This is a genomic window from Marinobacterium sp. xm-a-127, from assembly GCF_013283425.1.
Classification (GTDB): Bacteria; Pseudomonadota; Gammaproteobacteria; order Pseudomonadales; family Balneatricaceae; genus Marinobacterium_E.
The window spans coordinates 57,505-172,847 of record NZ_WBYH01000002.1 but is presented as its reverse complement, the minus strand read 5'-3'; the positions used below and the strand labels follow the sequence as shown (position 1 = coordinate 172,847).

Below are 115,343 nucleotides of genomic sequence, written 5' to 3'. Positions count from 1 at the left end.
TCGATTTTCGTTCGGTGCGCATTGGTGGGTGGGTCACCGCTGAAGAGCAGGCGATACGGGCTGAAGAGTTCTTTATTGCTCTGTTAGATCTGCAAGAGATTCTCGGTCTTCCAAATTTTGCGCTGTCACTTCGTGGCGAACTATCACTCCATTATGGCACCGGTGGACGTCCCGGTGTCTGTGCGCACTATCAACCCTCAGCTAGAACCCTTGCCCTGGCTAAAAAAGCCGGAATTGGCAGTTTGGCTCATGAGTGGGCGCACGCTTTAGATCACTATCTGGCTAAGACCTCTTTCGAAGAGGATGTTGGTGCACGTTTCGCAACGACCGCATGGTTGGCTGACTTTACCCACAAAGTGCATCCGCTTAATGATGCCTTAGACAGGCTATACACGACGCTCTACCTTTCCAACGATAAGCAGAGTCCAAGTGACTATGTCACTCGATCCGTTGTGCTAGATAAACAAGCAGGAACGCTCTATTGGAGCTTGCCCGAAGAGCTGTTTGCTCGTGCTTTTGAGGCTTGGATCTCGAGAGCCGTTATCAAAAATAGCCTATTGATCAACCCTAAGGATATTGTGCGAGATACGAAAGGGCTCTATCCATTTGAGTCTGAAGCTAATGTGATTGATAAAGCGTTTGAGGATTACTTTGGGTTGTTGGGGTATGCGCTTTCTAGGTAGTTTCTGAAACGCTGTTGGTGCCGATGACAGGCTAAAGCCAGTCACGGGAGCTCCGTTAGGTGACAAGCTAAAGCCAGTCACGTCAGTACTACCAAGGTGACTGGCTTTCAGCCTGTCATCCGCTGTTGAGTTAACGGCAAGCTACTCAATCACATGCCTCCTAAGAATGGCTCGATTATGCATCTGAACCTCTGGCCGTTCACGCCAACTCCAAAACAGCTCTCTGGCTTCAGCAGCTGAATGTTTTAGATCGACAATTGGATCTGGATAGCTCTGCTCACTCTCCAGCATCTGTTTCTCAAGTCCACCCATCGCCCAAGGGGAGTGTCTGAGCTCTTTGGGTAGTTCCGCTAGTTCAGGTACCCATTTCGCGATGAAGTGACCCTCTGGATCATGCTCCTCGGCCTGTAGGGTGGGGTTGTAGATTCTTAACGTATTAATACCCGTTGTACCTGCTTGCATCTGTAACTGTGGGAAGTGAATGCCCGGTTCAAAATCGAGAAACTGTCGAGCTAAGTGAGGTGAGCCGAGGCGCCAATCAATCTTTAGGTAGTGGCATAGAAAGCTTACAAGCATCGCTCGCATTCTAAAGTTGATGTAACCGGTACGATTGAGTGCTCGCATGCAGGCATCAACCAGAGGCACGCCTGTCATACCACTCTCCCACGCCTTTAGATCTTCTTCGACTTTTTTATCTGTTCGCCACGGAAATTGGTTGTAGCCGGCATTGATCGGTTGGGTTTCTATCTCGATCTGAGATTCAAATTTTTGAATGAAGTGGCAGTGCCAGTGCAAACGCGATCGAAACGCTCTAAGGGATCTCTCCCACTGGCCTTTAATGCCAGGGGGTTTGGATTGTTGGTAAACCTCAGCCAGGCTGATATTTCCCCACGCAAGGTAGGGGGACAGTCGACTGCAGTGCTTGCGAGAGGCGGAGGGTTTAGAGATCGCTTTGGAATAGAGCTGACCACGCTCCGTGAAAAAGCTCTCTATCACAGATGCTGCTGCGCTAGGGCCACCGTATTGCATCAGCGAGTCAGCCTCTAACCAATCCGGTTGAGGTTTAAAATAGGGTAGTGGGTTTGAGTGATCTAGCCTAGCAGGGATGAGTTGGGTTAGGTCCGGTTGATGTAGTGGACCTTTGATCCGTGCATCCCAATTATCCAACCAGTTATCACGACTGCGAGCCCCTCTAATAACGGCTCCGTAGGGTGACTCATTCCACTGAATGCCCTGCTTCATGCATAACCTCTTTACCCGTTTATCACGGGCAAAGGTTTTGGCCATGCCGATCTCTTCATGGCTATAGATTGAGTGAACAGGCGTGTCTGAGAGGATTGTAGCGAGTACTTCAGTTGGTTCGCCATTAAGCATCACTATTTTAGAATCAAATGCCGCAAGCTGATGATTGATATCGTTGATGCTCTGATAGATAAACCGCCAGTGACGTTCACTGTAGTGGCTATCTTCCATGAGCTCAGGTTCGAAAATGTAGATAAGCAGTAGAGGTAAGCCTGATTCAATCGCCTCTTTTAGAGGTCGGTGATCGGTCAGGCGAAGATCGCGTTTGAACCAGACAATGTTGATGGGGGTTGGCATGGGTACCTCTGTTGATGCAGAGGTATAGGTTGAGGGGGGTGAATCGGATCACTGCCGCATGATAAAGCCGATGACAGGCTGAAGGCCTGTCACCATTTAGTCGGACAAAGCCGCTTTGGCGCATTTGCTCATGCGCGTATCGGACTCGTTATGAAGAGTGCACCAGGCTTGGTATTGGCTGAGGAATACTTGGCCAGTCAGTTCGTTTAGGAAATGACTCTTCTTTAGTTGGTCCATAACTGGGCCTTTTACCTCTGATAGGTGGAAGCAGACACCAAAGTCTTTGAGTCGCTGATTAATCGCCTCAAGAGACTCTAGAGCCGATGCATCGATCAGATTGACGGCTGGGCACATCAGAACAAAGTGCTGGACCCCTTTTTGTTGGGCAATCAGGTCGTAGACGCGATCTTCTAAATAACGCGCGTTAACGAAGTAGAGGCTCATGTCGATACGCAGTGTGATGATCTTCTCATCGTACTCCACTTCAAAACGATCGACGTTGCGGAAGTGCTCTGTGCCAGGAATTCGGCCGACAATCGCATCGTGTGGCTTACTTGTACGCTGCAGAAACAGGGCGATCGATAGGGTCACACCAGCGATGATGCCTGCTTCTACACCGACTAACAGCGTCAGTAGTATGGTTGCCAGCATTGCCATGAAGTCAGGCTTCGAGTAGCTCCAAGTGCGTTTTAGAGCACCAAGATCTACTAGCGATAAAACAGCCACGATAATGGTTGCTGCCAGTGTAGCTTTGGGTAAGAAGAATAGAAGCGGTGTTAGGAAGAGGGTAGCCACGGCAATACCCACTGCTGTGAATGCCCCAGCAGCTGGTGTCTCTGCGCCGGCATCAAAGTTGACAACGGAGCGAGAGAATCCACCTGTCACTGGGAAGCCGCCAGATACCGCTGAACCTACGTTGGATGCGCCTAGGCCAATCAACTCTTGGCTGGGATCAATTCTTTGACGACGCTTCGCTGCCAGTGTTTGTGCAACAGAGACTGACTCAACAAAACCGACAATACTGATCAGCATGGCTGAAATTAACAGTTGTTGCCAAAGTTCTGCATCAAAATGTGGCAGTGCAAACTCGGGTAGTCCTGTTGGAACGATACCAACGACTTTGACCCCCTCAAGCTCTAGGCGGTAGTAGTAGGTCGCAAAGGCTGTGGCGGCTACAGCCAAAACAGGTCCCGCTTTGGCAATGACATCAGCCAGTTTTGAGTTCATCCCGGTTTTAAGCAGAAGTGGCTTTAAGCACTTACGGGTCCAGAACAAGAAGGCTGTCGCAGAGACACCGATAATCAGTGTCGGGATGTTGGTGTCCTCTAGGTGAATGATGATTGAAGAGAGAATGTCATATAGATTGTGGCCAGACGCGTTGATGCCAAGAATATGTTTTAGCTGGCTGGCGGCGATGATCAGTCCAGAGGCGGTAATGAAGCCGGAGATGACCGGGTGGCTGAGCAAGTTGGCCATCGCGCCCAATTTAAAAAAGCCCATCAGTATTAGCAGTGTGCCCGAAATGAGCGCCAAAGCACCGGCAGCGGCAATGTAATCGGTGGTGTTGGCAAGTCCGAGGCTACCTAAAGCGGTTGCGGTCATCAGTGAAACAACAGCAACAGGGCCAACGGCTAGAGTACGACTGGTTCCGAAAATAGCGTAAGCGATCAGCGGCAATATACTTGCATATAGACCCACCTCTGGCGGTAATCCAGCAAGCAGAGCATAGGCCAGTGATTGAGGAATCAACATGATCGTTACAATCACTGCCGCGATAAGATCGTTGGTCAGCGTCAGCTTATTGTACGATTTTGCCCAGTCTAAAATCGGAAAATAGTTCTTCAAAGTATTAATCCTGAAAAGCAGAAAACGCTGCTTTATTACTGACGTGCCTCGATTCGCGCTCTAATTCCGTTAAGGTCATACCCAGCATTAGCGGCCTTATCGATAATCGCTTGGGCTTCCTGTCTTGACCCTTCTGCCATTCCCCATAGCATGGTGCAGCGAGTGCCGGTGCGACAAAAAGCGAAGATTGGGGTTTGCGCAGAGGCTAGGAATTGATCAAATGCCTCAACATCTTGGTCGCTGATGTTGCCAGAGATAACGGGCTGAGAGACGTAGGTTAACCCTAGCTTCTGACACTCCGCTTCAATCAGTGCTAAATCAGGTTGATCCTCACTCTCGCCGTTTGGTCGGTTGCAAATGACGGTTTTAAAGCCTGCATCAGCAATGGACTTAATATCTTCAATCGCTACTTGAGGTGACACGCTGATTGAATCGGTGAGTTTTCTTACATCCATGAAATGTTTCCTTAATCAGAAAAGGTCTACCGGAATTTTTAGGTAGCGCTGCCCGTTATCTTCAGCCGGTGGCAGGTGACCAGCACGCATATTGACTTGAACCGACGGCAGAATCAGGCGAGGCATATCAAGTGTTGCATCACGTGATTCACGCATTTGAATAAAGTCAGCCTGATCATGCTCTACGCTGACGTGAATATTGTGCTGGCGCTCTTCACCGATGGTGGTTTCAAATTGGTACTCATCACGACCAGGTGCCTTGTAGTCATGACACATAAAGACACGGGTCTCATCCGGTAGGGTGAATAGCTTCTGAATCGACTGGTAGAGGGTTGTTGCATCGCCCCCAGGAAAATCGCAACGCGCGGTTCCGTAGTCAGGCATGAATAAGGTGTCACCCACAAACAGAGCGTCACCGATTAAATAGCTCATACAAGCAGGGGTGTGTCCGGGTGTGTGGATCGCTTTTGCAGCGATTGAGCCGATATTAAATGACTCATCATCTTTGAATAGATGATCAAACTGGCTGCCATCACGTTCGAATTCTGTACCGGCATTAAACGCTTTGCCGAAAACATCTTGTACTACAGTGATGTGATCACCAATGGCTAAGGTGCCGCCCAGTTGATCCTTTAAATAGGGTGCTGCAGATAGGTGATCGGCATGAACGTGAGTTTCAAGAATCCATTTGGTCTGCAGTCCCTCTTCTTTTATGTAGGTGATGATTTGATCGGCTGATACTCGATCAGTTTTACCTGACGCGTAATCGAAATCGAGAACGGAATCGATAATTGCACACTCTTTCGTTTCAGAGTCTGAAACAACGTGGCTGAAGGTAAAGGTGGGTTCATCAAAGAAGGTTTTAACGATAGGCTGCATTGGATGCTCCATCTAGCTTTTAAGGTGCAATTAACGGTCTGTCTCGACTTTAGTTATATGCTTATAGCTTAAGGTAAGTATCCTACTCTTAATTTGCGAATTGTCAATTACGACGGGGGATGTAAAGGGGATTTATTCGAAGGTGTAGAGTCTAAGAATTAAAATGAATTCAACAGCTCTAAAACAAGTGATTGATCGGTTGCTGACATCTTGTCGACCTTGAATGATTCGGTAATCTCAGTGATCAATTGAGCTAGATTCAGTTTTGCATCTTGGCTATGAAGTAGATCGATATGCCCCCTGATATAGGAGATCGCAAACAGCTGATCAGGGTTGTCCAGTGAGACGGTTTCAAGCTCTAACAGTTGATCGGATAGGGTCTTTAAATCAATCATAAAATTCCACGGATTTTAAGTTAAGAAGGTGCTCTTTGCCGTCTGCATCGATTCGGATTAAACGTATGGTGAGGTAGTCGAGCTCTTTTGCCATCCAGATAAGAGTCGTATGCTGTTGGCCGGCCCTAACCAGTTGCAATTTTTCACATAGAAAAGTTCCTGCAGGGGTTTTCAGTAACTCCTCGCCAAGCCGATTAAACTGATAGCTCTTGATCTGCCCACCATCAGCGATTCTATAGTCAAGTTGTTGCCGCCCTGACTTTAAATCTTCTCTGAGTTGAAGCTGGTAACTGAGCCTATCTTGAACTGCACTCTCCCAAGGTTGATTCCAGGGGTCCCCATTGACCAGTGTCGTAATTCGGCCTCCAGCCTCATCAAAGTCAACTGAGATAGAGCGTGAGCGACCAAACAGACTGCGCTCGTAGTTGTATAAGAGCGGTGACCACTCACCATGACTGAATTTGAGCTCGCTGGTTTCGCTCTGCTTGGCCATAAACGCTGAGGCTCTGTTGGTAAATCGCCAGGTTCCTGTGGAGGTTTTAACGAGCTCTCGTGTCGCAGTCACTGGAACATCAATTAAAAGATCGATGTTGGCACTATAAGAGGCTTTAAAAGGGGTAGGTTGAGCAAAGGATGGGCCGATAAGAAGTATCGATAACAGTGCTACCCAACTTCTCATCTTCCCATTAATCCTCATTTACACTCGGTAAAGGTAGCCTGTTTCACCCAAAGGTGATCCGTCTAGAAAGACTCGGTTGTTCTCTAGAGTGATGCGTTCAGAGGCAAACCAAGAGACTGCAAGTGGGTAGATTTGATGCTCTAGCTGATGCACTTTTTGGATCAATGAATCAACAGTGTCGCCTTGCTCGATGTCGGTAGCAGCCTGAATGATGGCAGCTCCGCCGTCCAGCTCTTCTGAGACAAAGTGCACCGTACAGCCATGCTCTGTATCGCCAGCCTCCAATGCTCTCTGATGGGTGTTGGTGCCTTTATATTTAGGCAGAAGAGAGGGGTGGATGTTGAGAAGTCGACCGCTGAAGTGCTGAACAAATTCGTCGGTCAAGATCCGCATGAAGCCAGCTAATACCACGAGGTCCGCTTGCCATGCATCGATCTGCTCCATCAGTGCACTATCAAACGCAAGGCGTGAATCGAAATGGGTATGATCAACCACAGCTGTCTCTATACCGGCTTTTTTAGCGCGCTCTAAACCATAGGCACTCTCTCTGTTTGAGAGAACGCCAACAACTCGGCAATGCTGGTCGTTGGCAGTAGCATCTATGATGGCTTGTAGATTCGATCCCGACCCTGAGATTAGAACTACAATGTTCTTCATCGTTAGTGGCTCATACCTGCCAGCTCAACTTGCTCGTCGCCCGCGGCAGCGTTTGCGATAGAGCCGATCAACCAAGCCTCTTCGCCAGCGGCTGATAGGATCTCAATGGCCTTATCAGCTTCGCTGCCAGGAACACAGATCACCATGCCAACGCCACAGTTTAGGGTGCGGTACATCTCTGTTTGATCAACGTTGCCGCCGGCTTGAATCCAACGGAATACTTCTGGAATCTCCCAGCTATTGGTATCGATCACCGCTTTTGCGCTCTCAGGAAGTACGCGTGGGATGTTCTCTAGAAGGCCACCGCCGGTGATGTGAGACAGAGCGTTAACCTGTACCTTCGAGATCAGCTCAAGAACCGATTTAACGTAGATGCGAGTAGGTTCCATCAGTGCATCTGCGAGCGTACCCTTACCCATTGGTTGGTTTAGGTCAGCGTTAGACACTTCAAGAATTTTACGAATCAGTGAGTAACCGTTTGAGTGAGGACCCGATGAACCCAGTGCGATTAGAGCGTCACCAGCTTGTACTTTAGTACCATCAATGATCTCTGATTTCTCGACAACGCCAGTACAGAAGCCGGCTAGATCGTAATCGTCGCCTTCGTACATGCCTGGCATTTCGGCTGTTTCACCACCAACCAGTGCGGCACCGGCCAGTTCACACCCTTTACCAATACCGGATACAACGTCTGCTGCCATATCGACATTCAGTTTGCCTGTTGCGTAGTAGTCAAGGAAGAATAGAGGCTCTGCACCAGCAACGACTAGGTCATTAACACACATAGCCACCAAGTCGATACCGATGGTGTCATGACGGCCAAGATCCATGGCCAACTTCAGTTTAGTACCGACACCGTCGGTGCCGGAGACCAGTACTGGCTGGCGGTAACCCTCCGGGATTTCACACAGAGCACCAAAGCCACCCAAACCACCCATCACTTCTGGACGGGCTGTGCGTTTAGCAACACCTTTTATTTTCTCGACAAGGGCGTTACCTGCATCGATATCGACTCCAGCATCTTTGTAGCTGATTGAAGGGGTATTGGTATTGCTAGACATCTGTGTTTAACCTCAGGGGTGAAAGCGAATTTAATAGGTTGTGAATTCTATCAGTTTGCGCACCGCTGAGCTATTGTGTGTTACAGTTCTTAGCAAATTTAGCGATGATTTTTTCTTAGGTTTTTTGATGTCTCGCCATTTAATGAAAATCAAGGTTCTAGCTCTAGCTTCAGCTCTACTGACTTGCTCAGTGAGTGCGGTGGCTAAAGATCTACTATTGTGGCCAGTTGATGGGCGCGAATCGCCGGTTAAAGCTGAGCAGGAGAGTGCTCGTTGGGTGCAATTCTTGGTCGAAAAAGGTCGATCTGAATCTATCTCAGTCGCACTGCCCAGTGAATTTGGCGTCGGGCCACTCTTCTACCCTCAACTGGTTCAGGGCAAAGCCATTGATGAAACACTTCAACGCAGTGCGGCCGGCACCGGAAATGGTGCTGCAGTGCTCGTGCAATTGAACGAGGGTGGTATCAATTGGCGATTTATTAAAGAGGGTGTAGGTCAAAATCTTCGTACTTCCGTGACCAGCGATGGGCTTGCCTTGGGTGTGAGTTGGCTAAAAATGCAACTGGATTTAGAGGCGGGTCCGGCCATTGATGAGCGCTCCACCGCTGATGAAATAGTCGAGCAGCCCAATGCTAACACCGCAGACGTAGAATCGATTAAACCGGAAAGGGTTGAGGCTCCAACGGCTCAGGTAGATCAGGTTGCGCCTCCGGTTATCTCGGCTGTTGAAACCGCTGCGCCCGTTTTACCCACACAGAGCTCTGCGATTGTTTCCAGTAACTATCAACACACTGGTCATGAGATCAGCGTGACAGGTCTGGATGATCTCTCTTCACTGTTACGAGTGACAGGTAAACTACGTGAGACAGAGGGTGTTAAATTTTTGTATGTGTCACAGATGAACGACGTTGAAATCCGTTTAGTGGTGGGTTCTGATCTCGGGCTTGCCGAACTGAGTGCTCTATTGGTTGAGCAATCTTGGTTAGAGGAGACGGGTATTGATGCTTACCAGTACAAACCCTTTCAGCTGGAAGAGCCAGCAACCCTTGAAGCCTTATTAGAGCCTTTGTCTACTGATAGTGATGCTACTCTTGTGCCTGAGGCAGAAATCACTCCATCAATTGAAGAAGTGATCGAATAATGCAGCAGCGTTGGTTTATTCTCTCAGTTCTAATTGTTATCACAATCCTTCTATATCTATTGGCACCGGTATTAAGTCCCTTTGTTGCGGGTGCTCTATTGGCATACATATCAGACCCTATTGCTGATCGATTAGAGGCAAAAGGCATGGGTCGAACCCCGGCCGTCATTGTTGTATTTACCTCCTTAGCCTTGGTTCTGGTGGGTGCATTACTGCTGCTGATACCACAGTTGTCACATCAAATTCAGATTGTCGCTCAGCGAATTCCAGTAGTTATCGAACTGGTTAACAACGAGTTGATCCCTCTGATTGAAGCTAACTTAGGTCTGTCCATTGCTAAACCGGATCTGGCTCAAATTACAGCCGTGTTGGCTCAACACTGGCAGAGTACCGGTTCAATCGCGACCGCTCTTATATCCTCTATTACACAGTCTGGATTGGCTATCGCTGCTTGGTTAGCCAATCTGGTATTGATTCCAGTCGTCACTTTCTATCTGTTGAGAGATTGGGACACGATGGTCGCAAACATCGCTGAGTTGTTGCCAAGAAATCTAGAACCTAAGGTCTCTATCTGGGCAAAAGAGTGTGATTTTGTCCTCGGTGCTTTCATGAAAGGGCAGTTAGTGGTCATGCTGGTGTTGGGTGTTATCTATGCGATAGGCCTGGCACTTCTCGGGGTAGATCTTGCTCTGCTGTTAGGATTGATTGCAGGGTTGGCGAGTATCGTTCCTTACCTTGGCGTGATCATTGGCATTCTCTCCTCTTCGGTTGCGGCCTATGTTCAGTTCCAAGATCCGACCATTCTTCTTGGTGTAGCAGCGGTCTTTATGGTCGGCCAACTGCTGGAAGGTATGGTCCTGACCCCGAAACTCGTCGGTGATCAGATCGGTCTTCATCCGGTTGCGGTCATTTTTGCGATTATGGCGGGTGGTCAGCTGTTTGGCTTCATTGGTGTGTTGTTGGCGCTGCCGGTGGCGGCTATTATTCGCGTGTTATTGTCACATCTTCACAGTGGCTATAAACAGAGTTCGCTTTACCATCACGCAGTTGATCAGGATGAACCCTCAGTCTGATGTCCCTCTCATCACAGAATACTCCTCAGCAACTCCCTTTAGGTGTTCAGCTTCGCAGTGACGCTAAGCTATCTCGTTTTGTACAGTCCCAACAGAGTGCATTAATACCAGCGTTAAAGGGTTTGATTAATATACAAGAGAATCAGTCTCAAGAGTCCTTTGTCTATCTATACGGTCGCGAGAATACCGGTAAGAGTTATCTTCTTCAGGCAGTCTGTAACGAGGCAGAGCTTCTCGGTATTTCGGCGATCTATCTACCACTGAGTCAAACCGATGAACTGTCGATAGAGATGCTAGAAGGGTTAGAATCTTTTCAGTTGGTCTGTTTGGATGATGTTGACTCTGTGATTGGTGATTCAGCTTGGCAAGAGGCGCTTTTTCATCTATTCAATCGCATTCGAGACATTGGCCACTCATTGTTGATCAGTGGTATGGATTCGCCCGCAAATAGTCAAATAGAGCTTCCAGACCTTCGTTCACGCTTGGCTTGGGGGCTGACTTTTAAGCTGGAGGCTCTCTCGGATGAGCAGAAGCGAGAAGCGATTCAGCAGGAGGCCGCAGCAAGAGGTTTGGTGTTGGCTGATGAGGTTGCACAGTATCTACTGAATCATGGTGAGCGAGATCTTTCGAAACAGTATGAATACCTTGATCAGTTGGATCGAGCCTCATTGCAGGCGCAACGAAAACTGACCATCCCCTTTGCTAAACAGGTGTTGGGTTGGCTGTGACGCTGCAACGCCTTTTTGATCACCCCGATTTTATGGCCATCTACAAGCCGATAGGCGTTGGGATGCACTCTGAGTCAGGAGAGTTGGGTCTTCAATTGCTTGCTGAACAACAGTTTGGGTTAAAGCTTTGGATGGTGCACCGGTTAGATAAGGTGACATCGGGCGTGCTTCTGTTCGCTAAACATGCCGAAGCAGCCGCGCAGCTATCAAACCTGTTCAGTGAACAGTCGATTCAAAAAACTTATCTCGCCCTAAGCCAATCGAAGCCGAAACGAAAGCAGGGTCGCATCAAAGGTGATATGGCAGCAGCTCGCAATGGAAGTTATAAGCTGCTCAAAACTCAGTCTAACCCTGCTATTACTGACTTCTTTTCACTCTCTATTGAGCCGGGTTTACGTCTCTTCGTCTGTCGACCTAAAACCGGTAAGACGCACCAGATTCGAGTCGCCCTGAAAAGTGAAGGTGCGGCAATACTCGGTGACCAGCGATATGGCCAGCCCTCTGATCGTACCTACCTGCATGCTTGGCGTATCGCATTTCAGTACCAAAAAGAGGCTTTTCAGATAGAGTCAGCCCCTCTAGAAGGTGAGTGGTTCAACAAAAACACTTTTATCGACAAGCTGAAGCAACTTGAAAATGGCAACTATTGGCCAGAACATTGGCTTAAGAACCAGAATTAATGAGACAAAAGTTATGAGTGATGATCGAGTCATTAGAGATTTTACACTGCGCAGCAAAGAGGATCGTGAAGAGCTGCTACTGCATACCTGGTGCGACCATTGTCAGAAAGTGGATCTGGGTATGAGTGATCCTGTTGAGTACGAACTGCACGGTATTATCTTTCTGGAAGGGAAATGCCAGATGTGTGGAGAGGTTGTTCTGACTGAGATTACAGACGATGAATTCTGATTACCTTGATCGATTCGCAGGTATTGGGCGCCTCTATGGCACTGATTCACTCGAAAAGTTTCACAAGGCTCATGTTGCCGTTGTCGGTTTAGGTGGCGTTGGCTCCTGGGTGGTAGAGGCGCTTGCCCGGAGTGGTATCGGTGAGCTTAGCCTCATTGATCTAGATGAAATTTGTGTCTCAAACACGAATCGCCAGATGCATGCGGTTAGCTCAAATTTAGGTGCCTCAAAAGTTCAGGTGATGGCGGATCGTGCGCGCGAGATTAATCCCGATTTAATTATTCACGAGCATGAGTGTTTTGCGACGCAAGATAATCTTGCCGACCTGTTGGTTGAGCCGATTGATTATGTCGTCGATGCCATTGATAGTGCCGGTGTTAAAGCAGCAATGATTGCGTACTGCCGTCGCCGCAAGATTCCGATCGTTACTACCGGCGGGGCTGGTGGGCTCATTGATCCGCTTAAAATCGAAGTAGCTGATCTAAGTAAAACTCAGCACGATGCGCTGGCCGCTAAGGTTCGTTCAATATTGAAACGCCATTTCGGGTTCAGTCGAAGCGGTAAACGATTTGGTGTCGAGTGTGTCTTCTCGCAGGAGCAGGCTAGGTATCCACAGTTGGATGGATCTGTCTGTGCAACAAAAAACTTTGGTGAGAGTGATGTGCGTTTAGACTGTTCTGGAGGCTTAGGAGCAGTTACTTCAGTCACGGCTGCGTTCGCAAATGTTGCAGTAAGCCGAGTGTTGATCAAGATGAGTGAGCGAGTCGCCCGAGAGAGAAAACAGGCCGATCAGAGCTGAGTCTGACCGGCCAAAGAGCAATATGCTTTGGAGGCTTAAGCAGCCTGAGTTAGACGTGCTAGCGCTGATTCACGAGTTGTGCGAAGTTCGCTAACAAAAACACGGCTTAGACGTTTGCTTGTAGTGTCAACCAACTCAGCCAGTGCTTGGCTGCGAAGTGCTTGAGCTTCTTTGATTGCTGCTTCTAGATCTACAGTTGCGTATGTGTAAGGCATGTTCATTTCCTCTAATTCGTTTCGCTGTTCAATTTGTGATCATACTAAAGGTGTATAAGCCTCTCGACAAACGATCCTTTTTTGATTTATTGTTGAGTTAAATTCACTTACAGGAATCTTCTATGCGACGCTTACCACCACTTAATGCTCTTCGTGTGTTCGATGCTGCTGCCCGCCATGGTAGCTTTAACCGCGCCAGTGAAGAGCTTTGTGTCACGCCATCGGCGGTTAGCCATCAGTTGAAGTCACTTGAAGAGTTTTTAGGTGTTGAGCTTTTTAAACGTGAGAAGCGAACCATTTCGTTGACGGCTGCAGGGGAGCGTTATTTACCCTCGGTGCAGATAGCCTTAGACGAACTGGAGCAGGCGACACGCAGATTGGTTGCAGCGCCTAATACCAACGTGGTGAAGGTGAGCATCGCGCCAGCCTTCTTAACACGTTGGTTGGTACCACGCATCACGCGTTTTCAAGAGCGCTTTCCTGAAGTTGAGCTTCGAGTTGAATCTTCTATTGAGTACATCGACTTTGATAACTCCGAGACTGATATGGCTGTCTATTATGGTACTGGCCATTGGAAAGGCATCGAGTCGCATATGATGCGTAATATCTTTCTGACACCCGTCATGAGTCCCAAACTCCTTGAGGGTAAAGATCCACTCAACACACCCAAAGACATGCTAAACCACACTTTGATTAATGTCTCAGGTCGTAGTCATGAGTGGACAAAGCTGCTCCAAGAACAGGGGATCTCCATCACTGAGATAAACAAAACCATCTCCTTCTCCAGCACCTCGTTGGCGGTATCGGCGGCATCAGAAGGGATCGGTATAGCACTGGCAGATACTGCTCTGTTGGGCAGAGAGCTAGAGAGTGGTCGCTTAATCGCGCCCTTTGATATCAGTTTGGATAGCCATAACGCTTTCTATCTGGTCTACCGCAAGAATCATGGACTAACGCCTGCAATGATGGCCTTCCGTGACTGGATTCTAGAAGAGATGCAAGCGGATATCGATGCCGCTAACGTTGGAAACTAGTTTCAATGCAGCGTATTAAGCCACTCCTGACGGCGTTGTTAATCATTCTGCCGCTGGGCGTCAGTGTCTATCTTTTGCAATCGGTGTTGAGTGGCTTTTTAGAGCGATATCCCATAACAACGGATTGCGATGTTAATTTGGAGACCTGCCTAATTGAGCTCCCTTCAGGTAACGAGAAGAGCAGGGTGCTAAGCCTCAGCATGAATCCAAAGCCAGCAAAATCTCTAGTGCCTCTGACATTCAGCTTTACAGTCGATGGGCAGCAGCCTGCGAGTGCCTGGCTCGATCTGCAAGGGACCACTGAGTATATGGGTATCAACCAGACACCGATTAAATTCAATGGTGAGAGTTGGTCGGGAGTCACCGAGCTTTCAGTCTGCACGACGGGGTTAATGGTCTGGAAGGCTCGCTTGATCATTACCGAACAGGATGGCGAGAGTTACCCTGTCGATTTCTTTTTTGAGGCAGAGTGATTTTTCTGTTGGAGCCATATCGAAGATGTGGCGATCTTTTCGGTGACAGGCCTTCAGCCTGTCATCCGCTAGTAGGCTTTACTACCTTTCTGGAAGACGTTGAGAGAGTGGATGTCAGGCTAAAGCCAGACACCGGTGCTACTAGCAAAGTTATAATTAGTACCAATCGCGGCCTTTTCAAGACCGCTCCAACAGTGCCGAACTCGAATCTCGTGCCGATTTGTCCACGTCCGATCGAGAGTGAGTACGATGGTTTTTCACGGTTAAGAGTTCAATCGGCTGAGGCCCGGATGGCCGAAGTCTGCAACGGAGGCAGGAGCCGACTTTGCAGTGTCCTATTGGACTTCAGTGAAAAATCATTGAACGGAGCGTGCCGCAGGCCGAGTGAGCGTGGTCAGTTTTTGGGTACTTTTTGCTGACCAAAAAGTGCCAATGGCCAGCCTTTAGGCTGGGTATTCGCTTTAAACATTTATGCCATAAAAAAGCCCCGCATTGCGGGGCTAAAAAGGAATCTTCAATCGATGAAAAATGAAGAAAACGAACACAAGGGATTTGTTCGTTACCTAATCCATTAGGCATGGATTAAATATAAGTCTTATTTGTGCGGTGCACAATATGTAAAAGCTGATTTTTAAGTCAACTTATTTATAAGACTCAATCCTGTATGCTGCGGTGCGGAATAAAGCTACTCTTCAATGATTAGATTGCTCTTTCTGAATGGGTGTGCGGCATAGGTGCCCATGACGCGAACCTCTTTAGCAAAGAAATGAAGCTCTTGTAGGGCTAGCTGCATGGCTGGCTCTTGAGGGTGCGAGGCTACATCTAGGTGGAAGCTGGTGACCTGCATCGTATCCGAAGCCATGTAACTTTCTAGCTTAAGAATGTTCAGGCCATTAGTGGCAAAACCACCCAATGCTTTATACAGCGAGGCTGGGATATTTCGAGCGGTGAACAGGATCGAGGTCATGAACTCTTTGTCAGCATCGTATTCCGGCACCTTACTGTCACGTGCCAGAATTAAGAAGCGCGTGGTATTACCTTCGACGTCTCTAAAACCCTCTTTGACGATATCTAAGCCATAGAGTTCTGCAGCAAGTGAAGAGGCGATAGCGCCTAGCTCTGGATCTGGATTCTCTGAAAGATCCGACGCAGAGCCTGCCGTGTCAAGTGCCGCGATAGGTTCAAGTCCTAGTGCTCGAATGTTGCCATCACACTGTGCCAGCGCCTGGGGGTGTGACCAAACACGTTTTAGCTGCTCAACTTTAGTGCCCGGAATAGCGAGTAGGCAGTGATTAACCGGCTCAAAGTGTTCAGCAATGATGTGCAGTTGAGTCTTAGGCATTAAGCGGTAGATCTCTTCGACACGACCGGCAGTGCTGTTCTCAAGTGGGATCATCGCTAAACGCGCTTCACCACGTTCAACCATAAACATTGCATCAGCAAAGCTCTCACATGCGTGTGCCTCCAATTCTGGGTGGACACGGGTACAAGAGAGGTGAGAGTAGGCACCAGGAACACCCTGATAAGCGATTTTTGCGGGTAGGTCTGTCATATAAACTGCTTAATGAGAGAATTAAAGCGATATTATTGCACATCTCTTTACTCGGCCAATAGCCTTCAGAGGACTGAGGGAAGTTTTAAAGATAAAAAAACCTGCCGAGCGTGAGCAGGGCAGGCTTTTATTCAAGTCAGATTTTAGAGTGCATATATGACTGCAAGCAGACCGGTTACCGACATCGTAATCGTGTAAGGCAGTGCCATCCACACCATCGTACCGTACGAGAGGCGAATCAACGGAGCAATCGCAGAGGTTAGCAGGAATAGGAACGCTGCTTGACCGTTAGGAGTCGCTACCGATGGGATATTAGTACCGGTATTTACAGCAACGGCTAGGTGGTCAAACTGTTCACGAGTGATATCACCTGCATTCAATGCTGCTAGGATCTCATTAATGTAGACCGTCGCAACAAATACGTTATCCGAGATTGCCGATAGCACACCGTTTGCAATGAAGAAGACGGACGGCTGTTGGCTTGGCTCTAGTGAAAGTGCCATGTGAATGATCGGCTGGAACAGGTGCTGATCGTGAATCACGGATACTACAGTAAAAAATACAACCAGCAGAGCGGTGAAAGGGAGTGCCTCTTCAAAGGCTTTACCGATCTGATGCTCTTCTGTGATGCCGTTAAAGGCGGTCAATAGAATGATTACGGTCAAACCGATCATGCCCACTGGGGCCAAGTGGAAGGCTAGACCAATGACTAGGAATACTGCCACTGCAGCCTGAACGATTAGGCTAACGCGTTGTTTCTTGGTCATCTTAGCCGATTGATCTTTATCGTAATCAACCAGAATTTGGCGAACGTTCTCAGGCAATTTAGCGCCGTAACCGAAGGTGCCGGTCTTCTCTAGTACTACAACGGTTAGAAGGCCAACCGCCAGTACAGGCATAGTGATCGGTGCCATGCGTACGAAGAACTCAATAAAGGTCCACTCAGCTTTCTGGGCAATCAACAGGTTTTGTGGCTCACCGACTAGCGTACAGACGCCGCCTAGTGCTGTACCCACAGCACCGTGCATCAAGAGACTTCTTAAGAAACCACGGAAGTTTTCTAGGTCTTGGCGACGCTCTTCATGAACGTCATGGTCAGACGTATGGTCGTGTGCCGAGTCGTTATTTTTGCCCGAAGCGACCTTGTGGTAGACCGAGTAGAAACCGACACCAACACTGATCAATACAGCAGTCACCGTCAACGCGTCTAGGAAGGCCGATAGGAAGGCTGCAGAGATAGAGAAAAGTAGAGAGATCGTTGTCTTAGAGCGAACTTTAACCAGTATCTTAGTGAAGACCCATAGAAGAAGGTCCTTCATGAAGTAGATACCAGCAACCATGAACATCAACAGAAGGATGACTTCTAAGTTGGCGTTGATCTCGTGGTATACGTTATGTGGATCGGTTAAGCCGATCACGACCGCTTCAATCGCAATCAAACCACCCGGCTGAAGTGGGTAACATTTAAGCGCCATCGCCAGTGTGAAAATGAATTCGAAAATTAGCAACCAGCCTGTTACGACAGGGCCAGCTGTTAAAAGTAGGATAGGGTTGGCTACAAGGAAGAAAAGGATTGCTTGCTTGTACCAAATTGGCGAGTTGCCCAAAAAGTTTCGGGTAATTGCCGACATGGTTGATTGATTCATGTAGGGTCCTTACAGTTATTTTAATTTGCCCAAAAGCAAAAAAGCGCAAAGATTATAAGGTTATTCCTTTAGTTTGGAAACTGCGGTTTTAATACTTTAGTTTTATATAACTATTACAAATAAGCATTGCCGTTTTTAGGGAGTCTTCTTGAAATACTTAATTGCCCATCAAAATCGTCTGATCTTGGCTGACCCAGAACTAGGGGTTGTGTTGGATCGTATTGATCTCTCCCTATCCTTTGACAGCGAGTATGAGATCGAACGTTACCCTGTGTTACCGGGCTATGAGTTGGTCAGAATGTCTGAGGTACCTGGCAGTGCCAAAGTGGTGGATCTTCGAGCTGAACTTGAACGGTCTGATCCATTCCAGTATCAGTTGCTCTCCAGAGCTCAGCAGTTATTGAATTGGCGAGTGAATCATCAGTTTTGTGGTCGCTGTGGTGGGGGTATGGCGTTCGGTTTGACGGAGATGGTCCTGAAATGTACTGACTGTGGGCATCACGCTTACCCGAGACTCTCTCCCTGTATCATCACTCTCGTTGAGGATGGCGATCGAATCTTGTTGGCCCATAACGCTAAGTTTACACCCAATCGATTCAGTACTTTAGCTGGATTTATTGATGCCGGTGAGACGGCTGAGCAGGCGGTAGCACGAGAGGTCAAAGAGGAGGTAGGTGTTGAAATCAGCGACATTCGTTACTTCAAAAGCCAGCAGTGGCCATTTCCTGACTCGCTGATGTTGGCGTTTTTTGCGCAGTATGCCGGTGGCGACATTAAACCTGATGGTCGTGAGATATTAGAAGGGCGTTGGTTTACCAAGGAAGAGCTGCACACTGTGGTGCTGCCACCCAAATTCGCTATCTCAAGAGCGTTGATCGACGACTGGGTTGCACGTCAAAGTTGATTTGCAGCTATAGCTGGGTATCAGTGCCTAAAGAGTTTGCCCAGTTTGGTGGCGAGCATGACATCGCCCTCGGCGCGCAGCAGACCTTTCATAAAAGCACTCATGCCATCGATCTCACCCTGAATAACGCCAATGAAGGTCGCTTCATCCATAATCATAGTGATGTTTGGGTCGGAGTGCTCACCCCAGTTGGCATCTAACTTAGAATCCTCGATCGTTAGGTAGAATGAATCTGCATCATTCAACGAGAACTGAAACGTCTTATTTAGACCTTTGGCGTTGTCAGAATTGAATCGATCTTGCAGCTTGTTGAAAACCTGCGTGAGGGTGACATTTGAAGACATAAAAACCTAGCGCTCATTAGAAGTGGCTATGTTAACCTACCCCTCTCTGTTAATCGACTTTCTTACGAGGTAATCAGTGGTCGAGTTTTTTTCTGAATATGGTCTTTTCTTAGCTAAAACGGTCACTTGGGTGGTTGCGATTGGGCTGGTGCTTGCGATGATTGCAGCGGCGGCTCAAAAACGTCGTAAGCCTAACGACGGAGAGATTGAAGTCGAGTCGCTTAATGATCACTTCACCGAGCTAAAAGAGACGTTAGAAGACCATATATTGGATGAGCATCGCCTCAAACAGATGCATAAAGCGCAAAAGAAGCAGGATAAAGAGGAGGCTAAAGCCCGTAAAAAGGCGGCCAAGTCCGATGCTCAAGCAGAAGAGGATCGCAAACGAATCTATGTCATCGACTTCGATGGCGACATCCAAGCCTCTGAAGTCGACAAGATGCGCCAAGAGATCACAGCGGTTCTGACGTTTGCAAGAGAGGTCGACGAAGTGGTTGTTCGTCTAGAGAGCCCTGGTGGATTGGTGCATGGCTATGGCTTGGCTGCATCACAACTAGAGCGCATTCGTCGTAAGCAGATTCCACTGACGGTGTGTGTCGATAAAGTGGCTGCCAGCGGTGGTTATATGATGGCATGTATCGCCAATAAAATTGTCGCAGCTCCCTTTGCACTGATCGGTTCCATTGGTGTGGTTGCACAGATCCCCAATTTTCATCGCCTTCTTAAGAAGAATGACATCGATTACGAAGTCTTAACGGCCGGTGATTACAAGCGAACTCTAACGATGTTTGGTGAGAACACTGATAAAGGTCGTGAAAAGTTTGTTGAGGAGCTAGAGGATACGCACGCTCTTTTCAAAGAGTTTGTCGCTGACTACCGCTCGGATTTAGACATTGAGAAAGTGGCGACGGGTGAAGTCTGGTTTGGTCGTCGCGCCATTGCCAATGGTCTTATTGATCAGATAGAGACCAGTGATGACTATCTGGTTAATGCCGCCGATGACGCTGATATCTACAAAGTGAGCTATCAGGTGAAGCAGAGCCTACAAGAGCGCCTCGAACACTTTGGTATCTCTGCTGTCACTGGCGTTGCTGGTAAAGCGTGGTCGAGCCTGACACAGAGCCGTTTCTGGGCGCGCTGATGAGTCGTATTGAGATCTCCATTGCTGATCAAACCTTAAGGTTACTGACCGATTCGGGTGAGCAGAGTTGGAGCGTCTCAACGGCTTTAAACGGGCCGGGGAATATTAAAGGGTCAGGCTGTACACCGCTTGGGCAGCACAAAGTAAAGCTTAAAATTGGCGAATCTGCACCGACCAACAGTGTCTTTGTTGGTCGTCGATCAACCGGTGAAATCTATTCAGAAACGCTAGCCAAGCAGTACCCAGAACGAGATTGGATTTTGACACGAATCATCTGGCTACAGGGTATGGAGTACGGCTTCAATCGTGGTGGTCAGGTCGATACACTAAGTCGTTTCATATACATCCATGGCACACCTGACACTGAGCCGATGGGGGTGCCTAAATCACACGGCTGCATCCGAATGAGAAACCAGGATCTGATTGAGCTGTTTGATCAGGTCAACAACAACATGATCGTAAATATTACGGCTTAATTGGAGAGAGTAATGAGCAGTGGCGCCCTAATGCTGGATATTGCTGGGACTGAGTTAACGCCCGCTGAGGTTGAGACTCTCAAGTCTCCCCAAGTGGGAGGGTTGATTCTCTTTGCTCGTAACTACCAAAACCCTGCACAACTTCGACAACTTATGACGTCGATCCGTCAGGTCCGTCCTGACCTGTTAGTGGCTGTCGACCAAGAGGGTGGTCGTGTACAGCGATTTAAAGAGGGCTTCACCCGACTGCCACCAATGCGAGTATTCAGTGAGGCTTGGCAAGAGAACCCTAGCAAAGCGGTCGCTTGGGCTCATGAGTTTGGCTGGTTGATGGCTACAGAGTTGCGCGACTATGACATCGATATCTCATTCGCCCCTGTGTTAGATCTCGATTACGGCCACTCAGAGGTGATCGGCGACCGTTCGTTTGGCAGCGATAGCGAACAGGTTGAAGCACTGGCGGGAGCCTTCATGTCAGGCATGCATGAAGCGGGCATGGCGACCACGGGTAAGCACTTTCCAGGGCATGGCTGGGTGGAGGTGGATTCACATTTGGGTCTTCCAGAAGATCAGCGCAGTTTTGCTGAGATAGATGCTCAAGACCTACAGCCCTTTGCCAAGTTGATTAAACGCGGCTTGGATGCGGTCATGCCGGCCCATATTAAATATACCAGTGTCTGCTCACAGCCCGCAGGCTTCTCAGAGTTTTGGTTGCAACGCCAACTGCGTGAGCGATTAAGTTTTGATGGCGTGATCTTCAGTGATGATCTCTCTATGGAGGGGGCAGCAGAGACTGGCAGTTATTCTGATAGAGCCGACGCCGCGCTGGCAGCTGGCTGTGACATGGTGCTTGTCTGCAACGCACCCGAGCGTGCGCAAGAGGTGTTGCAGCACCTAACCAACCTTGGGCACACTGGTTCTGATCGAATTGTAAGAATGCGTGCTAGACCTAAGCGCCCGAGTGATTCTGAACGATTGGCTCGCGTAAGAACGATGGCGAAAGAGTTGGTCTAACTGATTGTTTATTGGAGTTTTTAAGTGACTGAATTGTTGAGTTGGGTGCTTAACCCACTGTTAAATGCTATTCCTGCCTTGAATCAATATCAGTGGTTGCTACAAGGCGCTGTGATTCTGTTGATGACACTGATCGTCTCTCTAGTCAGCAATACTTTGTTGAATCGACTGATTCCCTTTATCAACAATCTCTCGTCCGTTTGGAATCAGGTATTCATTGATACCGTGCGTGCCCCTTTAAGTCTTCTAGTCTGGGTGGTGGGTATTACGCTCTCACTCGATATTGCCGCTCGAGCACTGGACGAGATAGACCTGGTTCTGACGCAATCTTTGCGCTCACTAGCGTATATTCTGTTAGCGGCATGGACGTTGATCCGTCTAATTAAGCGGGTTGAGCAGCAGTTAGTGGATGGCGTTTCTGGTCGTCCTGGTGTTGATCGAACCACCGCTGATGCGGTCGCAAAACTACTGCGATTAACCGTCCTTCTGTTTGCGGGTTTGGTGCTGCTTCAACATTTGGGCGTCAGTGTCTCAGGCATACTAGCGTTCGGTGGTGTTGGTGGTTTGGCTGTCGGTTTTGCCGCAAAGGACCTACTGGCTAACTTCTTCGGTGGGTTGATGATCTACATGGATCGCCCCTTCAAAGTGGGGGATTGGATTCGCTCCCCCGACAAAGAGATTGAGGGTACAGTTGAAGAGATCGGCTGGCGCTTAACCCGAATTCGCACCTTTGATAAACGACCGCTCTACGTCCCTAACTCAACCTTCGCCAGTATTGCCGTTGAGAATCCATCGCGTATGACCAACCGTCGTATCTATGAAACCATTGGTGTTCGTTATGACGATGCGGCTGTGGTTGAGCAGATTGTTGCAGATATTAAATCGATGTTGCAGAGCCATGCTGACATCGATCAGAGCCAAACTCTGATCGTAAACCTGAACCACTTTGGTGCCTCATCAATCGATATCATGGTCTACACCTTTACCAAAACGGTTAACTGGGTGGAGTTCCACTCGGTTAAGCAGGATGTACTGGTTAAGATTATCAATCTGGTTGAAGCGCGTGGCGCAGAGATCGCTTTCCCAACCTCTACGATTCATATTGCCCCGAATGAGGCGCCGTCGAACTAGTTTACGGTGTTTGCTGTCTCTGTTGAGGTCACCAGATCGGTGACCTCCATCTCAACCGCTTCGACCGGTCTAAAGAGTACCAGCATTCCCAGAACGGGGTGATCGATGTAGTGCAGATCCTTCGATCGCATGCGACGTGACTCCTCAAAACGGATCGTTTCAGCGGGCTCGTCGGTCAAGCTTAAACCGTTAGGGTAGTAGTTGATCGATGGGTAGATATGCAGATAACGCTGACGCTCAATGCGTAATGTACCTTCGAAGTTTCCAAATGCATCCAATAACAGAGTGGTGCGGTTAGCGCCAGGTTTAAACTGATCCAGCCAGCTATTGTGGTAGAGCAGCTCATACCCTTTTTGCGCCAATCGATTGGCTTGTTCAGTCAATGCAAAGGTGGTTATTGGCAACTCTTCATTCAGGGCTAAGGGTTCGCCATCATTGACGAGAGGAAGCTCAGCGTTGGTGAATTCAATACTTTCTAAGTCGGCAGGCCAGGTTTCGCTCTCTTTGTCGGCTTCAGCCTGTTTGAAAATAACCACTTCAACAGTGTAGAGACTCTCTTCACTGATCAGTTCAGGGGCAACCGCTAGCTTGACCGCCTCATCGTCAGCCACGGCTTGGCCGATACCAGCCAATAGCAAAAGGGTCGTTGCAATCACTCTCACTTTAATATGCTCCTGAAGGTTCAAATCAATCACTTGCCGGTGTCAGTGTATCAAGCAGCGCTTCAACTGTCTGGAATCGAGTTTCACTGTTTTCCATCGGTACACTGAACTTAAACGCGGTAGCCCCATCGAGTTTATAGACCTTTGGCTGTGTCTGCACCAGTTTTACAAGGGTGTAAGGATCGACACAGGTCTCCTCAGCAAACTCCAAGCGTCCTGACCCAGCGCCAGCATCCAACTTGATAATATCGAGTTTTTCAGCCCGCAACTTGATTGAAGTCTGTCGAATTAGGTTCTGAAGAGGCGTTGGTAGCAGACCAAAGCGATCAATCATCTCCACCTGAAGCTCACGCAACTCCTCGTCATTGGCTGCATTGGCAATGCGTTTATAGAGCGTCAATCGGTTATGCACATCCGGCAGATAGTCATCGGGAATCAGTGCCGGTAGGTGCAAGTTTACTTCACAGCCGTGATGAAGAGGCTGATCAAAGTTGGGTGTTTTACCCTCTTTAATCGACTCTACTGCTTGCTCTAGCATCTCCATGTAGAGGGAGAAACCAATTGTCTGCATTTGACCCGACTGCTCTTCACCTAACAGCTCACCGGCACCCCGTATCTCAAGGTCGTGGGTTGCTAGGGTAAAGCCTGCCCCTAGAGTGCTCGCTTCGACAATCGCCTCCAGACGTTTGGTGGCATCTGAAGTCATCGCCTTGTGGTGCGGTGTAAGCAGGTAAGCGTAAGCCTGATGATGCGAACGACCGACTCGTCCACGCAACTGGTGCAATTGAGCCAGACCAAATTTATCAGCGCGATCGATGATGATCGTATTGGCGTTAGGAACGTCGATACCGGTTTCGATGATGGTGGTGGAGACCAATACGTTGAATCGCTTGTGATAGAAGTCACTCATCACCTGTTCCAGTTCACGCTCACGCATCTGGCCATGGCCGATACCAATACGGGCCTCTGGAATCAGCTCACCCAACTCTTTAGCGGTCTGTTCAATGGTTTTCACTTCATTGTGCAGATAGTAGACCTGACCACCGCGAAGCAACTCACGCAGAATGGCCTCTTTAATCAGCGCTGGATCTGATTGACGCACAAAGGTTTTAACCGATAGACGCTTAGCCGGTGCCGTCGCGATGATCGATAGATCACGCATGCCCGACATCGCCATGTTCAGCGTACGAGGGATAGGGGTCGCGGTCAGCGTGAGAATATCAACCTCAGAGCGAAGCGACTTGAGTTTCTCTTTCTGCTGGACCCCAAAACGGTGCTCCTCATCGATAATCAACAGCCCTAGGTTGCTGAATTTCAGGTCACCCTGTATCAGTTTATGTGTGCCAATCAAAATATCGACCTGACCCGCCTCTACCTTGGCTGCGATCTGATCTTGTTGTTTGCCTGTTTTGAAGCGAGAGATCAGATCGACCTCCATGGGCCAGTCGGCGAAACGATCACGGAAATTCTCAAAGTGCTGTTGGGCGAGCAGGGTAGTTGGTACCAATACAGCGACCTGTTTGCCAGCTTGTGCCGCAATGAAGGCGGCCCGCATAGCCACTTCAGTTTTACCAAAGCCAACATCACCACAGACTAGACGATCCATAGGTTGGACGGCTTGCATGTCTCGGCGCACCGCCTCAATGGCCATCGCTTGATCCGGCGTCTCTTCGAATGGGAATGCACGTGAGAATTGATCATACATCGCATCATCAATGCTGTACTGATAGCCCTGGCGAGCGGCACGACGTGCATAGATGTCTAACAGCTCTGCAGCAGCATCACGCACTTTCTCGGCCGCTTTACGGCGCGCTTTGGACCACTGTTCTGTGCCAAGACGGTGCAGCGGTGCAGACTCTTCACTGGCACCCGTGTAACGGCTAATCAGATGCAGAGAGGAGACCGGAACATAGAGTTTGGCATCATTAGCGTATTGCAGTGTCAGAAACTCGGTGGCTGATCCATCCAAATCGATCGTCTGCAGACCGAGATAGCGTCCTACGCCGTGATCAATATGGACCACAGGATTCCCGACGCTCAGTTCAGACAGCGATTTAACGGCCTGGTCGGCATCGCTCTGTTCACGCTGGCGACGACGACGTTGGAAGACCTGATTGCCAAATAGCTGTGCCTCTGAGATCACCTCAAATTGATCACTGATGGCAAGACCCTGTTCAAGCGGTGCAACGCTTATTGCGAGTGACTCATTGCTGTTTTGAAACGCTTGCCAGCTGTCGAGTTGCACAGGCTTGATCGACATCGCTTGCAGTTGCGTTAATAGAGATTCACGACGGCCCGCCGACTCAGCAAGAATGAGAACTGGAGTGGACGCTTTCTCTAGGTGATTGGCCAGTGGGCGCAGAGGCTCTGCCGCAGTGGGAGAGGTGCTTAAACTGGGTGGCTCAGTCGCACCAATATTTTCACGCCCCGGTTTAACCTCCTCTGGTTCAGCGCATAGACGTATTCCAGGCCAACGTTTTAGGTCACTTGCCAAGTTATCCGGTGTTAAAAAGAGCTCATCTGGCGTCAAAATTGGGCGAGTGATATCGCCTTGGCGTTCGTTATGTCGACTTACCACACCGCTGTGGAATTGTGATGCGGCCTCCAGTATCCCTTTCTGCTGAATCACTAGGGTTGATTCAGGAAGGTAATCGAACAGGGTAGAGCACTGCTCAAAGAAGAGCGGCAGATAGTACTCGATACCCGCCGGTGCTAAACCGCTTGAGATGTCCTGGTAGATAGGGCAGTTGCCATAATCGACATCAAATCGTTGACGCCAACGCTGTTTAAAGCCATCAATCGCGTTGGAGTGAAAAGGGTATTCACGCGCCGGCAAAATGCGAATGCGCTCGATCTGTTCAATGGAGCGTTGTGTCTCCGGATCGAATGTTCTTAGAGTATCGATCTCATCATCAAATAGGTCGATACGAAGAGGCGCGCTAGTGCCAGTAGGGTAGAGATCAATAATGGCGCCACGTACAGCAAATTCACCGTGCTCATAGACGGTGTCGACCAGGTTATACCCTGCATCGATCAGTTGCTCTCGCATCCTGTCGGCGTCTAATTGCTGACCTTTCTCAAGCCAGAAGACATTGCCACTGACAAACTCTTTAGGGGCGACACGCTGCATTGCCGTCGAAGCAGGCACGACAATGACACCTGACTTTAAACCTTGAAGTCGGTAGAGCGTCTCTAAGCGAGTGGAAGTAATATCCTGGTGTGGGGAGAAGCTATCGTAAGCTAGGGTTTCCCAGTCTGGAAAGAGCATCACAGGCAGAGAGTCACCGGCAAAAAATCGTATCTCACGACGAATACGGCTAGCGCTCTCACTGTCGTTGCAGAGCATCAGAATAGGTCCCTGATGCTTGTCGCGTATCTGATCGATTAGCCAACCGGTGGCGGCCCCTTTTACATCACCAATACGGCGCAAATCACCGGCTTTAGTTGGGGCAATAAACTGATCTAGACCTGACAATCCTGGACTCCAGTGAAAATAGCATGAGAAAGATTCTATTGTAGCGATCAATCAGTGATTAGGGCAGGTAAGTAGAGAAAAAATCACAGTTTTTATCTGTTTCGCAGGTGCGGTATCGGCCATAATAGACGTCTACTCCACATGGACTTGGAATCGCATGAATCACTTCGAGCTGTTTGCTCAAATATTTGCTGTTACGGCCCCCATTTTCTCCCTGGTCATCATCGGATTGCTGCTAAAACGATTTAACCTGTTGAGTGATGGTTTCATCAGTGGCGCCTCGATGTTGGTCTACAAAGCAACCCTGCCTACTCTGTTAGGTTTAGCTACCTACCGAGCGGACGTGGTTGGACTGCTTGATTCCGTTCTGTTTGGCTACTACATCCTGGCGAACTTCGCAGTCGTCATACTCATGGGATTTATCGCCTATCGTTGGATTCGACCGGATCAGCGTGCTGTTTTTATTCAGGCGGGTTTCAGAGGTAATCACGGCATTATCGCACTGGCGCTGGTATTGAGCCTTTATGGCAATGAGGGGCTGCAAGTGGCCGGATTAATGGCTGGTTTAGCGGGAATCCTAAACAACGGTCTTTCGGTCGTGCTCTTTTCGGTCTTCAGTACACGCTATCGTCCTACACCATTGGTGGTTGCGAAAGAGGTGGTGCTGAACCCGATGATTATTGGGGTGTTAATCGGTGCGTTGCTGTCACTCTTGCATCTGCGATTGCCACTCTGGGTAGAGGAGTCGGCTCAACTCTTCGGGTCTATGTCACTGCCACTAGCACTGCTCTGCATTGGCGCAACGCTGTCGTTAAAAGCCTTTCGTCTGTCAGGTTGGTTGGCCGTCAATGCTACGCTGGTCAAGTTGATTTGGGTACCACTGCTGTTCACGGCCATTGGCGCCTACTTGGGTATCAGTGGAATGGAGTTAGGGACTCTGTTTCTGTTCCTAGCATCTCCTACCGCGGCTGCCAGTTATGTGATGGCCAAAATTGCAGGTGATGACGATGAACTTGCCGCCAACATCATCGTTCTGACGACCTTTGTGTCGATGATCACGATAACTTTCGGGCTCTACCTACTGCAGTTGTTGGCATTAATTTAGTAGACTAGAAACCTCTTTAATCACCACCTAAAGGAATTTTTCACATGAGCGTATGGACGCCCAATAGCTGGCGCGATCTGCCGGTTAAACAGTTACCGACTTACCCAGACCTAACGGCACTGCAATCGATTGAGGCTGAGCTGAAACAACAGCCACCTCTGGTTTTTGCAGGAGAGATCCGATCTTTAAAAGCTGATCTAGCACGTGTCAGTCGTGGTGAAGCGTTTCTGTTACAGGGTGGTGACTGTGCAGAGAGCTTTAACGAGTTCAGTGCTGATAAGATCAAAGATACCTTTAAATTGCTAATGCAGATGGCCGTTGTGTTGGCTTTCGCGGGTAGTTGTCCTGTAGTAAAAGTAGGGCGAATTGCTGGCCAATTCGCTAAACCTCGCTCTAGCGATACTGAGACGATTGATGGTGTCGAGCTACCTTCATACCGTGGTGACAACGTCAACTCGGCCGAGTTCACGGCAGAAGCGCGTATTCCAGATCCTGAGCGTATGTTGAAGGCTTATCATCAATCCTCAGCAACGTTAAACCTACTGCGCGCCTTCTCACGTGGTGGCTTTGCCGATCTGCATCAGGTTCATAAATGGAACCAAGGCTTCGTGTCTCAGTCGCCTGCGCATGAAAAGTATGAAGCGCTAGCCGCACAGATCGATCAAGCGTTGTCGTTCATGGCGGCCTGTGGATTGAATTCAGACAATACACCGCAGCTATCTGAGACAACGCTCTACACCTCACACGAAGCACTGTTGCTGCCTTATGAAGAGGCGTTGACGCGCCAAGACAGTTTGACCAACGGTTGGTATGACTGTTCAGCGCACATGCTCTGGATTGGTGATCGGACTCGTCAGCCTGATCATGCGCACGTTGAGTTCTTGCGTGGTGTTCAAAACCCGGTCGGTGTAAAAGTGGGCCCAACCACTCAAGTGGATGATTTAAAACGTCTATTAGAGATTCTAAACCCAGAGAACGAAGCGGGTCGTATCAATCTGATTGCCCGCATGGGTGCCGATAAGATCGGCGATCACCTTCCACAGCTAGTGCGTGCTGTGAATGATCTGGGCGTGAATGTTGTCTGGAGCAACGACCCGATGCACGGCAATACGGTAAAAGCTAGCAGCGGTTACAAAACCCGCTCGGTCGATGCGATTCTCTCTGAGATGAAATCCTTCTTCGAGATTCACAAGGCAGAGGGCAGCTACGCAGGTGGTGTTCACTTTGAGATGACCGGTAACCATGTAACCGAGTGTGTCGGTGGCGCCTACCAAATCACAGAATCAGCCCTGGCAGAGCGCTACATCACCCAGTGTGACCCACGCCTCAATGCTGACCAGTCACTTGAGTTAGCGTTTATGATTGCGGATACACTTAAGGCAGCACGTAAGTAATCTGAGTTGGAGCGGTCTTGTCGGTGACAGGCCTTCAGCCTGTCATCCGCAGGTAAGATTTGCTACTAATCTGGAAAACGCTGAGAAAGTGGATGTCAGGCTAAAGCCAGACACCTGTGTTACTAGCTAAGCTTAATTTAATACCCTTCGCGGCCTTTTCAAGACCGCTCCAACAGTGCCAGATTCGAATCTGGCACCCCGTTCCACGTCCGATAGAGAGTGAGTACGATGGTTTTTCACGGTTCAGTATCGCATCAATGACTTGTTTCGGGATATTTTCGTGGTTTGCCCTACGGGCAATACACTCCTACAGTAGGACTCCGTTGCGGGCTTATTGCGAAGTCCTATTGTAGGAGGGAATTCAGCTCAGCTGAAACCCCGATCGAATCGCAACGCGATTCGCATCTCTAATTACACTTAGATCTTAAAGAAAAGATCGCGCAAATCTACTCTAACCGCCCAAACTGCTCAGCTAGGAAACTCTCTGCTCTCTCAAGCATAAAGTATCGGAACGCTTCTGCAGCAGGGGAGAGTACCTTCGATTGTGTATGCACAAGGTTCCAGGCTCGAACAATCGGCGCGCCATCGACATTGAGTATTCCCAATTTTTGGTGCTCCAGTTCTAAACCGACAGTGTGCTGTGACACAAATCCTATCCCCAGATCGGCCATTACGGCCTGTTTGATCATTTCGTTGGAATCCAGTTCAAACTTATAATGCGGTTCAATACTTCTCCCCTCGAAAAAGCGTTCCATCGCTGCTCGTGTGCCTGAGCCCTCTTCACGAACAATAAACGGGATATCTCGCAGCTCCTCGGGTGTTAACCGCTCATCCAGGCTTCTTAAAAATAACGGGTTTGTGGGCGCGGCCACAAAAACGTGAGGGTGAGCCGCAAAGGGTTCATTTCGGGTCCGCATCTCTTTGGGTGGTCGACCCATAATAGCGAGATCAACTTCATTGTTTTGCAAAGATTTGAGCAGCTGTTCACGATTACCAATCGATAGCTTTATGTCGACACTCTTATGTTCTTCAATGAATTCAGAAATAAGGTGCATCATGAAGTATTTTGCGGTTCTAACAATCCCTATCGTAATTGTTCCAGCTTCTGCGTGAATTAATCTTGCTGCAGCATCTTCAGCGTCTTTAACGGTCGCTAGGATTCTTCTAGCGTAGACCAGCATATATTCACCTGCTGTGGTTAGCGTGACTTTTTTGCCAGCACGATCAAACAACGGCATGCCTACGTTACTTTCAAGCTCTTTAATTTGCATGGTAATCGCCGGGGGAGTTAGGTGAAGAGATTCCGCGGCTCTAATGAAACTCAGCTGTTTTGCGACTTCATTAAAGACTCTGAGCTGACGAAAGGTTGTATTACGCACTGGCTCCTCCGATTAATGCTTTGAGTTATTTATTGTGGTTTATTCAAAATAGTTAAGTTTAACCTTAATGTAAACAGTATCTATTTAATTCCTGATTGAATATTAATGTTAAGTAATCACTTATCATTTTGATAAGAAAGTTTGTGTTGTTCTTAACATTACTTTCCCATAACGTCTCTCCTATGCGATTGCTAAGTTGATTTCAGCCTGGCACTCAAACAGCACAACAATAATCAAGGTTTAATCCAACAGGAGAAATTGACCATGGCAAAAAGCTATCAAGCAGGTGTAAAGGAGTACCGTGAGACGTATTGGATGCCCGATTACACACCAAAAGATACGGACTTTCTGGCGTGTTTTAAGGTAATTGCACAAGATGGAGTGCCACGTGAAGAGGCGGCAGCAGCGGTTGCGGCAGAGTCTTCTACCGGTACTTGGACGACCGTGTGGACAGATCTGCTCACTGATCTTGAGTACTATAAAGGCCGCGCCTACGCTATCGAGGATGTTCCTGGTAATGACGAGGCGTTCTACGCATTCATTGCCTACCCAATTGACCTGTTCGAAGAGGGCTCTGTTGTCAATGTATTGACCTCTCTTGTTGGTAACGTATTTGGCTTTAAGGCAGTGCGTTCTTTGCGATTGGAAGATGTTCGTATTCCAGTCGCCTATGTAATGACCTGTGGTGGACCACCGCACGGCATTCAGGTAGAGCGCGACATTATGAACAAATACGGTCGTCCAATGTTGGGGTGCACCATCAAGCCTAAGCTGGGTTTGTCAGCCAAAAACTACGGACGAGCAGTTTATGAGTGTCTTCGCGGTGGTCTCGATTTTACCAAGGATGATGAGAACGTTAACTCTCAACCGTTCATGCGCTGGAGACAACGATTTGATTTTGTCATGGAAGCCATTGAAAAAGCCGAAGCTGAAACGGGTGAGCGTAAAGGTCACTACCTGAACGTGACAGCTCCAACTCCGGAAGAGATGTATAAGCGTGCCGAATACGCAAAAGAGATCGGCGCCCCGATCATTATGCACGATTATCTGACCGGTGGTTTTACCGCTAACACAGGTCTAGCAAATTGGTGTCGTGAAAATGGCATGTTGTTGCACATTCACCGTGCCATGCACGCTGTTCTAGACCGCAACCCTAATCACGGTATCCATTTCCGAGTGCTGACTAAGATGCTTCGTCTTTCCGGTGGTGACCATCTTCACTCTGGCACGGTGGTTGGTAAGTTGGAAGGTGACCGTGAGGCGACCTTGGGCTGGATCGATCTAATGCGTGACTCTTTTACAAAAGAGGATCGCAGTCGCGGCATTATGTTTGATCAAGACTGGGGATCTATGCCGGGTGTTATTCCGGTTGCCTCGGGCGGTATCCATGTTTGGCACATGCCTGCATTGGTTAACATTTTTGGTGATGACTCAGTTCTACAGTTTGGTGGTGGTACTTTGGGTCACCCGTGGGGTAATGCCGCAGGTGCAGCTGCGAACCGTGTGGCTCTTGAAGCCTGTGTTGAAGCGCGAAATCACGGTGCTGAACTTGAGAAAGATGGTAAACAAATCCTTCTCTCTGCAGCCGAGCACAGCCCTGAGCTAAAAGTTGCCATGGAAACCTGGAAAGAGATCAAGTTTGAATTCGATACGGTCGATAAGTTAGACGTCTCTCATAAATAAAGTAATGGGAGGGTTCCTTAGAGACCCTCCTTAATAAATTGAGCTCTTATTAGAGTTGAGGAATAGATGATGAGTGAAATGCAAGATTACGCATCAAGCCTGAGTGATGTGAATAGCCGTAAATTCGAGACATTCTCTTACCTGCCTGAGATGAATGCTGAACAAATTCGAAAGCAAGTTGAGTACATCGTGTCTAAAGGATGGAACCCGGCGATAGAGCATACAGAGCCAGAGAATGCGTTCGATCACTACTGGTACATGTGGAAGTTGCCACTGTTCGGTGAGACCGACGTTGATCGAGTTCTGAATGAGGCTGAAGCTTGCCACCAAGCCCACCCTAATAACCACGTTAGGTTGGTCGGTTATGACAACTATGCTCAGTCAAAAGGTGCTGAGATGGTGGTTTACCGAGGCAACCCAGTATAACGCTATAGATACCCCCTCTAATGAGGGGGTTTTGCTCTCAATGGATACAAAAGGTAAGAGTATGAGTGCAGTGAATACGGATCAATACATTATCAAGGACGAACCCTTTTATAAGGCGGTAGGCAATGAGGTCGATATGTATCAAGCCGCCTATGCAAGACGTATGCCGGTGATGCTCAAAGGGCCAACGGGATGCGGCAAATCAAGATTTGTGGAGTATATGGCCTGGAAACTGAAGCGTCCTCTGATTACGGTTGCCTGTAACGAAGATATGACGGCCTCAGATCTGGTTGGACGTTTTTTGCTCGATAAGGACGGTACCCATTGGCAGGATGGTCCATTAGCGACAGCTGCCAGAATAGGGGCAATTTGTTACTTGGATGAGGTCGTTGAAGCAAGACAAGATACCACCGTTGTGATTCACCCCTTAACTGACCATCGCAGAACACTGCCTTTGGATAAAAAAGGGGAACTGATCGAGGCGCACCCTGATTTTCAATTGGTTATCTCTTATAACCCCGGTTATCAAAGCCTGATGAAAGATCTTAAACAATCCACTAAACAGCGATTTGGTGCGATGAACTTTGACTATCCGAAAGATTATGATGAAGCTGAAATTGTAGATAAAGAGACAGGTGTGGGTCTTGATATCGCCAATAAATTGGTTCAAATAGCCCACCGTGCGAGGAATTTGAAAGGGCACGGCCTTGATGAAGGAATATCAACTCGTTTGCTTGTCTATGCTGGGCAGATGATCGCTGAAGGTGTAGATCCGTTGTCTGCGTGCAAAATGACGTTAGTAACACCGTTGACCGATGATCCAGATATGCGAGAAACCCTAGATGCTGCAGTCAACACATTTTTTGTGAGCTAACAGGGGCAGCACCGATGAGTATCGACATGGACCAGTATCGCCAATCTCTTGAGAGCATCGCTCCAGAAATGAACGATGTTTTAGAGAGTCACTTTCATGAAGCCGCACGAGTGATGTCATCGCCTGCCTTACAAGACTATCTTGAGGGTGCACAGAGTTTGGCGAATCTAGGTCGTGGTAAAGAGCTCGTGATCGCGTTTATTGAATGCATGCCACAGGTCGTGAAAGAGTGTGGTGAGGATGTCATGAGTGACTGTATTCATGCAGCCATGAAACTCGCTTCGATGACCTCTGGTGAAGTCATTACTCTGTTATTGCAATCCCTGCCGATTGCTGCAAATCGTCTTGGTGATCCTGAATTGCTGAGAGGGTACCTTACTCTCATCCATCAATTGTCTGCTAAGGCAGCTCGCGGCCTTAGGCCGATGCTGAATCATATGGATGAGCTGCTATCAAAGCTGACGCTTTCAGGACTTCGACGTTGGGCTAACTTTGGGGCGGATGCTTATCGAAGAGATTTTGTTAATCTAGTCAGTTATTTCGAGCTCAAGACCGCTGATAGTCAAAAAATGCTGCAACAAGAGCGCAAGGGTACGCTGTTTATTGATGCGCAACGCAAATTAAATTTTTACTTAAGGGCTTTATGGGGAAGAGATTTTTTTCTTCGTCCCACCTCGGCAGATTACGAAGACTTTAAACCTTACATTGAACATCATGTTATGCATTTGCCAGATGCGGTTGATGATCTCAACCAGGTGGATGGCGTCTCGTTATATCGTGCTCAAGTGGCACACGCTGCTGCTCATATGAGTTATACGACTGACCGAATGGATGCTAGCGGCCTTAGTCAGGCGCAGATGTTCTTTATCGCATTGATCGAAGATGCCAGGGTTGAGTATTGTGCGATGCAAGACTTTCCTGGACTGCGTTCCACTTGGCAAGCGTTACTGTCAATTGAGCCGGAGGGCCGTGAGGAACACCCAACCTTACAGCGGTTGGGTCAGTTTGCATTGATGCTGATGGATGAAACAGTAAGATCAGACGACCCAGAGTTGAATGAATTATCGGCTAAGTTTCATCATGAAATTTCTGCTAAAAAAGACTCTTCTGAAATCAGCTTTCAGTTAGGACTGGCGCTTTTTGCTCTGTTTGATGACCGTAAAGAGGTGCCCAGTCTACGTATTCTGCAGTCCATGCGCACACCTTATCGTGATGATAATCGTTTTGTTTGGGAGTTTGAGCCTTTCAATCTAGCTGAGCATGGTCTGGAGTATATTCCCGCTTCGCAACGACAGGTAAGAAAGTATGTCAGTGCCGTCGAAATGGCGAATGAGGTGGACTGTGAGCTAGCGGGCGATGATGCCCAAGAAGTTTGGGTATGCGCGACAGAGTTCATGCCTTATGAGGATGCAGGTGAAGCGACCGAGTCTTTTAATGACCGCTGGGGTAAAGAGCCTATTTCAGATCCATACCACTATCAGGAGTGGGATTATCAGGTGCAGTTATACCGACCCGATTGGGCAACGGTGTACGAAAAAAGAGCTCAAAAAGGGGATCCAGAAACGATTGATCGGATCTTTCAAGAACATAAGCCGATAGTGCAGAAAATTAAACAGGTTGTTGATCTTCTCTCACCGGATGGCGTTCAAAGAGAGCGAAATATGGAAGATGGTGATGAGATTGATCTGAATGCGGCCATCGATGCGATGATTGCCATCAGAATGGGTGAACAACCCAACCCCAGAATCACAATGCGTAATGTTGTCAAAAATCGCGATCTTGCAGTGACTGTATTGTTGGACCTATCTGAGTCGACGAATGAGACCATGGAGGGATCTGATAAAAGTGTGCTTGAGTTGACGCGTGAAGCAGCGACGCTGGTTTCAAGCGCGATCAATGGCATCGGTGATCCTTTTTCGATACATGGATTCGCTTCTGATGGTCGACACGATGTTCAATACTTTAAATTTAAAGATTTTAATCAGAGCTTTAATGACGAAGCAAAAAGTCGTCTTGCAGGAATGACGGGAGGGCTGTCAACTCGTATGGGAGCAGCCATGCGACATGCTGGAAGTCTTTTGATGAAACAACCTGAACGCCGCAAGCTGCTCCTGTTGGTCACAGATGGGGAACCAGCTGATATCGATGAGCGTGATCCCCAACACCTTAGGCACGATACCAAGAAAGCTGTCGAAGAGCTGTACAGCCAAGGTGTTTTAACCTATTGCTTAACCTTAGACCCCAATGCTGATAGTTATGTTAAACGAATTTTTGGGGCCAATAACTATACGGTGGTCGATAACGTTGATCGTCTGCCAGAAAAGCTACCCAGCTTATTTGCCAGCCTGACCTGTTAGGAGTCGTTATGCAAAAATCAAAAACATACGTCGGCATTCACAATGACCTTTACGGAGGGATGACCGATACCGGAAAAATCATCAGGGATGCTTGGGCTTTTGGTTTGATTCCGGAAACGGAAAGTTGTGAGGGTTGGTTAGTGCAGGGGCTGGAGACACTCTGGCGTCAGGTCAATGATGAGTGGGAGAATTATGGATTTTCTGTCAGTCAGTTGCCAGATGAGATCCGAGTGCGTTACCTACATATTCAAGAACAAGCCATTGTTCATGCAAAATCAAAGGGGTGGGACGCGGATAGAGATTTGATGGCAGATTAACTTTTATTTAGTAAGCCTCGATGTAAAAGCATCGGGGCTTTTTTACGTCGGTTGTTAGTTAAGTGATTTCTTAATCCTAATATAACCTCATTTTAATTGCGCTTACTTAGCACACTGAATACTCTTAGTTAATAGAAAATAAACATAAGAATATAACTGAAGGTATTAAATGGCACTTAAAGCGTTAATTTTTGATGTCGACGGTACATTGGCAGACACCGAAATGGCGCATATGGCTGCTTTCAACTATGCCTTTGAAACAGCGGGCCTCACTTGGTTATGGGATTTAGAGACCTATACAGAGCTGCTTGAAGTCTCGGGCGGCAAAGAGCGAATTCGTCACTACTGGAACCAACGGCCTGATCGAGGTGTTCAAGTCAGCGAAGAGCGCATCGACTCAATCATTCCAGAGCTGCATGCCACTAAAACTGCTCGTTATGAAGAGATGGTTGCTTGCGGAGAGGTTGCGATGCGCCCTGGTGTTTTAGAGCTAATTAAAGCCGCGAAGTCTGCTGGTTTAAAGCTAGCCATCGCCACAACGACCACTCCTGCCAATATCGAAGCACTGCTCTCTCACGCCATGGGCGATGACTGGCAGGAGACGTTCACCGTTGTCGAAAACGCAGAAACTGCTCCGAATAAAAAACCGGACCCCAGTGTCTACCTTCAAGCATTGGAGCGTCTTGGTGTCTCATCGGCAGAGGCAATAGCCATTGAAGATACCAACAATGGGTTAAGAGCCGCTAAAGGCGCCGAATTGGCTACTGTAATAACCCCTAATGAGTTTTCCAAGCACCATGATTTCACAGGGGCTGACTTAATTGTTCCCTCATTAAGCGATGTGAATTTAGAGCAGTTGTCTCGACTGATCGCTTAACAATACCGATTTTCAAAAATAATAAGAGGCAACTGATATGCCATTTAGAACCAATAGAACGACCTTAACTCAATACCTAATTGAAGAGCGTCGTCGTTACCCAAGTGCCAGCGGTGATTTTAACGCCTTGATTTTGGATGTGGCGATGGCCTGTAAGCAGATCGCTAAAGCCGTAGCCTATGGTGAATTAGCGGGCCTACACGGTGAGCATAATGAAGATGCAGGCGGCAGTATCAATGTCCAGGGTGAGGCTCAGAAAAAACTGGATGTGCTCAGTAATGACATTTTCATCAAGACGACAGAGTGGGGCGGGCATCTTCTAGGTATGGCCTCAGAAGAGATGGATGAGGCACTGGATATCCCAGAGGGTCACCCGAAAGGTCGCTACCTGATTGTTTTTGATCCACTCGACGGTTCATCGAATATTGATGTGAATGTCTCGGTGGGCAGTATTTTTTCGATTCTTCGTGCACCGGATGATGCAACCACTCCTATTCAGGAGGAGGTGTTTTTACAGCCCGGATCACAGCAGGTGGCGGCTGGATACGCGCTTTATGGTCCATCAACCATGCTGATTCTTACGGTGGGTAACGGAGTAGTTGGTTTCACTCTTGATCCTGCCTTGGGCGAGTTTATGTTGACGCACCCCAGCATCACCATTCCTGAAGATACTCAAGAGTTTGCGATTAACACCTCTAATAGCCGTTTCTGGGAAGCGCCCGTTAAACGTTATGTAGATGAGTGTCTAGCGGGATCGACCGGTCCGCGCGGTAAAGACTTCAACATGCGTTGGATCGCTTCGATGGTAGCGGAGGCGCATCGTATCCTAATGCGTGGCGGTGTATTCATGTACCCACGTGACACTAAAGATCCTAGCAAAGCCGGTAAGTTAAGACTGCTTTATGAGGCGAACCCTGTCGGAATGATTATCGAGCAAGCCGGTGGCCGTGCCAGTACAGGCAGCTACCCAATGCTGGATGTGAAACCGACCGAGCTTCACCAACGCATAGGGTTGGTGTTTGGTTCTAAAAACGAGGTCGAGCGCATCGAGCGTTACCACAACGAACCGATTGAAGAGAAAGGCGAAGATATGCCGCTCTTTGCTGAACGCAGTCTATTCCGCGATTAAGTTACTGGACCTGGAGAAACATTATGTCAGAACGTCACCCAATTATTGCGATTACCGGCTCATCAGGTGCAGGTACTTCAACCGTTACTCGGACATTCTCTAATATCTTTCGCCGTGAAAATGTTAAAGCCGCGATTGTCGAAGGCGATAGTTTCCACCGTTACGATCGTACTGAGATGAAGAAGCAGTTGGCGCAAGCCGATGCAGCGGGCAATAAACATCTCAGCCACTTTGGTCCAGAGAACAACCTATTTGATGAGCTCGAAGGTCTGTTTAAAAGCTACTCTGAAACGGGTACCGGTAAAAAACGCCTCTACCTGCACAACCAAGATGAGGCTGAGCCTTACGGACAAGAGCCAGGCACCTTTACCCCTTGGGAAGAGATCGATAAAGATACCGATATACTTTTCTATGAAGGCCTGCACGGCGCGGTGAAAACTGAACAGAACGATATAGCCCAGTACCCAGATCTACGTATCGGTGTGGTTCCCGTCATCAACCTTGAGTGGACTCAGAAGCTTTGGCGCGATAAGAATCAGCGTGGTTACAGTGCTGAAGCGGTAACGGATACGATTCTGCGTCGCATGCCTGATTACATTAACTACATCTGCCCTCAATTTGAACATACGCATGTGAACTTCCAACGCGTACCGATGGTAGACACTTCTAACCCTTTCATCGCTAGGGACATCCCTTCTGCCGATGAGAGCATGGTGATCATCCGCTTTGCTAATCCTAAGGGGATCGACTTTCAGTATCTCTTGAACATGATTGGCAATAGCTTCATGTCACGTGCCAATACCATTGTTGTCCCTGGTGGCAAGATGGAGCTTGCAATGCAGTTGATCTTCACACCGTTTGTATGGCGCATGATGGAACGTCGTAATCGTGCCTTGGGTCGTGGTTAAGGCCGTCGCTAACTAGGAGCAACAGATGAACAGAACAGCACCGAATGCCGCTATGGCAAATGAGATGGCCAATGCGATTCGCTTTCTAGCGATCGATGCCGTAGAAGCCGCAAAATCGGGTCACCCTGGTGCACCGATGGGAATGGCAGAAATTGCAGAGGTTCTTTGGAACCGTCACTTGAAACACAGTCCTGCCAATCCACATTGGCCAGACCGTGACCGTTTTGTACTCTCCAATGGTCACGGTTCAATGTTGATCTATGCTCTGCTGCATTTAACGGGCTACGATCTTCCTATCGATGAACTTAAACAGTTCCGTAAACTGCACTCTAAGACACCAGGACACCCTGAGGTGGGCATTACAGCGGGTGTGGAGACTACGACGGGTCCATTAGGTCAGGGTATCTCGAATGCTGTCGGTTTGGCACTTGCCGAGAAGATGTTGGCGGCAGAGTTTAATGAATCAGGGCACGCCATAGTGGACCATTTCACCTACTGTTTCTTGGGTGATGGTTGCATGATGGAGGGGATCAGTCACGAGGTCTGCTCTCTGGCTGGGACTCTGAGAACGTCTAAGCTCATCGCGATCTACGACGATAACGGTATCTCGATTGATGGCCACGTAGAAGGCTGGTTTGCTGATGATACGCCGGCACGTTTTGAAGCTTATGGTTGGAATGTGATCCGTGATGTAAACGGTCACGATGCGTCAGCTGTCGATGCAGCGATTCGTGCAGCCAAAGCTCAAGCGGTATTAGCTGATGGCAAACCGACATTGATCTGTACTAAAACCGAAATCGGTAAAGGGTCGCCCAATAAGGTCGGTACACACGACGTTCATGGTGCCGCACTGGGGGCCGACGAGGTCGCTGCGACACGCGCTGCACTGAATTGGAATCATGCGCCATTTGAGATTCCTAGTGACGTGAAGAGCGCTTGGGACTGCACCGATTCAGGCAGAGCCGCTGAAGCGGAATGGGATCACCGATTCGCTGAGTATGCTAAGGCATTCCCTGAAAAAGCGGCGGAATTCAAACGTCGTATGACCGGTGAGTTGAGCGACGAGTATCAATCTAATATTGCCGATGTCATGGCTCAGATTGCTGCAGCAGAAGGGGACGTAGCGACCCGTAAAGCGAGTCAAAATGCGCTAGATGCTATCGCACCTCTTGTTCCAGAGTTTTTTGGCGGCAGTGCTGATTTGACCGGTTCGAACCTGACAAACTTCAAAACAGCCACCTATGCGGGTCGGGATACCTGGGGTAACCACCTCTCATACGGTGTTCGTGAGTTTGGTATGGCTGCGATTATGAACGGTATGGCACTGCATGGTGGCTACCTACCCTATGGGGGCACCTTCCTGACCTTTAGTGATTACTCTCGTAATGCGATTCGAATGGCTGCACTGATGAAACAGCGTGTGGTTCATGTCTTTACTCATGACTCGATTGGCCTTGGCGAAGATGGCCCAACACACCAAAGTATCGAGCACGTTCCAAGCTTGCGCATCATTCCAGGCCTTGATGTCTGGCGTCCTTGTGATGCCCTTGAAACAGCCACGGCATGGGCGCACTCGGTTGAGCGACAGGATGGTCCCTCTGCTCTAGCGCTGTCACGACAGGGGATGCCTAAATTACTGAAGGCGGCCTCTGATGCAGACAAAGTTCGTAAAGGTGGCTACATCCTCTCTGATATGGCCAGTCCACAAGCGGTGATCATGGCAACCGGTTCTGAAGTGCAATTGGCGTTGCAAGCTCAAGAGACTTTAGCGGCTGAGGGTATCTCAACCCGCGTTGTCTCAATGCCTTGTACCAATCTGTTTGATCGCCAATCTGAAGATTACCAAGAGCAGACGATTCCATCGGACCTTCCTGCGGTTGCAGTGGAAGCAGCGCATACCGATTTCTGGCGCAAATATGTGGGCAGAAAAGGTGGTGTTGTAGGCATCGACAGCTTTGGTGATTCAGCACCGGCTCCTGTTCTCTATGAGTACTTCGGCATTACTGCTAACGCAGTTGCTGATGCTGTTCGCCAGCGAGTTTAGGGGTAACAGAAATGTATAAAGCGATGTTATTTGATCTTGACGGTACCTTAGTCGAGACGGCGCCGGAGATCTATGATGCCACCAATGCCACTTTAGAAGAGTGTGGTTATGCAAGGGTGACTCAAGAACAGGTCAACTCGTGGATAGGGCACGGCACACGTGCGCTGTTGATTAAAGCCCTGGCTTACATCCACAACCAATCCATTGAAGAGATTGAGTCTGGACCTATTTTGGCAGGCGCACTACCTGTCTTTGATAAGCACTATCAACGCTGCTGCGGTACCACCAGTTACCTCTATCCACATGTTTTAGAGGTGGTTAAAAAGCTTGGGTCTGAAGGGGTCAAGTTGGCAGTGGTTACCAATAAAGAGAGCCGATACACCGATCGTGTGTTAGCGGCTCACGGCTTAACGGAACTCTTCGATATTGTAGTCAGCGGCGACAGTTTTCCAGTGAAGAAGCCTGACCCAACGTCAATTTTAGACTGCCTTGAGCAGTGGCAAATCTCAGCAGAGGATGCACTGTTTGTGGGTGACTCCTCGATCGATGCGGCCACGGCGCGTAATGCAGGCATTGATGTTTGGTTACTTCCTTACGGTTACAACATGGGTGAACCGATTGAGTCGGCTAACCCCGATCGCGTCATTCAAGACTTTTCAGAGTTGGTGGATTAACCCATCAATTCAATAACTTAATCGACTCTTCGGAGGTAAATAATGGCACTTGTATCCCTACGTCAGGTACTTGATCACGCCGCAGAGAATAGCTACGGTGTTCCTGCGTTTAACGTTAACAACCTTGAGCAGGTGCAAGCGATCATGCAAGCAGCGCAGGCAACAGACAGTCCTGTGATTCTGCAGACATCTGCTGGCGCTCGCACCTACGCCGGTGAGGCTTATCTTCGCCATCTCATTTTGGCGGCTATCGAGACACACCCGGATCTTCCGGTTGTCCTGCATCAGGATCACGGTGCATCACCTGCAGTCTGTATGCAGTCGATCCGCTCTGGTTTCTCCAGTGTCATGATGGATGGTTCGTTGATGAGCGATGGTAAAACGCCATCCACCTACGAATACAACGTCGATGTCACTCGACAAGTCTGTGAAATGGCGCATGTTGTCGGTGTGTCGGTTGAAGGCGAACTGGGCTGTCTTGGTTCGCTGGAGACGGGTGAAGCGGGTGAAGAGGATGGTCAGGGTGCTGAGGGTATTTTGAGCCATGATCAAATGCTGACTGACCCTGAGGAAGCCAAAGACTTTGTTGAGAAAACCGGTGTCGATGCCTTAGCAATTGCGATTGGTACCAGCCACGGTGCGTACAAATTCACTCGCCCACCGACGGGCGATATTCTCGCAATTGATCGTGTCGCGGCGATTCATAAAGCAATCCCGAACACCCATCTGGTGATGCACGGCAGTTCCAGCGTGCCACAGGAGTGGTTAGCGATCATTCGTGAGTTTGGTGGCGAGCTGAAACCGACCTACGGTGTCCCTGTTGAAGAGATCGTAAAAGGGATTCAGAACGGTGTTCGTAAGGTCAATATTGATACCGACATTCGCTTGGCAATGACCGGTGCTATGCGCCGTATGATGGCCGAGAAGAAGAGCGAGTTTGATCCACGTAAATTCCTAGCCGCAGCCCGCGATGCAGCCTCAGGTATCGTCAAAGATCGTTTCGAAGCCTTTGGCTGTGCTGGACAGGGCAGCAAGATCAAACCGATCTCAATGGATGATATGGCGGGTCGATACTAATCGACCCAAGATCCATTCAAAACGTTGGAGCGGTCTTGAAAAGGCCGCGATATCTCCTAAGATCAAAAGCATTTCTATCCGACTGGCGTCGGCTAGCCTTCTTCTTTGTGTGAGCGGTATTGACGGTGACTGGCCTTCAGCCTGTCATCCGCCGTGAGAATTTAATGCCTATCTGGAAAACACCGAAAAATCAGATGACAGGCTGAAGCCAGTCACTGTTGCTTTCAGATAAACTCTAATGAATACCAATCGCGGCCTTTACAAGACCGCTCCAACAATCACTCAACGCCAAACGCAACCATCTCAGCCTCTGCACAGAGCGTTTCATTGGCGGATAAGGTCAACTTAACTCGCACTTTACGCCCCTCGATGGATAGCAGCTCGCCATGCAGCTGCAACTCTACGCCCATTGGAGTGGGGGTAAGGTATTTGATGTTCAACTGCCCCGTAACGTGGCGTTGAATCTTTGCATCTTTTTCGAGTGTTTCATGCTTCTGCAGGTAGCTTAAAGCGGCCGCTGATGCAGTGCCATGACAGTCGAGTAGGGAGGCGACCGCGCCGCCGTAGAGGTGTCCAGGAACGCCGCCACTGTATTTGTTCTCTGGCGTGAAGCGAGCTAGGGTTGTGTCACCTGTTACATAACTTTTCAGGTGCCATCCATCCGCGTTTGATCGACCACAGCCAAAACAGTGGCTATGGCTCTCTGGATAGAGATCTTGAATGGCTTGTTTCATTGAGACTCCTTCTCACATCTTTGAATAGAGAATAGCAATTATCTTATCTAGGTTGATACATACTGATGGATAAGTTGTGCTCTAATAAGCCATCCCCGATGTAAGAGAGGTGTTATGAAGCTTTTCCAATATGATCATTGTCCATTCTGTGTTCGTGCTGACATGGTCGCTAAATACAAACAGGTTAATTTTGAGTCGATTTACCTGCTGAATGACGATGCCGACAGCTGTATTGAGCGTGTTGGCAAAAAAATGGTGCCGATTTTAGAGATTGATGGCCAATCTATGGGCGAAAGTCTGGATATCGCTCATAAGTTGGATGAGTTAGGCAAGGCTGATCAGGTAATAGTCGAAGGTGGTGATTCTGATCGTTTCACACAACCACTGATGTCAGTAAATCGCGCGATCTTCTCTCTGCTTTTTCCTCGCAATGTACAGATCGGTTTGCCTGAGTTTGAAACTCAATCGGCAATTGATTTTTATCGTTTGAACAAGGAAGCGATGATTGAGTGTAGTTTTGAGCAAGCTCTGGACAATACAGCTGAACACCAAGCCCTTGTAGAGCAGGTCTTAAATGATTTGCCTAAGCTGATTAAGCCTTCGGATAGAGGTGGGCAGCTTAGCTGGGACGACGTTATGATTTTTCCAATGTTACGCAACTTAACCGTGATCAAAGATCTTCAGATGCCCACGCAGGTTGTAGATTACATCAATGAAGTAGCACAACTGACCAATGTTGAGCTCTACACAGACAGGGCCATCTAAGGGAAGAAAAAAGAAAGAGAGGGGAAAGGGCTTCACCCTCTCAAAGGGGTGTTTACAACAGCTGGGTTCATAATAGTGTGCAAAGCTGACATTTAGCTGATGGCTAAAATTTTTCACAAGGACGTTAGATGACACAGTTTGCGCGTTACTATCAGCGTTATTCACAAGCTCGACTAAAAGCACTGATTATCCTCAGTCTAGCGATTCTGCAGTTTCCTTTAGCCGTGTCGGCATCTCTGGTCGCACTACCTGCCATTGCTCAAGACCTTCAAGTCAATGCGGTATTGATCAGTTGGATACCGGCCATCTTCCTTCTGGTGAGTTTGATCTCCCAACTGCCAGGCGGTCGTCTATCGGATCTCATTGGTCTTAAAAAGGCTTTTCTCATCAGTTGTGGTCTTTTTGCGTTGGGTGGCGCCATGGCGGCTTTTGCGCCCAATATTGAAATACTGTTAGCAGGGCGTGTGGTACAGGGGGCTGCCGGGGCTATCCTAGCCAGCGCGGGTATGGCCATGATCTCCCGTATCTACGCAGCAGGTGGGCGAGGGGCCGCTCTAGGTTGGATGACATCAGCCGTCTATCTCGGCATGACTGCAGGCCCGCTAATAGGTGGCTGGTTGGTCGACCTGTTTGGCTGGCGATCTGTGTTTATGTTGCCGGTACCGATATTGCTAGGGGTCATTTTATCGATTCGACTGTTTATCCCAGGCGAATGGAAAAGCAGTGAAAAGCATAAGATCGACTGGGTCGGTACAGCCATTTTCTCAGCCACCATTGCAGCTCTCTATTTTGGCAGTACTCGCCTGATTGAACTCAACGGTTGGTTGCTTGCACTCTTAGGAGTAGGTCTGGGTTATCTCTTCATCAAATGGTCTGGCAAACAGGCATTTCCACTGGTGAGAATCGACTTGATGATGAAGAATAAAACCTTCATCAACTCTGCAACCGCGGCCATGTTTATGTACGCCAGCCAGTACGGAATCGTCCTGATTTTGTCACTTTATCTGCAATACAACCGCCAACTGTCGCCCACGGATACTGGGCAGCTGATGATGCTTCAAGCGTTGATGATGACGATCATCGCGCCGCTGGCAGGACGCGTCTCTGATCGAATAGGACACCGTCTACTGGCGACGGGAGGAAGTTTGTCCATAGCCCTTGGGTTACTGGCGTTAGCGTTGATGAATCACGAGACACCGCTCTGGGTGATCGGGCTCTGTATTATGGTGATCGGAACCGGCCATGGGATGTTCTCTACCCCAAACAACTCCGCGGCACTGGCAACACTCCCTGCAGAGCGAATGGGTATAGGCTCAGCCATCCTCAGTCTATCGAGACAGAGTGGCCAGTTGATCGGAATGGCGGTGATTACCCTGTTACTAGGACTCTACTTTGCTGGCGCCGCAATAGGGGAGTCTGATCCACAGCTTCTCGAAAGTGTCACAACCAATGCCCTGACAGTATCGCTGTTAACCGCACTGCTAGCGGCTTGGTTCTCGTGGAGAAAGGTTTAAATTGAAGCAGGTGACAGGCTAAAGCCAGTCACTGGAGCGCTGATCTTCCTACGAAGTATGGTGACTGGCTTTCAGCCTGTCACCCGCTGTTGAAATCGATCGGGGTTTCAGCAGAGCTGAATTCCCTCCTACAATAGGACTTCGCGATAAGCCCGCAACGGAGTCCTACTGGAGCTAGCCCTAAGGTCGAAGCGAAATGTCAAAAACATCGCTTCGCCTATTCAGGTTAGCTCGTTCTCAGTCGGACGGGGAACAGGGTGCCAGATTCAAATCTCGTGCCAGTAGTCCCCGTCCGACTGAGAACGAGCACAATGGTTTTTCACGTGTGCCTAGCCACGCTTTATGTTACTGTGCGCGCCTTAATATTTTGAGTGTCCTCATGTCTTTCAAATCTCTTGGCCTTTCGGCTCCTCTTACCCGTGCAATAGCTGAAAAAGGCTATTCAGAAGCGACTCCTATTCAACGTGAAGGCATTCCTGCCGTGATGTCCGGTAAGGACGTTATGGCGGCTGCGCAAACGGGAACGGGTAAAACTGCTAGCTTTATTCTGCCTCTGCTCGAGAGATTGCAATCTGGCCCTAAGGTAAAAAGCAACAATGTTCGTTCATTAGTGCTGACACCGACTCGTGAACTGGCGGCTCAGATCCAAGACAATGCTGAGTTCTATGGCAAATACACCGACCTCAAGAGCAATGTGGTTTTTGGTGGGGTTAAGATCAACCCACAGATGCAAAAGCTTCGCTCTGGCACGGACATATTGATCGCGACACCGGGTCGTCTTTTAGATCTCTACTCGCAGAATGCAGTTCGTTTTGATCAGCTAGAAGTGCTGGTATTGGATGAAGCTGATCGCATGCTCGACATGGGCTTTATTCGTGACATTCGTAAGATCCTTAACTTGCTGCCTAAGCAGCGTCAGAACCTAATGTTCTCTGCGACCTTCTCCCCAGAGATCAAAGAGCTGGCTCACGACATCGTCAACAACCCAGTAGAGGTCTCGGTATCACCAGAAAATGCGACCGCTCACACCGTTGAGCAGTGGGTCATTGGGGTTGATAAGAAGAGCAAGACAGCGGCTCTCATCGATTTGATCAAGACCAACAACTGGTTTCAGGTACTGGTCTTCAGCCGAACTAAGCATGGTGCAAACCGTCTAGTCGTTCAGCTGGATAAGGCGGGTATTACTGCAGCGGCTATCCATGGCAATAAGAGTCAGGGTGCTCGCACGCGTGCATTGCAGGCCTTTAAACAGGGCGATATTCAGATCCTTGTAGCTACCGACATTGCGGCACGCGGTATCGATATCAAAGAGCTGCCTCACGTGATTAACTTTGATCTTCCCAACGTGGCAGAAGATTATGTACACCGTATCGGCCGTACCGGTCGTGCCGGCAGTGTGGGTCAGGCGGTATCACTGGTCTCAATTGATGAGTTTGATCAGCTTCGAGCGATCGAGCGCTTGACGCAGAAACTTCTGGAACGTCGCGACTTGAAGGGATTTGCGCCGAACAACCCACTGCCAGAATCTAAGCTACAACCGCCGTTGAAGCCGAAAAAACCTAAAAAGCCAAAGCAGAAAGCGGAGGGTGCATCAGCACAACCAGCACCGCGTCAAAATCAGCCAAGGCGCAATAGACCGGCTGATGGTACACCCAAACGTAAACCTCGCCGTTTTGGTGGCAATCGCAAAAAGCCAGTCAACCGCGATCTGTAATCTGTTTTAATCGACAGGTTATCCGGTCATCCGCTTTGAGAAGTGTTTCGTATCTTATTACATGAAAGAGACACTCTACTACGACGGAAAATGTTCGCTCTGTGTTGCCGAGATGGATAAGTTGGCAGTCATTAAGGGCGAACAGTTAGAACTCCAAGATATCCATGAGTTATCGGATCAACTGACAGAAGAGGAGCGTATTAACATGCTTAAGGTTCTTCATCTGCAGCGTGGTGACCAGTGGGTAACTGGAATCGATGCGAACATAGCCGCTTGGCAGCATACCCGCTGGGGCTGGATTTGGCGCATCCTTGGTTGGCCAATCATCAAGCCCATAGTCAATCTGGCTTATAAGCGCTGGGCACGTTGGCGATACGATCGACTCTATACTAAATAAAGATGCTTGATTAGACTGTCGACATTCTCACACTTTATAGGTCATCAGCGTGTTTATTGAACTTACCGATCTCTTTCTCCTGACTCTAGTCGCTGGTGTTATCTATGTTTGGTACAAAGGCCTAGCCGTTAGAGAGCGCGCACTGAAAGCGGTTGAGAGTTACTGCAACAAGTTGAATCTGCAGTTGTTGGACCAAAACGTATCTCTGCGTGCGCTTTGGTTAAAACGAGATGATAGAGGTCGCTTGGCACCCTGGCGTCGATATCAGTTTGAGTTCACCACGACCGGCGATCAGCGCTACCGTGGCCAAGTGGTTCTGCTTGGCAATCGTCTAGAGAGTATTACCTCAGAGGCTCATAAGTTTGAGGATTAGCCATGTCTAAGCTCAATTTCGATAACAGCTATGCCCGTTTACCCTCTCACTGGTATCAGTCGGTCTCTGTCACTCCGTTAAAGAACACTCATTTAATCAGCTTCAATGCACCACTGGCTCAAGCATTAGGGCTAAATCCCTGTGAATGGGCGCCCAGTCAGCTGGTGGAAACTTTCACCACTGAGCAGGGCCCAGAGGGTGCTGAACCCTTGGCCATGAAATACACTGGACACCAGTTCGGTGTCTATAACCCAGATCTCGGTGATGGGCGTGGTATCTTGCTCGGCGAGCATCTAGACCCTGCTGGCAATCGATGGGATCTCCACCTTAAAGGGGCGGGTAAAACCGCCTATTCGCGCTTTGCTGATGGCAAAGCGGTACTTCGCTCCAGTATTCGTGAGTACCTTGTCAGTGAAGCGATGTTTGGCTTGGGTATTCCCACCACACGTGCGCTGGCTATTTTTGGCAGTGAGGAGTTTACCCTACGAAATGGGGCAGAGCCCTGTGCTCAAGTGCTTAGGGTGACACCCTGTCACATACGTTTTGGCCACTTTGAGTACTTCTACTATTCTGGTCAGCATGAGGACCTGAAACAGCTTGCCGATTACGTGATCGATCGTTACTACCCTGACGCGAAACAGGCCGAAAATCCTTACCTGTTCATGTATCAACAGGTGGTTGAGCGCAGTGCCTACCTGGTTGCACAGTGGCAGAGTTACGGGTTTGTTCATGCCGTCATGAACACCGACAATATGTCGATCATAGGAGAGACCTTTGACTATGGTCCGTTTACCTTTATGGATCGATATGAGCCGGACCACATCGCTAATAAAAACGATGACAGAGGTCGATACGCGTTCAGTAATCAACCGAGCATCATGCAGTGGAATCTTGCGGCCTTAGCTCAGGCGTTAATCCCTCTGATAGATAAATCCGACTTGGAGGCTCAACTCGAGAGATTCTCAACGCTCTATTTTGATGCCTATTACACAAAGCTCTCTCAGCGATTGGCACTACCGAATCCAGGGGTCACCCACAAAGCACTAATTGATGAGATGCTCACGTTGTTAGAAAAACAGCAGGGTGATCTCAATCGTTTTATTCTGGCTTTAACAAATCTAGAAAAGGGCGACGCTTTGGGTGCCGAAGTAGAGAGCCCCGAATCCTATTCAGAGTGGTTAAGCCGATTCTATGCAGTACGTCACTCAGAAGATGAGCAACTAAGATCACGTCTGGATTACGCAAAAACCTTAAACCCTGTCTATATTTTACGTAACTACATGTGTGAAGAGGCGATTCGCGACGCTCACCAAGGTGACTATCAACGCGTGAATCATCTGCTTGCCATGGTTCGTGAACCAACTAAGTACTATGCGCCACTGGCAGACTATGCAGATGCTCCACCGAAATGGGCAGAGGGGATTTTCTTAACCTGCTCGTCATAGCGACCTCAAGCGCACAGTACTTCTAATTATGACAGGAGAATCTGGTGCGCAATTTACTGCTGGCCTTTGATGGCACTTGGCAAAAAACCGATTCAGATTTGAGTGATGGCGATCAAAACAGCCATGTTGTGCGGTTGGTTGAGGCTCTTCACAATTCAGACACAGATATTCCACAACAGGTTCATTATCTCCCTGGAGTAGGCACTTCAGCCTGGCAACAGATTCGAGGAGGCATCTTTGGTTGGGGACTCTCTGACAAGATAGCCGAAGCCTATTTATGGTTGATGGAGCACTACCAAACGGGCGATCGGGTCTACCTGGTCGGCTACAGTCGTGGGGCGTTTGCAGCGAGAAGCCTGTCAGGTCTTATTGATCGATTGGGTCTGCTTAGATTGGAGCATCTAGAGCAATTCGATTCCTGCTACCAGCTCTACAGACGCGGCACCCGTCGTGAACAAAATCGATTCAAAGCCCAGATCGCCACCCCGATACAGATTGAGGCTATTGCCGTTTGGGATACCGTCGGGTCGTTGGGCATTCCATTGGGTAGCTTTAAACAGTTAAACCACTATTTGTGGGGCTTTCATGACACACGCTTAGCTTCCAATGTGAAGCGGGGCTTTCAAGCACTAGCCATTGATGAGCATCGTGCAGATTTCATACCGACACTCTGGTCACCCAAGCTTGAAGAGAATCAGAGCGTTGAGCAGCGATGGTTTGCCGGATCGCATGGGGATGTTGGCGGAGGGACAGACTCAACGCTCTCAACCCACTCTTGCCAATGGATATGCGAGTCACTGATTCACTCGGGTCTGAAGCTGGATGCTGAGTCTGTGAAGACTCAAACCTCTAACTTTGAACTGCCTCACGACTCCTATGATCTGTTTTTGGGTGGGCTGTATGACTGGTTTAGCGATCGCCATTGGCGTCCAATAGGTACTTGTCAGAATCGCTTTGAGACGATCGATTCGAGTGTGTTTGAGTTAATGAACAACACCAGTTACCGTCCCAAAAATCGAGTAGGGCCCCATCTGACTTCCCCTATCTCTCACCAATTGTGTGAAATTGATCATCTATATCAGTTTCAGGCTTGTTTTCTCGACGGGGAAGAGGGGATACTGAACGCTTCTTAGATTTCAAGGAATGAGTGTGAAAGTTTGGGTTGATGCGGATGCGTGTCCTGTGGTGATTAGAGATATTCTCATCAAGGCAGCACTCAATCGAAAAGTAGAGATGGAGTTCGTTGCAAACCACTTCTATCAGTTACCTAATTCCCCCTATTTAAACTGGCGTCGAGTCCCTCAGGGTGCCGATCAGGCTGATCAAGAGATCGTTGATCGAGTGACCGCTGGTGATCTTGTCATCGCTACAGATCTGCCGTTGGCTAATGATCTGATCGATAAAGGGGCTCGCGTACTTACCCATCGTGGCGAGGCCTTAACGAAAGAGAACATCAAAGCGCGCCTCAATCTGCGTGACTTCTACGAAACCATGCGCGCTAGCGGTATTCAGTCTGGTGGCCAATCGGGTATGAGTCAGGCAGATCGTCGTGAGTTTGCCAACGCGTTGGATCGCGCCTTAACGGCAGCACAGCGTCAAGCGAAGCAAGGAGGCAATGCATGAATTCATTTTGGGATATGCTGATTTCACTCAATCTGGACCTGGTCGCGTTGATCTGGTTTTTGATCTGTTTCAACGGCTATTTCATATACGCTAAGCGAGCCAGTTATCGTGTCACCTGTCTGGCTAGCCTAATGCACCTCTATCGTAAGGAGTGGATGCGCGCGGCGCTGGATCGTGAGGTGAGGGTGGCTGATACCACAACGATCACCAATCTTGAGCGCGGTGTCACCTTCTTTGCCAGCACCACCATGCTGATTTTGGCCGGCCTTCTGACCCTGCTCTCTCGCTCTGATATGGCGATCGACCTTCTGTCTGAACTGCCGTTCACAGAGCCGATGACTCGACTGCAATGGGACCTGCGCATCATCGTGCTGATGGTGATGTTTGTATACGCCTTCTTTAAGTTCACCTGGTCTATTCGCCAGTATGGATTTGTCTCGGTCATGATTGGTGGCGGCCCCAACCCCAAAGAGAATGCCGATCCACGGACTCTCGATATGCACGCAGAACGCTCGGCTCGCATGGCTAGTATGGCAGCGAACAACTTTAATGCCGGACTGAGAACCTACTACTTTGCCATCGCAGTGCTAGGGTGGATGGTCAATACCTGGCTCTTTATGTTTTTGTGTGCAGTGGTTGTCTGGATTCTCTATCGTCGTGAATTCAGCTCTTCGACGCTAAGAACCTTGATGATGAGTACCGATATCAACGCCAAGGGTTGAAATTAGATCGGCATCCCCCATATCTGATGGAGTGTTAATCAGTAACTTGGGAATTCAGGTCTAAGCTATGACAACCGAAACGAAACAAGAAACTCTTGGCTTTCAAACCGAAGTGAAACAGCTGCTGCAGCTGATGATTCACTCTCTATACTCTAATAAAGAGATCTTCCTACGTGAATTGATCTCCAACGCTTCAGATGCGGCTGAAAAGCTACGCTTTGAAGCCTTGTCTAATGCCGACCTCTATGAAAACGATGGTGATCTGCGTATTCGTGTCTCTGCTGATGAAGAGAACAACACCATTACCATCGAAGATAACGGCATCGGTATGTCGCGCGATGAGGTCATCGAGCACCTGGGTACCATCGCTAAATCGGGTACCGCTAGCTTCCTTCAAAATCTGACCGGCGATGCCGCCAAAGATTCACAACTGATCGGTCAGTTTGGTGTTGGTTTCTACTCTGCATTCATTGTGGCTGATCAGGTTGATCTATATACCCGTCGTGCTGGTTTAGACGCGGCAGAGGGTGTCCACTGGTCCTCTAAAGGTGAGGGCGAGTTCGATATCGCAACCATCGATAAGCCAGAGCGCGGCACGCGTATCGTCATGACCCTAAAAGAGGATGCGAAAGAGTTTGCCAGCGATTGGCGTCTACGCTCTCTAGTCACCAAATACTCAGATCACATCGCGATGCCTGTGCAGATGGAGAAACAACCCATGCCGGCAGAGGGTGATGATGAGTCATCAAAGGATGCACCTGAGATCGAGACGGTTAACAGTGCGACAGCATTATGGACTAAGAACAAGTCAGAGGTGACCGAGGAGGAGTACAAAAACTTCTACCAGCACGTCTCTCATGATCTCCAGGAGCCAATCAGTTGGGCTCATAACCGCGTTGAAGGTAACTTAGAGTACACCAGTCTTCTCTACCTACCGTCCAAAGCGCCTTACGACCTTTGGAACCGTGAAGCACCTAAAGGGCTTAAGCTCTTCATTCAGCGTGTCTTTATCATGGATCAAGCGGATCAGTTTTTGCCGCTCTACCTGCGCTTCATTAAAGGTGTCGTTGATTCGAAAAACCTATCACTAAACGTCTCTCGTGAGATTCTTCAGAAAGATCCAAACGTTGATAAGCTGAAGTCCGCTCTGACTAAGCGAAGCCTCGATATGATCGAGAAGTTCGCTAAGAAGGATGCCGAGAAGTACCTAGAGTTCTGGAAAGAGTTTGGTCAGGTCTTGAAAGAGGGCCCTGCGGAAGATCATGCGAATCGTGAGCGCATTCTTAAGCTAATGCGTTTTGCATCGACCGAGAACAGCAACGGCGATCAGAACGTCAGCCTAGACAGCTACATAGAGCGTATGGGCGAAGATCAAGAGAAGATCTACTACCTAGTCGCCGATAACTACAACGCGGCTAAAGCGAGCCCACATCTAGAGATCTTCCGTAAGAAGGGCATTGAAGTGCTGCTTCTGACTGATCGCATTGATGAGTGGATGATGAGCCACTTGATGGACTACTCAGGCAAGTCGTTCCAAGACGTCACCAAAGGCGAGTTGAAACTGGATGGTGAAGAGTCTGAAGAGAGCAAAAAAGCTCAAGAGGAGCAGAACGAGCAGTACGCATCACTGATTGAACGTCTTGGCGGTGTATTTACCGACCGTGTCGACTCTGTCCGTGTCTCACAGCGTCTAACCGACTCTCCAGCCTGTCTGGTGCTTGGGGATTACGATATGGGTCTACAGATGCGTCGTATCATGGAAGCGGCTGGCCAAGCAGTTCCAGAGACTAAACCCGTCTTTGAGTTCAACGCAGAGCACCCACTGATCGGTAAGCTTGATCAAGAGTCCGATGAAGATCGTTTTGCTGATCTGGCAATGATTCTATTGGATCAAGCTCAACTAGCGACCGGCGGTCAGCTAGAGGATCCAGCAGCTTACACAGCTCGTCTGAACAAACTGCTGTTAGAGTTGAGTGCTTAAACACTCCACTTGAAGCAAAAAGGCCTGACACTGTCAGGCCTTTTTTGTTCGCGGCCTTTCCAAGACCGCTCCAACAAAATTAGGCACAGTTGGATCAGACCAAAGGTCAGACCCGCAGCTGCGTAGCCAGTTTAACACTCTGGTGTCTGACCTAAGGTCTGACACCGCTGTTAACCCTTTGCCTTAGCCTTACGAAAAAGATCCACACTGAACACGATCAGCCCCACCCAAATAAAGGCAAAACTGATGAAGCGATCGATGCCGAAGGCTTCGTTCAAAATGAACACAGCGCTAAGGAACTGCATGATCGGGGCGATGTAGTTTAGGAAGCCTACGGTACCTAACGGAAGTTTTCTTGCGGCAGAAGCAAACAGAATCAGTGGCACAGCGGTCATGACACCAGCACCGATTAACTCCCAAGTGAATGCACCGAAATGATCAACACCCTGGGTGGTTAGCAAGCTCAGGTAGATCAATGCGATCGGGAACATGATTAAGGTCTCTATCAACAATCCGCTGACTGAATCGACCGCTATCTGCTTACGCACAACGCCGTAAAAGCCGAACAGCAGAGATAGGCTAACAGCGATCCATGGGAACTCACCAATGGCGACTATCTGCCATAAGACCCCGACAGAGGCGAAGAAGACCGATGTTTTTTGTAACCTGTTGAGTTGCTCTTTAAAAAAGATCAGCCCCAACAACACCGCAACCAAAGGCGATAGAAAATACCCCAGGCTGGCCGCGATCACTTGGCCACTGCCTACCGCCCAGATATAGATCCACCAGTTACCACTGATGAGCAGTGATGAAATGGTTAACCAGAACAGCGTCTTTTTGGACGTTAACATCGTCCAGGTGGAGCGAATTTTTTTCTGCAGAAGAATCAGCAAGCCAACAAAGAGCACACACCAGACAATACGGTGTGCTAGCACCTCGTCGGCCGGTACCTCAGCAAGTAGGGTAAAGTAGAGTCCAAAGCAGCCCCAGATTAGATAAGCTAGGGTGCCTTGGAAGAGTCCTTGTCGATACTCTTTGTGTGAGTCCTGTTGTGACGCTAATGATTGGTTCAAGCGTCTAGCTCGACCATATCAGGGTGCGATTTGAGTGCGTCGATCAATGCATCCATCTCAGCATCGGTACCAATGGTGATGCGAAGGAAGTTCGCGATCTCAGGGCGACTGAAGTGGCGAACTAACACCCCTTTAGTACGTAAATAGCCCATCAACTCACCCCCCTCAATAAACCGGTGCTCGGCAAAGAGGAAGTTGGTTGCTGATGGAAGTATGTTGAAACCTAGCTTTTCAAGGCGATCACGAGTGGTCTCGCGCGTTGCGATGATTTTGTCACACATCTCCTTGAAGTAGGCGCTGTCTTTCAATGAGGCAACGCCAGCTGCGATCGCGAGCATATCCATAGGGTAGCTGTTGAATGAGTTTTTAACTCGATTCAAGCCGTCGATCAGATGGGGTTGTGCGACGGCATAACCGATGCGCAAACCAGCAAGTGAGCGCGACTTAGAGAAGGTCTGTGTCACCACAAGGTTAGGGTATTGATTCACTAGCTCAATGGCCGATTCGCCACCAAAATCGACGTACGCTTCATCCACCAATACCACCGTTTCAGTGTTGCGATCGAGTAGGTTTTTGATCTGATCTAACGGCAGAGCTAACCCAGTAGGAGCATTCGGGTTGGCAAAAATGATACCGCCATTATCCAGTGGGTAATCCTCTAAAGAGATTGAGAAATCATCATTAAGTTTTTGATTCTTAATCTCAATTCCATATAGATCAGCATAAACATCGTAGAAGCTGTAAGTGATGTCTGGTTTGACCAGTGGCTTCTCTTGACGGAAGAACGCCATAAACGCATGAGCCAACACTTCGTCTGAGCCATTACCGACAAATAGATTTTCGTTAGGCACACCCAGAGTGGTTGAAAGCTCATTGATGAGCGCAGAAGACTCAGGGTCTGGATAGAGGCGTAAACGATCGGTCTCAAACGCGGTTAACACTTCCTGAACCCCATGAGCAGGGGGGTAAGGATTCTCATTGGTGTTGAGTTTAACTAAGTTGGCAACCTTAGGTTGTTCACCGGGTGTATAAGGAACGAGATCATGGATCTGCGGGCTCCAAAACTTACTCATAACGAAACCTTACAAATGGATAAATTTGAGCTGAGATAGTATCAGAAGCGAAGTAGGGAAAGAAGAAGAGGTCGACCGGTGTCAGCTATTGATACTGCCACCGGTCGGGTGTGCCGAACTTGCCCTCAATAATTAAGGTCAACTTCAGTCAACTCCATATAAACAAAGTTAAACTTTGACCACAACCTTTTTTATTAAGACTTAGGTGGTACGGGGAGCCTAGTAAAGTTCGTCGTAAGCGTCACGTAACTGACTGGCGAGAACGCGATCCTCCATAATATCTTCGATCTGACGTCTGCGCTTAGCATTGTATCTGGATCGGTTACGTTGGCTCTCTTGCTCTTCGAATTGATCATTCCAATCGTCGAGGTCTTCGATCTTTTCATCGACACGGACTTTGCTGCCCATCTCTTAATCTCACTCTATAAAATTGATCGCTCAGTTCTGACGCTAGTCACGGTCGAGGGTTACCGTTAATGCGGAATATAGTTCATGCTTAGAATTATGAGAAAATTAATTTTTTCAATCTGATTTCAATAAAAATCGATATTTTAACTATCTATAAAGTTGACCTGATCAAGAGCCTGAGCGAGGATCGCTTTTTTACGAGAAGTGAATGCATGCATCTTTTTAGACTCTCATTGCCGGTTCTATTTGGCTACCTTCCACTTGGGATGGCCTTCGGCGTGCTGTTTGTCACCGAGTTGGGATTGGATTGGTATTGGGCCGTCGCATTCAGCGTCATTGTGTTTGCCGGCTCTGCCCAGTTTTTATCGGTGGGTTTGATTGCCAATCATGCAGGGCTGTTAGAAGTGTTTGTGGCTGTTTTCCTCCTGAACAGTCGCCACATCTTCTATGGCCTGACACTGCTATCTTCGCTAAAGCTTACTGGGTGGCGTAAGGCCTATATGGTCTTCGCATTGACCGATGAGACCTTCTCACTGATTACCGGGCTGCCAAAAGAGAGCGGCCTGCAGCAGCAAGATTATTGGCGCTTGGCAGGCATCAATCAGAGCTACTGGGTTTTGGGTACATTGATTGGTGCACTATTGGGTGCTCAACTGACACTGCCCGATTTAGGTTTGGAGATAGTGCTGCCAGCACTGTTCGTGGTACTGGCCGTTGAACAGTATCGAACGCATAGAGCGGCGGGTTTGATGTTGATAGCCTGTTTGATTGGGCTGATCGCCATTTGGCTTTGGCAAGATCAGATGCTGTTGCTATCGATCACTACCGCACTGGTTCTAATGTTGATTAACTACTTGAGGCAGCGATGGACCAGTCACTCTATCTAATCAGCTTTATAGCATTAGCTGCGTTGGCAACGGTGGCAACGCGTGCACTACCGTTTCTCTTTTTATCGCGTCACAGTCAGCACCCACTACTGGAGTATCTGGGTCGATATCTGCCGCCCGTTTTAATGGTTCTGTTGGTGGTGTATGCGGTCTCTGATCTGCCGATGGCCAATCAACAGTGGGTAATCAGTCTGGGAAGTTTAATGCTGGTAGCCGTGACTCAGTGGTTGAGCAAAAATGCGCTGCTCAGCATTGCGCTGGGCAGCCTGTTGTACATGCTATTGATTTAAATGCCGCAGTACATGCCGTGCAGAGTACTGATAATTCGTTGTGCACGATCGCCTTCAAGTGAGTAGTAGATCGTTTGCGAATCGCGACGAGTTTTAACTAGGCCATCACGACGCAGCACTGCTAGGTGTTGTGACAGGGCGGACTGGCTTAGATCCAGATGCTCGTTTAGCTCGGTGACAGAGAGCTCTTTACCTTCCAAGTAGCAAAGAATCATTAATCGACTACCGTTTGCGAGTGCCTTCATCAAACGCGCGGCCTCTTTTGAGTTTTCACGCATTAGCTCTAATGTGTCTGCGGGTAGGCGTTGTGTATCTGTCATAGTTGAACTCGGTAATGATCGGTCCCTAAAGGGATATGAATTTGCTTAATTAGCAGTTTTGAATATAACGACTTGATGGGGGTTTGTAAATTTTTATTATCCTATCGCATCGTTTAATCTCCCTTAATTGCGCTGAGTCACGCTCATATCGACAGTTAACGCTATACTGCAATTAATTGCATAGTAGAGGGCAGGAGAGTATTTATGTTCCAACGAGTACTGGTCACCAGTGAAGAGTCACACTACTCTCCACAGCCGCTGTTAAAAGCGTCGGCACTCTGTGCGGAGTCGTCTCATATCGAGTGGTTTCAGTCGGTCTATAACGCTGCGTTTGAAACGGCGACGGCGGAAGATCAACCATCACAAGAGGATGCGTTGGCACTCTATGTGACGCACAGGCTCAACCAAGCTGAGCGGCACATCGAAGAGTTAGACCTACCACAGGATGTAGCGGCTGATATTCGTTGGCACCCTAGCTTTCTTAAAGCGGCACTAGAAGAGTCAGATCGTTACCAGCCTGACTTGATGGTGGTACCCCGTGTCAGAAAACATGATCTGTTGGATTGGCTAATCGGTGGCGATGAGCAAGAGTTGGTCCGCCGTCTCCATGAACCGGTTCTGCTAGCCAGTGATCAACCCTGGCAGGCCCACCCAAGGATTGCCGTAGCCATTGATCCGTTCCATCTGGATAGTCGCAATCACAGGTTGGAGAAGCAACTGCTTGAGGTGGCTGATCAGTTTGCACAACGGCTGTCAGCTGAGCTTCATGTCGTTCACTGTTTTCAAACACTTCCACAGAGCGTCATCTATGATGAGCATTTAGTGGAAGATTTTGAGTCGCTTCAAAAACAGGTGGGTGAGGAGCATCGTCAAAGAATTGAATCGTTGATTGAACCTCTAAACCGTCCATTGGGTTCGCCACTGCTTAAATTGATTGTGGGGGATGCGGATGAAAAATTGCCTGAGTTCTGTCAGCAAGAGAAGATCGATCTGTTGATTCTGGGCGCACCCGAAAAAGGGTGGGTGGAGCGCTTCTTAATGGGCAGCACCACCGCACGTCTTTTAAATAGAATAGAGTCCGATATTTTGGTTATTCACGATCAATAAAGTATTTAAAGATCGAACTTAGCCCAGACTGGTGCATGGTCAGAGGGTTTTTCCATACCGCGAATATCAAGATCGATGCCGGTCTCCACGCACTTTTGCATTAGAGGTTTGGTCGGCATGATCGCATCGATACGCAGACCCCGTTTAGGCGTGTCCTCAAACCCGCGACTGCGGTAATCGAACCAACTAAACAGATCGTTGGTCTCTGGATGCTGTTCACGGAATGAGTCAACCAGTCCCCAGTCATACAGGCGCTGTAACCACTCACGCTCTTCGGGTTGGAAGCTGGTTTTACCGGTTTTAAGCCAGCGAAGACGGTTGGGTTCACCAATGCCGATATCCTTATCGGTCGCAGAGATGTTCAAATCCCCCATCACAAGTAGATTGCTGTTGGGGTCATTATCATTTTGTAGGTAGTCACTGAGATCCGCGTAGAATTTGCGTTTAGCAGGGTATTTTGTCTCGTGAGCTATGTTTTCACCCTGTGGGAAATAGCCATTAATGATACGCAGTGTCTCTCCCTTGGCTGTTTTGAAATCCCCGATGATCATGCGACGTTGAGCATCCTCTTCATCGGTGACAAACCCTTTTTGAATCGACAAAGCCGGCTCTTTGGAGAGAAGGCAAACCCCGTAGTGGGTCTTTTGACCATGGAAATAGGCGTGGTAACCCAGCTTCTCCATCTCTTCAATCGGGAACTGATCATCATGCACCTTGGTCTCTTGAATACCGATGACATCGGGCGAGTGGCTATCCACCAAAGCCTGCAACTGATGAAAACGCGCACGAATGCCATTGGTATTAAACGAGACAACAAACATAACAACCTCCAAAGTCTAGTGGCTTGGATGCTACCGAAAATGGGGGAGGGTTAAAAGAATAACCCAATTATTGTTGGAGCCTTATCAAAGATGAGGCGATCTTTTCGGTGACTGGCTTCAGCCTGTCATCCGCAAGTATGCTTTACTACTTACCTGGAAAACGCTGAGATAGTGGATGTCAGGCTGAAGGCCAGACACCGGTGCCAATAGCCCTACTCAATCACATCATTTGCGCTTCTTAATTGGATGCAGCCTCTCACACAGGGTAAGCTTAAGTGATTGAATATTAATGATCTCAGATAGGTAGAGCATGAGCGGTTACGATTACGATCTTTTTGTTATTGGTGCAGGGTCTGGTGGTGTGCGTGCGGCGCGTATGGCGGCGGCGAAAGGGGTTAAAGTGGCCGTGGCAGAGGATCTCCATTTGGGCGGTACCTGTGTCAACGTCGGTTGTGTGCCTAAAAAACTCTACGTCTATGCATCGGAGTACATGCAAGAGATCGAAGAGAGTCGCGGCTTTGGTGTCAATGCAGACTCCGTCAGCTTTGATTGGGCGACACTGCGTGACAACAAAAAGCACGAGATCGCTCGCCTCAATGGTATCTACGGTAAATTGTTGGATAACTCGGGTTGTACCCGTATCAATGGACGTGCGACGGTGACAGGCCCTAATTCAGTCAGCGTGAATGGTGAGACAATAACGGCTGAGCGTATTTTAGTGGCAGTCGGTGGTTGGCCATTTGTGCCCGATATTCCCGGTAAAGAGCACGCCATCACATCAAACGAAGTCTTTGATCTAGACAGCTTCCCACAGCGCGTCATGGTGGTCGGTGGTGGTTACATTGCCATTGAGTTCGCCGGTATTTTTGCCGGTCTGCAAGCACAAACGGAACTGGTCTACCGAGGCGATCTATTCTTGCGTGGCTTTGACCAAGAGGTGCGCGAGTTCACGGCAACTGAAGTGGCTCGCAAAGGGATTAAATTAAGCTTTAATACCGATGTCGCTAGCATCGAGAAGCGTTCTGACGGTGCACTCGATGTAACCCTGTCTAACGGTGAAGTCCGTGTTGTTGATCAGATTCTGTATGCCACAGGTCGTGTGCCTAAAACGGCCAACCTTGGGCTCGAATCAGCAGGCGTTGCGATGAATAGCAAAGGTGCCATTGAGGTTAATGATCATTTCCAAAGTTCAGTACCATCAATTTACGCCTTAGGTGATGTGATCGATCGTGTTCAGTTAACGCCTGTCGCGCTCGCTGAGGCGATGTCGTTGGTTGATCACCTCTATGGCAGCGGTGAGGGCGAACTGCCTAACTATGAGTTAATCCCAACGGCGGTCTTCTGCCAGCCCAATATTGGTACTTTGGGACTAACGGAAGAGCAGGCGCGTGAACGTTTTGACAGCGTGGATGTTTACGTCTCAGATTTCAGAGCGATGCGCCACACCATCTCGGGTAGTGAAGAGCGCACACTGATGAAACTGATCGTGGAGTCTGCCACTGATAAAATCGTGGGCATTCATATGGTCGGTGCGGATGCTGGAGAAATCTTGCAAGGTCTTGCTGTTGCAGTGATCGCTGGCGCGACTAAACGTGATTTTGATCGAACGATCGGCATTCACCCAACGGCTGCTGAAGAGTTTGTCACAATGAGGCAGAAAACCCGTTAAGTTCTAAGCCACTGGTATCGGTATGTTTAATGGCCGATACCAGTGTGTTACTTCTTATTGTGCAACAACCAGCACCTCTAGATGGTGAAGCCAACTGTGTTTGCTTAACGTCTCTTTAAGCGCCTGCTTCAACTGGCTGGGCGTCAGTGATTTCTCATCCAACAACGGCTGCATAGCCGGTAGTAGACGAATCTCTAAATCAACCTTCTTCGGCGAATAGTAGAGCTGCAGTTGATAACCACTGCTGCTGCCAACGGCATCGTTCAATGCAGCATCAACCGCTTCTCGAATGGTGCCACGAGTCGGCATGATCGGGCAGCTCAACTCATCTAAATGCTCATCATTGTAGGTATCGATGTGGAAGATCACTTGGCTGATCTCCGGAAACGCCTCGGTCAACGCGCAGACCGCTTGGTCCCCTAAATAGTGGCCTTCGCTGGCGCTCAAATGTGGTGCAACCTGAAGGTGCATCTCTAGAATGATCTGGCTTCCCATGGGACGTGATTTGAAGTCGTGAACGTTAATGATGCCTTCAACCTCATTTACAACAGCACGAAACTCGGCGGCTTGCTCCTCGGGTAGGGCGGTATCAACCAACTCCGTAAGACTGCGTTTAACCAGTCCCCAACCGATCTTAGTGACTAGGCCTGCTACCAATACTGCCGCCACTGCATCAAGCCAAACCCAACCGAGCATGGCCCCAATGAGTGCAACGAACACCACAATCGATGACAGCGCATCAGTTCGTGAGTGCCAGGCGTTCGCAATCAATAGATCCGATTTAAGGCGCTTGCCCACCGCAAGGCTATAACGGAAGATCCACTCCTTAGAGATGATTGAGATAGCAGCAACAACCAGAGCCGGCCAGGTAGGCACCTCGGCAGGGACACCTGAGAATAGATTGCTGATTAACTCATAGGCCATACCAAGACCCACCAGAATCAAGACAACACCCAGCGCCGTGGTACCCACCGTCTCAAAACGACCATGCCCCCAAGGGTGATCTTCGTCGGGCTCTTGATGGGAAATGCGCAGAACCGCAATCACCATAAAATCGGTGGCAAGATCTGAGAGCGAATGAACACCGTCAGCAATCAGGGCAGCCGAGTTGGCAAAAAAACCAACCACAATTTTAGTCACCCCTAAAAAGAGGTCGACGGCTGAACCAATGAGTGTGACTTTTTCGGCCTCTTTACGGCGGGTATCCAATTCGTTTTGCATGAAAGCTCCCAGAGTTAACTCTGATAAGGATAAGTGACTAAGGCATTCAGGGCCAGAGTCTCTGTACAATGAATGTGATAAAATTTTGTCCTTTCATTCATGACTATTGGTCTAGCGACATGTCTTCAAAGCCGTCAGATACGACACCTAACTCAAGTAGAGCGTCGTTTAATAAGTTACCCCAGCTTGTGCTATTAGGTATCGCCGTCGGCGTCGTCACCGCATTGGTGATGGGGCTGTTCCGTTGGCTCATTACGCTACCGACTGAACTGGTTAGCGGGCTTGGGTTGTCGACATCTGATCCTTGGGTTCTGTTTGCTCTGCCTGTAACGGGTTCTGTGCTCTTATGGCTCTTTTGGAGTGGTCAATCTAAAGACAGCCGCCGAGTGGGCATACCGCATCTTTTTGAGCACCTCTCTTACCAACATGGCGCCTTACCCTTTAAAAACTTATTGAATCAGATCGTGGGTGCGACCTTGGCCATAGGCACCGGACAACCCGTAGGTCGTGAAGGGCCTGGGGTTCACATTGGTGCGGCGTTCAGTAGTTGGTTGGGCACCAAAGTGGGCGTCTCTAACAGTTATCAAAGGCTGCTGATAGGCTGCGGCTCTGCGGCCGCCATCGCTGCGCTCTTTAATACCCCGTTAGCCGGTGTTCTGTTTGCGATGGAGGTCATTCTTCTTGAATACAGCCTGGTCGGCTTTACCGCCATTATTGTCGCTTCCATCAGTGCCGATGCCATCTCCAGAGCCCTATTTGGTTCTCCAGAACTGTTGGGTCACAGCCTGAAAAGCAGTGACCTGTTTGCTCACCTGCCAGTTCTGGTGCTGTTGGCAGTACTCATCGGTGTCGCGGCGTTTCTGTTTCACGAGATCGTCACGCGATTAGCAAAACAGCGTGGGCAATATTGGCCAGCGAAATTGATCTTCTCAGGCCTGTTAGTTGGTGCGCTGGTTGCTTATGAGCCGATCCTGTTCACCCCTGTACACGAAGTGATGCTGGGTACCCTTGATCAAGCCTATGCGGAACAAGCCCTCTATCTATTACTTCTCTTCTACCTATTTATACCGCCTCTGGTAATCGGCCTAGGCATACCTGGAGGAATGATAGGGCCCTCGCTTACCTTAGGCGCGTTGATCGGTTCTATCCTTGGTTATCAATTAATCGGCACCGATTTTGAGATTGATCAGGCCAGCCTATCGCTGATCGCGATGGCTGCGATGTTATCAGCGGTCATACATGCACCACTGGCAGCTCTACTGGCCGTATTTGAACTCAGCGGCAATGTCCACACCCTAACGCTAGCCCTCACGGTAATCGTACTCTCAGACCTGATCATGCGATCGCTGTTTAACCGCCCCTCGATCTTTGAGCGACTGCTGTTGCTTCAAGGCCTAAGTCGAAACACTCAGATTTACAGACGCGTCATGACCAGCCACAGCGTTAAAGAGTTGATGATTCAACTGAGTGAAAGTGATGCTGATTTTGCTACAGATAATCAGGTAGTGATTGAGTCCAAAGCGACCCTGTTACAAGCGATGGAGTTGATGCAATCGAGTGGCCAAGATGAGTTGCTTGTCACTAGAAAGGGCCGCCCCATTGGCAGGGTGTTAAGAGACGATATCGAACGCTTTTTTAAAGAGGCGAGTGAGTAACAATCACCACCACAACCTTACATAAAGTCTCGGCCAATACTCTTTTTTGCAAGGACCTCCTCGTAGAGTTCAAGGATTGTTTGGCTATGTTCTCTTGCAACATCAGTCAAACTTTCCTTAGCCATAATGACTTTCTCGTCTCTGATCGCTTCGCGAAGCTGTTCAGGCGTCCACTGTTCCGCGTAAGACCTAAGGGACTCGATGTAGCTATGTGGTTTTACTTTAATCATACATAAGCTCTAATGTGTATATTTATACAGTATATTGGTTTGTGCCATTGTAATAAAGAGCTTTTGAGGCTTATTTGATTTGAATCTGGAGTGGATGCTGATTGAAGCGTGGCTTTTAATTAGGTGGCCAATAGGTACTGTGTACTAAAAAAATCTCTAATCGATATTATAAGATCAAGTCAGCTTATCAAAATTTGGACTCACCTATGAATGACACAATGCAGCAAGTTGGTATTTATGAACAGTTAATTACTCAATTGGTCTCCAGTCGTCTAGATAGAGATCATTACTACGTAGGTGAACGCACTCTAAGTGGAGACGAAGCATCTCTGTGGTTGTCGCGGTTTCTGGGCCAGATACTAGAATATGCGATTGAAGCGGTGCCCTCGGGTGACGATCGTCTCCAGCAGCAGATTAATCTATCAAATGAGTTATTGCTTTGGCTAAAAAAGCAGATTCAGGATGATGGTTTCTTAGATGATAATTTATTGGCAAGCCAAGGGAAGATCCTGACTGCTCTTTACGAACTCGATAATCCTGTTGCCGCGGACTTGAGAAGCTATGTTGACGACATATTCCCAGTGACTGGACTTACACAAAGTGAGCTGTTCAGCGGCAGTAATGCAGGGCTGTCGCTAGAATCTGAATTGAAAAGAGAGATTCTTTCAGCCGATAAAATTTATTGGCTCGTTTCGTTCATCAAGTGGGCTGGGATTCGTATTTTCCGTAAGGAGCTGGAGGCGTTCACTGCTAGCAGTCGGGAGCTCAACATCATAACTACTTCGTACATGGGCGCGACAGACGCTAAAGCAATTGAGTATCTAGCTGGGTTGCCAAATACCAAGATCAAATTAAGCTACAACACTGATCGAGAACGCCTACATGCAAAAAGCTATCTATTTCTACGCAATACTGGCTTTCACACTGGATACATAGGGTCTTCAAACCTGTCGCGCTCAGCGCTGACCAATGGCCTTGAATGGAACCTAAAAATCACCTCTCAAGAAATACCCCATATCATCCATAAATCGATGAGTATGTTTGAAACCTACTGGGCCTCTAACGAATTCGAGATATTCACCGGCGATCTTGAAAGTGTGCAAAAGCTTAAAACAGCACTGCGCCGGGAACGTGGTACTGAAGAATCAAGTCCGAATCATTTTTTCGATATAACACCGTTTCCGCATCAGCGAGACATATTGGAACAACTGACGGTTGAACGCGAGATTCACAACCGCTATCGCAATCTGGTAGTTGCCGCAACCGGGACAGGCAAAACTCTAATCTCAGCTTTTGACTTCGACAGATTCTTGAAATCAAAGCCAGACGCCAAGTTTTTGTTTGTTGCCCATAGAGAAGAAATACTGAAGCAGGCGCGGTGGGCCTATCGGGGTGTTCTGCGCAACGGAAATTTCGGGGAGTTATGGGTCGGCGGTCACACCCCGGAACACTATCGCCAGTTGTTCGTGTCGATCCAAACCCTCAACAACCAAATTTCTAATTTACAGCTCACTTCTGACTACTATGACTATATCGTGGTCGATGAGGTACATCACATCTCAGCTGGGAGTTACCGAACACTACTTGAACACTTCGCCCCTTCAATTTTACTAGGTCTTACTGCCACACCCGAGCGTCACGATGGTGGTGATATCCTCGGAGATTTTTGTGGTGTCATAGCCGCTGAAATTCGATTGCCAGAAGCCATTAACCGCCGGCACTTGTGTCCATTTCAATACTTTGGCATCGATGATGATACCGATCTTCGAACGATTCCTTGGAGTCGAGGACGCTACGACATCGCGCAGCTAACGAACCTGTACACCCATAATCATGCGCGATTCGCGAGAATTTTACTGAGTCTGCAGGAAATTATTACTGACCTCAGGAACATGAGAGCGCTGGCATTCTGTGTTAGCAAAGATCACGCTGACTATATGGCGAAACAGTTTTTGCTAAAGGGCATCAAAGCTGATGTCTTAACCAGTGATAACAGCCATGAACGTCAACAGAAGCAGCAGGCAATTCGATCGGGATCGATCAACGTTCTTTGCGTAGTTGATATATTTAACGAGGGTATCGACATTCCCGAAATTGATACGCTTCTATTTTTGCGACCTACCGAAAGTTTGACCATTTTCCTACAACAGCTGGGCCGAGGTTTGCGACTCTCGGATGGAAAGGACTGTTGTACTGTGCTCGACTTCGTAGGTAATTCTCGACCTGAATATGATTTTGCAAACAAGTTCCGCGCCCTAGTAGGTAAAAGTAGCAGTGCGATTTCAGACGAAATTAAACAGGGCTTCCCACATGCTCCACTCGGTTGCCGTATAGAGCTAAGCAAACGAACTCAGGAAATGGTTCTGACCAATATTCGTCAGGCCACACTCACAACACAGCGTCTTTTAGGAATGATTCGGCAATTCCCACAGCATTCTTCTCTACCGTTAACGCTTGGCAATTTCCTGATCCATAACCCTCATATTGACCTTGCTGACCTATACAAACGCGGCTGCTGGACTGATCTTGTGCAGCAAGCACAAGACAAATCTTTTCCGGAAAATGTGGAATCAAGCCAACTGAGTATGCTCCGTAAAGCCATACACAATCGTATTCTGACGTGCGACGATCATGCCTACTTAAAATACTTGCAACAGCTGTGTCAAAACGGTTTTACACCCCCAGACGACCCAGGCCGGCATGGGCTTATGGCCCACTATGATTTCTGGCAAAAAACAGGACCAGAGAGTGGATTCAGCACACTCTCAGAAAGTTTAGGGGCATTGAATATTGATCCCCTAAGAAATGAATTAATCGACGTACTGAATTGGCAGATTTCAAGAATAAAGCATCAGCAACCCATGATAGCTGGACTCAGTATAGTTCCGTTGAGATTGCATGCGCGTTATGCCCGTGAGCAGATCTTAGTCGCCTTTGGAGCAACAACCTTTGAGCGCCAGCCTCCCGCACGAGAGGGCGTCTTTGTGATTCAAACTGAGAACATCGAGCTCTTGTTCGTCACGCTCGACAAGAACGAAAAGCAGTTTTCGCCCACAACGATGTTCCATGATTACGCCATAAATGAAGAGTTATTCCATTGGCAGTCACAAAACTCAGCAAGACCCGATCGAGGGCGTGGCCTCGATTACATCCGTCACCGGGAGATCGGCAAGCGGCTGTTCCTTTTTGTGCGTGAGAACTCGAAAGACGCGATAGGGCGCACTATGGGATTTGTTAACTATGGGGAAGTTGAATACGTGTCACATACGGGTTCGCAGCCAATGAATATTACTTGGCGGTTGAAAGAGCCGATGCCGAACTTTATGTGGCATCAAGCCGCAAAGCTGGCTGTCGGTTAGATTTAGTTGATATGCATAAAGAGCGGTCAAAGTAGCTATGAAGAATGTGAACGGGGTTTTGTGCCCTTGCAGTAGCGGTAAGTTTGAACACCACTGCTGTGCGATCAAGGATTACGCAGCAGACTATGAGGACCTCGAAGCGTATTTAAACGCGCGATCTCACAATTCGATAGATGACCTGCAGCGGTCAGCGGATGAATTCATGAAAGGCAAGAACAACGTGCCCTTGCAGGAGTTCTGCGGCTTCTCCGCCAGCCAAATGGGTTACTTGTTGTACGAGCCGTTTACGTCTGACAGTACGATCGTATTCAACGAGTCCATCTCGCCGCCGATGAACTCTCCAGTCATGATCGCGCTAACCGAACTGATTGAAGGCATCCCCACGGATGGTGTGAAAGCCACGACAAAGGGAAATTTACCAATGGCTATCTGTCGTCCAGTAGCCGCCAAACTGCTTGAGCAAACACCTGAGCGTGGCCGCTATCGCTACGAGAAGTTTCGGAACGAAGAAGATTTGATGCCCTTGCTTTTGGTTCGACTTCTGTTGGGCATTGGTGGCTACTTAAAGAAAACGAAAGGGCGGTTTAACTGGACGAAAAAAGGCAGAGACTTTATCGGTCACTCTGCGGGGCATTGTTATCTTGAACTTTTCAAACTGGCAGCTTCGCGCTTCAACTGGGGCTATTTTGACGGTTACCCTGATGTCCCTATTATCCAGCAAGGGTTCGCCTACACACTCTTTCTCGTGCAGTCGTACGGTGATTATCCTAAACCAGAATCGTTCTACACGCAGCTGTTTCTAGAGGCCTTTCCAATGGGTTTGATGGAGATCGATGACAGTGATCACCGAGAGGCGAACGCTCGTTTCGAAAGCTGCTACACCGTGCGCAGTTTCGATCGTTTTATGGAGTATTTTGGTTTAATCGAGTCGCAGCTTATACCTGCTGAGATGGGTAAAACTGTGGCACTGAGAAAGACCCATGACCTAGATGCTCTAGTTCGTTTTTGTATCACCTAGCACCCGAACTTGAGTTTATATTTTCAAATATATAGGTATTTTAAATACCTATAATAAAATAATATTAAACCTTCTTCTTGCTTTAGTTTACATTGTTTAATATATTGGCATCATGAATACCGATAATCGAAGTAAATTAAACCGCCTTCTGACATCACAACCCGATGGGGTTGTGATCGCATCTGCCTGGCTGACGACACAAGGCTACAGTCTTGATCTGCAGAAACAGTATCGGAAAAGCCGATGGTTTGATTCGATCGGACGTGGTGCCTTGGTTCGTCACAATGACTGTGTAAGCTATCTCGGCGCAATCTACGCACTACAAACGCAGCTAAACTTATCCGTTCATCCCGGCGGACGAACAGCGCTTACCCTACAGGGCAAGGCGCACTATCTGGAACTTGCCCTGGATGAGGTGCGTCTATTTGGCAGAGTGGGAGAAACACTCCCCTCATGGTTTCAGAAATACGACTGGGGTGTTCGACCTCAATACACCCGTTCTGACTTTCTTCCGCCCAGCATAGGGTTAATCGAACATACGTATGAAGGTTTCTCTGTAAAAATATCTTCCGCTGTGAGAGCCATCCTTGAATGTCTGTATTTGGCTCCCGCTGAACAGTCACTGCTCGAAGTTTATGAACTAATGGAAGGGCTCAATAATCTGCGTCCAAGCCGTGTTCAAGAATTATTGGAGAGTTGTACCTCAGTAAAAGTGAAGCGCTTGTTTTTATACTTAGCTGACAAAGCAGGTCACGAGTGGTTCAACCATCTGAACGTCGAAAAGATCGACCTTGGGAAGGGCAAGCGCGCCTTAGTGAACGAGGGCGTCTATGTCCCCAAATACCAAATAACAGTTCCACCAGAGCTGGAGCGTGCCCAATGAATAACGGTTACAAACGCCAGGTAAAGCTGCTGTTAGACGTGCTCCCGGAGGTTGCCAGAGAGTCCAGCTTTGCGCTTCATGGTGGCACGGCTATCAACCTTTTTATTCGGGATATGCCGCGGTTGTCCGTAGATATCGATCTCACTTATATTGGATTTGACGATCGAAATACCGCCCTGCAAGGCATTAACGCGGGGTTAGAGCGAATCAAAACTCGAATCGAAGGTTTGCGTAGTTCGATCAAGGTTCAGCATCGTAGTGATGTTTGTAAGCTCTTAGTCGATGATCAGGGTGTAAAGATCAAACTTGAGGTCAACACAATTGGACGAGGACTGCTCCACGAAGCTAACCGGATGCCGCTGTGTGACAGGGCGCAAGAAGAGTTCGATGTGTTTTGCGCTATACCCGTTGTACCTCTATCTCAACTCTATGGTGGAAAGATATGTGCAGCATTAGACCGCCAACACCCGAGGGATCTGTTTGATGTCCGCCTTCTCAGTGATGAAGAGGGAATCGGTGATAATGTGAAATTAGGCATCATCTACGGACTGCTCTGCTCTAATCGCCCGACTCATGAAATGTTGAATCCTCGCTTGAGCGATCAACGTGCGGCTTATGAAAATCAATTCAGAGGCATGAGTGACGTCACTTTCTCTTATACAGATTTCGAAGAGACACGAGCTCTGCTCATTGCCAGAGTCAAATCACTACTGAATGATGTTGATCGAGAGTTCTTACTGGGTGTTAACCGACTCGAGCCGGACTGGTCTCATTACAATTTTCAGGTATTCCCCGCCATCAAGTGGAAGTTACTAAATCTACAAAATTTTAAAAACCAGAAACCTGACGTATACCGTGCACACTTATCAGCATTGGATGACTACTTGAAGAGATAGAGATGTCAGAGAGGTTTACATGAACACTATCGGTCTACTGGGCGGCATGAGCTGGGAAAGTACGCTTAGCTACTACAAAGCCATCAATGAAGGCGTTAAGAAAAGACTCGGTGGTCTTCACTCCGCTCAAATTGCACTTTATAGCGTCGACTTCGATCCGATTGAGAAACTCCAGCACGAGGGTAACTGGGACGGTACAGCTGAAATTCTGACAGAGGCTGCTCAGAGAGTTGAAGCAGCAGGCGCTGATTTCTTACTTATCTGCACCAACACAATGCACAAAGTGGCGCCACAAATTGAAAGCGGCATCAATATTCCGCTCATCCATATCGCAGATGCAACAGCGGAAACACTGGTATCCAGAGGTATCCAAAAGGTCGGTTTGCTCGGAACTGCTTTCACAATGGAGCAGGACTTTTATAAAGGGCGTCTCACAGATAAATACGGGCTCGATGTCATTGTGCCCGATGCTAATGACCGCTCCTTTATTCACCGAGTTATCTACGAGGAACTTTGTCTAGGCACAGTCACTGCTGAGGCGAAGGATGGATATTTACTTGTCATTGATCGACTTGCAGCAGAAGGTGCGGAGGCAGTTATCCTGGGCTGCACAGAAATTGGCTTGCTAGTAAAACAAGAAGATACAGAGGTCGATCTTTTCGACACGACAGAGATTCATGCACAAGCTGCAGTGAATGCTTGTTTGCGATAATGAAGTTTACAGGTAAAGAGTTAATGACCCCATTGGATCCTTGCCTGATGTCTCCGAAGCATTCCATTCCAGATAAGCCAAGCATTTACTAAAAAAAAACCGCACCAATATTTAGTGCGGCTTTTGGAGTAGGATTACCAAACGGCTATTAAAGGTTTGGTACGGTTTCCATCGATTTATCGATAACGGATTGTTCTAGATCCGCATCAACCATTTGACCCGCCAAGAAGTTCTCATAAGCGGCTAAATCTAAGTGACCATGGCCACACAGTGCAGTCAGAATGACCTTCTCTTCACCTGATTCTTTACACGCCAGTGCCTCACGAATAGCAGCGGCAATCGCATGAGTAGGCTCTGGCGCAGGAACAATGCCTTCAGTGCGAGCGAATTTCAGCGCTCCTTCAAAACATTCCGTTTGAGGAATATTAATCGCTTCGACCATACCCAACTCATAGAGGTGAGAGACCAAAGGCGCCATACCGTGATAACGAAGACCACCCGCGTGAATGGTATCTGGAATGAAATCATGTCCAAGCGTGTGCATCTTCATTAACGGTGTCATGCCGGCTGTATCGCCAAAGTCATAACGGAACTCGCCACGTGTCAGGGTAGGGCATGCAGAGGGCTCAACACAGCGTATGGTCGGATTCATCTTACCGGCCATTTTCTCTCTCAAGAACGGGAATGCTAAGCCACCAAAGTTAGAGCCGCCACCGGTACAGCCTACTAATACGTCTGGTGTCTCACCCACTTTAGCCAGCTGTAACAGTGCCTCTTCGCCAATAATAGTTTGGTGCATCAACACGTGATTAAGAACGGAGCCAAGTGCATAGCGTGCTTCTGGGTTAGCCGCAGCTTCACCCACCGCTTCAGAGATCGCTATACCTAGAGAGCCAGGGTGGTTTGGATCCTCAGCCAATAAGCTTCGGCCGTATTCCGTTCGATCTGATGGGCTTGGATGAAGTATTCCACCATATATCTCCATCATTGTTTTACGGTAAGGCTTTGAACGGTAAGAGGCAGCCACTTGCCAGATCTCACACTCCATACCAAATTGCGAGCAGGCAAACGCTAAAGAGGTACCCCATTGCCCTGCACCCGTCTCAGTAGTGAGTTTTTTGATGCCCTCTTTGTAGTTGTAATAAGCCTGAGGTACGGCTGTATTAGGTTTATGAGAGCCTGCTGGGCTAACACCTTCATATTTATAATAAATCTTAGCCGGTGTATCTAGCAGTTTCTCTAGACGACGAGCACGGAAGAGAGGCGAAGGGCGCCATAGTTTGTAAACGTCTAGAACCTCACCAGGAATGTCAATGAAGCGCTCTTGGCTCATCTCTTGCTCTATTAACGCCATCGGAAATAATGGTGCAAAGTCCTCAGCCGTTGCTGGTTGCATCGTGCCTGGATGAAGCGGTGGAGCCATTGGTTCTGGGAGGTCGGGAAGAATGTTATACCATTGCGTGGGCATTTCATCTTCGGTTAGTAAAATCTTGTTATCGTTCTCGAACATATTGCCTCTCTTTTATTTTTAGGATTCAGCTATATGAGGTTAAACGATTTTAAAATGTAAGTTCAACCATCAATCTAATGAGGATTTAATTGGGATACTGGTAGTTATTGAGTCGTTGAAATGACAAAATAAAGTGTCTCAATATTTGTACTTGTGCTGATTGTAGCGTTTACCCACTGGGACTGTTTACTCAGAAACCTTGGAGTTTTTATGAACGAAATCATCTGCCCACATTGCGATACGGCTTTCAAAATCGATGAAGCGGGCTACGCTGATATCCTGAAACAAGTCCATGACAGTGAGTTCGATGCCGCTCCGTAGACTTCCCGTCAAGCGCACAGTTCGTTACTAGAAATTTCTGTTGTTACTAATTCTTTAAATTCTGCTGGCGTTACGTTTCCAAGCGATTCGTGTGGTCGCTCTTCGTTGTAAGTGATTCGCCAAGCCCATGACAACTCTCTAACCTGATTAAGTGAATGGAATAGATTAGCGTCTAGTATCTCCGTCCTAAATGAACGATTGAATCGTTCGATGTAGGCATTCTGGTTCGGTTTTCCAGGTTGAATATAGACGATCTCTATCCCATGCTCGGCGCACCACTCCGTGAAGATTGACGATGTCATTTCCGCGCCATTATCTACTCGGATTCTGCGAGGGCAGCTATGCTCTGCCACTAGCTCACTCAACACCCGAACAACCCTCGCGGCGGTTAGTGATGTCCCGACCGTGATGTCGAGACATTCGCGAGTACCTTCATCGATCACGTTGAGAACTCGGTAGCGGTGTCCGCTATATAAGGTGTCACTCATGAAATCGAATGACCAAGTATGATTGGGCATAGACGGTACTTGTAACGGTGTTTTAAGCCGCTCTGGCAATCGACGCTTAGCGCGTCTCTTCTGGTTCAAGTTCATTGCACAATAGATCCGCCATACACGTTTGTGATTCCAGCCGAAACCTAGCCTCCGGAGCCTATAGAAGTACTTCCAAAAGCCCCACCGAGGATGTTTCTCGAGCAACTTGTTCAAAGCATCGATAACCGGAGCATCTCGGTCGAGTTGCTTCTGCGCAGGGTCTTCACGGTACCAAGCCCTGCGTGACAACCCGACTGCAGCGCACGCTTTTGAGATCGATAACTTACCAGCAACAATTAGCTGATTAGCCGCCCAGCGGCGCTGAGGAGGCTTTACAGCTTTCCCAGCAGATCCTTGATGGCTTGGTTCTCCAATGCCATATCCGCGTACATACGCTTAAGCTTCTCGTTCTCTTCCTGAAGCTCTTTTAGCTTCTTAATGTCCGAGGCTTCCATACCGCCATATTTGCTACGCCACTGATAAAAGGTTGCGCTGCTGATGCCATGTTCACGGCATATGTCACTCACCTTGCGACCAGCCTCAGCTTCTTTAAGCAGAGTGACGATTTTGCTCTCGCTGAATTTTGACTTTCTCATTGGATCTCCTCCATCGACTTATGATGTCAGAAATCTCTAGTTTTGACTTGTGCACTTTTAGGGGAAGTCTACGCCCATCAAATCATGACCCGAGAAGTCATCACCTTAACCCCGGAGGATTCCGTTTTTACTGCCATCGAATTGTTCAATAACAATAAGATATCGTGCATACCCATAGTCGACATACATTATCACCCAGTGGGTATAGTGTCGTGGCGAAATGTGATGAAGTTTATGCAGAAAAGGGTAGAAGCAAAACGCTAAAATGGCGCTAGCACCTTTGACGAGCGTTTTATCAAAGGTGATAGAGCGTATCGAGCAAGCGCCAAATTAACGTTACATTTATTCAGAAGCTGCTAGGCTTTTCTATAACTTACTTTAAATAGCAGGCTATATAAAACGGGAACGGCAATAAGCGTTAGAATTGTCGCGAATGTGAGTCCGCCCATTATGGTCACAGCCATATCGGCAAAAAAAGCATCAAACAACAATGGAGCCATCCCCAATATAGTTGTCACGGCCGCAAGTGCTACGGGTCTGACGCGGCTTAGTGTGGCTTCAACGATGGCGCTTTTTATTGCCAATCCTTCTTCAATTTGAAGATCAATTTCTTCAATAAGTACTATGGCATTTTTAATCAGCATCCCGAATAAACTCAAAAAGCCCAGTAGCGACATAAAGCCGAATGGCATATCAGTAGACAACAAGCCCGTGACTACACCTACTACCGCCATGGGGACAACCAGCCATATAATAAGCGGTTGGCGTACGTGGCCAAACAATAACACCGAGATAATGAACATCACTAAGAAACCAGCGGGTAAACCTGCACCTAAGGCCTGTTGAGCTTCGCTAGCGCTTTCAAACTCACCACCCCATTCAAGGTTGTAGCCCGCAGGCAAATCAATATCTTCAATTAACGGGCGAATACGCGCCAGCGCTTTGCCTGCGGTTTCATGTTCGCCAGGCTCTGCTTCAACGGTTATGGTGCGCAGGCGATCTTTGCGATGAATGCGCAGCTCTTCAGTCATAAGGTCTAAGCCATGTGATACCTGGGTAAAAGGAATATACTGACGTTGCTGAGAAGACCATACTTGAGACTCGCGAATAGACTGAAGAGCCGTGTCATCGGCGTTCCCCATTTTTGCCATGATATTATAGGCATAATCACCATCTTGCACGGTGCCCAGTTTCACACCACTGCTTGCGTACTGTACGGTTTGACTAAAATCTGAATGCGAAACCCCAGCAATTCCCGCATTGTAGTTGTCGAACTGTGTGTTTATTGCAAACCCTTTCTCTCGCCAGTTATGACGAACATCAATCACCTGACCATCTTCAAATAAACGGGCTTTGGCTTCTTCTGCTAGTTGGCGTAACACTTCAGTATCTGGACCTGAGAAACGCGCTTCGAGTTTAGCGCCTGAGCCTGGACCAAATTGCATGCGCTCCATATAGAAATTGGCATCTAAATCCAAATCACTTAGCTTGCTGGTTAATGCACGTTGAATGGCAGGAATGTGCTCTAATTCGCTGGCACGGACCATAAAGAATGCATAGTTTTCATTAGCGCTTTTTGGCGCGTATGTCAGCGTAAATCTATCAGCACCTTGCCCAATAAATGTGGTTACGGCACTGACATTATCCAGCGCTAAAATACGTTTCTCTGCTTCTTTGGCAATTTGCTCTGTCGCGCGAATGTCGCGGTCTTGGGGCCCCCAATAGTGCACAAAAAATACCGGTGCATTTGATGGTGGAAAGAACCCTTGTTTGACCATACCAAAACTGCCATAGGCAACAATGGTAATAACGAGGAGTGCTGCAATGGTTACCCAACGCAGTTTCAGTGCGCCGATAAGTGTGTGTTTAAACCACTGTTGTGCAGCGGAGGGCGCATCACTTTGTGATTGCGACATGCCCTTGCGATAAAAATGTGCGCCTAATACGGGGACCAACGTTACGGCAAGTATCCAGCTGATCATCAATGAAACCAACACTACGGCAAACAATGAATAAAGGAACTCGCCGGTTGCATCGTTAGATAAACCAATGCCAGAGAAGGCGGCAATACCTATTATGGTTGCGCCTAATAACGGCCATTGTGTGCGCTTAACAATGAAGCTGGCTGCATCTTTTGCTGAGGCACCTGTTGCCATTCGCAGCATCATGCCTTCTGCTACCACTATTGCATTATCGACCAGCATACCCATGGCGATGACCATTGCCCCTAATGAAATACGCTGAAGCTGAATATCCATCAACCACATGATGAGGATGGTACCGAGTACGGTAACAAGTAATACAGTGCCTACCACAACCCCAGAGCGCCATCCCATGAATAAACACAAGGTTAATGTTACCACGGCCACAGACATCACAAGGTTATTGATAAAGCCGTCCACCGAATCATCAACTACTGAGGCTTGATCGTAAATGGGAGTCAGGGTAATACCAACTGGAAGTTGTTTGAGCAGGGCCTCCACTTTTGCATTTACTCGCTCGCCGACATCTACGATGTTCACATCCGTTAATGCTGACACACTTAGCGTAAGGGCTTCTGCACCGTTATATCGCACTAATACAGGCTGAATATCAGCAGGTTCGAGTTTTAAGGTCGCAACATCAGCAACACGCAAAGAACGGTTTGTACCAGGGATCACCAGTGATAGATTTGAAATTTCATCTAATCTGTCTGGTGCACGCTTGACAATCAAGCGCACGTTTTTTTCATCCACCTTTACGCGCCCACCATTGAATGGTCGAAGATTGTCTTGGAACAATGAGGTCAAATCTGGGAAAGAAATACCCAACCCAGCGAGTTGATATGGGTTGATGTAAGCAACAATTTGCTCTTTTTGAATACCGGTTACGTTGACCTTTGCCACACCTTCAGTGGTAAGTAAATCTCGACGAATAATTCGGGCAAACTCACGTAACTCATGGGTGTCGAAATCTGGAGCGCTGAGAGCGTAATAAAGCCCATAAACATCACCGAAGTCATCAAATACTACGGGGTCTTGAGCGCCCGTGGGCAGCGAACTGGCGGTGTCGTGAAGGCGCTTCCTCAATTCGTCCCAAATTTGAGGTAACACATCACTATCGTAAGTACTCTTTACCTCTACGGTAATTTCAGAACGCCCTGGAGAAGATATTGAAGTCACTTCTTTTAATTGGGGCATTTGTTGAATAGCGATTTCTAAACGTTCTGTGATTTCACGTTCAACTTTTTCCGCGCTAGCGCCAGGATAAGCAGTGTATATCTTAACTTGTTTGATGGTAAAAGCAGGGTCTTCAAGTCGACCAATTTTGGTCATAGCCAGCACACCACCTAGTAGCAGTATGATGACCATCAGCCAAACATTTACGGGTTTGTCGATTGAAAAGCGGGCGATATCCATGGTTTATTTTTCTCCCTTATACGGAAGCACTTTCATGTTTTCTCGCATTTGTGCTGCTCCAGCGGCAACCACCTTTTGACCAAGTGAAATTGGCCCTTCTACTACAGCAATATCCCCCTCGATATGTTTGACATCAACGCTGTGTTGTTTCACTGTTTGTAGACTGTCATCAAGTACCCAAACGGCAAAGCCATCGTTCTCATCACCGACTAGAGCTTTCACTGGCACGACTAAGCCGTCGGAATATAAACTACCTTGAAGGCTTACTTTAACCACTGCTCGAGCACCAGGAGTGAGTGGTAATTCTTTTCGAGGCTCCATGGCGAATACTACTTCGTAGGTTTGAGATACGGGGTCCGGTTGTGTGGAATGCTCAACATAAGTTACTGGGTACCACTGACTGCGGTTTGTCGCCAATGTGGCACTCGCTTGCTTAATGCCACGCCCTATGTTGGCGGTAAGTAAGCGCTCTGGCACATTGATATTAAAGTAGATTTTCGACACATCTTGCAAACGGGCGATAGCAGTCCCTGATTTTACAAAACTGTTATTTTCTACAAGACGTTGGGATACTTTCGCATCAAATGGCGCGTAAAGCCGAGTATAACTTAAGTCTTGTTCTGCGTTTTTAAGGTCAATAACAGATAATTCATAGGATGTTTTTGCCGAATCCAGTGCGCTTTGAGATACCAAATTTTGTGCGAACATTTTTTCAATTCTATCGAGTTCTCGTTTTGCTTGTTCTAATCTGGTTTTAGACTCTTCAACTCTGCGCTCAAAGGGCTTTCTGTCTATTGTGGCAAGCAGCTTGCCTTTAGTGATATCACTGCCGGTAACTAAATCGGTTTGTATTAATCGGCCAGAGACTTCAAAACTCAAATCAACAGTTTTCACAGCAGATACGACGGCAGGAAACGTAAATTCGTCAAAATTGGGAATAGGTGAGACTTCAGCAAACTTCACATGCCGCACTACCTCCGATTGTTGCTGCTGAGCTTTTTCAGGTGAGCAAGCGGTGAAAATAAAAATAGAAAAGAGACTTAGCGCTAGAGTATGTGAGTAGTGTTTCAAGGACATAGTCGTATGCCATCCATTAGTAATATGTTGAACATAGATAACCAGTATCGTTGCATTTAAAAACAACCTACGTTGCAAACATTGTGCGCCTTATACTATGCTAATACAAAAGTAAACTGGCGAGTGCATTATGGTTCATCTGCATTGAAAAGTAAACTGGTCGGTGTAAAAAGAAGTTTTATATGATTAAGAGAGTAGACCAATGGCTGGCAATACACGAACCCTTAGCGACTTAAAACGCGAAGCGATTATTCAAGCAGCGACGCAAGCGTTTCAAGAATTTGGCGTGAAAGGTACTAGCATGGATAAGCTTGCTGAGTTGGCTAATGTGTCTAAGCGTACTGTGTATAATCACTTTTCTACGAAAGAAGATTTAGTTATGCATCTTGTCACCGAGCAGTGGCAAAGTGCCATAATGAATATCACAGCGCATTACTTACCTAACGAACCTCTCGATACACAGCTGCAAAGCATCATTCTCAAAGACATCGAGTTTATGGTAAGTGAAAGTCATCTTGATTTAGCCCGTGTAGCGATTGGCTACTTCTTTTATGAACCTGATAAACTCAAAGACGAAGTAGCGCAGTTAAAAGCTCAGGAAACGGCCAAGCATCGATGGCTCAATGATGCAAAGGCTGATGGCAGATTGGCTTTTGATGATGTTAAATACGTGGTGAATGAAATAGACAGTTTGGTAAAAGGGCAGTGTTTCTGGCCACAGCTTTTTAAAATTGAAGATGCGCTAAGTGACGAGGCTAAAAAGAATATTGCCAAGAACATTGTTGCACTAATTTTGAGTCGATATGCAATAGAGAGTAAATAGCGTGTTAAACGGGGAATCTATTATCATACGTAGCTGTTTGAAGTAATGCTCAGAAGATCTGAAGGCTCAGGTGGGCTATCGCAGGCCACGTCATCGTGGTGGTGAGAGTCACATTGTTGTTCCCAACCGGTTGCAGCGTCAGTTTAATCCTACGGCGCCAGATGAAGCCTGGGTAACGGATATTACACATATCCGCACTCACGAAGGTTGGTTATATCTGGCAGTGGTCGTGGATTTGTTCTCACGCAAAGTGATTGGCTGGTCAATGCAGTCACGCATTACCAAAGACATTGTGCTGAATGCGCTGCTGATGGCTGTCTGGCGGCGTAATCCTAAACAACAAGTGATGGTGCATTCCGACCAGGGAAGCCAGTACACCAGCCATGATTGGCAAGCATTCCTCAAAGCTAATGGCCTGGAAGGTAGCATGAGCAGACGAGGAAACTGTCACGACAATGCTGTTGCTGAGAGTTTCTTCCAACTACTGAAACGTGAACGCATCAAGCGAAAAATCTACTCAACAAGAGACGATGCCAGAAGCGATATCTTTGAATACATCGAGATGTTTTATAACTGCAAAAGAAAACATGGTTCCAATAATCTGCTGTCACCAGTAGAGTATGAAAACCGTTACCAAGAAAGGCTGGGAAGTGTCTAAGTTATTGGTAGCGATTCACTGGCATATTAATCTATAATCAACCCTATGAATGAGCCTTGTATAGAGTAAACTTTGTTATGCCACACCATATATCAAAAATTGATAATTCTCACATTATAATGGTGGTATATGAAGGAGAGATAGACTTCGATGAACGCACTCAAATCTTTCAAACAATAATTACTGATTACAAACAAAAAGCCATTTATAAGTTACTCATTGATTATCGATTAGCCAATTTAAAAGCTTCAAAAGTTGAACAAACTATTTTCGCGAGATTTGTAACATCAGAACTAAAATTCAAACACGCTGCAATTGCAATACTCGATAATGAACCTCAAAATGGTATCTATCCTGCAATCAAAGATAATGTCCAACTTACTCAATATAGAGTAAAACAGTTTTCAGATGAACTTGAAGCATTGAACTGGTTAAATTCAATCTAACTCAACACAGTGCCATCTAAGGAAGATGCGAATAAGTTCCTGATGTGAGATCATAGTGACATAGCAATCCAGCAGGAACCAATGTTCCATGAGCCACCAGTTCACCTTTGCCGATAGCGAGTTTTCCAGCAAACGCCGTCAGACTCGTAAAGAGATATTTTTATCCCGAATGGATAACCTGCTACCGTGGTCTCAATTGCTGGATGTAATAGACCCTTTCTACCCCAAGGCGGGTAATGGTCGCCGTCCGTATCCGCTGGAAACCATGTTCCGCATTCACTGTATGCAGCAGTGGTACAGTCTTGGTGATGAAGCCATGGAGGACGCGCTGTACGAGATTACTTCAATGCGCCAGTTTGCACAACTGTCACTGGATAAGGCCATTCCTGACCGCACCACCATCATGAATTTCCGGCACTTACTGGAAAAACACACACTCACGCGCAAGTTATTTAAAACCGTCAACCAATGGCTGTCGGATTGTGGTGTGATGATGACACAGGGCACGTTGGTGGATGCGACGATTATTGAAGCGCCTAGCTCCACCAAGAACAAAGACAAGCAACGTGACCCGGATATGCATCAGACCAAGAAAGGCAACGAATGGCACTTCGGCATGAAAGCCCATATTGGCGTGGATGCCAAGAGCGGCTTAACCCATACGCTGGTGACTACTGCCGCCAATGAACATGATCTGAATCAGTTGAAAAACCTGTTGCACGGCGACGAGGAATTCATCTCTGGTGATGCTGGTTATCAGGGCGCAGAGAAGCGGGAAGAACTGAAAGACTCGAATGTAGAATGGCTAATTGCCGAGCGTCCCGGCAAGGTGCGAGCCCTGAAAAAGCATCCTCGTAAGAACAAAACCATTATTAACATCGAATACTTAAAAGCCAGCATCCGGGCAAAGGTAGAGCATCCGTTTCGGATCATCAAATGTCAGTTTGGCTTTATCAAAGCACGCTATAAAGGACTGATGAAAAATGACTCTCAGTTAGCCATGCTATTCACCTTGGCAAACCTGTTTAAAGTAGACCAAATGTTGCGACGACAGCCAAGATCTGTCTGAAATCCGGGAATCGCCCGAAATAGGGTCGAAATCCGGCCGAAAATTGGGGAGAATTGGAAATTTGGTGTTCAAAAGTTAGGCGGTCAGCTCAAAGCTTCGCTCGATACCTAAATCGCAGGACCTATTCGCAGCTTCCCTAGAATAAGTACACTTACAGAAATTTCATACTTTGGAGTAATTTTTGGGTAAGCTTAATTTTTTTCTTCAACTAATCCGCCAAATGGATTCAGCTGCAAATGACCTTGGGTTAGGCAGTTTGACCGACTCCGATCGAATAGTGCTCGTTAAGTTATGGGATGCCCTTGATCAAAAGAGTTCTCAAGCGACGCTCAGTCATGAAAAGTTTGAAGAGTTAACAAGAAAGCAGGAAATAGAGGTTTCTCGCTCTCAATTCTTTAAATCACTTAAAAAGCTTGAAGATATTGGTCTTATAAAGCGCATTGGTGGCCCCAGAAGCGCTACATACCAGCTAATTGATGATAATTCATGAAACATATTTTAATCACCGGTGTATCCCCTGGTGGAATCGGTTACTACTGTGCTTTACGTTTAAGAGAGCTGGGTCATAACGTTGTTGGGACCATACGAAACAATGAAGATGCTGAAGAGTTAGCATTAAAAGGTATTCCTACAGTCTTCATCGAGATGTCTGATTATAGAAGCATTCAGAGTGGCTTTAATGCAGCGTTAGAACTCTTGGATAATCGTATCGACGTTCTATTTCAAAATGCAGGGTTTGGCCAAGCAGGCTTCGTAGAAGACCTACCCGTCGAAGCGTTTGAAGAACAGTTCAAAGTAAATGTTTTCGGATTGCACCATCTCAATACGCTTGCCATCCCTCACATGAGACAACAAGGAGAGGGGCGAATTGTCATTCACAGTTCTGTACTAGGGTTTGTTGGTATGGCGTGTCGTGGAGCCTATGTCGCCAGTAAGTACGCCCTTGAAGGTGACCTCTCCCCCAAAAACTAGACCATGACCTCGATGAGATTTCCATTTAACCTAAAGGGATGGAGATCTCGATATGAAGAAGCGTTACACCGAAGAACAGATCATTAAGGCGATCAAAGAGCATGAGGCAGGAGCCAAGGTAGATGACATCTGCCGTAGGCTAAATGTATCAGCTGGAACCTTTTACAACTGGCGAAGTAAATATGCTGGTCTTGAGGTTAACGAAGCCAAACGCCTTCGTGAGCTTGAAGCTGAAAATAATAAACTCAAGAAGCTTCTAGCGGAGAAGTTACTTGAGGTCGATGCTATGAAGGATGTTCTCTCAAAAAAGTGGTAAAGACCGCTCAGCGTAAAGAGGTGGTCACACATCTGATTGAACATCATAACTTAAGTGAAAGAGCTGCTTGCAGACTGGCTTGTTTAGGCAGATCGAGCTTTCGATATGTGGCCACGCCAACTGATGATTCAGCACTTCGGGATCGGCTAAAAGAACTGGCTGCAAAGCAGTCAGCTTACGGTTATTTGATGTTGCACAGTCTTCTTAAGACTGAGGGACTAGTCATTAACAAGAAGCGTACATATCGCCTCTATACGGAAGAAGGACTTCAGGTCAGAACTAAGAAGCGTAAGAAGCTAACTCGTCCTAGACAGCCTCTAGAGGTGCCTACTGAAGTAAATCAGCGTTGGTCCATGGATTTTGTAGCCGACCAATTAGCTGGCGGACGCAGATTTAGGGTTTTGAATGTTGTCGATGACTATTCAAGAGAGATGGTTGGGCAGTTGGTCTCTATATCAATCAGTGGACGACAAGTTGCCAGATTCCTATCGGAGCTGATTGAGTCACGTAGCAAGCCTAAAAAGATTATTTGTGACAACGGAACAGAGTTTACTAGCAAGGCGATGTTCTTTTGGAGCAAAGAGACAGCTGTGCAGCTAGGATTTATTCAGCCAGGCAAACCCACTCAAAACGCTTTTGTTGAGAGCTTGAATGGCAAATTTAGAAACGAATGCCTAAATCAGCATTGGTTTAGAACGCTGGATGAAGCAAGATATGAGATCGATTTATGGCGAGATCATTACAATAAAGTAAGACCACATAGTGCACTTGGCTATGTGCCACCAGAGGAATTCGCTAAGCGTGCTGCTTAGCAAAATCTCATCGAAGAAGTGGTACTAACTAAGGGGAAAGGTCAAAGGCATGGTTCAGTCGATGCGAGTTGAGATGAAAGGCAGCGGAATAGAGTTCAGTCTCCTTAATACAGGTCCAGTAGAGAGTCGATTCAGAGCGAATGCTTTAAAAGCCTTATTGAAGTATGTGAATGTCGAGCACTCTGTTAACAAAGATATTTACAATGAAACTGTGTTACCACGCCTAAATAAGCCTGATCATGAGAGCACTGGAAACTACCCACAAGAATACGTTTTTAAAGCGCTAGACCATGCCATCAATGCACGAAAACCCAAAGCGAATTACTTTATTACCCCTCCTACAAAGGCCCTTTACTGGTTAGAAAAGTTGCTTCCGAAGTATCAGCTTGATCGTTTGCTAAGAATAGTGGATCGATAAATCTAAGTGATGTTACTAGTATGAGAGCAAAGGGATTCATCAAGGCTTTAGTTTAGTTCTAGGAAGAGTAAGTCCGTATCAGTAAACCCCAGATCCTTGTCATTATAATTTGAATATCAAGCTTAATTTGAATTTAAATATTAGATTGCACTAATATATATCCACAGCCTTCTCCAATGCACAGTTTTAAATTCAAATCATGTTGATACCAGTATCAAACTTAGTTTGAAATAACATAATTCTGCATCAGTGTCGCCAAAGTACTAACTTAAGTTCTATTTTCGACATTATGATCAAGTTAGGCCCAAAATAGACAATTTAAGATTACATTGCCAATGTAAGTTATTGTTTATTATAGGCTTAATGGTATTGGTTAAATTTTAACCAATTTTCTGCTTTTACCTTTTAATGACGCTTTAGTTCACCTTTGATGACTCTGTGCACAGGGTTATCCACAGATAATGTGAGCACACTTTGCTAGCCCCCATGGTTACTGGGGTGGTCGATTTTAGAGAATTAAAGGTTAAAAACGATCAGTCGATGTCAAGGATTTTGTGGGTCTGAATGCTCAATTTCCATTGAGGATTTTGCATACAATATTCGATACAACGTGCACGATTTTCAAGCGCGTTTTGGTCATCCAGGGGTTGGATGTAGAAGTGTTCGAAGCTTAGATTTTGGAACTGTTCTGGCTGTGCTCTGAGCTCTTTTTGCGGGTAGACCAGCTTCAACTCGTGGCCCTCTAAAAGAAGAATCTCGGAGCTCCCTTTGGGGCTGACACAGACCCAATCGATTCCGTTTGGAAGCGGTAGGGTGCCGTTGGTCTCAATGGCGATCTCAAACCCTTGGTTATGTAGAGCATCGATCAGATCGCTGTCCATCTGCAGGGCAGGCTCGCCCCCGGTGATGACGACAAAGGGTTGTCCTTGCTTAGGATCTGGCCAGAAGCTAGCGATCCTTTGTGCCAGGGCTTCGGCGGAGGTGAACTTGCCGCCGTTTTGACCATCCGTACCCACGAAATCGGTATCACAGAATTGGCAGACTGCAGCCACTCGATCGGCTTCACGACCACTCCAAAGATTACAACCGGTAAAGCGACAGAACACCGCAGGGCGTCCTGCGTGAAAGCCTTCGCCTTGTAGGGTGTAGAAGATCTCTTTTACGGAGTAGGTCTTTGCCAAAATTAAGCCTCTTCTGCCTCACCGCCCAGGGCTTCCAAAAGCTCAGGGAGTAGGCGGGTAAATTCAATGCCCAACAGGGCTAGATCAGCATCCAGTGCCAGTGCTTCGTCCTCTTGCTCGCGGTCGCTCTGTTGCTCTTGGTACTGATCCGTCATTTTAATCGAGTGCAGGGTTAGATCCGAGTGCATGACAAACTGCAATTGATCACGCCACACCAGTTCTAGGCGCTCTGCTAACATGCCTCCGCTAAGGTGCGCTTGGATCTCTTTATCTGTCAGGTTTTGGCCTTTAATCTTGATCTGGCTGCTGGTCTCTAGAGGATCGGTAAACTCGGTGACAGCACCCAGTTCAAGTGCACGGGGTAGATCACGGTTCTCTAGTAGCCAGTCGCTGAATACTTTGTTGGCAGGAAGCGCGGTCGAGGTCAGTTTTACCGATAGTGACCCTAGATCTTCACGCAGTGTGCTTAGCAGCTCTTCTGCGCGCTTAAAGCTGCTGCCTTCCACAATCAGTAGTTTATGGTGAGGCGCAATAAGAGCACGTGTGGTTTTACGGCGTGTAAATGCGCGTGGTAGCAGTGTCAGAGTGATCTCGTCCTTAAGCTGCACCTTCTCTTTACGGTAGACCTTACGATCTTCGGTCGCCTCTATCTGTTCTACCTTCTCGTTGAGCTGATCTTTGATCACGCTCGAGGGTAGGATCTTCTCCTCTTCTCGCAGTGAGATAAGGTGAAAGCCGTGACTGGTCAGTACCGGTAGATCGATGACACCTGGCGCCACTTTACCCCAACCCACTGAACGTGGTTCTGCGCCTTTGCAGGGTACGAAGGGTCTGGCTTCTAGCGCCTCCATCAGTGCGGCTTCATTGAATGAATCACTGGGAGAAAAACGGTACCAAATAGCGTTACGAAACCAGAGCATAAAACCTCTAAATGCGGATTAGGTGAAGGGGCGCTATTATGTTGCTCTGATAGAAGGGATGCAAGCAGAGAGCCCTCTGCTTGCGGTTAGTTTCTGAGCTTAAAAACTGTTACGAGCCGATTTAATCGCTTCATCGATGTAGTAACCGTAGAACTCTGGCGTGTTCACACCGACGATCTTTTTAGCGCGAGTCTCGCCCTTTGCATCGACAAATAGAATGGTCGGGGTGAAGCGTCCACCCAAGCTTTTAGCAACCTGTTCAGCCGAGCCCGTTGAGCCATCAAAGTTGATAACGGGAGTAGGGTTGCTCAGATCCAGTACCTGAATAGGGGGTGCATCGTTCGTTTGTAAAAGAGGTTTTAGGAAATCCTCTTTGACGGTAACACAGAAGGCACAGCCATCCTGAGAGACCAACAGAACAATTACTTCGTTAGGGTTCGCTTTACCAAGCGACTGAAGATCCGTAGCTGTCTCAAGCTTTACCTCGGCTTGGGCGCTTATCATAAGGCCCAAGCTGAGAAGAAGTGCGCTACAGGTTTTCGATAAAATCGACCGCATATTCCACCGCCTCGTCGGCAAACAGATCTAAGAAGAAGTGATCTGCATCCTCAACGACTACTAGTTCAATGTTCTCTTTGTCGATACTTTCCATCTTTTCAGGAAGATCTGCAACCACGGTATCCAAGCTGCCTGCGATGACTAGAGTAGGGATGTTCGTCTCTTTTAACACTGTGGGTGTGTCGTACTCTGGGTAGTTGCCGTAGTAGCTTAGGACGGCTTCAGCCGACGCACCGCTGTTCTCACAGTAGATGACGCTGATGCCATCGATTATCGCTTTAGGGTCCATGCCCTTAGCTTTCTCTAGAATCGGCTCGATGGGCGTTTCATAGCGTTTGCCATAACCCTCTAACGTCTTGCCGTAGTCCCAAGTTGCAGGTGCTAATAGAACTTGGCCTTTGATCTTATCTTGGTTAGCTGCAGCAAATTGAGCCGTCTGGTTGCCGCCACGTGAGTGACCCATTACCCAACGATCGCCTGCGCCCTGTCCATCCAGCCAAGTCTGCCAAGCATCCATTTCAGCCAGTGCTTGCTGCATGGTGTGTTGAGCCGGAACGGTACAGTCGTACATCGCTGATTCGCGGTTATCCAATCCATAACTTAGGTTGATGGCTAAAGTAGAGATGCCGTAATCGACCATCTGTTCCTGCACGTAGCTGATGATCTCCATCTCGTTGTGAGCCAGGGTGCCGTGCGTCAGCATTAGGACACCGTCTGCTAAGGATTTATCAGCAGCCAGTTCAAGATTGCCGTTGAGTGTTAAACCCTCAAAAGGAATCTGAACCTGTTCAGCCTGTGCAGTTGCTGCCATAAGTGATGCAGCGAGTAGGGTGGTCGATAGTCGAAGCATTTAAAACTCCATTAAACTTAAAATTTTTATCGTTTCTAGGTATAAAAAAACCGAGGTGGCTAAACCTCGGTTTCTATTAGAGACCGTCGTAGGCCAGTAAGCAGTATACGGGGACGCCGGTGTCTTGGATTTTTTGTGATCCGTTAAGGTCTGGCAGGTCAATCAGCGCTGCTACCTCAACAACGCTAGCCCCTAGACCGTTGATCAGTGTGCAGGCCGCCAGTGCTGTGCCCCCAGTGGCAATAAGGTCATCGATCAATACCACTTTGTCGCCAGCGGTAACGGCATCCTTCTGAATCTCCACGGAGGCTGTGCCGTACTCTAGCGTATAGTCTTGGTGAATCGTTTCACCGGGCAACTTGCCTTTTTTACGAACCAAAATCAGAGGCTTGTTCAGCTGGTGCGCAATAATCGCACCAAATAGAAAACCTCGAGCATCGATACAGGCTATGTGGGTAATATCCATCTGCATGTAACGATCAATAAAGGCGTTTGCGACCATGCGAGAGGCACGTGGATCTTGAAAAATCGGCGTAATATCACGGAACAGAATGCCAGGCTCTGGCCAATCTGGAATAGAGCGGACAACCGATTTTACATAGTGCTCGTCGTAAGACATTAAAGATCCTTATTTAACCGTGGTGTTGATTGCACTCTGGGCTGGGTGCTTCACCAGCCGCATCCAGCAGCGCTGCTTGATCAAGAATTTCCAGCTCTTTACCTTCAACACGAATCAGCTCTTGTGAAGAGAAGCGTGTAAAGATTCGACTGACCGTCTCGACCGCTAGGCCAAGGTAGTTGCCTATTTCGTTACGTGACATCGAAAGTCGGAAGGATTGTGCAGAGTAGCCACGCAGGGCATAACGTTGCGACAGCTTGAAAATAAAGGTTGCGATACGTTGTTCAGCCGTCTTTTTAGAGAGCAGCATCATCATCTGTTGGTCATCGCTGATCTCGTGGCTCATAGAGCGCATCACAGAACGACGCAGCTCTGGCATTTGACCTGCCAGATCGTCCAAGCGTGAGAAAGGGATCTCACAGACAGTGGTCGTCTCAAGCATCTTAGCCGACATTGGGTAGCTGCCTGAATCGAATCCGGCTAGGCCAACCAGTTCACCTGGGAAGTAGAAACCGTTGATCTGCTCTTCTCCCTCAGGGTTTACAGAGTAAGTTTTTAACGACCCCGCACGAATGGCGAACAGTGACGTGAACTCTTCACCCTGTCTAAACAGGAAGTCGCCCTTGTGAAGTGGTTTGCTCTTATCAACGATATCGTCGAGGCGAAGCGCCTCTTCGTCGTTTAGAGAGACAGGCAAGCAGAGTGTACTCAAGCTGCAGGTGTTACAGCTTACCTGGCCGATGCTGGCGAGTTTGATGTTTTTGGTGTCAGACATAAGGGCTCCTTAGTTGCCTGACAGTATATCCAAAAGCGCTTTATTGACCCAAGTCAATTTAGATAAAAAAGTGGACTTTTTAACGGTCCACTTTTAGTGAAATTTACTGTGCAAAATCGGATTAGATGATTTTAGAAAATCGCTGTTCTGAGTGATCGATATAGGCATCAAAGGTCATGCAGATTCGACGAATCAACAAACGCCCAGCGGCGGTGACATCCATTCCATCCTCTCTTAAATGAATCAGGCCATCCTGTGCCATCGGCTCAAGCAGTTTTAATTCGTTAGCAAAATACTCTTTAAAGTCGATATTGAGCGCTTTGGATTGATCGGCAAAATCGAGTTGGAAGTCACAGATCAGGCGGGTAATCACCGCTCTGCGAATTTTGTCATCCTCATTGAGGCAGTACTCTTTGGTTAATGCTGAGCCCTGAGATTCAATATCTTGCGTGTAGCGCTCAATGTTAGGGCTGTTCTGTAGGTAGTAATCGCCAATCTGACTAATCGATGAGACGCCCAAACCAATCAAGTCACACTGTGAGTGAGTGGTATAGCCCTGGAAGTTACGGTGCAGCGTTCCATCATCTTGGTGTTGTGTCAGTGTGTCGTCTGGCAGAGCAAAGTGATCCATACCAATGTTGCGGTAGCCCGCTGCCGTCAGCTTCTCAATACTTTGATGGTGAATCGCAAGTTTAGTGAGCGCGTCGGGTAACTCATCGGCATTGATACGACGCTGTGGTTTAAAGCGCTCGGGTAGGTGAGCATAGTTAAATACCGAGAGACGATCGGGTCGTAGCTCTAGAATTCGGTCCAAGGTCTCGGCAAAGCTCTCTTCAGTTTGCAGCGGCAAGCCATAGATTAGATCAACGTTGATTGAGCGAAAGCCCAGTTCACGCGCCTCTTTAAGCAGGTCCGTTGTCATCTCTAGGGATTGCACGCGGTTTACCTTGATTTGAACCGCTTCGTTAACATCCTGAACCCCTATGCTGATGCGGTTGAAACCCAATTCACGCAGCAGCTTTAAGCGGTCTTTAGTCATTTCACGAGGATCGATCTCAATGGCGTAGTCACCTTGATCGTCATCACGCAGTTTAAAGGCCTCTTTTAGCGCCTGCATTAAACGAGCGGTCTGCTCATCATCAATGAAGGTGGGTGTGCCGCCGCCCCAGTGAAGCTGATCCACTTGAACGTCACTGCCCAGTTCAGTGCTACGCAGTTTAATCTCTTTTAACAGCGTCTGAAGGTAGGGTTCTGCACGGGAGCGATCTTTTGTGACCACCTTGTTGCATCCGCAGTAGTAGCAGACGTGCGCACAGAAGGGGATGTGAATATAGAGTGATAAAGGCTTACGACTGTCGCGCTCACTGATCGCTTTAGAGAGCGTTTTGACACTGTCTGGGGTGTCAGTAAATTGCAGTGCGGTTGGGTAAGAGGTGTAGCGAGGACCTGCTAAATCATAACGGCGAATCAGGTCGGTATCCCACTGGATGTTGGTCTGTTGCAGCACAGTAATATTCCTTAATCTTCAGATGTCAGAATATTATGCAATAATAGGGAGTTATGTGTTGATACGGGTCAACCGCTACGCGCTTAGCAGTGTCCAAATGCCCATCAGTATCAACAGTAGCCCCGAGAGTTTGCGCACCAATGTGTGGGCGACCAGCTCGCGTAGTTGTTTAGCCAGTAGCCCAGTGGCGAGCATGGCTGGCAAAGTGCCCAAGCCAAAGCCCAGCATGAGTAGAGTGCTCTCTGCAACGCTACCGGCGGCCGATGACCAGATTAAGGTGCTGTAGACCAGACCGCAAGGTAGCCAGCCCCAGCCAATGCCCAGTACTAAGGCTTTAAACGGGGTGTCGGCAGGCATAAAGGGTTTAAGAAGAGGCGCTATCTGTTTCCACAATAGCGAGCCAGCCTGTTCCAGTTTCGTTAGGCCAAACCACCACTGTGCGATGTAGAGGCCCATGCTGATCAGTAGAAGGCCTGCAATCCAGCGTAGCGCAAAGGCTATCTCTGTCTGTTGTAGGGTTGCACCTAACAGACCAAGAATGGCACCCGCTGCACAGTAGCTAGCGATACGTCCAAGATTGTAGCTAAACAGACCTAATAGGGAGTTGGCTCGACCTGTTCCACCTATACTGAGACTCGAGGCAAGTCCACCACACATGGCTAGGCAGTGTGTTGTGCCAAGAAGGCCAATGATGAATGCCGAGGTGAAGCTAAGAGAGGCGGGCAGCATGCTCAATCTTTTGGTGTTTCAGAGGATGGAGCTTCAGGCTCTTTTTTGACGCGCGCGTCTTCAGGAATCATATCTTCATCATCGTCGTATAGAATGCGATGAGCAGGGGACTCTAGGTCATCAAATTGACCAGAATTAACGCTGTAGAAGAAAGCCCAGGTCGCAAAGGCTACCAAGATGATCGCGACAGGGATAAGTAAATAGACGATTTCCATAAAAACCTACAGCTGTTTGGTTAGACGAAGGGCATTGCCGACAACAATCAGCGAGCTAAGGGACATGCCAATAGCCGCCATCCAGGGGGCAATAAAACCACTTGCTGCTAAGGGTAGCGCGATTAGGTTGTATAACAAAGCCCAGCCAATATTTTGACGAATGATGTTTCGTGTTTTACGAGCCATGTTAAGGGAGCCAGGGATGCGTCTTAGATCAGAGCTGACCAACACAGCATCAGAGGATGTTTTGGCAAGGTCTGTCGCGCCGTTCATCGCAATAGAGGTCTGCGCACCGGACAGAACGGGAATGTCGTTGATACCATCGCCAATCATCAGGATGCGTTCACCGTTGTTTTGCATCGCCTTTACACGAGCTAGCTTATCTTCTGGCGACAAGTGCGCTTCAACATGATCGATCCCTAACTCAGAGGCGATGCGTTGTGCATTCGCTTCGCGATCACCGGTTAGCATGCCAACAGGTAATCCCAATGCTTGGATCTGCTTAACCGCTTCAATAGCCTCAGGTCGAAGTTGATCGTCAATCGAAAACCAGGCGAGAGGGCCGGAGCTATTACCCATCAGAAGAAAAATCCCTGTCCCTTCTGGGTGAGTGGGAGGTTGGTTTCCAAAGAGTTCGGATACAAACCCGGGTTTACCAATACGATAGGTGTTTCCGTTAATCGTTCCCTCTACGCCTCTACCCACATGGTTAGTGGCCTCTTCAACAGAGTATTCAAAGTAGGGAGCAAAAGCGGACGCGATGGGGTGCTCTGAGCGGCTCTCAATTGCTGCCGCTAGTTGATTGAGCTCATCAACGGACTGCTCACAGAGAGGGGTGGTCTCACGCAACGTCAGTTTGCCGGTGGTCAGTGTGCCGGTTTTATCAAAGTAGACGGCCGTGCACTGTGCCAAACTCTCTAATACATGCCCGCGAGTAACCAGCAGTCCCATTTTACGCAGAGAACCTATGGCTGCTGTTAAAGCCGTCGGTGTAGCCAAGGAGAGTGCGCAAGGGCAGGTGACTACTAGGACGGAGAGTGTCACCCAGAAAGCGTCTGAAGGGGATATCTGCCACCAGATAAGACTGACAACGACAGCCGTTAGAAGAACGCCAGCGACAAAATAGCTCGCAACCTTGTCGGCAATCTGAGCCGCCTTGGGTTTATCAGCCTGAGCACGATCCAATAGATTCAAAATGGAGGACATGCGAGACTGTTCAGCACTGCTGGTGATCTCCATCTCAATCGCTTGCTCCATATTGATGGTACCGCCTACTAAAGGGTCGCCAAGCGCTTTGCTGACGGGCAGAGGCTCACCGGTGAGGGCCGACTCATCAATGCTGGTGTGTTGCGTAAAGAGTATGCCATCAGCTGGTATGGAGTGACCGGGCTTAACCAGTACGCGATCGCCTGGGTTGAGTTCCGATACCGGGACAAGCTGTTCGCCTGTCTCGGTCAATCGCGTAGCGCTGGCTGGAAGAATATTGGCCAACTCATTGCCGGCCATACCGGTTCTGTGGCGCGCTTTCATCTCGAAGAAGCGGCCAATCAATAGGAAGAAGGTGAACATCGAGACCGAGTCGTAGTAGACCTCGCCGCTCTGCGTGATCGTAGCCCATACGCTGGCTATATAAGCGCCACCTATAGCGATAGATACCGGCACATCCATACTGAGGTGTCGGGTGCGAAGATCCCGTCGGGCCGCGTTGAAGAAGGGGCGCGCGGCATAAAATACAACAGGGGTGGCAACAATGAAGCTGGTCCAGCGAATAAAGTTCTGGATGTGCTCCTCCATGAAGAAGGCGTCACCTAGGTAGAGTGCCGATGACATCATCATCACCTGCATCATGCCGACACCGGCAACACCCAGTCGGCGCATCGCCTTTTTCTGCTCCTGTTCGTAGAGCTTCTCTTCTTGGTTGGGCGTAAACGGGTGAGGTGTGTAACCGATCGAAATGATGGCGGCCATCAGTTCACTTAAGGGTTTCTCTGACGGGTTCCAAACGAGTCGAGCGCGGTGGTTGGTTAGGTTAACGGTAAAGCTAGTGACACCAACCTGTTCGGTCAGATGCTTCTCTAAAAGCCAAACACAGGCAGCACAGTGGATCCCTTCAATGACAAAGAGGGCCTCTTTGCGATCGGAGTCTATGGTTCTGACGAAGGGTGCTTGAATGGATTCATTATCATAGAGTGCGAGTTGATCTTCGGACTCTATTTCAGTGGGGCGTTCTTGCTGTTGACTGCCGCGGTGCTGGTAGTACTTCTCTAGACCTGAGCCCAGTATTGTTTGAGTGACCGCACGGCAGGCGGGGCAACAAAATGACTCTTGCTTTCCATCAATTGAAAGCTCAACCTTCACCCCCTTAGGAATAGGGGTGGCACAGTGAAAACAAGAGTCTTTTGGATTACTCATTTTGGTCTGTTAGAACTTACCCACCTTGAAGGTATTTTGATCGTAAGGGGGCAATATTTCGCGACGTAGACGCCAGTTACCCTCAGTGTTGGTAATGATCAGGTAGCGTTTGCCGGTAAGTGTGCTCTGTAAGTTGCCAACGTAGACACCTGTACCACCCACTGAACGAACCGTAAGGCTTTGATCATACTTCTGGTGGGTAGGGTGAACCAGATCAACAGAGAGTTGATCACCCAAAAAACTGTTCGATTTAAGATCCAAGCGAATGTCACCGGTCAGTGTGTCCAGCAATACTTCACCGTGAATGCCTAAGCGATCCGCTTCATCTGAACGGCTGGTGTCGACATTAGTACCACGTGCCTCTTTGTAGTAATCGTCTTTAACCACGCCATCCATAGTCGTAATAGCAAGATAGAGGAAGGTTGTTCCATAGATAACCACAGCGATCAACGGCGCCAATACAAACCATAGCCATTTCTGCTTGTACCAAGGGCCAATGTCGTGAGTCTGTTCAGTCATGTAAACCTCAAAATAGTGACTAAAATAAAGCGCGGATACCCCTAAGAATATCCGCGCGCGAGTATATCACAGATTCTCTGTGACACTGTCTTAACGCTTCGGCGCAGGACCTATAAAACGACTTTCTGATTCAGCTTCAACGCCTGAGCCATCAGTCGCTGTTACGATAAAATCGATCTCATAGTTTGCTCGCTCCATAGCGCGAGGATCCAGAATGATCGACAGGTTGTGATCGAGTAGTTCACCAACGGCTACGTTTACTACGGTATCACCTTTGATGATGGCATCCTCTAACCCTTCAACACGGATCTCGTACTGGTAATCACGTTGTGATTTGTTTGCCAGTTTTAGTGTGTAGGTGTTACGAATTAAACCCTCATTGGTGGTGCTGTAGAGCTGACCGCGTTCACGAATAACGTCCACCTCAAGCGGCACTCGTGTAAAGAGTACATAACTGAAGGCGATGAACATGGCACAGATCGCGACGAAGTAACCGATCAAGCGAGGGCGGAAGATATGGGTTTTTTTACCGTTAAGCTCATGCTCGGTGGTGTAGCGAACCAGACCTTTCTCATAGCCCATCTTCTCCATGATGTTGTCACAGGCATCGACACAGGCACCACAAGCGACACACTCATATTGAAGACCATCACGGATATCGATACCGACAGGGCAGACGTGCACACAGTGACCACAGTCGATACAGTCACCTAAGCCTTCAGCCTTGTGATCGATATGGCGCTTACGAGCACCACGGTTCTCCCCGCGTTTCTCATCGTAAGAGATGATCAAGGTATCTTGGTCAAACATAACGCTCTGGAAACGAGCGTATGGGCACATGTAGATACAGACCTGTTCGCGCAACCAGCCAGCCGCACCGTAGGTGCCTACCGTAAAGAAGGCCAACCACCAAAGCTCCCAGGGTCCAAGATTGAAACTTAGGATGTTTGGAACCAATTCGCGTACCGGCGAGAAGTAGCCAACAAACGCAACGGCTGATACGGCACCTATAGCAAGCCAGATAAGGTGCTTAGCCAGTTTGCGCAGAAGCTTATTTGCACTCCAAGGCGCTTTATCCAGCTTCATGCGAGCGTTGCGATCACCCTCGGTCAGCTGTTCGATGCGTATGAACAACCAAGTCCAGACAAACTGTGGGCAGGCATAGCCACACCAGAGGCGACCGGCAAACACTGTTACAAAGAAGAGGGTAAAGGCGAGAATGATCAGCAGCCACGAAAGCAGCATGAAATCTTGTGGCCAAAACGTGAAGTTAAAGACATGGAACTGGCGGTTTGGTAGATCAAATAGTACGGCCTGTTTGCCATCGTATTGGATCCAAGAGAAACCGTAGAACATCAGCAACATGATCGCACTTGAGATGTTTCGTAGATTCTTGAATAGGCCGGTCGTGTACTTGACGTAGATCTCTTCACGTTTAGCGTATAGATCGTAGGTTTCAGCAGCGCCAGAGCCTTTTTTTGGGGTGACATCTTTAACTGGGATATTAGACATGCAACTCGCCTGTGCTTATATGACTTGATTTGATTGTCTATTATAAATGGAATAAAAAAAAGGCGACTTGATATATATCAGGTCGCCTTTTCTTCTGCAGGGGGTCTATTAGTTGTTAGACAAGCTGTAGACGTATGCAGAGATCAGTTTGATCTTATCTTCTGAAAGAAGATCTTTGTGCGCTGGCATTACGCCTGCACGGCCAGCACGGATAGTGTGAGCGATCTGCTCAAACTTGCCGCCGTATAGCCAAGTGTCATCAGTTAGGTTTGGTGCACCCAGTGCCGCCATACCTTTACCTGTTGGCATGTGACATGCCGCACACAGAGTGTTGTATTGTGCTTGACCACGTTCAGCTGCTGCTGCGTCGTGTTCGTTGCCGCTGATGCTAAGCACGTAGTTAGTCACGTCTTGAACACCATCTTCACCCAGTACCGCACCCCAAGCAGGCATCGCACCACGACGACCATTGACGATAGACATCATAATGGTTTGTGGCTCGCCACCGTACAACCAATCTTTGTCGGTTAGGTTAGGGAAGCCGTAAGCACCCTGACCGCCAGTACCGTGACAAACAGAACAGTTGTTGGCAAACATACGCTGACCCATTTTAAGGCCTGCTTCGTTACCTGGTTGGTTTAGCTCTTCAATTGATAGCGAAGCGTATTTAGCGAAAACAGGTTTGTAGACCTCTTCTGCGTGTGCCACTTCCTCTTCCCACTGGTTAGCCGACGTCCAACCAAGAAGGCCTTTGAAGTTACCAAGACCTGGGTAAAGCGCTAGGTAACCAAGAGAGAAGATAACCGTACCAATGAATAGTTGGAACCACCAGCGTGGTAGTGGGTTATCAAGCTCTTCGATGCCATCGAATTCGTGGCCCGTAGTCGCTTCAGTTGTTTCTTTGTGTGTTTCACTTTTGCGCGTTGCTAGAAGCAGCCAAGTACAGCCGATAATAACGGCTAGAGTGATGACTGTGATCCATGCGCTCCAAAAAGCACTCATCTTTCTACTCCTTACTCGACGTCTTTGTCAGTTTTTCTGGTGCGTTCATCAATCTCCTCATCCTGGAAGGGGAGGTTGGCTGCATCGTCAAACCGTTTGCGGTTTTTCGGATTCAGTACCCAGATGAACAGGGCCAGAAACGTTACCAGCATTACTACTGGGATGTATGGACCGTAGACGTCGTAGCTCACTATTAATTACCGCTTGTTGTTGTACACAGTATGCATCTTGCCTAGCGCTTGTAGGTAAGCAACTAGAGCATCGATCTCATATTTGCCTTCTACGTTTTCACGCGCTGAAGCGATTGTTGCATCGTCAAATGGAACGCCTAACTTACGAAGAGCTTCCATCTTCGCAGCTGTGTCTTTACCCGTTAGCTTCTGTTCGAACAACCAAGGGTAAGATGGCATTTTTGATTCAGGTACAACGTCACGTGGGTTGTATAGGTGAGCACGCTGCCAGTCATCTGAGTAACGACCGCCGACACGAGCTAGGTCTGGACCTGTACGCTTAGAACCCCAAAGGAATGGGTGCTCGTAAACGTGCTCGTTAGCAGTAGAGAAGTGACCGTAACGCTCAGTCTCCGCACGGAAAGGACGGATCATCTGAGTGTGACATACGTGACAGCCTTCACGGATGTAGATATCGCGACCTTCAAGCTCTAGAGCTGAGTAGGTGCGAAGACCTTCGATTGGCTTAGTCGTAGAGCTCTGGAAGAACAGAGGTACGATCTCAGCCAAACCACCACCACTGATCACGATGATGATCAGTAGGGCAAGGAGGCCGACGTTCTTTTCAATAGTATCGTGTTTAATCATCTTAATGTCTCCGGTACTAATTACGCAGTAGCTGCTGATGGATCTGGGTTTTCAGCTTTAGCTACTGTGCTGCCTGCACGTACGGTCTGCCATACGTTGTAAGCCATTAGAAGCATACCGGTTACGAAGAAGACACCGCCTAGGAAACGTACAAAGTAACCTGGGTGGCTCGCTTCTAGGGCTTCTACGAAGCTGTAAGTAAGCGTGCCGTCTTCGTTAACTGCGCGCCACATTAGACCCTGTAGGATACCGTTAACCCACATTGCACAGATGTAAAGAACTGTACCGATTGTTGCCAACCAGAAGTGAGTGTTGATTAGGCCGACGCTGTACATCTGAGCCTTACCAAACAGCTTAGGAATCATGTGGTAAACCGCGCCGATAGAGATCATTGCAACCCAACCTAGAGCACCAGCGTGTACGTGGCCGATAGTCCAGTCAGTGTTGTGTGACAGTGCGTTGACTGTCTTGATTGCCATCATTGGGCCTTCGAATGTTGACATACCGTAGAAGGATAGAGAGACAACAAGGAAGCGAAGAACTGGGTCTGTGCGAAGCTTATGCCAAGCGCCAGATAGCGTCATCATACCATTGATCATACCGCCCCAAGAAGGTGCAAGAAGGATCAAAGACATGACCATGCCGACTGACTGAGTCCAGTCTGGAAGCGCAGAGTAGTGTAGGTGGTGACCACCAGCCCACATGTACGTCGCGATCAGTGCCCAGAAGTGAACGATCGATAGACGGTATGAGTAGATTGGACGCTCTGCTTGCTTAGGTACGAAGTAGTACATCATGCCTAGGAAGCCTGCCGTTAGGAAGAAGCCTACAGCGTTGTGTCCGTACCACCACTGAACCATCGCGTCGACAACGCCAGGGTAGACAGAGTAAGACTTCCACAGTGTAACAGGCATAGAGATGCTGTTAACGATGTGAAGCACTGCAACAGTGATAATAAATGCCATGTAGAACCAGTTGCCCACGTAGATGTGCGACGTTTTACGGTTCTTAACGGTACCTAGGAAGACGATTGCGTATGAGATCCATACAACCGCGATCAAGATATCGATAGGCCATTCAAGTTCAGCGTACTCTTTAGTGGTTGTCAGACCCATCGGCAGCGTGATTGCTGCTGCGACGATGACTGCTTGCCAACCCCAGAAAGTGAACGATGCTAAACCGTCAGAGATTAGACGCGTCTGACAGGTGCGCTGTACAACGTAGTAAGACGTTGCAAATAGTGCACATCCGCCAAAGGCGAAGATTACTGCGTTGGTGTGCAACGGACGAAGACGTCCGAAAGAGAACCATGCAGTGTCGAAGTTAAGTGCCGGCCAGACTAGTTGTGCGGCGATGAGTACACCCATCGTCATACCAACTATGCCCCAGACTACAGTCATGATGGCGAACTGGCGTACAACTTTGTAGTTGTAAGTCGTGTTTGCTGTTGCAGTGCTCATTTCATGCTCTCATCAAAGCTAAGTGAATTGATAGTTTTTGAAACCGTTGCGAATTATCAGTTATGGGGCAAGATTTTTCAATGCAAAACGCCCCTAAATAGGGCGTTGTAGCTATCCATTAGTATTATCTAATAAGTCGGTTGTCGTGAATTTTAAAAAGGCGGATACGATTTGTTAATGGTGTAAGTTACTGATATTAAATGACTTAATCATTTATTACGATTGGTTCAAACTATATATCTGTTTATTATTTGTTCGATTTTAGTCAATTTTTTGATTCATCAAAAATAACGCTTTTTTGATATGTATCAATTTTCATAAAAGTGACTGATTTTTGCTATTACGACGGCTAACTCGTTAAACTGTCGCCTCTGTTTTAGGGAGAGGTTCCTTTGAATCACATTATTATCTATTGTCGCAGTGGCTTTGAGAGTGAGGCCGCCAGTGAAATATCAGTAAAAGCGGCGGAGGCTGGAGTTTACGGTTATCCGAAGTTTGATGATTTGGCGGGTTATATAGAGTTTGTGATCAACCCTCCTCACAACGCGCTGCAGTTGATGAGTAAGCTGCGCTTTCGCGATCTCATCTTTGCGCGCCAATGGATCGCCTGTGAGCCAATGCTGCAGGGCGTTTCGTCAAAAGATCGCCTAACACCCATAAGTGAAGCGGTTGCTAAGCTGCCCAAAGCCTCTGAGTTGTTGGTTGAGAGTGCGGATACTACTGATGGCCGCAACCTTAATGGTTTGGCTAAAAAACTCGGTAGTGCTGCAGCAGGCTTTTTACGACAGCAGGATCTTTTACTTCCAAGAAAATCAAAGGCTGAATATCGGCTACATATCTTCCTGCTCGAAAATAATCAGATTTGGGTCGGTGTCAGTCCGATCAATAACAGTTCCAAATGGGAGCAGGGGATTAAGCGACTTAAATTCCCAGCCGATGCACCGAGCCGCTCTACATTAAAACTTGAAGAGGCGTGGCACTACTTTATCCCACAAAAAGCCTGGGATGAGCGGTTGCAGCGCGGTATGAAAGCAGTCGATTTGGGGGCGGCCCCCGGTGGCTGGACCTATCAGCTGGTTAAACGCGGCATGTTTGTCACAGCGGTTGATAATGGGCCCATGAAGGGTGATCTAATGGAGACCGGTCAGGTTGATCACCAACGCGAGGATGCCTTTACCTTTGCGCCTGCCAAGCCAGTGGATCTGATGGTGTGTGATGTCGTTGATAAACCGACACGTGTCATTGAGTTGATGGCAAAGTGGGCCATTAATGGCTGGGCTGATCGTTTGATCTTCAACTTAAAGTTGCCAATGAAAAAGCGCTACATTGAAGTATCAGATCGAATAGAGCAGTTGGAGATGATTCTTCAGGAGCATGAAAAAGCCTACCGTCTCGTCAGCAAGCATCTCTACCACGACCGTGAAGAGATCACTTGCTACCTGGAGTTAGACGTCTAATCAGTGCTCGTAGATTTTGATCAGCTCGTCACGCTCTAACATAGGGCGGAGTTTGTTCATCAGTTCAAGACGTTCTTGAGATTGATACCAACGCTCCCAGTCAGCCAGTGTGCTGTAAGTGGCAATGACTAAGCGGTGCTCTGGGTCATTGATGTCATGCATGACCTCACCTTTGATAAAGCCTGGTGAGCGCATAGACGCTTGCAGAGTCTCTTTAGCAATGGCCGTGTATTGTGGCTCTAGTTCGGCAGGAACCTTGCGGTTTATAAAAACCTTGATCATCGATTTGTCCTCTAACTACTTGTTATACCTTGAGAATAGCGCTCGGATTTGTCTAGGTAAAGGTGAATCGGGCTTAAACTCGTTGGAGTTTTTAAAAACTATTTGCGACAATGCGCGACTTGATTGAAAGGATAGTGCCATGAGCATTGAAAAACCCATTGAACAGCTGGATGCGCGCGGTCTCTACTGCCCAGAGCCAGTGATGATGTTGCATGGTAAAATTGCTCAACTTCAAGTGGGTGATCTCTTTGAGGTGATTGCCACGGACCCCTCTACAGAGCGTGATATCCCTAAGTTTTGTAACTTCTTAGGGCACGAGTTGGTCAGTCATGAAGTGAACGATGATCTTTTCATCTATCGAATACGGAAAGGTGGATGAGTAAAATCATTCAACAGATAGCCTCTGATACAGAGCGTCTTCTGCAAGAGGCAGAAGAAATTTTAATCAGAGTTGAACAACAAGTTGATCGAACTGAACCTCGTCAACTTCAAGAGAATAAAACAGTGACAGAACAGAACACAGCTAAGCCTCGCAATAAAAACCGTGAAGCTAACCAAGCCGCAGTCGAACTGCTGATTGCCGCTTACCCCAATACATTCAACCTTGAAGAACCCAAGCCTCTGAAAATTGGTATTCAAGAGGACTTAGTGGCGGATGAAAAGGTCAGTCGCGGTAAGATTAAGCGTGCGCTAGCGACTTATGTTCGTAACCCACGTTACCTTCAGTCAATGGTTGTTGGCGCTCAGCGTGTTGATTTGACCGGTGCTGAAGTGGCTGAAGTGACTGCTGAAGATGAAAAGCACGCTAAAGCTAAGCTAGACGAGTACAAGCAGCGCCGTAAAGAGCGCCACCAAGAGGCTCGTAAACAACAACGCGTTGCTCAAAAAGAGGAGCGTCTTACCTCTAAACTAGAAGCCCTAGTTAAGAAGTTCTAATCGCTTAGGCAGGGCAACGGTTCTCGCTGCTCTGTCTTGTTCTCCCCTTGAACTCTGAATTTCTGCCTATATATTAGTAGTTAATGATATAGGAGATGTTATGAGTCAATCAGTTAATCTCAGCTGCCCCCACTGTTTAGCAACCAATCGAGTGCCCAAAGATAAGCTCGATAAAGGGCCTGCCTGCGGTAAATGCCGAAAAGCGATCTTTACTCAGCAACCGATCGCCCTGAGCGAAGAGAATTTCGCTAAGTTTATTCGCAATACGGATATTCCGGTTATTGTTGATTTCTGGGCAGGTTGGTGTGGACCCTGTCGAATGATGGCACCCGCCTTTGCCGAAGTGGCAAAACGCACTGAGCCTGAGATGCGCTTCGTTAAAGTTGATACCGAAGCCAATCAACAGCTGGCCGCTCGCTATAACATCAGAAGCCTTCCAACCGTTGTCCGTTTTGAGGGCGGTAAAGAGGTTAAGCGTCAGTCGGGCGCAATGAACATCAGCCAGCTGCAGCAGTGGGTGGGTTAATTCAGTTCTGATTACCCGGACGAAGTCCACACTGATCCAAAATATTCTGCCAAGATTGGGTGTGGTTCTCTCGAGCTTTTAGATACCTAGACCAGACCTCTCCTTCGGGATGGGTATAGGTGTCTAGCCATCGGCTTTGAGGGAGGTTGAGTGACGCGATGATGGCTTGATGAAGGTTACTCCATTGGCGGCCTGTACGTTCAACCTGAGCGATGTAGGGTTGCAAACTGTTGACGTAAAACTTCATAAAGACGTTCCAGAGTATCTCTGACTTCTGGTTTTGCCTCTGATTAAAGCAGATCGGTCTGTCATTGAGTCTTTGGTTAATCGCTTCTGAGGTCTGCTCTAAAACCTGAGTTAACAGTGCCATGCTGGCGAGCCACTCTGATCCGAAATTGGATCGATAGAGCGTTTCGTAGTCACGCTCTAGCTCATTGGCAAAAGAGGGTGTTTGCCAGTCTGTATTGTTTTGGGTTTCAGCGATCTCAGCAAAGCGCTGCATTGTCAGCATTAACTCTGAGGTTGAGTAGTCTGCATCGGGTAACAGTGGTGCAGCCCCCAGTGAGAAGTGTTGTTCCATCTCTGGGCTGCTGTATAGGCTGTTCCATATCTGCTTTGGCCAGTTATCGCTCTTGATCTGATTGATCTCTTGAACACGCGCTAACACATCAGTTTGACTACTGTCACCTGTGAGCAGCTTCTGACAGCTGCGTAATTTTGGGATGAACCCCAGTTCGTAAATCAGTCGTTGTGAGCCACCGGCCAATTTGCCAAGGCTGGTGTTTCTCTGTGCGATTAGATCGATCAGCCCGCACTGCTTAAGATCGAGAACATCGATCAGGCCTTCGGTAATGGGTCTCAGGGTTTCAGTTCGCTCTCTTCGATCGGGAAGAATGGGGTAGAGCTTAGAGGTTTTGTTCAGTTGAAGATCAAAATCGATATCTATGGCTCGACTGGTACGCTCGGCATAGGTCTCAACCAGAGATTGGGCTGGATCGGTATTGATACAGCCCGTGATAAAACTAGTTGAAAGTAGGAGGGTTAACCAGTGCTTCATTGGATAGCTTATAGAGTCGTTTTATCAGTAATACGGCGGCAAAGCTTAAGCCGATGAGTATGCCTAACCAGTAACCGATAGCCCCCATCTCTAAATGTTCGGCAATGACATACCCACTGGGTAGCCCAACCACCCAGTAAGCGATAAACGCGATCAGCAGTGGGATTCGAGTATCCTTGTATCCGCGCAGTGCGCCATTCGCGGTCAGCTGAAGCGCATCGGAGAACTGGTAGAGTGCGGCGTAGCCAATCAGGGTTGAGGCGATGGCGATTAACTCAACATCTTTAGAGAAGAGTGCAGCGATTCCGTCGGACAGTATAAACAAAATCGTTGAGCTGAAGCAGGCGATCAAAAGGGCGATGCGCAGTCCTAGGAAACCTACTTGCTGGGCGTCAGCAAAGCGTTTAGCGCCATTCAGTTGGCCCACCCTGATGGTGACGGCTAAACAGAGCGAGAGCGGCATCATAAAGATCAGGCTCGATATCGAGAGTGTAATCTGGTGAGCAGAGATTACCGTTGCACCGTAATCGGCCAAAAAGAGCGCAATCAGGCAGAACATGGTGGTCTCAACGCCAAGGCTCGCGGCAATCGGTATGCCAATAGAGAGCTGATGTTTGATCTTCTCTCTGTTCGGTTTGAGCGTCTGTTTGAAGAGGTTCAACGGTTTGAAATAGCGGCTGTAGATCAGATAAGCAGCACCGGCTATGAACATGTACCAGAATACAATTGTTGTCGCCCATCCACAGCCTACACCGCCCATTTCAGGCATTCCCAGTTTGCCGAAGATGAAAATATAGTTAAGAGGTAGATTGAGCAGTACAGCGCTGATGCCTATTTTCATGACGATCTTTGTCTGCCCATGTCCCTCAGCAAAAGCCCTGATCGATTGATAGAGCAGCATGCCTGGTATGCCCCAGCTGATCGCAAACAGATAGTCATTGGCTGTGGATTTCAGAGCCGGTTCTACAGACAGTAGGGTAAGAATCCAGTCAGAGGCGCCATTGATGAAAAGCCAGCTGAGCACGCCGATCGCAAGTGTGATCAGAAGATTGTTAAACAATTCTGAGGCGGTCTCCTCTTCACGTTTTCCACCAACATGATGTGCCACGATCGGAGTCAATGCCATCATAGCGCCTGCTAAGGATAGCGAGAGTGGCGTCCATATACTGGAGCCCAGAGCGATAGCTGCCAGCTCTTCAGCGCCCGCCCAAGAGGCCATCAGAGTATCGGATAGACTCATCGCTGTTTGCGAGGACTGAGCCAGCAGCATGGGCCAGGCAAGGTGTAGTAGCTGCTTGATCTCTACTCTGGAGTTGGGCGGAAAAAATGACATGCTATTTCTTGTATCAGGGGCGCTTAAAGCTCTCCTGCCTCCTCAAGCACTGTCCGTGCAATACGAAAGCACTCAACGGCTGCAGGCACACCGGCATAGATGCCGACGGCATGAATAGCTGCTCGAATCTCGTCAACACTGCAACCATTATTCAATGCGCCCTTGCAGTGGGTTGCCCATTCGTGACTTTTGCCCATGGCGCCAAGCATCGCTAGATTCATTAACGAACGTGTTTTGGGATCAATGGCATCATCGCCCCAACCAAATCCCCAGCACCAAGCGGTCATCGCCTCCTGAAAGGGGCGGTTAAAGTCATCAGCAGCGGCTAGGTTTTTATCAACGTATTCAGCACCCAGTGTGCTGCGACGCATCTCTAAACCCTTATCAAAAAAGTTATCCATGTTGATCTCCTGATCGTTTCAGTCACACATAAAAAAACCGGGCACACAGTGTCCGGTTTTTTACATCGATTTGGAAGATTAATCGATACGAACTTTTACATAGCTACCAGGTGCGGCTTCAAGCGGTTTGTTCTCTTTGCTACCCAGAGTTTTCGGTGCATCCACTTTTTTACCAGCACGACGACGAACCCACTCAGCCCAGTTTGGCCACCAAGAACCTTCAACTTTTTCAGAGGTTTCAAACCAGTGGTCAGCGCCTTGGCCCTGCTCACCTTTAACCCAGTAGTTGCGACGGTTTTTAGAAGCTGGGTTGATTACGCCGGCAACGTGACCGCTTGCGCCAAGGACGAACTCGATCTCTGAACCAAAGGTCTCTGTCGCTTTGAAGGTCGCTTTCCAAGGTGCAATGTGGTCTTCAATGGTCGATAGGAAGTAACAAGGGATCTTGATCTCGCCAAGATCGATCTTTTCACCACAGATCTCCAGTGCATTCGGCTCAACCAGTTTGTTCTCTAGGTACATCTTATTGATGTAGTAGGTGTACATGGCCGCTGGCAGATTGGTGCTGTCCGAGTTCCAGTAGAGGATATCAAACGGCGGTGGAGTCTGACCTTTTAGGTAGTTGTTAACAACGTATGACCAGATGAGATCGTTCGAGCGCAACATGTTGAACGACGTCGCCAGTTCGCGTCCGTTCAGGAAGCCTGCTTGGCTCACTTTCTGCTCCAGCTGTTTGACTTGGTAGTCATCAATGAAGACGCAGAGATCACCTGGATCAGAGAAGTCTGTCAGCGTTGTAAGGAAGGTTGCGCTTGCGATGCTGGTATCTTTACGCTTCGCCATTACTGCTAGTGCAGTTGCTGTTAATGTGCCACCGACACACCAGCTCACCGTATTGATCTTATCGCTGCCAGAGACCTCTTTGGTCACACGAACGGCTTCGAAGATACCTTCTGACACAAGATCATCCCAGCTAAGGTTTGACTGTTCAGAGGTTGGGTTGCGCCAAGAGACTAGGAAGGTGTTTTGGCCCTGTTCAATACAGTACTTAACAAATGAGTTGTGTGGCTGAAGATCAAGGATGTAGAACTTGTTGATGCTCGGTGGAATGATCAGAGTCGGGCGAGTGTAAACCTGTTCACCCTCTGGCTTGTAGTGAATCAGCTGAATGACATCGTTCTGGAAGATAACAGAGCCTTCGGTTGTCGCAAGGTTCTCGCCCAGCGTAAACGCGCTCTCGTCAGTCATTGAGATGCGACCTTTCTCAAAGTCGGCTAGCAGGTTTTTCATACCATCGAGCAGTGACTGACCCTTAGTATCAAGTGCCTGTTGCAGGACTTCAGGGTTGGTTGCTGCAAAGTTAGTTGGCGACATCGCATCGATGAACTGGCGAGTGTAGAACTCCAATTTGTTCTGATCTTGATCCGATAGGTTCGCGCTCTCAGCCATCTGAGTCAGCATCTTAGAGCTCAGTAGGTAAGACTGCTTGATGTAGTCGTAAATAGGATTAGTTGACCACTCTTCAGCCTGGAAACGACGATCGCCACGCTCTGGCTCAGCAACCGGTGCTTCAGTAGTATTACCGGTTAACAAGTTGCGCCATAGGTTAAACTGCGCAGTCTGGTAGTCGGCGATTGCTCGCATCCACAGTGTTGGATCTTGCAGTGAACGCGTCGCAAGTTCAGTCCATGACTTGGTGAATTGAGAGAACATATCCTCAGCACCGTTGCCAGAGAAGTTTTCAAGCATCTTGCTTGTCTCTTGACTTACGTAGTTGATGAACTCTTGAGGATCAGTAGGTCCGTTACCTTTAGTCGCCATGGTAAAACTCCAGTGTGAATGACGTTTAATGCAGTCAATGTTGCACCGCAAAATATTATCGTAGAATAACCCCAAGATTCGTAGGGAACAAGTTAGAGGTTAGTCTTACTCTATGGCTTTAATGTTAAGGGATTTTTAAATCGTGAAATTGTTGGAATTAATGACGACAGAGGGTTGCCATCTGTGTGATCAAGCACTCCCTCTGTTGGTCTCTGGTATTGATCCGTCAAAGTATGAAGTGGATCTGGTCGATATAGCCTTTGATGACGAGTTGATGAATCAATATGCCACCCGGATACCGGTCTTGGTCGATCCTCAATCTAAGCAGTCACTGGATTGGCCGTTTGATGCTGAGCAGTTGGCACAGTTTATCAGATCAGTTGAGGGCCAGTAGGGCCTGTTCGGTCGGTGTTAGCATCTGTCGTGTTTGGCCCTTACGCTGTGCGTAGATGACAGAAAAGCTGAGAACATTCTGCACATAGGTACGGGTCTCATCAAAGGGGATGAGCTCTATGAATATCTCCAACGGCAAATTCTCACGGCCCTTCAGCCAACGGCTGACACGGTGAGGCCCCGCATTATAGGCCGCCGTTGCATAGATTCGATTTTTATCAAATTGACGATACATCTGCGCTAGGTAAGCTGTACCTAGCTGTACATTGAAATCAGGATCGTAGAGGCGGTTACTACTTTTATACTTCACCTTGATAGATTTGGCAGTGCGCTTAGCCGTTCTGGGCATCAACTGCATGAGCCCTCTAGCACCAACACTGGATCGAGCCCAGGGGAATAGGGCGCTCTCCTGTCTAGCAAGAGCCTGTGCCCAGATAGGGTCTATATTTCGCTTATTGGCATGTTTGATAAAGAGACTCTCAAACCCCTCTGGGAAGCGAAGGTCCATATCATTCCAAAACTCATGGTAAGCGGCGGCTAGAATTCCCTGTTGGTACCAACCTAGCTCATTCATCAAGTGCGCGGCGTGTTGGATCTCATTCGAAGACATCGTCTCTATCCAACGATTAAACTCAGATCGTGAAACTGTATAGCGATCAAGCGCTGTCAGCTCTTTAATGCGCAGATAGTGTTTGGAGTCTCTTAATTTAGCTAGCAGGGTTGGATCAAGCGTGATCGGTTCATGATTCAAATCAGCGGGTTGCCCAAGATGATCAGCTGCTAGAAATCCGTAAAAACTGCGTTTGGTACGAAGTGTATCTAATATCTCTGTTCGCATTGGATTATTGGGGAGTGCGGCTAGCCAATATTGCCAACGAGGGGAGTCTTGCAGCTCTTTAGGGAGCTTGGCAATCAGGGTGGCGACCTCCTGCCAGTCCTGTTCAAGCAGGGCTAAGCGTATGCGCCATTCAGTGAGTTCAGCACTGGCAAAGGTTGGATCAAGCTTGGCGAGTTTGATTCGATCATGTGCATCAAGCTCCTTAGCGACCCTTACACCAACACGCGTGAGCTCTTGTAAATTATCCGCCAGACTCAGATCAAATCCTTTGCCCAGTTTTAGCAACAGATTTAACGCTTCATATGGGTCGTGACGATACGCACGTTCAATCGCAATGCGTTGAATTTTGGCGAGCTGCTTAGCTGAGTAACCGCTGCCCATTCGAAGGACTTTAAAGGGTGATCGATAGACCGATCGAGCCGCATCAGCAATGCGACGATCAGACTCTGACTTAACAAAGCGCAGCGCATAACCCGACAGTCCCCATTTGTTGGCATCCAACGCATTGAGAACCCGTTTGAGTGCGACATCGCTGGTCAGATCACCATTGGCTCTAAACAGTCTGAATAGATCATCACAACTGTCTGGCTGAGAGCGGCCCACACTCCAGAGTGATGCCGCAAGTTTAGAGGCTTCAGTTGTGCGCTTTTGTCGATAGAGAGCTTCGGCATAGCGACACTGCATCTCAGTATTAGGGGAATCGATCTCAGTGTAGTGGCTGAGGAATGCCCCCCAATCTCTCTTTTCCCCTAGATGCTCTGTGTAGTTGAAACGCAATAGCCCCTCTAAGTGTGAATCAGGGTACTGGTTGGTAAACTGTTGAATATCCACTGGCTTGAGTCGATTCAGTTCGGCACTGTACTGATTGAAGACTAGGTAGGGGTAGAGGGGGTAAGACTCGAGCTGTTTAGCGGCGGGGTCATCAAGATCTAAGCGACCCAGTTTGGCGAGTCTCTCGGCTTTTAGAAATGCGAGTTGCTCTGCACTCTCTTTACCTTTGGCCACGGATTCTATGCTGATGGCAAAAGTGCTAAAGAGAATGGGGGCTAAGTATTTATTCAATTTATTCGTTGTTAACAAAGCTCGCACTCAAATAAGTCTCTGCACTAACTATGGTTTAAATCTGCAAAAATTTCACCCCTTGTCAGGTTAATTTTTAGCAACTGAGTTAAACTACGCGACCAGTTTTACAATTAAGCGACTCACATGGCATTTATTCGATTTGATCAGGTCTCTCTGGCCTTTGGTACCCGAGCAATTTTAGACAACGCAAACCTGCAAATTGAGGCGGGTGAGCGAGTAGCGCTGGTCGGTATTAACGGTACGGGTAAATCAACCCTACTAAAAATCGTTTCGGGTGAAATGGACGTTGATAGCGGTGTCATTTGGCGCAGCCCAACCGCTCGAATTGCTCAGTTACCACAGAGCCTACCCGCGGCCGATGAACGATCGGTTCGCAGTGTTGTAGAAGCAGGTTTGGCTGATCTGGTTGAGTTGCGAGATCGCTACGAGACATTACTGGCTAACAGTAATGCTTCGCTCGATGAGTTGGAGCGTCTTCAGCATGATCTGGAAGCCCGTGATGCTTGGTCACTTGAGACGCGTGTGGATCGCATTCTTAGTCAACTTCAGCTACCTGGCGAAAAGCTGATGTCTGAACTCTCAGGTGGCTGGCGCCGTCGAGCTGCCTTAGGGGCTGCACTGGTTCAAAGCCCTGATCTGTTGCTGCTGGATGAGCCAACCAACCACTTGGATATTGAGACCATCGAGTGGTTAGAAGAGGTATTAGCCGCTTACAAAGGCGGGCTTCTATTTATCTCGCACGACCGTGCTCTAGTCGAGCGTTTAGCAACCCGTATTATTGAGTTAGACCGAGGTCAGTTGGTCGACTTTCCAGGCAGTTATGCAACCTACCTTACGCAAAAAGAGAAATTGCTCGAGGAGGAGGCCAAGCAGGCTGCTCTGTTTGATAAAAAATTGGCGCAGGAAGAGGCGTGGATACGTCAAGGTATCAAAGCTCGTCGTACCCGTAACGAGGGACGTGTTCGTGCTCTGAAGCAGCTGCGTGTTGAGCGATCCGAACGCCGTGAACGTCAGGGTAAAGCCAAGTTCGATGTGGAAGAGGCGGTTCGCTCGGGTAAGTTGGTGGCCGAGCTGCAGAATGTCTCTCTGAGTTATGCGGGACAGCCAGTCGTTAAGGATCTGTCAGTGCGTATTCAGCGAGGCGATCGCATCGGTCTGATTGGTCCGAACGGTATTGGTAAGAGTTCGCTGCTTAAGTTGATTTTAGGGGAGCAGGCTCCGGATCAGGGGGATGTGCGCCTTGGTAGCCAACTGGTGGTGGGTTATTTCGATCAGCTGCGTGGCCAAGTGGACCCCGAGAAGAGCATCATCGATAACGTCTCAGGCGGTCGTGAAAGTATCGATATTAACGGTCGATCACGTCATATCATCAGTTATCTTCAAGATTTCCTGTTCACACCAGAGCGTGCGCGCACACCGGTTAAAGCCCTGTCCGGCGGCGAGACTAACCGCGTGATGTTGGCTAAGTTGTTCAGTCAGCCCTCGAACCTGTTGGTGCTCGATGAGCCGACCAATGACTTGGATGTCGAGACACTGGAGCTGCTCGAAGAGATTCTGCTCGACTATCAAGGGACTCTTTTGTTGGTGAGCCATGATCGTCAATTCCTCGATAACATCGTCACCAGCACGCTTGCGTTTGAGGGTGAGGGTGTCATTCGTGAATATGTGGGCGGTTACCACGACTGGTTACGTCAGCGACCTAAAAATGTAGTGACTCAGAGTGTTGTACCAAAATCTGAGCCAGCTAAACCGGCTAAAAAAGAGGCTGCAGAGGCTAAAAAGCCCGTTAAACTCTCCTATAAACTGCAGCGAGAGTTGGACATGCTTCCAGAACAGATGGAGCAGACTGAAGCGGCCGTTGAAGCGCAGCAGGCCGTTTGTGGTTCAGCGGACTTTTATCAGCGACCTCATGAAGAGGTCACCGCTGAACTTGAAAAGTTAAGCACTCTAGAAGCCCAGTTGGAGACGCAGATGGAGCGCTGGATGGAGTTAGAGGCGATGGCTGAGGGTTAATGCCCCAATCGTACGGCCAGAATATCGCACTCTGCGCCGTGCAGAACGCCATTGGAGGTGGACCCAAGTAACAGCGATAGACCATGGCGACCGTGAGAGCCAATCACGATGAGATCAGTTTTAAGATCTTTCGCGACGGCATGAATCTCTGAACCAGTGTTGCCCGTTGCGACAATCGCTTTATTAATAGGGTAGCCAAGGCTGGTGGCAAGGGCGCTCAGTTTAGACTCGGCGTGGTTCTCAATTTGAGTTTGGATGTCGGCAATGTCGACAGGGATCTCACCGCCATAGGCGTAGCTGACAATCTCGACCACATGAATCAGATTGAGCTCAGCTTGATTCTGTTCGGCTAGCAGTTTGGCTCTTTCAAGCACAACACCAGACTCTTCAGAAAGGTCGATGGCAACAAGAATACGATTGTAGTGACTCATGGTGATTCTCCCTGTTTAGTCCCTACTACTATTAATAGCAGACAAGAAGGTTTTTAACATATGAAGTGGGCAATTATTGTTCTGATCATGCTCTCTTTGATCGGTTCTATGATGTGGGTCATGCCAAGTCCTCGTCAGCGCTTCCAATCTAAGCTCAGACTAGAGGCACGCAAGCTCGGTTTTCAGGTGCAGCTATCGCGTCTAGAGATACCCAGAGCCAAGGGCGAGATGGAGTCAGAAATTATCAATATGGCGGCTTACCGTATGCTGCGTGGCAAATTGGATCGATCAGCAAAAGAGCAGTGGGTTGAGTGGATGGTGGCTCGAGTCGACGCCATGGCCGCTGATGGCCTTCCTGAGGGCTGGTCCTGGGCAAAGGGTGAAAGATCTTTGAGTCCTACTAAGCTGAAAGCGCTCAGTGATTGGCTTGATCAGTTGCCTGAAGAGGTCGTTGCGGTTGAATCAACCGCCATTCACCTGACGCTCTATTGGCGCGAACCCGAGCGGGCTGGCGCACTGGATGAGCTAGGTGAAAAGGCCAATCAACTGTTAACGGAGATGATTTAATGAGCGGCGAGTTAACCCCAGGGATTTACAGACACTATAAAGGCAATGACTACGAAGTGATTGGAACCGCCAGACACTCAGAGACAGAAGAGTTGATGGTGGTCTATCGAACACTCTATGGCAACTTCGATCTCTGGGTGCGTCCCTATGAGATGTTTGTTGAAAAAGTGCGTTTAGAGTCTGGGGAAGAGGTTGATCGATTTTCACTGATCTAAACAGCTCTCTTAGCACTTATTATTAAGGCGTTTATTTGCATTTATTTTTTAGCGCTGTATTGTTGCGCCGATAAATTTTTTGCAATGCTCACTTGACGCTGAAGTCAGTTTCCACGTATTTGTAAAAATAGACAGAGTTTTGAATAGGTAGATAAAGATGGGTAAAACCCTGGTAATTGTGGAGTCACCAGCCAAGGCCAAGACGATCAATAAGTATCTTGGTAACCAGTACGTGGTTAAGTCCAGCGTTGGTCACATCCGTGATCTGCCGACCAGTGGTAGTGCCCAGAAGTCTGATCCTAAAGAGCGCGCTAAACAGGCTGCTTTGACACGCAAACTCTCGCCAGAGCAGAAGGTTGAGCATAAAAAGCGCAAACAGAAAGAGCAGCTTATTGCCCGTATGGGGATTGATCCCAACAAGGATTGGGCAGCTCATTATGAGATCCTTCCCGGTAAAGAGAAGGTCGTTGATGAACTGCGCAAACTGGCTAAGAGCGCTGATCAGATCTATCTCGCAACCGATTTGGACCGTGAAGGGGAGGCCATTGCATGGCACCTTCGCGAAGCGATTGGCGGTGATGATTCACGCTACCGTCGTGTTGTCTTTAACGAGATTACCAAGAAAGCGATCAATGAAGCGTTCGAAAAACCGAGCGATCTAGACCTAAATCGTGTTAATGCGCAGCAAGCGCGCCGTTTTCTTGACCGCGTTGTTGGTTATATGGTCTCTCCACTTCTTTGGGAGAAGGTGGCTCGTGGTCTGTCGGCGGGTCGTGTTCAATCCGTTGCGGTACGTCTGGTCGTTGAGCGTGAACGTGAAATTCGTGCCTTTATTCCCGATGAGTATTGGGAGTTGCATGCGGATGCGCAGACTCAAGGTGATAAGGCGGTTCGTCTAGAGGTCGTTAAACAGGCCGGTGCGGCATTTAAACCGACCAATGAAGATCAGGCGATGGCGGCAGTCAAAGCGCTGCAAAGTGCCTCTTATGAGGTCGTTAATCGTGAAGATCGTCCAACCAGCAGCAAGCCCTCTGCACCCTTTATTACCTCTACCTTGCAGCAGGCCGCCAGCACCCGTTTAGGTTTCGGTGTTAAGAAGACCATGATGCTCGCTCAGCGTCTCTATGAAGCGGGTTACATTACCTACATGCGTACCGACTCGACTAACTTAAGTAACGAGGCGGTTGAAGCGGCACGAGAGTTTATTGGTTCTCAGTTTGGTGGTGAATACTTGCCACCTCAGCCGATTCGTTATAGCTCTAAAGAGGGCGCACAAGAGGCGCACGAGGCGATCCGTCCATCGGATGTCAATGTTACCTCTGACTCATTGAACGGTGTCGATGCCGACGCAGTTCGACTCTACGACCTGATTCGTAACCAATTCCTAGCCTGTCAAATGACACCCGCTCGTTACCTAAGTACCCGTGTCACAGTGAAAGCGGGTGCCTATGAGCTGACCACTAAAGGTCGTGTCTTGCAGTTCGACGGTTACACCCGTGTGATGAACTTCCGCGGTAAATCGGATGAAGATCAGATCCTACCTGACATGCAGGTGGGTGAATCACTAAAACTTAAAGCCTTGGACCCTAGCCAGCACTTTACGAAACCGGCACCGCGCTACACAGAAGCGAGTTTGGTTAAAGAGCTTGAGAAGCGCGGTATTGGTCGTCCGTCCACCTACGCAGCGATTATCTCGACAATTCAAGATCGTGGTTACGTCGAAGTTCAAAACCGTCGCTTCTATGCACAAAAAATGGGCGATATCGTTACGGATCGTCTGGCTGAAAGTTTCCCAGACCTTATGGACTTCAGCTTTACCGCGCGTATGGAAGAGAAGCTGGATGATGTGGCAGATGGTGA

113 protein-coding genes and 2 pseudogenes (2 of these 115 only partly in view) are annotated in these 115,343 nt (G+C 48.2%); 65 read left to right on the top strand and 50 right to left on the bottom strand.

What is annotated here, in order from left to right; genetic code table 11:
• On the top strand, nucleotides 1–683 hold the 3' portion of the coding sequence (locus XMA127_RS04970) for a CLCA_X family protein (protein ID WP_173489111.1). 76 nt of this gene lie to the left of the window's left edge; 683 of the gene's 759 nt are visible here — the last part of the coding sequence; its start codon lies off the left edge, out of view; the stop codon is at nucleotides 681–683.
• Nucleotides 684–824: 141 nt separating this feature from the next.
• Here XMA127_RS04970 and XMA127_RS04965 read toward each other — a convergent pair whose 3' ends face one another.
• The 8 genes from XMA127_RS04965 to purM all read right to left on the bottom strand — a co-directional run bounded on the left by XMA127_RS04965 (nucleotide 825) and on the right by purM (nucleotide 8,253).
• The gene (locus XMA127_RS04965) at nucleotides 825–2,282 is read right to left on the bottom strand and encodes a deoxyribodipyrimidine photo-lyase (protein WP_173498959.1); all 1,458 of its coding nucleotides are present in this window, start codon (nucleotides 2,280–2,282) and stop codon (nucleotides 825–827) included.
• Between the two features lie 96 nt (nucleotides 2,283–2,378).
• Nucleotides 2,379–4,136 (bottom strand): sulfate permease, encoded by a 1,758-nt coding sequence (locus XMA127_RS04960; RefSeq protein ID WP_173494522.1) that lies wholly within the window; start codon nucleotides 4,134–4,136, stop codon nucleotides 2,379–2,381.
• Between the two features lie 26 nt (nucleotides 4,137–4,162).
• The gene (locus XMA127_RS04955) at nucleotides 4,163–4,582 is read right to left on the bottom strand and encodes a TIGR01244 family sulfur transferase (protein ID WP_173483163.1); all 420 of its coding nucleotides are present in this window, start codon (nucleotides 4,580–4,582) and stop codon (nucleotides 4,163–4,165) included.
• A gap of 15 nt (nucleotides 4,583–4,597) precedes the next feature.
• A complete protein-coding gene (locus XMA127_RS04950) occupies nucleotides 4,598–5,461 on the bottom strand; it encodes an MBL fold metallo-hydrolase (RefSeq protein WP_173483162.1) in 864 nt (287 codons plus the stop codon).
• A gap of 158 nt (nucleotides 5,462–5,619) precedes the next feature.
• The gene (locus XMA127_RS04945; protein ID WP_173481546.1) at nucleotides 5,620–5,856 is read right to left on the bottom strand and encodes a YfcL family protein; all 237 of its coding nucleotides are present in this window, start codon (nucleotides 5,854–5,856) and stop codon (nucleotides 5,620–5,622) included.
• Nucleotides 5,849–6,535, bottom strand: a complete 687-nt coding sequence (locus XMA127_RS04940; protein WP_173481545.1) for a DUF3108 domain-containing protein — start codon at nucleotides 6,533–6,535, stop codon at nucleotides 5,849–5,851. Before XMA127_RS04940 ends, XMA127_RS04945 begins: the two co-directional genes overlap by 8 nt.
• An 18-nt stretch (nucleotides 6,536–6,553) precedes the next feature.
• Complete coding sequence (gene purN, locus XMA127_RS04935; protein ID WP_173484276.1) at nucleotides 6,554–7,192, bottom strand: phosphoribosylglycinamide formyltransferase; 639 nt, start codon at nucleotides 7,190–7,192, stop codon at nucleotides 6,554–6,556.
• A gap of 2 nt (nucleotides 7,193–7,194) precedes the next feature.
• A complete protein-coding gene (gene purM, locus XMA127_RS04930; RefSeq protein ID WP_173481543.1) occupies nucleotides 7,195–8,253 on the bottom strand; it encodes a phosphoribosylformylglycinamidine cyclo-ligase in 1,059 nt (352 codons plus the stop codon).
• Between the two features lie 127 nt (nucleotides 8,254–8,380).
• Here purM and XMA127_RS04925 point away from each other — a divergent pair, with 127 nt between their 5' ends.
• Genes XMA127_RS04925 through tcdA form a run of 6 tightly spaced genes read left to right on the top strand, consistent with a single transcriptional unit; the run spans nucleotide 8,381 to nucleotide 12,903 of the window.
• Entirely contained in the window at nucleotides 8,381–9,394 is a 1,014-nt protein-coding gene (locus XMA127_RS04925; protein ID WP_173481542.1) for a hypothetical protein, read from the top strand.
• Entirely contained in the window at nucleotides 9,394–10,467 is a 1,074-nt protein-coding gene (locus tag XMA127_RS04920; RefSeq protein WP_173494366.1) for an AI-2E family transporter, read from the top strand. The genes XMA127_RS04925 and XMA127_RS04920 overlap by 1 nt, the downstream gene beginning before the upstream one ends.
• Entirely contained in the window at nucleotides 10,467–11,195 is a 729-nt protein-coding gene (gene hda, locus XMA127_RS04915) for a DnaA regulatory inactivator Hda (protein WP_173481540.1), read from the top strand. The genes XMA127_RS04920 and hda overlap by 1 nt, the downstream gene beginning before the upstream one ends.
• Nucleotides 11,192–11,875: a TIGR01621 family pseudouridine synthase gene (locus XMA127_RS04910; RefSeq protein WP_173481539.1), complete on the top strand. Its 684-nt coding sequence runs from the start codon at nucleotides 11,192–11,194 to the stop codon at nucleotides 11,873–11,875. The genes hda and XMA127_RS04910 overlap by 4 nt, the downstream gene beginning before the upstream one ends.
• 13 nt (nucleotides 11,876–11,888) lie before the next feature.
• The gene (locus tag XMA127_RS04905) at nucleotides 11,889–12,104 is read left to right on the top strand and encodes a hypothetical protein (protein WP_173481538.1); all 216 of its coding nucleotides are present in this window, start codon (nucleotides 11,889–11,891) and stop codon (nucleotides 12,102–12,104) included.
• The gene (tcdA, locus tag XMA127_RS04900; RefSeq protein ID WP_173481537.1) at nucleotides 12,094–12,903 is read left to right on the top strand and encodes a tRNA cyclic N6-threonylcarbamoyladenosine(37) synthase TcdA; all 810 of its coding nucleotides are present in this window, start codon (nucleotides 12,094–12,096) and stop codon (nucleotides 12,901–12,903) included. Before XMA127_RS04905 ends, tcdA begins: the two co-directional genes overlap by 11 nt.
• A gap of 35 nt (nucleotides 12,904–12,938) precedes the next feature.
• Here tcdA and XMA127_RS04895 read toward each other — a convergent pair whose 3' ends face one another.
• Nucleotides 12,939–13,118 carry an RSP_7527 family protein gene (locus XMA127_RS04895; protein WP_173481536.1) on the bottom strand — a complete coding sequence of 60 codons (180 nt, stop codon included), beginning with the start codon at nucleotides 13,116–13,118 and terminating at the stop codon, nucleotides 12,939–12,941.
• Nucleotides 13,119–13,240: 122 nt separating this feature from the next.
• On the opposite strand from XMA127_RS04895, the gene gcvA reads away from it, so the two are divergent.
• Together gcvA and XMA127_RS04885 are read left to right on the top strand one after the other, a co-directional pair.
• Nucleotides 13,241–14,152, top strand: coding sequence for a transcriptional regulator GcvA (gene gcvA, locus XMA127_RS04890; RefSeq protein ID WP_173481535.1), 912 nt, complete (start codon nucleotides 13,241–13,243; stop codon nucleotides 14,150–14,152).
• Between the two features lie 5 nt (nucleotides 14,153–14,157).
• On the top strand, nucleotides 14,158–14,625 hold the full coding sequence (locus XMA127_RS04885; protein ID WP_173481534.1) for a hypothetical protein: 468 nt from the start codon (nucleotides 14,158–14,160) through the stop codon (nucleotides 14,623–14,625).
• A 685-nt stretch (nucleotides 14,626–15,310) separates the two neighbouring features.
• Here XMA127_RS04885 and XMA127_RS04880 read toward each other — a convergent pair.
• Together XMA127_RS04880 and nhaB are read right to left on the bottom strand one after the other, a co-directional pair.
• On the bottom strand, nucleotides 15,311–16,177 hold the full coding sequence (locus tag XMA127_RS04880; protein ID WP_173481533.1) for a prephenate dehydratase: 867 nt from the start codon (nucleotides 16,175–16,177) through the stop codon (nucleotides 15,311–15,313).
• 143 nt (nucleotides 16,178–16,320) lie between these two features.
• On the bottom strand, nucleotides 16,321–17,823 hold the full coding sequence (gene nhaB / locus XMA127_RS04875; RefSeq protein WP_173481532.1) for a sodium/proton antiporter NhaB: 1,503 nt from the start codon (nucleotides 17,821–17,823) through the stop codon (nucleotides 16,321–16,323).
• A 148-nt stretch (nucleotides 17,824–17,971) separates the two neighbouring features.
• Between nhaB and nudC the strand changes: the two genes are divergently transcribed.
• Nucleotides 17,972–18,727: an NAD(+) diphosphatase gene (gene nudC, locus XMA127_RS04870; RefSeq protein WP_173495413.1), complete on the top strand. Its 756-nt coding sequence runs from the start codon at nucleotides 17,972–17,974 to the stop codon at nucleotides 18,725–18,727.
• Between the two features lie 20 nt (nucleotides 18,728–18,747).
• Here nudC and XMA127_RS04865 read toward each other — a convergent pair whose 3' ends face one another.
• Nucleotides 18,748–19,071 carry an SCP2 sterol-binding domain-containing protein gene (locus tag XMA127_RS04865; RefSeq protein ID WP_173495414.1) on the bottom strand — a complete coding sequence of 108 codons (324 nt, stop codon included), beginning with the start codon at nucleotides 19,069–19,071 and terminating at the stop codon, nucleotides 18,748–18,750.
• Between the two features lie 76 nt (nucleotides 19,072–19,147).
• Here XMA127_RS04865 and sohB point away from each other — a divergent pair, with 76 nt between their 5' ends.
• From sohB to XMA127_RS04845, 4 genes are read left to right on the top strand one after another with little or no spacing between them, the layout of a single operon-like run.
• On the top strand, nucleotides 19,148–20,212 hold the full coding sequence (gene sohB, locus XMA127_RS04860) for a protease SohB (protein WP_173495415.1): 1,065 nt from the start codon (nucleotides 19,148–19,150) through the stop codon (nucleotides 20,210–20,212).
• Nucleotides 20,212–20,688: a L,D-transpeptidase gene (locus XMA127_RS04855; RefSeq protein WP_173495416.1), complete on the top strand. Its 477-nt coding sequence runs from the start codon at nucleotides 20,212–20,214 to the stop codon at nucleotides 20,686–20,688. Before sohB ends, XMA127_RS04855 begins: the two co-directional genes overlap by 1 nt.
• Nucleotides 20,689–20,700: 12 nt before the next feature.
• Nucleotides 20,701–21,702 carry a beta-N-acetylhexosaminidase gene (gene nagZ / locus XMA127_RS04850; RefSeq protein ID WP_173481527.1) on the top strand — a complete coding sequence of 334 codons (1,002 nt, stop codon included), beginning with the start codon at nucleotides 20,701–20,703 and terminating at the stop codon, nucleotides 21,700–21,702.
• A 24-nt stretch (nucleotides 21,703–21,726) separates the two neighbouring features.
• On the top strand, nucleotides 21,727–22,833 hold the full coding sequence (locus tag XMA127_RS04845; protein WP_371731441.1) for a mechanosensitive ion channel family protein: 1,107 nt from the start codon (nucleotides 21,727–21,729) through the stop codon (nucleotides 22,831–22,833).
• Here XMA127_RS04845 and XMA127_RS04840 read toward each other — a convergent pair.
• The gene (locus tag XMA127_RS04840) at nucleotides 22,830–23,495 is read right to left on the bottom strand and encodes a CsiV family protein (RefSeq protein ID WP_173481526.1); all 666 of its coding nucleotides are present in this window, start codon (nucleotides 23,493–23,495) and stop codon (nucleotides 22,830–22,832) included. The genes XMA127_RS04845 and XMA127_RS04840 overlap by 4 nt on opposite strands.
• Nucleotides 23,496–23,520: 25 nt before the next feature.
• Nucleotides 23,521–26,970 carry a transcription-repair coupling factor gene (mfd, locus tag XMA127_RS04835; RefSeq protein WP_173481525.1) on the bottom strand — a complete coding sequence of 1,150 codons (3,450 nt, stop codon included), beginning with the start codon at nucleotides 26,968–26,970 and terminating at the stop codon, nucleotides 23,521–23,523.
• 157 nt (nucleotides 26,971–27,127) lie between these two features.
• Here mfd and XMA127_RS04830 point away from each other — a divergent pair, with 157 nt between their 5' ends.
• Together XMA127_RS04830 and XMA127_RS04825 are read left to right on the top strand one after the other, a co-directional pair.
• Complete coding sequence (locus XMA127_RS04830; RefSeq protein ID WP_173483146.1) at nucleotides 27,128–28,075, top strand: AEC family transporter; 948 nt, start codon at nucleotides 27,128–27,130, stop codon at nucleotides 28,073–28,075.
• A 44-nt stretch (nucleotides 28,076–28,119) separates the two neighbouring features.
• Nucleotides 28,120–29,469, top strand: a complete 1,350-nt coding sequence (locus tag XMA127_RS04825; protein WP_173498958.1) for a class II 3-deoxy-7-phosphoheptulonate synthase — start codon at nucleotides 28,120–28,122, stop codon at nucleotides 29,467–29,469.
• 446 nt (nucleotides 29,470–29,915) lie between these two features.
• Here the strand turns inward: XMA127_RS04825 and XMA127_RS04820 are convergent, their stop codons facing one another.
• Nucleotides 29,916–30,848, bottom strand: coding sequence for a LysR family transcriptional regulator (locus XMA127_RS04820; protein ID WP_173481522.1), 933 nt, complete (start codon nucleotides 30,846–30,848; stop codon nucleotides 29,916–29,918).
• A 264-nt stretch (nucleotides 30,849–31,112) separates the two neighbouring features.
• On the opposite strand from XMA127_RS04820, the gene XMA127_RS04815 reads away from it, so the two are divergent.
• The 11 genes from XMA127_RS04815 to fba all read left to right on the top strand — a co-directional run bounded on the left by XMA127_RS04815 (nucleotide 31,113) and on the right by fba (nucleotide 43,214).
• Nucleotides 31,113–32,531, top strand: a complete 1,419-nt coding sequence (locus XMA127_RS04815) for a form I ribulose bisphosphate carboxylase large subunit (protein WP_173481521.1) — start codon at nucleotides 31,113–31,115, stop codon at nucleotides 32,529–32,531.
• A 69-nt stretch (nucleotides 32,532–32,600) separates the two neighbouring features.
• On the top strand, nucleotides 32,601–32,957 hold the full coding sequence (locus tag XMA127_RS04810) for a ribulose bisphosphate carboxylase small subunit (RefSeq protein ID WP_173481520.1): 357 nt from the start codon (nucleotides 32,601–32,603) through the stop codon (nucleotides 32,955–32,957).
• A gap of 40 nt (nucleotides 32,958–32,997) precedes the next feature.
• Nucleotides 32,998–33,831 (top strand): CbbQ/NirQ/NorQ/GpvN family protein, encoded by an 834-nt coding sequence (locus XMA127_RS04805; protein WP_254442905.1) that lies wholly within the window; start codon nucleotides 32,998–33,000, stop codon nucleotides 33,829–33,831.
• A 14-nt stretch (nucleotides 33,832–33,845) separates the two neighbouring features.
• Nucleotides 33,846–36,188 carry a nitric oxide reductase activation protein NorD gene (locus XMA127_RS04800; RefSeq protein WP_173484260.1) on the top strand — a complete coding sequence of 781 codons (2,343 nt, stop codon included), beginning with the start codon at nucleotides 33,846–33,848 and terminating at the stop codon, nucleotides 36,186–36,188.
• An 8-nt stretch (nucleotides 36,189–36,196) separates the two neighbouring features.
• The gene (locus tag XMA127_RS04795) at nucleotides 36,197–36,505 is read left to right on the top strand and encodes a hypothetical protein (protein ID WP_173481517.1); all 309 of its coding nucleotides are present in this window, start codon (nucleotides 36,197–36,199) and stop codon (nucleotides 36,503–36,505) included.
• Between the two features lie 169 nt (nucleotides 36,506–36,674).
• Nucleotides 36,675–37,382, top strand: coding sequence for an HAD-IA family hydrolase (locus XMA127_RS04790; protein WP_173484259.1), 708 nt, complete (start codon nucleotides 36,675–36,677; stop codon nucleotides 37,380–37,382).
• A 37-nt stretch (nucleotides 37,383–37,419) separates the two neighbouring features.
• On the top strand, nucleotides 37,420–38,511 hold the full coding sequence (locus tag XMA127_RS04785) for a class 1 fructose-bisphosphatase (RefSeq protein ID WP_173484258.1): 1,092 nt from the start codon (nucleotides 37,420–37,422) through the stop codon (nucleotides 38,509–38,511).
• Between the two features lie 23 nt (nucleotides 38,512–38,534).
• Nucleotides 38,535–39,419 carry a phosphoribulokinase gene (locus XMA127_RS04780; protein ID WP_173481514.1) on the top strand — a complete coding sequence of 295 codons (885 nt, stop codon included), beginning with the start codon at nucleotides 38,535–38,537 and terminating at the stop codon, nucleotides 39,417–39,419.
• A gap of 25 nt (nucleotides 39,420–39,444) precedes the next feature.
• Nucleotides 39,445–41,463 (top strand): transketolase, encoded by a 2,019-nt coding sequence (gene tkt, locus XMA127_RS04775; RefSeq protein WP_173484257.1) that lies wholly within the window; start codon nucleotides 39,445–39,447, stop codon nucleotides 41,461–41,463.
• An 11-nt stretch (nucleotides 41,464–41,474) separates the two neighbouring features.
• A complete protein-coding gene (gene gph / locus XMA127_RS04770) occupies nucleotides 41,475–42,137 on the top strand; it encodes a phosphoglycolate phosphatase (protein ID WP_173481512.1) in 663 nt (220 codons plus the stop codon).
• A gap of 42 nt (nucleotides 42,138–42,179) precedes the next feature.
• Entirely contained in the window at nucleotides 42,180–43,214 is a 1,035-nt protein-coding gene (gene fba / locus XMA127_RS04765; RefSeq protein ID WP_173498957.1) for a class II fructose-bisphosphate aldolase, read from the top strand.
• 278 nt (nucleotides 43,215–43,492) lie between these two features.
• Here the strand turns inward: fba and XMA127_RS04760 are convergent, their stop codons facing one another.
• On the bottom strand, nucleotides 43,493–43,948 hold the full coding sequence (locus XMA127_RS04760; protein ID WP_173498956.1) for a PaaI family thioesterase: 456 nt from the start codon (nucleotides 43,946–43,948) through the stop codon (nucleotides 43,493–43,495).
• Nucleotides 43,949–44,062: 114 nt separating this feature from the next.
• Between XMA127_RS04760 and grxB the strand changes: the two genes are divergently transcribed.
• The 10 genes from grxB (at nucleotide 44,063) to htpG (ending at nucleotide 54,482) form a co-directional block, all read left to right on the top strand.
• Nucleotides 44,063–44,713: a glutaredoxin 2 gene (gene grxB / locus XMA127_RS04755; protein ID WP_173498955.1), complete on the top strand. Its 651-nt coding sequence runs from the start codon at nucleotides 44,063–44,065 to the stop codon at nucleotides 44,711–44,713.
• Between the two features lie 128 nt (nucleotides 44,714–44,841).
• Nucleotides 44,842–46,227 (top strand): MFS transporter, encoded by a 1,386-nt coding sequence (locus XMA127_RS04750; RefSeq protein WP_173498954.1) that lies wholly within the window; start codon nucleotides 44,842–44,844, stop codon nucleotides 46,225–46,227.
• A 379-nt stretch (nucleotides 46,228–46,606) separates the two neighbouring features.
• Entirely contained in the window at nucleotides 46,607–47,941 is a 1,335-nt protein-coding gene (locus XMA127_RS04745; RefSeq protein WP_173498953.1) for a DEAD/DEAH box helicase, read from the top strand.
• Nucleotides 47,942–48,002: 61 nt separating this feature from the next.
• The gene (locus XMA127_RS04740) at nucleotides 48,003–48,338 is read left to right on the top strand and encodes a thiol-disulfide oxidoreductase DCC family protein (protein ID WP_173484252.1); all 336 of its coding nucleotides are present in this window, start codon (nucleotides 48,003–48,005) and stop codon (nucleotides 48,336–48,338) included.
• A gap of 49 nt (nucleotides 48,339–48,387) precedes the next feature.
• On the top strand, nucleotides 48,388–48,711 hold the full coding sequence (locus tag XMA127_RS04735; RefSeq protein WP_173484251.1) for a DUF3301 domain-containing protein: 324 nt from the start codon (nucleotides 48,388–48,390) through the stop codon (nucleotides 48,709–48,711).
• Nucleotides 48,712–48,713: 2 nt separating this feature from the next.
• Complete coding sequence (locus tag XMA127_RS04730; protein ID WP_173484250.1) at nucleotides 48,714–50,156, top strand: YdiU family protein; 1,443 nt, start codon at nucleotides 48,714–48,716, stop codon at nucleotides 50,154–50,156.
• 44 nt (nucleotides 50,157–50,200) lie between these two features.
• A complete protein-coding gene (locus tag XMA127_RS04725) occupies nucleotides 50,201–51,289 on the top strand; it encodes a DUF2235 domain-containing protein (RefSeq protein ID WP_173498952.1) in 1,089 nt (362 codons plus the stop codon).
• Nucleotides 51,290–51,299: 10 nt separating this feature from the next.
• Nucleotides 51,300–51,779 carry a YaiI/YqxD family protein gene (locus XMA127_RS04720; RefSeq protein ID WP_217362031.1) on the top strand — a complete coding sequence of 160 codons (480 nt, stop codon included), beginning with the start codon at nucleotides 51,300–51,302 and terminating at the stop codon, nucleotides 51,777–51,779.
• Nucleotides 51,776–52,501 (top strand): DUF599 domain-containing protein, encoded by a 726-nt coding sequence (locus tag XMA127_RS04715; RefSeq protein WP_173498951.1) that lies wholly within the window; start codon nucleotides 51,776–51,778, stop codon nucleotides 52,499–52,501. The genes XMA127_RS04720 and XMA127_RS04715 overlap by 4 nt, the downstream gene beginning before the upstream one ends.
• Before the next feature lie 67 nt (nucleotides 52,502–52,568).
• Nucleotides 52,569–54,482 (top strand): molecular chaperone HtpG, encoded by a 1,914-nt coding sequence (gene htpG, locus XMA127_RS04710; RefSeq protein WP_173498950.1) that lies wholly within the window; start codon nucleotides 52,569–52,571, stop codon nucleotides 54,480–54,482.
• 170 nt (nucleotides 54,483–54,652) lie between these two features.
• Here the strand turns inward: htpG and rarD are convergent, their stop codons facing one another.
• From rarD to XMA127_RS04695, 3 genes are all read right to left on the bottom strand, one after another.
• Entirely contained in the window at nucleotides 54,653–55,555 is a 903-nt protein-coding gene (gene rarD, locus XMA127_RS04705) for an EamA family transporter RarD (RefSeq protein WP_173498949.1), read from the bottom strand.
• Nucleotides 55,552–56,628 carry a histidinol-phosphate transaminase gene (gene hisC / locus XMA127_RS04700; RefSeq protein ID WP_173498948.1) on the bottom strand — a complete coding sequence of 359 codons (1,077 nt, stop codon included), beginning with the start codon at nucleotides 56,626–56,628 and terminating at the stop codon, nucleotides 55,552–55,554. The genes rarD and hisC overlap by 4 nt, the downstream gene beginning before the upstream one ends.
• A 219-nt stretch (nucleotides 56,629–56,847) precedes the next feature.
• The gene (locus XMA127_RS04695) at nucleotides 56,848–57,036 is read right to left on the bottom strand and encodes a PA3496 family putative envelope integrity protein (RefSeq protein WP_173482303.1); all 189 of its coding nucleotides are present in this window, start codon (nucleotides 57,034–57,036) and stop codon (nucleotides 56,848–56,850) included.
• A 212-nt stretch (nucleotides 57,037–57,248) separates the two neighbouring features.
• Between XMA127_RS04695 and XMA127_RS04690 the strand changes: the two genes are divergently transcribed.
• Both XMA127_RS04690 and XMA127_RS04685 read left to right on the top strand, forming a co-directional pair.
• Nucleotides 57,249–57,923 carry an AzlC family ABC transporter permease gene (locus XMA127_RS04690; RefSeq protein ID WP_173481497.1) on the top strand — a complete coding sequence of 225 codons (675 nt, stop codon included), beginning with the start codon at nucleotides 57,249–57,251 and terminating at the stop codon, nucleotides 57,921–57,923.
• On the top strand, nucleotides 57,902–58,213 hold the full coding sequence (locus XMA127_RS04685; RefSeq protein ID WP_173488950.1) for a branched-chain amino acid transporter permease: 312 nt from the start codon (nucleotides 57,902–57,904) through the stop codon (nucleotides 58,211–58,213). Before XMA127_RS04690 ends, XMA127_RS04685 begins: the two co-directional genes overlap by 22 nt.
• Here XMA127_RS04685 and XMA127_RS04680 read toward each other — a convergent pair.
• Nucleotides 58,210–58,533 carry a metalloregulator ArsR/SmtB family transcription factor gene (locus XMA127_RS04680; protein ID WP_254442871.1) on the bottom strand — a complete coding sequence of 108 codons (324 nt, stop codon included), beginning with the start codon at nucleotides 58,531–58,533 and terminating at the stop codon, nucleotides 58,210–58,212. The two genes, XMA127_RS04685 and XMA127_RS04680, sit on opposite strands and share 4 nt — an antisense overlap.
• Nucleotides 58,534–58,737: 204 nt before the next feature.
• On the opposite strand from XMA127_RS04680, the gene XMA127_RS04675 reads away from it, so the two are divergent.
• Complete coding sequence (locus XMA127_RS04675) at nucleotides 58,738–59,640, top strand: universal stress protein (protein WP_173498947.1); 903 nt, start codon at nucleotides 58,738–58,740, stop codon at nucleotides 59,638–59,640.
• A gap of 5 nt (nucleotides 59,641–59,645) precedes the next feature.
• Here the strand turns inward: XMA127_RS04675 and xthA are convergent, their stop codons facing one another.
• Nucleotides 59,646–60,461 carry an exodeoxyribonuclease III gene (xthA, locus tag XMA127_RS04670; RefSeq protein ID WP_173498946.1) on the bottom strand — a complete coding sequence of 272 codons (816 nt, stop codon included), beginning with the start codon at nucleotides 60,459–60,461 and terminating at the stop codon, nucleotides 59,646–59,648.
• A gap of 310 nt (nucleotides 60,462–60,771) precedes the next feature.
• On the opposite strand from xthA, the gene gorA reads away from it, so the two are divergent.
• Entirely contained in the window at nucleotides 60,772–62,130 is a 1,359-nt protein-coding gene (gorA, locus tag XMA127_RS04665) for a glutathione-disulfide reductase (protein WP_173484240.1), read from the top strand.
• A gap of 54 nt (nucleotides 62,131–62,184) precedes the next feature.
• On the opposite strand, the gene XMA127_RS04660 is transcribed toward gorA, so the two are convergent.
• On the bottom strand, nucleotides 62,185–63,351 hold the full coding sequence (locus tag XMA127_RS04660) for a cation diffusion facilitator family transporter (protein WP_173481492.1): 1,167 nt from the start codon (nucleotides 63,349–63,351) through the stop codon (nucleotides 62,185–62,187).
• A gap of 119 nt (nucleotides 63,352–63,470) precedes the next feature.
• Between XMA127_RS04660 and XMA127_RS04655 the strand changes: the two genes are divergently transcribed.
• On the top strand, nucleotides 63,471–65,006 hold the full coding sequence (locus XMA127_RS04655; RefSeq protein ID WP_173498945.1) for a chloride channel protein: 1,536 nt from the start codon (nucleotides 63,471–63,473) through the stop codon (nucleotides 65,004–65,006).
• 17 nt (nucleotides 65,007–65,023) lie between these two features.
• On the opposite strand, the gene XMA127_RS04650 is transcribed toward XMA127_RS04655, so the two are convergent.
• On the bottom strand, nucleotides 65,024–65,236 hold the full coding sequence (locus XMA127_RS04650; protein WP_173481490.1) for a hypothetical protein: 213 nt from the start codon (nucleotides 65,234–65,236) through the stop codon (nucleotides 65,024–65,026).
• Between the two features lie 206 nt (nucleotides 65,237–65,442).
• Here XMA127_RS04650 and XMA127_RS04645 point away from each other — a divergent pair, with 206 nt between their 5' ends.
• From XMA127_RS04645 to XMA127_RS04625, 5 genes are all read left to right on the top strand, one after another.
• Complete coding sequence (locus tag XMA127_RS04645) at nucleotides 65,443–68,595, top strand: DUF3427 domain-containing protein (RefSeq protein WP_217362030.1); 3,153 nt, start codon at nucleotides 65,443–65,445, stop codon at nucleotides 68,593–68,595.
• A gap of 202 nt (nucleotides 68,596–68,797) precedes the next feature.
• Nucleotides 68,798–69,613 (top strand): hypothetical protein, encoded by an 816-nt coding sequence (locus XMA127_RS04640; protein ID WP_173484233.1) that lies wholly within the window; start codon nucleotides 68,798–68,800, stop codon nucleotides 69,611–69,613.
• A gap of 112 nt (nucleotides 69,614–69,725) precedes the next feature.
• Nucleotides 69,726–70,496, top strand: a complete 771-nt coding sequence (locus XMA127_RS04635) for a type IV toxin-antitoxin system AbiEi family antitoxin (protein WP_173481488.1) — start codon at nucleotides 69,726–69,728, stop codon at nucleotides 70,494–70,496.
• Nucleotides 70,493–71,392 carry a nucleotidyl transferase AbiEii/AbiGii toxin family protein gene (locus XMA127_RS04630; protein WP_173482312.1) on the top strand — a complete coding sequence of 300 codons (900 nt, stop codon included), beginning with the start codon at nucleotides 70,493–70,495 and terminating at the stop codon, nucleotides 71,390–71,392. The genes XMA127_RS04635 and XMA127_RS04630 overlap by 4 nt, the downstream gene beginning before the upstream one ends.
• 19 nt (nucleotides 71,393–71,411) lie before the next feature.
• Complete coding sequence (locus XMA127_RS04625) at nucleotides 71,412–72,104, top strand: aspartate/glutamate racemase family protein (RefSeq protein ID WP_173482313.1); 693 nt, start codon at nucleotides 71,412–71,414, stop codon at nucleotides 72,102–72,104.
• A gap of 148 nt (nucleotides 72,105–72,252) precedes the next feature.
• On the opposite strand, the gene XMA127_RS04620 is transcribed toward XMA127_RS04625, so the two are convergent.
• Nucleotides 72,253–73,614 carry a TrpB-like pyridoxal phosphate-dependent enzyme gene (locus XMA127_RS04620; protein WP_173481485.1) on the bottom strand — a complete coding sequence of 454 codons (1,362 nt, stop codon included), beginning with the start codon at nucleotides 73,612–73,614 and terminating at the stop codon, nucleotides 72,253–72,255.
• A 329-nt stretch (nucleotides 73,615–73,943) separates the two neighbouring features.
• Nucleotides 73,944–75,064: pseudogene (locus XMA127_RS04615) on the bottom strand (IS3 family transposase).
• Nucleotides 75,065–75,148: 84 nt separating this feature from the next.
• Between XMA127_RS04615 and XMA127_RS12050 the strand changes: the two are divergent.
• Nucleotides 75,149–75,328, top strand: coding sequence for an HPP family protein (locus XMA127_RS12050; RefSeq protein ID WP_254856799.1), 180 nt, complete (start codon nucleotides 75,149–75,151; stop codon nucleotides 75,326–75,328).
• Between the two features lie 92 nt (nucleotides 75,329–75,420).
• On the opposite strand, the gene XMA127_RS04605 is transcribed toward XMA127_RS12050, so the two are convergent.
• A complete protein-coding gene (locus XMA127_RS04605) occupies nucleotides 75,421–78,462 on the bottom strand; it encodes an efflux RND transporter permease subunit (RefSeq protein ID WP_116369200.1) in 3,042 nt (1,013 codons plus the stop codon).
• A gap of 3 nt (nucleotides 78,463–78,465) precedes the next feature.
• The gene (locus XMA127_RS04600; RefSeq protein ID WP_217362028.1) at nucleotides 78,466–79,533 is read right to left on the bottom strand and encodes an efflux RND transporter periplasmic adaptor subunit; all 1,068 of its coding nucleotides are present in this window, start codon (nucleotides 79,531–79,533) and stop codon (nucleotides 78,466–78,468) included.
• A 208-nt stretch (nucleotides 79,534–79,741) separates the two neighbouring features.
• Here XMA127_RS04600 and XMA127_RS04595 point away from each other — a divergent pair, with 208 nt between their 5' ends.
• The 8 genes and pseudogenes from XMA127_RS04595 (at nucleotide 79,742) to XMA127_RS04560 (ending at nucleotide 85,053) form a co-directional block, all read left to right on the top strand.
• Nucleotides 79,742–80,362, top strand: a complete 621-nt coding sequence (locus XMA127_RS04595) for a TetR/AcrR family transcriptional regulator (RefSeq protein WP_173498944.1) — start codon at nucleotides 79,742–79,744, stop codon at nucleotides 80,360–80,362.
• Nucleotides 80,363–80,420: 58 nt separating this feature from the next.
• A pseudogene (locus XMA127_RS04590) lies at nucleotides 80,421–81,020 on the top strand (IS3 family transposase); the annotation flags it as partial.
• Nucleotides 81,021–81,097: 77 nt separating this feature from the next.
• Nucleotides 81,098–81,466 (top strand): hypothetical protein, encoded by a 369-nt coding sequence (locus XMA127_RS04585; protein ID WP_136249858.1) that lies wholly within the window; start codon nucleotides 81,098–81,100, stop codon nucleotides 81,464–81,466.
• An 88-nt stretch (nucleotides 81,467–81,554) separates the two neighbouring features.
• Complete coding sequence (locus tag XMA127_RS04580) at nucleotides 81,555–82,535, top strand: IS5 family transposase (RefSeq protein ID WP_136249859.1); 981 nt, start codon at nucleotides 81,555–81,557, stop codon at nucleotides 82,533–82,535.
• 181 nt (nucleotides 82,536–82,716) lie between these two features.
• Entirely contained in the window at nucleotides 82,717–83,025 is a 309-nt protein-coding gene (locus XMA127_RS04575) for a hypothetical protein (RefSeq protein ID WP_173480772.1), read from the top strand.
• Entirely contained in the window at nucleotides 83,022–83,507 is a 486-nt protein-coding gene (locus XMA127_RS04570) for an SDR family NAD(P)-dependent oxidoreductase (protein ID WP_173484781.1), read from the top strand. Before XMA127_RS04575 ends, XMA127_RS04570 begins: the two co-directional genes overlap by 4 nt.
• A 52-nt stretch (nucleotides 83,508–83,559) precedes the next feature.
• A protein-coding gene (locus XMA127_RS04565; RefSeq protein WP_173481153.1) for an IS3 family transposase occupies nucleotides 83,560–84,635 on the top strand; the annotation gives its coding sequence in 2 pieces (ribosomal slippage) (nucleotides 83,560–83,809 and nucleotides 83,809–84,635; 1,077 coding nt in all).
• 49 nt (nucleotides 84,636–84,684) lie between these two features.
• Nucleotides 84,685–85,053: a hypothetical protein gene (locus XMA127_RS04560; protein WP_173484782.1), complete on the top strand. Its 369-nt coding sequence runs from the start codon at nucleotides 84,685–84,687 to the stop codon at nucleotides 85,051–85,053.
• A 533-nt stretch (nucleotides 85,054–85,586) separates the two neighbouring features.
• Here the strand turns inward: XMA127_RS04560 and queE are convergent.
• From queE to ccoN, 16 genes are all read right to left on the bottom strand, one after another.
• Nucleotides 85,587–86,237: a 7-carboxy-7-deazaguanine synthase gene (gene queE, locus XMA127_RS04555; protein ID WP_173481156.1), complete on the bottom strand. Its 651-nt coding sequence runs from the start codon at nucleotides 86,235–86,237 to the stop codon at nucleotides 85,587–85,589.
• Nucleotides 86,237–87,154 (bottom strand): recombination-associated protein RdgC, encoded by a 918-nt coding sequence (locus XMA127_RS04550; protein ID WP_173484783.1) that lies wholly within the window; start codon nucleotides 87,152–87,154, stop codon nucleotides 86,237–86,239. The genes queE and XMA127_RS04550 overlap by 1 nt, the downstream gene beginning before the upstream one ends.
• Before the next feature lie 99 nt (nucleotides 87,155–87,253).
• On the bottom strand, nucleotides 87,254–87,658 hold the full coding sequence (locus XMA127_RS04545; protein ID WP_173480775.1) for a thioredoxin fold domain-containing protein: 405 nt from the start codon (nucleotides 87,656–87,658) through the stop codon (nucleotides 87,254–87,256).
• Nucleotides 87,659–87,683: 25 nt separating this feature from the next.
• Nucleotides 87,684–88,562, bottom strand: coding sequence for an alpha/beta hydrolase (locus tag XMA127_RS04540; RefSeq protein WP_173480776.1), 879 nt, complete (start codon nucleotides 88,560–88,562; stop codon nucleotides 87,684–87,686).
• 76 nt (nucleotides 88,563–88,638) lie between these two features.
• Entirely contained in the window at nucleotides 88,639–89,181 is a 543-nt protein-coding gene (locus XMA127_RS04535) for an adenine phosphoribosyltransferase (protein ID WP_173480777.1), read from the bottom strand.
• Between the two features lie 13 nt (nucleotides 89,182–89,194).
• Entirely contained in the window at nucleotides 89,195–89,956 is a 762-nt protein-coding gene (fnr, locus tag XMA127_RS04530; protein WP_173480778.1) for a fumarate/nitrate reduction transcriptional regulator Fnr, read from the bottom strand.
• A 121-nt stretch (nucleotides 89,957–90,077) separates the two neighbouring features.
• Entirely contained in the window at nucleotides 90,078–91,463 is a 1,386-nt protein-coding gene (gene hemN / locus XMA127_RS04525) for an oxygen-independent coproporphyrinogen III oxidase (protein ID WP_173480779.1), read from the bottom strand.
• Between the two features lie 75 nt (nucleotides 91,464–91,538).
• Nucleotides 91,539–92,192 carry a sulfite exporter TauE/SafE family protein gene (locus XMA127_RS04520; RefSeq protein WP_173480780.1) on the bottom strand — a complete coding sequence of 218 codons (654 nt, stop codon included), beginning with the start codon at nucleotides 92,190–92,192 and terminating at the stop codon, nucleotides 91,539–91,541.
• A gap of 2 nt (nucleotides 92,193–92,194) precedes the next feature.
• The gene (gene ccoS, locus XMA127_RS04515; RefSeq protein ID WP_173480781.1) at nucleotides 92,195–92,407 is read right to left on the bottom strand and encodes a cbb3-type cytochrome oxidase assembly protein CcoS; all 213 of its coding nucleotides are present in this window, start codon (nucleotides 92,405–92,407) and stop codon (nucleotides 92,195–92,197) included.
• A 6-nt stretch (nucleotides 92,408–92,413) separates the two neighbouring features.
• Nucleotides 92,414–94,819: a heavy metal translocating P-type ATPase gene (locus tag XMA127_RS04510; protein WP_173484471.1), complete on the bottom strand. Its 2,406-nt coding sequence runs from the start codon at nucleotides 94,817–94,819 to the stop codon at nucleotides 92,414–92,416.
• Nucleotides 94,820–94,828: 9 nt separating this feature from the next.
• Nucleotides 94,829–95,338 (bottom strand): FixH family protein, encoded by a 510-nt coding sequence (locus XMA127_RS04505; RefSeq protein WP_173482395.1) that lies wholly within the window; start codon nucleotides 95,336–95,338, stop codon nucleotides 94,829–94,831.
• Nucleotides 95,339–95,428: 90 nt separating this feature from the next.
• On the bottom strand, nucleotides 95,429–96,850 hold the full coding sequence (gene ccoG / locus XMA127_RS04500) for a cytochrome c oxidase accessory protein CcoG (protein ID WP_173484472.1): 1,422 nt from the start codon (nucleotides 96,848–96,850) through the stop codon (nucleotides 95,429–95,431).
• A gap of 108 nt (nucleotides 96,851–96,958) precedes the next feature.
• Nucleotides 96,959–97,852 carry a cytochrome-c oxidase, cbb3-type subunit III gene (ccoP, locus tag XMA127_RS04495; RefSeq protein ID WP_173480785.1) on the bottom strand — a complete coding sequence of 298 codons (894 nt, stop codon included), beginning with the start codon at nucleotides 97,850–97,852 and terminating at the stop codon, nucleotides 96,959–96,961.
• A gap of 11 nt (nucleotides 97,853–97,863) precedes the next feature.
• Complete coding sequence (locus tag XMA127_RS04490; protein WP_173480786.1) at nucleotides 97,864–98,043, bottom strand: cbb3-type cytochrome c oxidase subunit 3; 180 nt, start codon at nucleotides 98,041–98,043, stop codon at nucleotides 97,864–97,866.
• 6 nt (nucleotides 98,044–98,049) lie between these two features.
• A complete protein-coding gene (gene ccoO / locus XMA127_RS04485; protein ID WP_173480787.1) occupies nucleotides 98,050–98,670 on the bottom strand; it encodes a cytochrome-c oxidase, cbb3-type subunit II in 621 nt (206 codons plus the stop codon).
• A 20-nt stretch (nucleotides 98,671–98,690) separates the two neighbouring features.
• On the bottom strand, nucleotides 98,691–100,130 hold the full coding sequence (gene ccoN / locus XMA127_RS04480) for a cytochrome-c oxidase, cbb3-type subunit I (protein ID WP_173480788.1): 1,440 nt from the start codon (nucleotides 100,128–100,130) through the stop codon (nucleotides 98,691–98,693).
• A gap of 392 nt (nucleotides 100,131–100,522) precedes the next feature.
• Here ccoN and rlmM point away from each other — a divergent pair, with 392 nt between their 5' ends.
• A complete protein-coding gene (gene rlmM / locus XMA127_RS04475) occupies nucleotides 100,523–101,587 on the top strand; it encodes a 23S rRNA (cytidine(2498)-2'-O)-methyltransferase RlmM (RefSeq protein WP_173484473.1) in 1,065 nt (354 codons plus the stop codon).
• Here rlmM and XMA127_RS04470 read toward each other — a convergent pair whose 3' ends face one another.
• Entirely contained in the window at nucleotides 101,588–101,869 is a 282-nt protein-coding gene (locus XMA127_RS04470) for an antibiotic biosynthesis monooxygenase (protein ID WP_173480790.1), read from the bottom strand.
• 139 nt (nucleotides 101,870–102,008) lie between these two features.
• Here XMA127_RS04470 and tusA point away from each other — a divergent pair, with 139 nt between their 5' ends.
• The 3 genes from tusA (at nucleotide 102,009) to trxC (ending at nucleotide 103,331) form a co-directional block, all read left to right on the top strand.
• Nucleotides 102,009–102,248, top strand: coding sequence for a sulfurtransferase TusA (gene tusA / locus XMA127_RS04465; protein WP_173482397.1), 240 nt, complete (start codon nucleotides 102,009–102,011; stop codon nucleotides 102,246–102,248).
• A complete protein-coding gene (locus XMA127_RS04460) occupies nucleotides 102,245–102,805 on the top strand; it encodes a ProQ/FINO family protein (RefSeq protein ID WP_173482398.1) in 561 nt (186 codons plus the stop codon). The genes tusA and XMA127_RS04460 overlap by 4 nt, the downstream gene beginning before the upstream one ends.
• Before the next feature lie 100 nt (nucleotides 102,806–102,905).
• Entirely contained in the window at nucleotides 102,906–103,331 is a 426-nt protein-coding gene (gene trxC, locus XMA127_RS04455; RefSeq protein ID WP_173482399.1) for a thioredoxin TrxC, read from the top strand.
• A gap of 1 nt (nucleotide 103,332) precedes the next feature.
• Here trxC and XMA127_RS04450 read toward each other — a convergent pair whose 3' ends face one another.
• The 4 genes from XMA127_RS04450 to XMA127_RS04435 form a co-directional block, all read right to left on the bottom strand.
• Complete coding sequence (locus XMA127_RS04450) at nucleotides 103,333–104,388, bottom strand: DUF3080 family protein (protein WP_173480794.1); 1,056 nt, start codon at nucleotides 104,386–104,388, stop codon at nucleotides 103,333–103,335.
• Entirely contained in the window at nucleotides 104,354–105,721 is a 1,368-nt protein-coding gene (locus XMA127_RS04445; protein ID WP_173480795.1) for an MATE family efflux transporter, read from the bottom strand. Before XMA127_RS04445 ends, XMA127_RS04450 begins: the two co-directional genes overlap by 35 nt.
• Nucleotides 105,722–105,744: 23 nt before the next feature.
• On the bottom strand, nucleotides 105,745–106,122 hold the full coding sequence (locus XMA127_RS04440) for a carboxymuconolactone decarboxylase family protein (RefSeq protein WP_173480796.1): 378 nt from the start codon (nucleotides 106,120–106,122) through the stop codon (nucleotides 105,745–105,747).
• A 78-nt stretch (nucleotides 106,123–106,200) separates the two neighbouring features.
• On the bottom strand, nucleotides 106,201–107,943 hold the full coding sequence (locus XMA127_RS04435; protein WP_173498943.1) for an alpha/beta hydrolase: 1,743 nt from the start codon (nucleotides 107,941–107,943) through the stop codon (nucleotides 106,201–106,203).
• A 142-nt stretch (nucleotides 107,944–108,085) separates the two neighbouring features.
• On the opposite strand from XMA127_RS04435, the gene XMA127_RS04430 reads away from it, so the two are divergent.
• On the top strand, nucleotides 108,086–108,337 hold the full coding sequence (locus XMA127_RS04430) for a glutaredoxin family protein (RefSeq protein WP_371731430.1): 252 nt from the start codon (nucleotides 108,086–108,088) through the stop codon (nucleotides 108,335–108,337).
• Here the strand turns inward: XMA127_RS04430 and XMA127_RS12045 are convergent.
• Nucleotides 108,320–110,179, bottom strand: coding sequence for a transglycosylase SLT domain-containing protein (locus tag XMA127_RS12045; RefSeq protein ID WP_173484476.1), 1,860 nt, complete (start codon nucleotides 110,177–110,179; stop codon nucleotides 108,320–108,322). The genes XMA127_RS04430 and XMA127_RS12045 overlap by 18 nt on opposite strands.
• 201 nt (nucleotides 110,180–110,380) lie before the next feature.
• Between XMA127_RS12045 and XMA127_RS04420 the strand changes: the two genes are divergently transcribed.
• Nucleotides 110,381–112,270, top strand: coding sequence for an ATP-binding cassette domain-containing protein (locus XMA127_RS04420; protein ID WP_173484477.1), 1,890 nt, complete (start codon nucleotides 110,381–110,383; stop codon nucleotides 112,268–112,270).
• Here the strand turns inward: XMA127_RS04420 and XMA127_RS04415 are convergent.
• Nucleotides 112,267–112,701, bottom strand: coding sequence for a universal stress protein (locus XMA127_RS04415; protein ID WP_173482405.1), 435 nt, complete (start codon nucleotides 112,699–112,701; stop codon nucleotides 112,267–112,269). The two genes, XMA127_RS04420 and XMA127_RS04415, sit on opposite strands and share 4 nt — an antisense overlap.
• A 60-nt stretch (nucleotides 112,702–112,761) precedes the next feature.
• Here XMA127_RS04415 and XMA127_RS04410 point away from each other — a divergent pair, with 60 nt between their 5' ends.
• The 3 genes from XMA127_RS04410 to topA all read left to right on the top strand — a co-directional run.
• Nucleotides 112,762–113,268, top strand: coding sequence for a hypothetical protein (locus XMA127_RS04410; protein ID WP_173480802.1), 507 nt, complete (start codon nucleotides 112,762–112,764; stop codon nucleotides 113,266–113,268).
• On the top strand, nucleotides 113,268–113,483 hold the full coding sequence (locus tag XMA127_RS04405; protein ID WP_173480803.1) for a DUF1653 domain-containing protein: 216 nt from the start codon (nucleotides 113,268–113,270) through the stop codon (nucleotides 113,481–113,483). Before XMA127_RS04410 ends, XMA127_RS04405 begins: the two co-directional genes overlap by 1 nt.
• 157 nt (nucleotides 113,484–113,640) lie before the next feature.
• A protein-coding gene (gene topA, locus XMA127_RS04400; protein ID WP_173482406.1) for a type I DNA topoisomerase crosses the window boundary here: on the top strand, nucleotides 113,641–115,343 show its 5' portion. 937 nt of this gene lie beyond the right edge of the window; only the first 1,703 of its 2,640 coding nucleotides appear in the window; its start codon is at nucleotides 113,641–113,643; the stop codon falls past the right edge of the window.

Coding starts and splice junctions, on each gene's coding strand:
- XMA127_RS04780 (WP_173481514.1), top strand. CDS start 38,535: ATGTCAGAACGTCACCCAATTATTGCGATTACCGGCTCATCAGGTGCA.
- XMA127_RS04815 (WP_173481521.1), top strand. CDS start 31,113: ATGGCAAAAAGCTATCAAGCAGGTGTAAAGGAGTACCGTGAGACGTAT.
- fba (WP_173498957.1), top strand. CDS start 42,180: ATGGCACTTGTATCCCTACGTCAGGTACTTGATCACGCCGCAGAGAAT.
- XMA127_RS04545 (WP_173480775.1), bottom strand. CDS start 87,658: ATGATAAGCGCCCAAGCCGAGGTAAAGCTTGAGACAGCTACGGATCTT.
- XMA127_RS04650 (WP_173481490.1), bottom strand. CDS start 65,236: ATGATTAAAGTAAAACCACATAGCTACATCGAGTCCCTTAGGTCTTAC.
- XMA127_RS04855 (WP_173495416.1), top strand. CDS start 20,212: ATGAGTCGTATTGAGATCTCCATTGCTGATCAAACCTTAAGGTTACTG.
- XMA127_RS04595 (WP_173498944.1), top strand. CDS start 79,742: ATGGCTGGCAATACACGAACCCTTAGCGACTTAAAACGCGAAGCGATT.
- trxC (WP_173482399.1), top strand. CDS start 102,906: ATGAGTCAATCAGTTAATCTCAGCTGCCCCCACTGTTTAGCAACCAAT.
- XMA127_RS04605 (WP_116369200.1), bottom strand. CDS start 78,462: ATGGATATCGCCCGCTTTTCAATCGACAAACCCGTAAATGTTTGGCTG.
- XMA127_RS04415 (WP_173482405.1), bottom strand. CDS start 112,701: ATGAGTCACTACAATCGTATTCTTGTTGCCATCGACCTTTCTGAAGAG.
- XMA127_RS04440 (WP_173480796.1), bottom strand. CDS start 106,122: ATGGATAACTTTTTTGATAAGGGTTTAGAGATGCGTCGCAGCACACTG.
- XMA127_RS04920 (WP_173494366.1), top strand. CDS start 9,394: ATGCAGCAGCGTTGGTTTATTCTCTCAGTTCTAATTGTTATCACAATC.
- XMA127_RS04885 (WP_173481534.1), top strand. CDS start 14,158: ATGCAGCGTATTAAGCCACTCCTGACGGCGTTGTTAATCATTCTGCCG.
- XMA127_RS04635 (WP_173481488.1), top strand. CDS start 69,726: ATGAATACCGATAATCGAAGTAAATTAAACCGCCTTCTGACATCACAA.
- gcvA (WP_173481535.1), top strand. CDS start 13,241: ATGCGACGCTTACCACCACTTAATGCTCTTCGTGTGTTCGATGCTGCT.
- XMA127_RS04540 (WP_173480776.1), bottom strand. CDS start 88,562: ATGCTTCGACTATCGACCACCCTACTCGCTGCATCACTTATGGCAGCA.
- nagZ (WP_173481527.1), top strand. CDS start 20,701: ATGAGCAGTGGCGCCCTAATGCTGGATATTGCTGGGACTGAGTTAACG.
- XMA127_RS04660 (WP_173481492.1), bottom strand. CDS start 63,351: ATGCAAAACGAATTGGATACCCGCCGTAAAGAGGCCGAAAAAGTCACA.
- XMA127_RS04695 (WP_173482303.1), bottom strand. CDS start 57,036: ATGGGCAGCAAAGTCCGTGTCGATGAAAAGATCGAAGACCTCGACGAT.
- grxB (WP_173498955.1), top strand. CDS start 44,063: ATGAAGCTTTTCCAATATGATCATTGTCCATTCTGTGTTCGTGCTGAC.
- XMA127_RS04535 (WP_173480777.1), bottom strand. CDS start 89,181: ATGTCTTACGACGAGCACTATGTAAAATCGGTTGTCCGCTCTATTCCA.
- XMA127_RS04550 (WP_173484783.1), bottom strand. CDS start 87,154: ATGCTCTGGTTTCGTAACGCTATTTGGTACCGTTTTTCTCCCAGTGAT.
- hda (WP_173481540.1), top strand. CDS start 10,467: ATGTCCCTCTCATCACAGAATACTCCTCAGCAACTCCCTTTAGGTGTT.
- XMA127_RS04645 (WP_217362030.1), top strand. CDS start 65,443: ATGAATGACACAATGCAGCAAGTTGGTATTTATGAACAGTTAATTACT.
- XMA127_RS04625 (WP_173482313.1), top strand. CDS start 71,412: ATGAACACTATCGGTCTACTGGGCGGCATGAGCTGGGAAAGTACGCTT.
- nhaB (WP_173481532.1), bottom strand. CDS start 17,823: ATGAATCAATCAACCATGTCGGCAATTACCCGAAACTTTTTGGGCAAC.
- XMA127_RS04750 (WP_173498954.1), top strand. CDS start 44,842: ATGACACAGTTTGCGCGTTACTATCAGCGTTATTCACAAGCTCGACTA.
- ccoP (WP_173480785.1), bottom strand. CDS start 97,852: ATGAGTGCTTTTTGGAGCGCATGGATCACAGTCATCACTCTAGCCGTT.
- XMA127_RS04620 (WP_173481485.1), bottom strand. CDS start 73,614: ATGTTCGAGAACGATAACAAGATTTTACTAACCGAAGATGAAATGCCC.
- XMA127_RS04655 (WP_173498945.1), top strand. CDS start 63,471: ATGTCTTCAAAGCCGTCAGATACGACACCTAACTCAAGTAGAGCGTCG.
- XMA127_RS04410 (WP_173480802.1), top strand. CDS start 112,762: ATGAAGTGGGCAATTATTGTTCTGATCATGCTCTCTTTGATCGGTTCT.
- purN (WP_173484276.1), bottom strand. CDS start 7,192: ATGAAGAACATTGTAGTTCTAATCTCAGGGTCGGGATCGAATCTACAA.
- XMA127_RS04640 (WP_173484233.1), top strand. CDS start 68,798: ATGAAAGGCAAGAACAACGTGCCCTTGCAGGAGTTCTGCGGCTTCTCC.
- ccoG (WP_173484472.1), bottom strand. CDS start 96,850: ATGTCTAATATCCCAGTTAAAGATGTCACCCCAAAAAAAGGCTCTGGC.
- XMA127_RS04945 (WP_173481546.1), bottom strand. CDS start 5,856: ATGATTGATTTAAAGACCCTATCCGATCAACTGTTAGAGCTTGAAACC.
- htpG (WP_173498950.1), top strand. CDS start 52,569: ATGACAACCGAAACGAAACAAGAAACTCTTGGCTTTCAAACCGAAGTG.
- XMA127_RS04730 (WP_173484250.1), top strand. CDS start 48,714: ATGTCTAAGCTCAATTTCGATAACAGCTATGCCCGTTTACCCTCTCAC.
- XMA127_RS04790 (WP_173484259.1), top strand. CDS start 36,675: ATGGCACTTAAAGCGTTAATTTTTGATGTCGACGGTACATTGGCAGAC.
- XMA127_RS04580 (WP_136249859.1), top strand. CDS start 81,555: ATGAGCCACCAGTTCACCTTTGCCGATAGCGAGTTTTCCAGCAAACGC.
- XMA127_RS04950 (WP_173483162.1), bottom strand. CDS start 5,461: ATGCAGCCTATCGTTAAAACCTTCTTTGATGAACCCACCTTTACCTTC.
- XMA127_RS04450 (WP_173480794.1), bottom strand. CDS start 104,388: ATGAAGCACTGGTTAACCCTCCTACTTTCAACTAGTTTTATCACGGGC.
- tusA (WP_173482397.1), top strand. CDS start 102,009: ATGAGCATTGAAAAACCCATTGAACAGCTGGATGCGCGCGGTCTCTAC.
- hisC (WP_173498948.1), bottom strand. CDS start 56,628: ATGAGTAAGTTTTGGAGCCCGCAGATCCATGATCTCGTTCCTTATACA.
- XMA127_RS04420 (WP_173484477.1), top strand. CDS start 110,381: ATGGCATTTATTCGATTTGATCAGGTCTCTCTGGCCTTTGGTACCCGA.
- XMA127_RS04510 (WP_173484471.1), bottom strand. CDS start 94,819: ATGAGTAATCCAAAAGACTCTTGTTTTCACTGTGCCACCCCTATTCCT.
- XMA127_RS04785 (WP_173484258.1), top strand. CDS start 37,420: ATGCCATTTAGAACCAATAGAACGACCTTAACTCAATACCTAATTGAA.
- XMA127_RS04405 (WP_173480803.1), top strand. CDS start 113,268: ATGAGCGGCGAGTTAACCCCAGGGATTTACAGACACTATAAAGGCAAT.
- XMA127_RS04505 (WP_173482395.1), bottom strand. CDS start 95,338: ATGACTGAACAGACTCACGACATTGGCCCTTGGTACAAGCAGAAATGG.
- ccoO (WP_173480787.1), bottom strand. CDS start 98,670: ATGATTAAACACGATACTATTGAAAAGAACGTCGGCCTCCTTGCCCTA.
- XMA127_RS12050 (WP_254856799.1), top strand. CDS start 75,149: ATGACCCGAGAAGTCATCACCTTAACCCCGGAGGATTCCGTTTTTACT.
- XMA127_RS04805 (WP_254442905.1), top strand. CDS start 32,998: ATGGATACAAAAGGTAAGAGTATGAGTGCAGTGAATACGGATCAATAC.
- XMA127_RS04965 (WP_173498959.1), bottom strand. CDS start 2,282: ATGCCAACCCCCATCAACATTGTCTGGTTCAAACGCGATCTTCGCCTG.
- XMA127_RS04675 (WP_173498947.1), top strand. CDS start 58,738: ATGTTCCAACGAGTACTGGTCACCAGTGAAGAGTCACACTACTCTCCA.
- XMA127_RS04470 (WP_173480790.1), bottom strand. CDS start 101,869: ATGATCAAGGTTTTTATAAACCGCAAGGTTCCTGCCGAACTAGAGCCA.
- XMA127_RS04795 (WP_173481517.1), top strand. CDS start 36,197: ATGCAAAAATCAAAAACATACGTCGGCATTCACAATGACCTTTACGGA.
- XMA127_RS04740 (WP_173484252.1), top strand. CDS start 48,003: ATGAAAGAGACACTCTACTACGACGGAAAATGTTCGCTCTGTGTTGCC.
- gph (WP_173481512.1), top strand. CDS start 41,475: ATGTATAAAGCGATGTTATTTGATCTTGACGGTACCTTAGTCGAGACG.
- ccoS (WP_173480781.1), bottom strand. CDS start 92,407: ATGGAAATCGTCTATTTACTTATCCCTGTCGCGATCATCTTGGTAGCC.
- xthA (WP_173498946.1), bottom strand. CDS start 60,461: ATGTTTGTTGTCTCGTTTAATACCAATGGCATTCGTGCGCGTTTTCAT.
- XMA127_RS04825 (WP_173498958.1), top strand. CDS start 28,120: ATGAGCGTATGGACGCCCAATAGCTGGCGCGATCTGCCGGTTAAACAG.
- XMA127_RS04880 (WP_173481533.1), bottom strand. CDS start 16,177: ATGACAGACCTACCCGCAAAAATCGCTTATCAGGGTGTTCCTGGTGCC.
- XMA127_RS04685 (WP_173488950.1), top strand. CDS start 57,902: ATGGACCAGTCACTCTATCTAATCAGCTTTATAGCATTAGCTGCGTTG.
- XMA127_RS04690 (WP_173481497.1), top strand. CDS start 57,249: ATGCATCTTTTTAGACTCTCATTGCCGGTTCTATTTGGCTACCTTCCA.
- XMA127_RS04810 (WP_173481520.1), top strand. CDS start 32,601: ATGAGTGAAATGCAAGATTACGCATCAAGCCTGAGTGATGTGAATAGC.
- XMA127_RS04630 (WP_173482312.1), top strand. CDS start 70,493: ATGAATAACGGTTACAAACGCCAGGTAAAGCTGCTGTTAGACGTGCTC.
- XMA127_RS04905 (WP_173481538.1), top strand. CDS start 11,889: ATGAGTGATGATCGAGTCATTAGAGATTTTACACTGCGCAGCAAAGAG.
- XMA127_RS04435 (WP_173498943.1), bottom strand. CDS start 107,943: ATGGCGACTAAAGGTAACGGACCTACTGATCCTCAAGAGTTCATCAAC.
- fnr (WP_173480778.1), bottom strand. CDS start 89,956: ATGTCTGACACCAAAAACATCAAACTCGCCAGCATCGGCCAGGTAAGC.
- XMA127_RS04460 (WP_173482398.1), top strand. CDS start 102,245: ATGAGTAAAATCATTCAACAGATAGCCTCTGATACAGAGCGTCTTCTG.
- XMA127_RS04585 (WP_136249858.1), top strand. CDS start 81,098: ATGCCACACCATATATCAAAAATTGATAATTCTCACATTATAATGGTG.
- XMA127_RS04940 (WP_173481545.1), bottom strand. CDS start 6,535: ATGAGAAGTTGGGTAGCACTGTTATCGATACTTCTTATCGGCCCATCC.
- XMA127_RS04865 (WP_173495414.1), bottom strand. CDS start 19,071: ATGTCTTCAAATGTCACCCTCACGCAGGTTTTCAACAAGCTGCAAGAT.
- XMA127_RS04925 (WP_173481542.1), top strand. CDS start 8,381: ATGTCTCGCCATTTAATGAAAATCAAGGTTCTAGCTCTAGCTTCAGCT.
- XMA127_RS04560 (WP_173484782.1), top strand. CDS start 84,685: ATGGTTCAGTCGATGCGAGTTGAGATGAAAGGCAGCGGAATAGAGTTC.
- XMA127_RS04745 (WP_173498953.1), top strand. CDS start 46,607: ATGTCTTTCAAATCTCTTGGCCTTTCGGCTCCTCTTACCCGTGCAATA.
- XMA127_RS04895 (WP_173481536.1), bottom strand. CDS start 13,118: ATGCCTTACACATACGCAACTGTAGATCTAGAAGCAGCAATCAAAGAA.
- XMA127_RS04720 (WP_217362031.1), top strand. CDS start 51,300: ATGAGTGTGAAAGTTTGGGTTGATGCGGATGCGTGTCCTGTGGTGATT.
- tcdA (WP_173481537.1), top strand. CDS start 12,094: ATGAATTCTGATTACCTTGATCGATTCGCAGGTATTGGGCGCCTCTAT.
- XMA127_RS04760 (WP_173498956.1), bottom strand. CDS start 43,948: ATGAAACAAGCCATTCAAGATCTCTATCCAGAGAGCCATAGCCACTGT.
- XMA127_RS04800 (WP_173484260.1), top strand. CDS start 33,846: ATGAGTATCGACATGGACCAGTATCGCCAATCTCTTGAGAGCATCGCT.
- XMA127_RS04445 (WP_173480795.1), bottom strand. CDS start 105,721: ATGTCATTTTTTCCGCCCAACTCCAGAGTAGAGATCAAGCAGCTACTA.
- XMA127_RS04955 (WP_173483163.1), bottom strand. CDS start 4,582: ATGGATGTAAGAAAACTCACCGATTCAATCAGCGTGTCACCTCAAGTA.
- purM (WP_173481543.1), bottom strand. CDS start 8,253: ATGTCTAGCAATACCAATACCCCTTCAATCAGCTACAAAGATGCTGGA.
- XMA127_RS04830 (WP_173483146.1), top strand. CDS start 27,128: ATGAATCACTTCGAGCTGTTTGCTCAAATATTTGCTGTTACGGCCCCC.
- XMA127_RS04680 (WP_254442871.1), bottom strand. CDS start 58,533: ATGACAGATACACAACGCCTACCCGCAGACACATTAGAGCTAATGCGT.
- XMA127_RS04520 (WP_173480780.1), bottom strand. CDS start 92,192: ATGCTGCCCGCCTCTCTTAGCTTCACCTCGGCATTCATCATTGGCCTT.
- ccoN (WP_173480788.1), bottom strand. CDS start 100,130: ATGAGCACTGCAACAGCAAACACGACTTACAACTACAAAGTTGTACGC.
- tkt (WP_173484257.1), top strand. CDS start 39,445: ATGAACAGAACAGCACCGAATGCCGCTATGGCAAATGAGATGGCCAAT.
- XMA127_RS04570 (WP_173484781.1), top strand. CDS start 83,022: ATGAAACATATTTTAATCACCGGTGTATCCCCTGGTGGAATCGGTTAC.
- gorA (WP_173484240.1), top strand. CDS start 60,772: ATGAGCGGTTACGATTACGATCTTTTTGTTATTGGTGCAGGGTCTGGT.
- XMA127_RS04715 (WP_173498951.1), top strand. CDS start 51,776: ATGAATTCATTTTGGGATATGCTGATTTCACTCAATCTGGACCTGGTC.